This is a genomic window from Shewanella ulleungensis (assembly GCF_014648315.1).
GTDB lineage: Bacteria > Pseudomonadota > Gammaproteobacteria > Enterobacterales > Shewanellaceae > Shewanella > Shewanella ulleungensis.
The window spans coordinates 288,357-403,699 of record NZ_BMQW01000001.1 but is presented as its reverse complement, the minus strand read 5'-3'; the positions used below and the strand labels follow the sequence as shown (position 1 = coordinate 403,699).

The 115,343-nt window shown below is 40.7% G+C and carries 87 protein-coding genes and 6 tRNA genes (2 of these 93 cut by a window edge); 49 read left to right on the top strand and 44 right to left on the bottom strand.

Translation table 11 applies throughout. The features are described 5' to 3' along the window. Window positions 1-337, bottom strand: the start of a protein-coding gene (locus IEY40_RS01725; RefSeq protein ID WP_188952745.1) for a polysaccharide lyase family 7 protein. The gene continues 626 nt to the left of window position 1, outside the view; the window shows 337 of its 963 coding nt (coding positions 1-337); its start codon is at window positions 335-337; its stop codon lies off the left edge, out of view. 289 nt (window positions 338-626) lie between these two features. On the opposite strand from IEY40_RS01725, the gene IEY40_RS01720 reads away from it, so the two are divergent. The 4 genes from IEY40_RS01720 (at window position 627) to IEY40_RS01705 (ending at window position 6,712) form a co-directional block, all read left to right on the top strand. Continuing rightward, window positions 627-2,186 carry a polysaccharide lyase 6 family protein gene (locus tag IEY40_RS01720; RefSeq protein ID WP_188952743.1) on the top strand — a complete coding sequence of 520 codons (1,560 nt, stop codon included), beginning with the start codon at window positions 627-629 and terminating at the stop codon, window positions 2,184-2,186. 69 nt (window positions 2,187-2,255) lie between these two features. Next, window positions 2,256-4,799: an autotransporter outer membrane beta-barrel domain-containing protein gene (locus IEY40_RS01715; RefSeq protein WP_188952741.1), complete on the top strand. Its 2,544-nt coding sequence runs from the start codon at window positions 2,256-2,258 to the stop codon at window positions 4,797-4,799. A gap of 83 nt (window positions 4,800-4,882) precedes the next feature. Then, entirely contained in the window at window positions 4,883-5,698 is an 816-nt protein-coding gene (locus IEY40_RS01710) for a hypothetical protein (RefSeq protein WP_188952739.1), read from the top strand. A 138-nt stretch (window positions 5,699-5,836) separates the two neighbouring features. Then, entirely contained in the window at window positions 5,837-6,712 is an 876-nt protein-coding gene (locus IEY40_RS01705; RefSeq protein WP_229776975.1) for a polysaccharide lyase family 7 protein, read from the top strand. A gap of 149 nt (window positions 6,713-6,861) precedes the next feature. Here IEY40_RS01705 and IEY40_RS01700 read toward each other — a convergent pair whose 3' ends face one another. From IEY40_RS01700 to IEY40_RS01690, 3 genes are all read right to left on the bottom strand, one after another. After that, window positions 6,862-7,170: a hypothetical protein gene (locus IEY40_RS01700; RefSeq protein WP_188952737.1), complete on the bottom strand. Its 309-nt coding sequence runs from the start codon at window positions 7,168-7,170 to the stop codon at window positions 6,862-6,864. 253 nt (window positions 7,171-7,423) lie between these two features. Further along, window positions 7,424-8,680, bottom strand: a complete 1,257-nt coding sequence (locus tag IEY40_RS01695; RefSeq protein ID WP_188952735.1) for an alginate lyase family protein — start codon at window positions 8,678-8,680, stop codon at window positions 7,424-7,426. Between the two features lie 37 nt (window positions 8,681-8,717). Continuing rightward, entirely contained in the window at window positions 8,718-10,475 is a 1,758-nt protein-coding gene (locus IEY40_RS01690) for a sodium:solute symporter family transporter (RefSeq protein ID WP_188952733.1), read from the bottom strand. Window positions 10,476-10,871: 396 nt separating this feature from the next. On the opposite strand from IEY40_RS01690, the gene IEY40_RS01685 reads away from it, so the two are divergent. Beyond that, the gene (locus tag IEY40_RS01685; RefSeq protein ID WP_188952732.1) at window positions 10,872-11,936 is read left to right on the top strand and encodes a polysaccharide lyase family 7 protein; all 1,065 of its coding nucleotides are present in this window, start codon (window positions 10,872-10,874) and stop codon (window positions 11,934-11,936) included. A 189-nt stretch (window positions 11,937-12,125) separates the two neighbouring features. Here the strand turns inward: IEY40_RS01685 and IEY40_RS01680 are convergent, their stop codons facing one another. After that, window positions 12,126-14,276: a heparinase II/III domain-containing protein gene (locus IEY40_RS01680; protein ID WP_188952730.1), complete on the bottom strand. Its 2,151-nt coding sequence runs from the start codon at window positions 14,274-14,276 to the stop codon at window positions 12,126-12,128. A gap of 1 nt (window position 14,277) precedes the next feature. Continuing rightward, a complete protein-coding gene (locus tag IEY40_RS01675) occupies window positions 14,278-16,431 on the bottom strand; it encodes a heparinase II/III domain-containing protein (RefSeq protein WP_188952728.1) in 2,154 nt (717 codons plus the stop codon). 304 nt (window positions 16,432-16,735) lie between these two features. Between IEY40_RS01675 and IEY40_RS01670 the strand changes: the two genes are divergently transcribed. The 4 genes from IEY40_RS01670 to IEY40_RS01655 all read left to right on the top strand — a co-directional run bounded on the left by IEY40_RS01670 (window position 16,736) and on the right by IEY40_RS01655 (window position 20,545). Next, the gene (locus tag IEY40_RS01670) at window positions 16,736-17,071 is read left to right on the top strand and encodes a cupin domain-containing protein (protein ID WP_188952726.1); all 336 of its coding nucleotides are present in this window, start codon (window positions 16,736-16,738) and stop codon (window positions 17,069-17,071) included. 25 nt (window positions 17,072-17,096) lie between these two features. Continuing rightward, window positions 17,097-18,029 carry a 2-dehydro-3-deoxygluconokinase gene (kdgK, locus tag IEY40_RS01665; protein ID WP_188952724.1) on the top strand — a complete coding sequence of 311 codons (933 nt, stop codon included), beginning with the start codon at window positions 17,097-17,099 and terminating at the stop codon, window positions 18,027-18,029. A gap of 17 nt (window positions 18,030-18,046) precedes the next feature. Then, on the top strand, window positions 18,047-18,679 hold the full coding sequence (locus tag IEY40_RS01660) for a bifunctional 4-hydroxy-2-oxoglutarate aldolase/2-dehydro-3-deoxy-phosphogluconate aldolase (protein WP_188952722.1): 633 nt from the start codon (window positions 18,047-18,049) through the stop codon (window positions 18,677-18,679). A 93-nt stretch (window positions 18,680-18,772) separates the two neighbouring features. Then, window positions 18,773-20,545 carry a sodium:solute symporter family protein gene (locus IEY40_RS01655; RefSeq protein ID WP_188952720.1) on the top strand — a complete coding sequence of 591 codons (1,773 nt, stop codon included), beginning with the start codon at window positions 18,773-18,775 and terminating at the stop codon, window positions 20,543-20,545. Window positions 20,546-21,053: 508 nt separating this feature from the next. Here the strand turns inward: IEY40_RS01655 and nrfD are convergent. The 4 genes from nrfD to IEY40_RS01635 form a co-directional block, all read right to left on the bottom strand. After that, a complete protein-coding gene (gene nrfD / locus IEY40_RS01650) occupies window positions 21,054-21,995 on the bottom strand; it encodes an NrfD/PsrC family molybdoenzyme membrane anchor subunit (RefSeq protein ID WP_188952718.1) in 942 nt (313 codons plus the stop codon). After that, complete coding sequence (locus IEY40_RS01645) at window positions 21,992-22,564, bottom strand: 4Fe-4S dicluster domain-containing protein (RefSeq protein WP_188952716.1); 573 nt, start codon at window positions 22,562-22,564, stop codon at window positions 21,992-21,994. Before IEY40_RS01645 ends, nrfD begins: the two co-directional genes overlap by 4 nt. Window positions 22,565-22,591: 27 nt before the next feature. Continuing rightward, window positions 22,592-24,874 carry a thiosulfate reductase PhsA gene (gene phsA, locus IEY40_RS01640; RefSeq protein ID WP_188952714.1) on the bottom strand — a complete coding sequence of 761 codons (2,283 nt, stop codon included), beginning with the start codon at window positions 24,872-24,874 and terminating at the stop codon, window positions 22,592-22,594. A 198-nt stretch (window positions 24,875-25,072) separates the two neighbouring features. Beyond that, window positions 25,073-26,956 (bottom strand): sensor histidine kinase, encoded by a 1,884-nt coding sequence (locus IEY40_RS01635; protein ID WP_188952712.1) that lies wholly within the window; start codon window positions 26,954-26,956, stop codon window positions 25,073-25,075. Window positions 26,957-27,104: 148 nt separating this feature from the next. Between IEY40_RS01635 and IEY40_RS01630 the strand changes: the two genes are divergently transcribed. The 3 genes from IEY40_RS01630 (at window position 27,105) to IEY40_RS01620 (ending at window position 31,183) form a co-directional block, all read left to right on the top strand. Beyond that, complete coding sequence (locus tag IEY40_RS01630) at window positions 27,105-27,722, top strand: response regulator transcription factor (protein WP_188952710.1); 618 nt, start codon at window positions 27,105-27,107, stop codon at window positions 27,720-27,722. A gap of 220 nt (window positions 27,723-27,942) precedes the next feature. After that, the gene (locus IEY40_RS01625) at window positions 27,943-30,018 is read left to right on the top strand and encodes a M13 family metallopeptidase (protein ID WP_188952708.1); all 2,076 of its coding nucleotides are present in this window, start codon (window positions 27,943-27,945) and stop codon (window positions 30,016-30,018) included. 268 nt (window positions 30,019-30,286) lie between these two features. Beyond that, the gene (locus IEY40_RS01620; RefSeq protein WP_188952706.1) at window positions 30,287-31,183 is read left to right on the top strand and encodes a homocysteine S-methyltransferase family protein; all 897 of its coding nucleotides are present in this window, start codon (window positions 30,287-30,289) and stop codon (window positions 31,181-31,183) included. A gap of 113 nt (window positions 31,184-31,296) precedes the next feature. Here the strand turns inward: IEY40_RS01620 and IEY40_RS01615 are convergent, their stop codons facing one another. Both IEY40_RS01615 and IEY40_RS01610 read right to left on the bottom strand, forming a co-directional pair. Further along, entirely contained in the window at window positions 31,297-31,698 is a 402-nt protein-coding gene (locus tag IEY40_RS01615; RefSeq protein WP_188952704.1) for a hypothetical protein, read from the bottom strand. 106 nt (window positions 31,699-31,804) lie between these two features. Then, complete coding sequence (locus IEY40_RS01610; protein WP_188952702.1) at window positions 31,805-32,110, bottom strand: hypothetical protein; 306 nt, start codon at window positions 32,108-32,110, stop codon at window positions 31,805-31,807. Between the two features lie 662 nt (window positions 32,111-32,772). Between IEY40_RS01610 and IEY40_RS01605 the strand changes: the two genes are divergently transcribed. The 4 genes from IEY40_RS01605 to IEY40_RS01590 are packed head-to-tail and all read left to right on the top strand — an operon-like array spanning window position 32,773 to window position 35,544. Beyond that, the gene (locus IEY40_RS01605; RefSeq protein WP_188952700.1) at window positions 32,773-33,414 is read left to right on the top strand and encodes a peroxiredoxin; all 642 of its coding nucleotides are present in this window, start codon (window positions 32,773-32,775) and stop codon (window positions 33,412-33,414) included. 56 nt (window positions 33,415-33,470) lie between these two features. Next, on the top strand, window positions 33,471-34,340 hold the full coding sequence (locus IEY40_RS01600) for an MBL fold metallo-hydrolase (protein WP_188952698.1): 870 nt from the start codon (window positions 33,471-33,473) through the stop codon (window positions 34,338-34,340). A 28-nt stretch (window positions 34,341-34,368) separates the two neighbouring features. Further along, window positions 34,369-35,118, top strand: a complete 750-nt coding sequence (locus tag IEY40_RS01595) for a sulfite exporter TauE/SafE family protein (protein ID WP_188952696.1) — start codon at window positions 34,369-34,371, stop codon at window positions 35,116-35,118. A 15-nt stretch (window positions 35,119-35,133) separates the two neighbouring features. Then, window positions 35,134-35,544 (top strand): rhodanese-like domain-containing protein, encoded by a 411-nt coding sequence (locus IEY40_RS01590; RefSeq protein ID WP_188952695.1) that lies wholly within the window; start codon window positions 35,134-35,136, stop codon window positions 35,542-35,544. 91 nt (window positions 35,545-35,635) lie between these two features. Here IEY40_RS01590 and IEY40_RS01585 read toward each other — a convergent pair whose 3' ends face one another. Together IEY40_RS01585 and IEY40_RS01580 are read right to left on the bottom strand one after the other, a co-directional pair. After that, window positions 35,636-36,502: an MBL fold metallo-hydrolase gene (locus tag IEY40_RS01585; protein ID WP_188952693.1), complete on the bottom strand. Its 867-nt coding sequence runs from the start codon at window positions 36,500-36,502 to the stop codon at window positions 35,636-35,638. Between the two features lie 340 nt (window positions 36,503-36,842). Next, window positions 36,843-37,409, bottom strand: coding sequence for a Tll0287-like domain-containing protein (locus tag IEY40_RS01580; protein ID WP_188952691.1), 567 nt, complete (start codon window positions 37,407-37,409; stop codon window positions 36,843-36,845). A gap of 269 nt (window positions 37,410-37,678) precedes the next feature. Here IEY40_RS01580 and IEY40_RS01575 point away from each other — a divergent pair, with 269 nt between their 5' ends. Then, complete coding sequence (locus IEY40_RS01575) at window positions 37,679-38,998, top strand: sigma-54 interaction domain-containing protein (protein ID WP_188953456.1); 1,320 nt, start codon at window positions 37,679-37,681, stop codon at window positions 38,996-38,998. An 11-nt stretch (window positions 38,999-39,009) separates the two neighbouring features. Here IEY40_RS01575 and IEY40_RS01570 read toward each other — a convergent pair whose 3' ends face one another. Next, window positions 39,010-39,534 (bottom strand): NifB/NifX family molybdenum-iron cluster-binding protein, encoded by a 525-nt coding sequence (locus IEY40_RS01570; RefSeq protein ID WP_188952689.1) that lies wholly within the window; start codon window positions 39,532-39,534, stop codon window positions 39,010-39,012. A gap of 711 nt (window positions 39,535-40,245) precedes the next feature. Between IEY40_RS01570 and betI the strand changes: the two genes are divergently transcribed. From betI to IEY40_RS01540, 6 genes are all read left to right on the top strand, one after another. Next, window positions 40,246-40,854, top strand: coding sequence for a transcriptional regulator BetI (gene betI / locus IEY40_RS01565; protein ID WP_188952687.1), 609 nt, complete (start codon window positions 40,246-40,248; stop codon window positions 40,852-40,854). Next, a complete protein-coding gene (gene betB / locus IEY40_RS01560) occupies window positions 40,842-42,308 on the top strand; it encodes a betaine-aldehyde dehydrogenase (RefSeq protein ID WP_188952685.1) in 1,467 nt (488 codons plus the stop codon). The genes betI and betB overlap by 13 nt, the downstream gene beginning before the upstream one ends. Before the next feature lie 14 nt (window positions 42,309-42,322). After that, window positions 42,323-44,017 (top strand): choline dehydrogenase, encoded by a 1,695-nt coding sequence (betA, locus tag IEY40_RS01555; RefSeq protein WP_188952683.1) that lies wholly within the window; start codon window positions 42,323-42,325, stop codon window positions 44,015-44,017. A gap of 214 nt (window positions 44,018-44,231) precedes the next feature. Further along, window positions 44,232-45,449, top strand: a complete 1,218-nt coding sequence (locus IEY40_RS01550; protein ID WP_188952682.1) for a BCCT family transporter — start codon at window positions 44,232-44,234, stop codon at window positions 45,447-45,449. Window positions 45,450-45,475: 26 nt separating this feature from the next. Next, entirely contained in the window at window positions 45,476-46,183 is a 708-nt protein-coding gene (locus IEY40_RS01545) for a TorF family putative porin (RefSeq protein ID WP_188952680.1), read from the top strand. 132 nt (window positions 46,184-46,315) lie between these two features. After that, the gene (locus IEY40_RS01540; RefSeq protein ID WP_188952678.1) at window positions 46,316-46,798 is read left to right on the top strand and encodes a MarR family winged helix-turn-helix transcriptional regulator; all 483 of its coding nucleotides are present in this window, start codon (window positions 46,316-46,318) and stop codon (window positions 46,796-46,798) included. Window positions 46,799-46,866: 68 nt separating this feature from the next. Here IEY40_RS01540 and IEY40_RS01535 read toward each other — a convergent pair whose 3' ends face one another. Both IEY40_RS01535 and IEY40_RS01530 read right to left on the bottom strand, forming a co-directional pair. Further along, window positions 46,867-47,535 carry an SDR family oxidoreductase gene (locus IEY40_RS01535; RefSeq protein WP_188952676.1) on the bottom strand — a complete coding sequence of 223 codons (669 nt, stop codon included), beginning with the start codon at window positions 47,533-47,535 and terminating at the stop codon, window positions 46,867-46,869. Next, on the bottom strand, window positions 47,532-47,873 hold the full coding sequence (locus IEY40_RS01530) for a zinc ribbon domain-containing protein (protein ID WP_188952674.1): 342 nt from the start codon (window positions 47,871-47,873) through the stop codon (window positions 47,532-47,534). The genes IEY40_RS01535 and IEY40_RS01530 overlap by 4 nt, the downstream gene beginning before the upstream one ends. Before the next feature lie 193 nt (window positions 47,874-48,066). Here IEY40_RS01530 and IEY40_RS01525 point away from each other — a divergent pair, with 193 nt between their 5' ends. Continuing rightward, entirely contained in the window at window positions 48,067-48,738 is a 672-nt protein-coding gene (locus IEY40_RS01525) for a haloacid dehalogenase type II (protein ID WP_188952672.1), read from the top strand. Window positions 48,739-48,866: 128 nt separating this feature from the next. Continuing rightward, window positions 48,867-49,724 (top strand): glutathione-dependent disulfide-bond oxidoreductase, encoded by an 858-nt coding sequence (yghU, locus tag IEY40_RS01520; protein WP_188952670.1) that lies wholly within the window; start codon window positions 48,867-48,869, stop codon window positions 49,722-49,724. A 97-nt stretch (window positions 49,725-49,821) separates the two neighbouring features. On the opposite strand, the gene IEY40_RS01515 is transcribed toward yghU, so the two are convergent. Continuing rightward, window positions 49,822-51,837, bottom strand: a complete 2,016-nt coding sequence (locus IEY40_RS01515) for an oxidoreductase (protein ID WP_188952668.1) — start codon at window positions 51,835-51,837, stop codon at window positions 49,822-49,824. 163 nt (window positions 51,838-52,000) lie between these two features. Between IEY40_RS01515 and sppA the strand changes: the two genes are divergently transcribed. Continuing rightward, complete coding sequence (sppA, locus tag IEY40_RS01510; protein ID WP_188952666.1) at window positions 52,001-53,845, top strand: signal peptide peptidase SppA; 1,845 nt, start codon at window positions 52,001-52,003, stop codon at window positions 53,843-53,845. Between the two features lie 155 nt (window positions 53,846-54,000). Beyond that, window positions 54,001-55,014 carry an asparaginase gene (gene ansA / locus IEY40_RS01505; protein ID WP_188952664.1) on the top strand — a complete coding sequence of 338 codons (1,014 nt, stop codon included), beginning with the start codon at window positions 54,001-54,003 and terminating at the stop codon, window positions 55,012-55,014. Between the two features lie 135 nt (window positions 55,015-55,149). On the opposite strand, the gene IEY40_RS01500 is transcribed toward ansA, so the two are convergent. The 10 genes from IEY40_RS01500 to IEY40_RS01455 form a co-directional block, all read right to left on the bottom strand. Then, window positions 55,150-55,431: a YeaC family protein gene (locus IEY40_RS01500; RefSeq protein WP_188952662.1), complete on the bottom strand. Its 282-nt coding sequence runs from the start codon at window positions 55,429-55,431 to the stop codon at window positions 55,150-55,152. Next, window positions 55,428-55,745 (bottom strand): zinc ribbon domain-containing protein, encoded by a 318-nt coding sequence (locus IEY40_RS01495; protein ID WP_188952660.1) that lies wholly within the window; start codon window positions 55,743-55,745, stop codon window positions 55,428-55,430. The genes IEY40_RS01500 and IEY40_RS01495 overlap by 4 nt, the downstream gene beginning before the upstream one ends. A gap of 33 nt (window positions 55,746-55,778) precedes the next feature. Next, window positions 55,779-56,903, bottom strand: coding sequence for a M14 family metallopeptidase (locus IEY40_RS01490; protein WP_188952659.1), 1,125 nt, complete (start codon window positions 56,901-56,903; stop codon window positions 55,779-55,781). Window positions 56,904-57,199: 296 nt separating this feature from the next. After that, window positions 57,200-57,859 carry a response regulator transcription factor gene (locus IEY40_RS01485; RefSeq protein ID WP_188952657.1) on the bottom strand — a complete coding sequence of 220 codons (660 nt, stop codon included), beginning with the start codon at window positions 57,857-57,859 and terminating at the stop codon, window positions 57,200-57,202. Window positions 57,860-58,018: 159 nt separating this feature from the next. Further along, a complete protein-coding gene (locus tag IEY40_RS01480) occupies window positions 58,019-59,818 on the bottom strand; it encodes a DUF885 domain-containing protein (RefSeq protein WP_188952655.1) in 1,800 nt (599 codons plus the stop codon). Window positions 59,819-60,636: 818 nt separating this feature from the next. Then, the gene (locus IEY40_RS01475; protein ID WP_188952653.1) at window positions 60,637-61,953 is read right to left on the bottom strand and encodes a DEAD/DEAH box helicase; all 1,317 of its coding nucleotides are present in this window, start codon (window positions 61,951-61,953) and stop codon (window positions 60,637-60,639) included. Between the two features lie 133 nt (window positions 61,954-62,086). Further along, a tRNA-Ser gene (locus IEY40_RS01470) sits at window positions 62,087-62,176 on the bottom strand. 249 nt (window positions 62,177-62,425) lie between these two features. Next, window positions 62,426-63,058: a YchE family NAAT transporter gene (locus IEY40_RS01465; protein ID WP_188953454.1), complete on the bottom strand. Its 633-nt coding sequence runs from the start codon at window positions 63,056-63,058 to the stop codon at window positions 62,426-62,428. Window positions 63,059-63,531: 473 nt separating this feature from the next. Beyond that, window positions 63,532-65,583, bottom strand: a complete 2,052-nt coding sequence (locus IEY40_RS01460) for a dipeptidyl-peptidase 5 (RefSeq protein WP_188952651.1) — start codon at window positions 65,581-65,583, stop codon at window positions 63,532-63,534. Between the two features lie 207 nt (window positions 65,584-65,790). Beyond that, window positions 65,791-67,347 carry a fumarate hydratase gene (locus IEY40_RS01455; protein WP_188952649.1) on the bottom strand — a complete coding sequence of 519 codons (1,557 nt, stop codon included), beginning with the start codon at window positions 67,345-67,347 and terminating at the stop codon, window positions 65,791-65,793. A gap of 192 nt (window positions 67,348-67,539) precedes the next feature. On the opposite strand from IEY40_RS01455, the gene pabB reads away from it, so the two are divergent. Next, complete coding sequence (gene pabB, locus IEY40_RS01450) at window positions 67,540-68,976, top strand: aminodeoxychorismate synthase component I (protein WP_188952647.1); 1,437 nt, start codon at window positions 67,540-67,542, stop codon at window positions 68,974-68,976. A gap of 23 nt (window positions 68,977-68,999) precedes the next feature. On the opposite strand, the gene IEY40_RS01445 is transcribed toward pabB, so the two are convergent. Next, window positions 69,000-69,626, bottom strand: coding sequence for an HD domain-containing protein (locus IEY40_RS01445; protein WP_229776974.1), 627 nt, complete (start codon window positions 69,624-69,626; stop codon window positions 69,000-69,002). A gap of 285 nt (window positions 69,627-69,911) precedes the next feature. On the opposite strand from IEY40_RS01445, the gene IEY40_RS01440 reads away from it, so the two are divergent. The 5 genes from IEY40_RS01440 (at window position 69,912) to IEY40_RS01420 (ending at window position 77,626) form a co-directional block, all read left to right on the top strand. Next, window positions 69,912-71,438 (top strand): catalase, encoded by a 1,527-nt coding sequence (locus IEY40_RS01440; protein ID WP_229776973.1) that lies wholly within the window; start codon window positions 69,912-69,914, stop codon window positions 71,436-71,438. A 172-nt stretch (window positions 71,439-71,610) separates the two neighbouring features. Next, window positions 71,611-72,114 (top strand): ankyrin repeat domain-containing protein, encoded by a 504-nt coding sequence (locus tag IEY40_RS01435; RefSeq protein ID WP_188952644.1) that lies wholly within the window; start codon window positions 71,611-71,613, stop codon window positions 72,112-72,114. 198 nt (window positions 72,115-72,312) lie between these two features. Next, window positions 72,313-72,990: a glutathione S-transferase family protein gene (locus IEY40_RS01430; protein WP_188952642.1), complete on the top strand. Its 678-nt coding sequence runs from the start codon at window positions 72,313-72,315 to the stop codon at window positions 72,988-72,990. 279 nt (window positions 72,991-73,269) lie between these two features. After that, complete coding sequence (locus IEY40_RS01425; RefSeq protein WP_188952640.1) at window positions 73,270-74,991, top strand: phospho-sugar mutase; 1,722 nt, start codon at window positions 73,270-73,272, stop codon at window positions 74,989-74,991. Window positions 74,992-75,232: 241 nt separating this feature from the next. Next, window positions 75,233-77,626 carry a TonB-dependent receptor plug domain-containing protein gene (locus IEY40_RS01420; protein ID WP_188952638.1) on the top strand — a complete coding sequence of 798 codons (2,394 nt, stop codon included), beginning with the start codon at window positions 75,233-75,235 and terminating at the stop codon, window positions 77,624-77,626. Between the two features lie 127 nt (window positions 77,627-77,753). Here IEY40_RS01420 and IEY40_RS01415 read toward each other — a convergent pair whose 3' ends face one another. The 6 genes from IEY40_RS01415 to malQ form a co-directional block, all read right to left on the bottom strand. Beyond that, complete coding sequence (locus IEY40_RS01415) at window positions 77,754-79,472, bottom strand: glycogen synthase (protein ID WP_188952636.1); 1,719 nt, start codon at window positions 79,470-79,472, stop codon at window positions 77,754-77,756. A 10-nt stretch (window positions 79,473-79,482) separates the two neighbouring features. Further along, window positions 79,483-80,745 carry a glucose-1-phosphate adenylyltransferase gene (gene glgC, locus IEY40_RS01410; RefSeq protein WP_188952634.1) on the bottom strand — a complete coding sequence of 421 codons (1,263 nt, stop codon included), beginning with the start codon at window positions 80,743-80,745 and terminating at the stop codon, window positions 79,483-79,485. Between the two features lie 97 nt (window positions 80,746-80,842). Further along, window positions 80,843-83,377 carry a glycogen/starch/alpha-glucan phosphorylase gene (locus tag IEY40_RS01405; protein ID WP_188952632.1) on the bottom strand — a complete coding sequence of 845 codons (2,535 nt, stop codon included), beginning with the start codon at window positions 83,375-83,377 and terminating at the stop codon, window positions 80,843-80,845. Between the two features lie 3 nt (window positions 83,378-83,380). After that, complete coding sequence (gene glgX / locus IEY40_RS01400; RefSeq protein WP_188952630.1) at window positions 83,381-85,480, bottom strand: glycogen debranching protein GlgX; 2,100 nt, start codon at window positions 85,478-85,480, stop codon at window positions 83,381-83,383. A gap of 47 nt (window positions 85,481-85,527) precedes the next feature. Beyond that, on the bottom strand, window positions 85,528-87,753 hold the full coding sequence (glgB, locus tag IEY40_RS01395) for a 1,4-alpha-glucan branching protein GlgB (RefSeq protein WP_188952628.1): 2,226 nt from the start codon (window positions 87,751-87,753) through the stop codon (window positions 85,528-85,530). Between the two features lie 26 nt (window positions 87,754-87,779). Continuing rightward, a complete protein-coding gene (gene malQ, locus IEY40_RS01390) occupies window positions 87,780-89,969 on the bottom strand; it encodes a 4-alpha-glucanotransferase (protein WP_188952626.1) in 2,190 nt (729 codons plus the stop codon). 421 nt (window positions 89,970-90,390) lie between these two features. Between malQ and IEY40_RS01385 the strand changes: the two genes are divergently transcribed. Beyond that, window positions 90,391-90,966 (top strand): CoA pyrophosphatase, encoded by a 576-nt coding sequence (locus IEY40_RS01385; protein WP_188952624.1) that lies wholly within the window; start codon window positions 90,391-90,393, stop codon window positions 90,964-90,966. A gap of 9 nt (window positions 90,967-90,975) precedes the next feature. Here the strand turns inward: IEY40_RS01385 and IEY40_RS01380 are convergent, their stop codons facing one another. Further along, window positions 90,976-91,311: a hypothetical protein gene (locus IEY40_RS01380; protein ID WP_188952622.1), complete on the bottom strand. Its 336-nt coding sequence runs from the start codon at window positions 91,309-91,311 to the stop codon at window positions 90,976-90,978. A 260-nt stretch (window positions 91,312-91,571) separates the two neighbouring features. On the opposite strand from IEY40_RS01380, the gene asnS reads away from it, so the two are divergent. After that, the gene (gene asnS, locus IEY40_RS01375; RefSeq protein ID WP_188952620.1) at window positions 91,572-92,972 is read left to right on the top strand and encodes an asparagine--tRNA ligase; all 1,401 of its coding nucleotides are present in this window, start codon (window positions 91,572-91,574) and stop codon (window positions 92,970-92,972) included. A 63-nt stretch (window positions 92,973-93,035) separates the two neighbouring features. Here the strand turns inward: asnS and IEY40_RS01370 are convergent, their stop codons facing one another. Continuing rightward, window positions 93,036-93,809 carry an EAL domain-containing protein gene (locus IEY40_RS01370; RefSeq protein ID WP_188952618.1) on the bottom strand — a complete coding sequence of 258 codons (774 nt, stop codon included), beginning with the start codon at window positions 93,807-93,809 and terminating at the stop codon, window positions 93,036-93,038. Window positions 93,810-93,902: 93 nt separating this feature from the next. Then, window positions 93,903-95,924: an excinuclease ABC subunit UvrB gene (gene uvrB / locus IEY40_RS01365; protein ID WP_188952617.1), complete on the bottom strand. Its 2,022-nt coding sequence runs from the start codon at window positions 95,922-95,924 to the stop codon at window positions 93,903-93,905. A gap of 1,529 nt (window positions 95,925-97,453) precedes the next feature. Here uvrB and IEY40_RS01360 point away from each other — a divergent pair. The 14 genes from IEY40_RS01360 to gloA all read left to right on the top strand — a co-directional run bounded on the left by IEY40_RS01360 (window position 97,454) and on the right by gloA (window position 107,946). After that, window positions 97,454-97,529, top strand: a tRNA-Asn gene (locus IEY40_RS01360). A 34-nt stretch (window positions 97,530-97,563) separates the two neighbouring features. After that, window positions 97,564-97,639, top strand: a tRNA-Asn gene (locus IEY40_RS01355). Window positions 97,640-97,663: 24 nt separating this feature from the next. Continuing rightward, a tRNA-Asn gene (locus IEY40_RS01350) sits at window positions 97,664-97,739 on the top strand. 27 nt (window positions 97,740-97,766) lie between these two features. Continuing rightward, a tRNA-Asn gene (locus IEY40_RS01345) sits at window positions 97,767-97,842 on the top strand. 31 nt (window positions 97,843-97,873) lie between these two features. Continuing rightward, window positions 97,874-97,949, top strand: a tRNA-Asn gene (locus IEY40_RS01340). Window positions 97,950-98,281: 332 nt separating this feature from the next. Then, the gene (locus IEY40_RS01335) at window positions 98,282-100,180 is read left to right on the top strand and encodes an EAL domain-containing protein (protein ID WP_188952615.1); all 1,899 of its coding nucleotides are present in this window, start codon (window positions 98,282-98,284) and stop codon (window positions 100,178-100,180) included. Window positions 100,181-100,319: 139 nt separating this feature from the next. Continuing rightward, window positions 100,320-100,898, top strand: a complete 579-nt coding sequence (gene rsxA, locus IEY40_RS01330; RefSeq protein WP_188952613.1) for an electron transport complex subunit RsxA — start codon at window positions 100,320-100,322, stop codon at window positions 100,896-100,898. A gap of 1 nt (window position 100,899) precedes the next feature. Further along, window positions 100,900-101,478 carry an electron transport complex subunit RsxB gene (gene rsxB / locus IEY40_RS01325; protein WP_188952611.1) on the top strand — a complete coding sequence of 193 codons (579 nt, stop codon included), beginning with the start codon at window positions 100,900-100,902 and terminating at the stop codon, window positions 101,476-101,478. After that, window positions 101,472-103,928, top strand: coding sequence for an electron transport complex subunit RsxC (rsxC, locus tag IEY40_RS01320; RefSeq protein WP_188952609.1), 2,457 nt, complete (start codon window positions 101,472-101,474; stop codon window positions 103,926-103,928). The genes rsxB and rsxC overlap by 7 nt, the downstream gene beginning before the upstream one ends. 2 nt (window positions 103,929-103,930) lie before the next feature. Further along, window positions 103,931-104,983 (top strand): electron transport complex subunit RsxD, encoded by a 1,053-nt coding sequence (gene rsxD / locus IEY40_RS01315; RefSeq protein ID WP_188952606.1) that lies wholly within the window; start codon window positions 103,931-103,933, stop codon window positions 104,981-104,983. Between the two features lie 2 nt (window positions 104,984-104,985). Continuing rightward, window positions 104,986-105,630: an electron transport complex subunit RsxG gene (gene rsxG, locus IEY40_RS01310; RefSeq protein ID WP_487250655.1), complete on the top strand. Its 645-nt coding sequence runs from the start codon at window positions 104,986-104,988 to the stop codon at window positions 105,628-105,630. Next, window positions 105,623-106,318, top strand: coding sequence for an electron transport complex subunit E (locus tag IEY40_RS01305; protein ID WP_188952604.1), 696 nt, complete (start codon window positions 105,623-105,625; stop codon window positions 106,316-106,318). Before rsxG ends, IEY40_RS01305 begins: the two co-directional genes overlap by 8 nt. Before the next feature lie 10 nt (window positions 106,319-106,328). Beyond that, the gene (nth, locus tag IEY40_RS01300) at window positions 106,329-106,970 is read left to right on the top strand and encodes an endonuclease III (protein ID WP_188952602.1); all 642 of its coding nucleotides are present in this window, start codon (window positions 106,329-106,331) and stop codon (window positions 106,968-106,970) included. A gap of 565 nt (window positions 106,971-107,535) precedes the next feature. Continuing rightward, window positions 107,536-107,946, top strand: coding sequence for a lactoylglutathione lyase (gloA, locus tag IEY40_RS01295; RefSeq protein WP_188952600.1), 411 nt, complete (start codon window positions 107,536-107,538; stop codon window positions 107,944-107,946). Between the two features lie 75 nt (window positions 107,947-108,021). On the opposite strand, the gene ruvB is transcribed toward gloA, so the two are convergent. From ruvB to IEY40_RS01265, 6 genes are all read right to left on the bottom strand, one after another. Continuing rightward, a complete protein-coding gene (gene ruvB / locus IEY40_RS01290) occupies window positions 108,022-109,026 on the bottom strand; it encodes a Holliday junction branch migration DNA helicase RuvB (protein ID WP_188952598.1) in 1,005 nt (334 codons plus the stop codon). 33 nt (window positions 109,027-109,059) lie between these two features. Then, window positions 109,060-109,677, bottom strand: coding sequence for a Holliday junction branch migration protein RuvA (gene ruvA / locus IEY40_RS01285; protein WP_188952595.1), 618 nt, complete (start codon window positions 109,675-109,677; stop codon window positions 109,060-109,062). Next, window positions 109,674-110,192 (bottom strand): crossover junction endodeoxyribonuclease RuvC, encoded by a 519-nt coding sequence (ruvC, locus tag IEY40_RS01280; protein ID WP_188952593.1) that lies wholly within the window; start codon window positions 110,190-110,192, stop codon window positions 109,674-109,676. Before ruvC ends, ruvA begins: the two co-directional genes overlap by 4 nt. Beyond that, window positions 110,189-110,941, bottom strand: a complete 753-nt coding sequence (locus IEY40_RS01275; protein WP_188952591.1) for a YebC/PmpR family DNA-binding transcriptional regulator — start codon at window positions 110,939-110,941, stop codon at window positions 110,189-110,191. The genes ruvC and IEY40_RS01275 overlap by 4 nt, the downstream gene beginning before the upstream one ends. A gap of 110 nt (window positions 110,942-111,051) precedes the next feature. Further along, window positions 111,052-112,827: an aspartate--tRNA ligase gene (gene aspS / locus IEY40_RS01270; RefSeq protein WP_188952589.1), complete on the bottom strand. Its 1,776-nt coding sequence runs from the start codon at window positions 112,825-112,827 to the stop codon at window positions 111,052-111,054. Between the two features lie 177 nt (window positions 112,828-113,004). Further along, a protein-coding gene (locus tag IEY40_RS01265; protein ID WP_229776972.1) for a transporter substrate-binding domain-containing protein crosses the window boundary here: on the bottom strand, window positions 113,005-115,343 show its 3' portion. It continues 487 nt past the right edge of the window; 2,339 of the gene's 2,826 nt are visible here — the last part of the coding sequence; the start codon falls outside the window, past its right edge; the stop codon is at window positions 113,005-113,007.

Below are 115,343 nucleotides of genomic sequence, written 5' to 3'. Positions count from 1 at the left end.
AATTCACTTTAAAACTTAATACATCAGGTGACGTTTCCCGCCAGAAATACTCAAGCGAAGTCTCATTTGAGAGTTTCTCTTTACTAGAGCAATCTGCTGGGATCAATTCAGCAGCGCTGCTTCCACCCGTACCATAATAATCATCCTGGCTTACAGGTAATGTTAATTTCCATTGATTGATATTCCAACCACACTCGACGCAGTCATCAATAAGATCTCCCCCTCCATTAATAGGTAGTGTTCCAACCACATCTTGCTCGTTGGAACTTGAACCACCGCATGCAGACAAAGCCAGCAATGCAGAAAACACTAGCACCTTTCTTTTTAATGCACTCATAAATCCTCCTTATTAGTATTACAATAAGATAAGGTAAAGGCTGTGTTTTTCAAACAACAATCTCTGTGACAAGGGTCAAAGTATCGTGTAAATGTTATTGCATACAGGTTTAAAATCAAACAGCAAAGATGATTTAAATGAACATTTATAAACTGTTATGTAAATTTTGTTACTTTTTGGTACATATATCACTACGATTAAGTAAAAGTTTGTTTCTCATCACAGAAATATACTCAACAAAAAGCGAGAATGATTTCAGAGCTTATTATAATACAAATAGGGGTAAGACATGAAAAAGACATTATTAGCAGGAGCAATCGCCTTAAGCTTATTAGGCGGCTGTGTTTCGACTGATACGTCAAATGAGGTACCTAACAATCCAGTTGTTAATACCGCAGCATTAGAAACCAACTCTAAACCGCTTGTTAGCAGTAACACACTGACTACTGCAGATGCCCAAATACTAAAAACCCAACTGCTCAACTTAAAAGACGGTGACACATTAGACATCGCACCTGGCAAATTTGCCAACTTGGGAAAAATTGATATTACCGCCAATAACGTCACCATTAAGGCCACTGAACCCGGTAAAACATGGTTAACTGGTGCCGTACAAATCAACTTACGCGGAAATAACATCATTTTAGATGGTGTGGTGTTTACCGAAGGTGGTCCTGCTGAACGTATGGGCGGTATTGTATTTCGTGGCAGCGACAACCTTGTCACCAATACTACGTTCTATTTTTTTAACGACGGTTATGAATATGAGCCAATGGGCGACCGCGACGAATACCCAAAATATCTTTGGGTTTCTTTATACGGTAAAAATAACCAACTAATTAACAATACGTTTGAAGGTAAACACAAGCGTGGGACATTGATTGGTGTGCAAAAAGCTAAAGGTGATAAAACGCCAGACAACCATGTCATTAAGGGCAATTTATTTTTTAATCAAAAAAGTAACCAGCATTACGAATTCGATTTCAAAGCCGCCGAACGTTACAACTCAAACAGTTGGGAAGCGATTCGTGTTGGTGACTCAAAAAGTTCTATTTACCCTTCAAAAACACTCGTAGAAGGCAATCTGTTCCTCCAATGTGATGGCGAGACAGAATTGATCACCTTTAAATCAGGTGAAAACGTCCTAAGGGGCAATACCATCGTTGACTCTGCTTCAATGATTTCATTACGTCACGGAAAAAATAACACGGTTGAAAATAACGTGATTATTGGTAATGCCAAGCGCTATACCGGTGGCATACGTTTTTATGATGAAGGCCATGTCATTCGTAACAATTACATTGAACGTGTAATGGGCACAGGCAATGTTCGCGGTGGTATCGCAGTTAACACAGGCATTACTGACGTTAAAAATGGTGAAAAATTAGGTGGTGGTGTTAAGGGCAAAGGCCTTAATAAACAAGCTACACCTTATAAGGTATTAGTTGAAAATAATTCGATTATCGACTCTCGTCAAAACATTCTTTATTCATCAAAAGTGCACAGTGTAAGCCAATACGATAACTCAAAAGTATCAACGGTTTATGCCGGTACTGATATTACTTTCCGTAACAACCTTTCATTTGCCGAGTTAAAGAAAACCCTAGCAGTTAAAGGTGACGACGGTAACGCACCTTTAGTTAATCCAACTTACGAAAATGAACTGTATTACGGCGAAGTGGCTGAAACCACACTTCCTACTACGCCTGGCATTATTACCGACGTAAAACCTGAATTGGTTCGCGGTGAAAATGGATTACTCGAAGCCACTAATTATTCTGGTGGAGCCCGAGGATTAACGGTTCTAACGGTGAATGATACCGGGGCAACCTACCGCATTCAAAAGTAATTCAATCAGTTTAAGACCATATTTACAGTTTAGCCCCAGAAATGGGGCTATTAAAAGAGAGATGTCACTATGAAAAAAACTACACTTGCTAGCTTAATATGCATTGCATTATCTGCTGGTGCTTTAAGCGGTTGTGATTTTTACGATGAACCATCAACAACAGATACTGGTTCAGAAATAACACCAGAACCAACGCCAGAAGTTGCCAGCACTATTGTTACCACAACAGCTGAACTTCTTGCGGCAATCGATAGTGCCCAGACCGGTGATTTTATTGGTTTAAGTACTGTTGGCGACTTTTCAAATATCGGCACAATTGTTCTCAACAAAGCGATTACCCTACTGTCTGCAGATGCTGAAGGAAATATTATTTCAGCTGATGGCGAAACAGTCACAGAGCAAGCCGTCTTATCAGGCGCTGTTTGCATTGACATACCCACTGAAGCAGTAGAAGTGTTAAACGACGGTAATCAAGTGCGTATATCAAATATTGCCTTTGAAAACATCACTATGGATTCTTGTGGAAGTGGCGAAAGTACTTCAAACTCAATTATCAATATTGGCAAAGTCGGTAAAGACAAAACAGCAGTATTGTTAGATAACCTAACATTTGACGGTTCATCATTTACAGAACCAACCGGTTCTAGTGATGCATGGGTTTATTCACGTGGTTTAGTTGATCTATCAGACAGCACGTTCACGAACAAATCAGAAAACGCTCAAAGTATTTTATATTTAAACTGTGGCAGCTCTACTTCTCGTGGTGGCAGTAATGATGACCCACGTGGCTCAACCTTTACGGGAAATACATTCTCTTTAGCAGCATTAAATTCAGCCGGTGTAGTTAAAGCGGCAACCATTGGTGTGCCAAGTAATTTAGGCCAAGATAATAAAAACTGTGCAACCACATTTACCGATAATACTTTTGAAAACTTTACTTATTTAATCAGCGAAACAAGCGATGCTTCAACAGCATTATATGATGTATTTGGTGACACTGTTCAAACAGAAAATACCTTAATTAATGATATTGATGACACTACCACGCCTCCTGATGCCGGTGTTAGCAACCCTAAAAATATTGCTGAATTGAATGCTGCCATTTTAGCGGCAACCGCAGGCAGCACGATTACGGTGGGTGCCGGTGACGAATATGACTTCTCCGCAGGTACTATCACCATTGATAAAGCCATTAAATTAGTTGGCGAAGATGGCGCACTATTCACAGGTTCTACGTGTATAGATGTGTTGGATGCAGCTGTTGGTACAGAAATATCAAACATTTCATTCAAAAACATCACTGTAGATGTTTGTGGCGACCCTTCTGGTAGTGCATCTAACTCGATTATTAACATCGGTAAAGTTGGTAAAGATAAATTAGGTGTCACCTTAGACAAACTTAATTTTGATGGTGCTGGGTTTATAGAACCGACAGGATCAAGTGATGCTTGGGTATATTCGCGCGGTTTAGTGGATATTTCAAATACCACTTTTGCAAATAAATCAGCAGATGCTCAAAACATTTTATATTTAAACTGTGGCAGTTCAGCGGCGCGCGGCGGCAGTAATACTGACCCACGCGGCTCAATATTCTCTAGCAATACATTTGCATTAGCAGAATTAAATGCATCAGGCATGACCAAAGCTGCAACCATAGGTGTGCCAAGTAACTTAGGCCAAGAAAACAAAAACTGTGCGACGACTTTTACAGACAACACGTTCACAAACTTCAGTGCCTTAATCAGCGTAACAGAAGATAATTCAACTGCACTTTATGATGTCTTTGGTGACACAACAGAGTCTGACAATATTTTAGAAAGCACAGCAACAGAAGAAACGGTAATGCCATTCACTGTCGCTGAGGTGAATGCCGCGATTGCTGCAGCAGAAGTTGGCACAACAATCACCTTAGGTGCTGGTGAGACTTATGATTATTCATCTGGTGTGATCACCATTGATAAAGCGATTAAGTTAGTTGGACAAGACGGTGCTACGATTTCTGGTAGTACTTGTATCGACATCATTGATGGCGCTGCTGGTGCTGAAATTTCTAACATTATCTTCTCTAACGACGCTATTGCACTTTGCGGAACAACTGATGATGCAAAAGAAGCCGTAATCAACATCCAAAAAGTCGGCGAAGATGAAATGCCTATCCTATTAACGGGCCTAACATTCGACACCACCAATATCACATCTCAAGATCAAATCGAAAACAAAGGAGCTTGGATCCGTTCTTACGGGTTTATGAACCTGACAAACAGCAGCTTCACCACTCAAGATTCAGGTTTGCAAAACGACTTAGTGAAGCTTACTTGTAGCTCATCTAAAGGAAAAATGGGCACCCTAATTGACGGCAATGCATTTTCAATTGCTGGTGCAGACTCTAAGGAAACTGCAGCAATCAAAATTGGCGATTCAAGCAGTGGCGCAATTAAAGATGCCGACAATGAAAATAACTGCAATGTCACCGTGAGCAACAATAGCTTCAGCGGTTACACATTTGACATTGTAAACAGTGTTGGTAGCAGTGGTGCACGCGATGCGGCTATTTTTGCCCGCCTAGAAAGCGAGAGCACAAACCTGTTCCCTGGCAACACGTTTAACCAGTAATTAAACATTGTAATCCTCTTTGCTACTTCACACTAAATACAAGTTTGCAAAGAGGTATTTATGACAAAATTAGGATATAAAAAATGAATAAATATGTTGCAGTGGGTGCAGGTGTTTTAGGGTTACTCGCCTTTAATGCAGTAGCTGATGACTCAGATGATGTAAGACCAGGATCAAGTACCATCGCCGTAAAATGGGAACATAAACTTTTAGAGGGGCGTACCGATAAGCCAAAGGTTGAGTTTGCACATCGTATGCGTAATGGTTTTCAATTTGGTATCGAACAAGTGTGGTTATATGATCGCAGCGTACCTGAAACAGACGCGGGTTATGCACCTGAACAATATGAAATGAACTTTAAAACGGACTATAAATACACTTGGGGTAATAAAAAACACCAAGCAGGTCCGGTTCTAGATTATCAAATTAAAGAAGACTCGAAGAACATACGTGTTGGCGCATATTATGGCTATCGGATCACTAAAAACATCAGTACAAAATTTCGAGCAAGATATTCAACCAACCTTGACAGAATTCGTATTGGTGAAGGTGAGAGAGACGATATCAATAAAGAAATGCGTTATGACTTTTGGTTAACGTATCGTTGGGATGCATTTACCTTTGTATGGGATGCAATCCTATTACAAAAGTTATCTTCAAATCTAAACAGCTCTGGTGTTGAACAACACATTTTCGATAACAACAAGCAAACTGCTTGGGAACACGAATTTAGCGCTGAGTATCGTATGCCTGAAGCGCGCGAACATGCATTCTATGCCAAGTTCAAGTTAAAGCAAAAGCTTAACAAACCTAGCCATACAGAAGAGCGAAATGGTGGGTACGACTGGTACGGTAAGCATGATAATGCCATGGAAGTGGGATACAAATACCGATTCTAGATAATAAGCCAGCCGACATAGACAAACATGTCAATGTCGGCTGATAACTTATCGTATCAAAATAGAATCTCCCCTTCTCACCAACATTTCACCCTAATGCTTTTGGACTAAAACAACGTTAGCGGTAAAGGAAATAGTATGAATCTAAAGCTTTCGACGACCATGTTAATGGTGTCATCTGTACTACTTGCAGGTTGCATGAGCACCTATGAACCAATCAAGGTTATGCCAAGCAATGGTCAACGTGGTGTACCTGCCGATTACGCTAAATTTGACTCTATTTTAAGTGCTTCAAAATTACAAATATCGACACCGAATGCCAAAGAAGGCAGTAAAAATGAAGTGGCTTCAGACAGTAATTTTACAGGCGTAATGGACGAGAACTTTTACGTAGATAAAGGTTCAGAAGCTCTTGTGTTCAAAATGCAAGGCTATAAGTTGCGTAATGAATTACGCATCCTTGAAAATTTCAAAACAGATAATCCAGATAAGATATATAAGTTAAGCGCTGATTTAATGCTGATTGACCCAATGAATGCCATTAAAAACAGTGATCCTGAACGTGATGAAATGACTTTTTTGCAAGTGCATAACAAAGGCACTCATGATGATGGAAAACACGGAGCCGGTTACATCCCTCACCCACTCGTTCGAATTGTATGGGAAGGTGAACGTCGTGGTATTAACAATCACTATTGGGCCATTGTTAAAAACAATGCCGTAAATTGCTCAAAAGAATTTGGTAACCGTGAAAAGCAAATCTGTAAAAAAGCTTACACTCGTTATGATTTAGGCGAACATGATCCCCTAAATCCGGTGCATTTCGACATTGCTGTAGGCGATCAAAGATTAATCATCGACTTTAACGGTGACAATGTGGTTGACCACAAACTTGATTATTGGACACACATGCGCAGTTATTTTAAAGCCGGTGTGTATAATCAATTTGAAAATGGTCAAAGTGAAGCACACTTTTATAACTTGAAATATTCAGTCGAAGAAACCAAGTTTTAAATGGCTAACCACCAATAAACTAGTGTTTCATCCCCCCCCGATTTACTGTCATTAATCAAACCGCCATTGACCCGTCAATGGCGGTTTTTATATAACATCATTAGTGAGTTAACACTCATTTTTATAATGTATCACATCATAAAATCAGGCTAATTCAACGGTCGACTTAAAGCTGCAATCCATTGATTAGGTTCGGCTATAATAAACTCATAAACCTGTTTGCTTTTGAGAGTAATTCGAATCGCATCAGCCGTGACAGGCATAATACCGCCCCCCTTTCCCATACACCTGGTAACAGAATCAATATCATCTCGTATTAGAGTGTAAGGACCTAAACCTTGTGCTTTATTAAAGGGTTCAAAAATAATAGTTGATTGAGTTAAGTGTAATTTTCCATCAGATCTTGCAACACCAATTTGTACAGCAGTAAATGAAGACTTAATGATTTCACTAGACATAATTTTCCTTATCTTCAATTTTAAGTACAAACATGCGTTAGCCATAATGAGTGATTAACCACGGCCACCATAATAAATTAGTCATCAAACGGCCCTAATTTACTTAACCGTCAAACATAATATCGACAGCCGATAAAGTGATTACCTTATGACATCAACACGCAATAAGCATAAAAAAGGGTTAACTTTTCATACACCAAAGTGTAAAAAGTTAACCCAACAAACAAAAATACGGTTTACTGATTAGCGCGAGCTACTGCTTTAAATACAATAATTCAATATCACGTTGTGCCCATACTTCGGATAAGTCTTGCTTCACATTAAACCCGCTAAAGTCAGTATCCGTGGCTAAGCTTATCCATTCTGGTTTATCTAATGCAATTCCCGCTTTAAGATAAAGTGGTGTCATACGTTCAACACGTCTTCGTTTATCTTTTTGGCTGTATGGCCATTTAACCACAGGATCATGGTACTGAGCCATAAACTCAATACCTTTGATTAATGAGCCACCTTGTTGATTTGTGTAGTGCCACAAGTCGATCCCCAACTTTTCTCCTAACTGAGCAAGACCAACTAAAGGATCCAAACTGAAATAATGGTAATGATAAGCGCGAGTTCGTTCAATTTCATGGGGTTGTGAGCCATCTGCTTCAAATTGTGAATCTATGCGCATTTTACCTTTTTGCACCATTTGCTTGGCAAGTGGTTTATTACCTAAAAAATATGAAATACCCGCTAATTGATAGTCATACCAGGTACCGTGGTTATTCACTGAATATGCTTCGCCTTTCGGGCCTCCACTTAAATCATCTATAATCATCCAGTCAAGATATTCACAGTACCATTGATTTATGGCTAACTCGTCAGCAGTAGTCCACTGGGATGATGTTGATAATATCGCAATAGCATCAAGCAAACGTTCGGCTAATGTTCTGGTGTCAATAATGCCGCTACGTCGACCATCTGCAACACCAGGTACACCTTGTCCAAATTTGACATTAGGGTTCATTTTAGTTGATTCATTAATAAACCAAGTTCGAATGAGTTGAATACCTTGCTGTGCATATTTTTCATCTTGGCTAAAGTAATAGGCTAGCGCGATTGCCCTTACGCTGCGAGTAAAATTGCCGATCCGTTTTGAGTCTGTCTCATCAGTTTTTGACGCAGGATTAGTTTTCCCATCATGACGAATCCAGGGTAAACCATCTGCTTTACTATTATCTGGCCACCAATATGGACTAATACTCATGTAGTCATGTGTATCACCACTGGGCGGCGTCATACCTTTATCTGTTACGCTAAAAGGGCCCGACTTTATGGCTAAATCAGCTTCTTCAAGCAGCAATTGGTAACTGCGTTTCATTGATGTCGTTGCATCTGCTGAGTGCAATATCGTTCTATTTGACGCTAATGTTTGTGGGTCCAAAAAAACAAAATCACTGGCCATTAATGGTGAACTCAATACTGTAAGAATACATGCTGCTAATGAGACTTTTTTAAATACTGTCATATTACTTACCTTAACGTTATTTACATGCCATCATGTATTAAGCGGCTTTAGCTTCAATGTTGTCATCAACCGCTTTAACCAATAATAAGCCAACAGCCAATACAATGACGCCGCACAATACAAACGTCATTCGGCCCCAAAATGGATTAGGTAGTGCAAACATGGCCATGATCGCAATGCCCACTGACGCAATTAATGTACCGAGCATTTTACGTTGTTTATTATCCAGTTTTTTCTGTGCCTCACCTTCAGATACCAATGGAGTCGCTAGGTTGTCAAAAAAGGCATCTACGTTGCGTTGGCGGTCGTCTGACAAGGGCTTATAAAAGAGTGTAGACATCACAAAGAATCCGCCGGTTAACACAATATGGCTAATCAAACCAATAGCGACTTTTAGATCGGCCCACTCACGGGTGGTTAATTGATTGTCTAATGCAAAGAAGTTTTCAATCATTTCTGGTGTAATAATTAGCCCCACCACAATGGATACACATGCCCCCATAATTAAAGTGCCCCATGCTGCCCAGTCAGGTGTTTTCTTGATAAAAAAGCCACAAAAAGCAGGTATCGTCATAGGAAAACTCAGTAAGGCACCCACATACATCATGGTGTCAAATAAACTCAATCCTTTTAGCGAATTAATAAACAATGCAACCAATATAATTGCGATACCAAAAGCCGTTGAGGTAAGTTTAGATACGGTTACTAATTCTTTTTCTGATGCGTTAGGACGTAAAATGGGTTCGTAGAAGTTTTTAACAAAGATACCCGAGTTACGATTTAACCCAGAGTCCATTGATGACATCGTTGCGGCAAACATTGCAGCAATTAACAAACCAACCATGCCAACAGGCATGTAGTTTTCTACAAAATATAAATAAGCAAAGTCAGCCGCTTTACTGCCTGCTTCTGGATATGCAGCGGCTAAATCAATGCCTTGCCCTGCAATAAACCAACTTGGCATAAACCAAATAACAGGTCCTATGGTCATTAAAATACAGGCCAACAATGCCGCTTTACGTGCATTATTAGAGTCTTTAGCAGCTAGATAGCGATAAGAATTAAGCATGTTGTTGGTAATACTGAACTGCTTGATAAAAATAAACACAGCCCAAAGGGTAAAAATGCTCAAATAATTTAAATCACCTCCTGTAATGAACGACTCTGTAGGGAAGTTTTCAACGATATTAACAGGGCCACCGCCATAAACCATCGCTGATATTGCACAGGTTAATGTCACAGCAATAATGATCACCATTTGCATAAAGTCTGATGCAATAACCGCCCATGAACCACCTGTTACCGACATAGCAAGTACCACTAAACCCGTTAGCACAATCGTGGTGGTCATATCAAAACCAAATATGCTTGATGCAATAATGGCTAAACCGTTTAACCAAATACCAGCAGAAACCACACTGTTTGGCATCCCCGTCCAAGTAAATACTTGTTCGTTTGTGTTACCAAAACGCATTCTTATCGCTTCAATAACGGTAACTACCCGCAATTGACGGAATTTGGGGGCAAAATAGACATAATTCATCAAATAGCCAAAGGCATTGGCTAAAAATAAAAAAGCCACAGCAAAACCATCTGTGTAAGCTTTGCCTGCGGCTCCGGTAAATGTCCATGCACTAAATTGCGTCATAAATGCAGTTGCACCTACCATCCACCACAACATGCTTCCTCCGCCACGGAAGTAGTCACTGGTATTTGTTGTAAACGTTCTAAACATCCAACCGATTGCGATTAGGAATAGAAAATAGATCCCGACGATAATTGTATTGAGTTCCATTTTTGTACCTTCTGTAGTTTCTATTGCTAATAAGTATAAATTTTCACACACCCAATTTGTACTACAATAAGTCAATTTAGTGACTCGGATCTTATTTAATTCCTGTGACTAAAGCTGTGTCTAATTTCTAAACTGGCTAAGCGTCATTTGGTAACAACAACTCATATCACACTGCCAAAACAATGTCGTAAACAATTGCAAATAATCACTAATTTTAAATTACTATCATTTTAGGTTTATGATGGCCAATTAACTCTGTCTATGTATTTGAGGTATTTAATCGACATTAAAAGATTCATTGGTATCTTTATTTATGTTTTATGTCCTATCACCCTCTTTATTTGTATTACTAATAAGAGTATTTTTAATAAATTAAATCTTATAAAGAGGTCTTAAATGAGACGATTAACTTACGGTAAACTTACATCAATCAGTATTATTGGCTTAACCCTATTGCCACTGGCTAACGCCGCAGATTTGGAAAATGAACTAGCACAGTATAAGTCTCAGTTAAGTGCCACACTCAGCCAACAAAAAGCTCCTAGTCAAAACTTTGATTTAACGAAATGGAAGATTAATTTACCGGTTCCAGATCATCGACCTTCCCGTCTCGGTGATGTTATGGAGATAAATGCAACTCAATTAAATGATGTAGCAAGACCGTTCACCGATTATTTTTGGTTCTATACCGATCCACTTACAGGTGCGATGGTAATGAAATCCCCAAATACAGCGCCAACAACGGCAAACAGTAAAAATGCCCGGTCAGAATTACGTGCTATGTTATCGAGTAATGACAATGTCACGCCGTCTGATCCCAGTAATAATTTTGCGATAGCAGCCAATCCACAACGAGCTAAATACGGTGCAATAGGTGGACAGTTATCTGCCACTGTTGCAGTTGATTGGGTTAGCACTAATGGTGATGACAGTAAATTTCCTTCACATTCTGTTGTTGTGGGGCAAATTCATGGCGCAAAAACAGAACCATTAAAGATTTATTACCGAAAGTTACCCGCTCATGACACGGGTTCTCTTTTTTGGAATTATGAAGTAACGCCAAAAGATGTGTCACAACGTTATGATGTGCCTCACCTCATATGGGGAGAAACCAATTTAACGGCTAAAGACCTTGCGCCCAAAGATGGTATAAAGTTAGGCGAACTATTTAGCTATGATATTCATGTTGAACAAAACATCATGACATTGACATTCATTAAGCATCCAGGCACCCGTTTTTCACAAACAAAAACGTTTACGACCGATCTCAGTAAAGGTTTACCTGGGCACCCTAAAGATGTTGGTTTTGCAAACGACACTATGTATTTTAAAGCAGGTGCTTATAACCAGTGTAATCAAGGTAAAGAACACCCTATTTGGGGCACTGCATGTAACAACGATGGCGTTGAAGCGGGAGATTATACTCAAGTTAGTTTTTATCGTTTGTCATTAAAGCAATAACATAAAGTCACCTCAGATAAATGGTGATCAAACAGATCTTTGCACTTATTACTACTAAAATTTCAAGTAAAAAGCTGAAACTAAGCGATTATTTGAAGGGCTAAATAAAAAGGTTGAACATTACTGTTCAACCTTTTTTGCTCAACCTGTTAAGTCTACGTCATCAACACATCAAGATGGCTGTATCCATTACAATACGGCAAATGCGCCCTGCCATTGGTAACTTTTTCCATTAAACTCAACGCTGTGCTTGCCATCTATTGCTTCACCAGTAAGATTACAAATAGCGACCGCATAGTGGTTACCACTAGTTGTGCTGATATTAATCACTGTTGCACTGTCACTATAACCCAGCACTTCAACAGCATTAACCAATCCACGAGCACCAACAGATGCCTCAATCGATTCATTAAAATAGCCATGAGTTTCTAAGACAGACGCAAATACATGGTTTTGTCCTGACTGACGTAAAATAAAGGCTGGCTCACTGCGCAAGTTAAAGTCAGGGTCGTTTGCACCTGTGCGGGCAAATATAACTTTACTCTCTGGTGTAGCGCTCGACACTAAACTGTAATAGCTATTGCCATGCAACCAACTGACTAAACTGCTACCACTCACGTTTCCAGATGCTACATGCCATAAGTGTTGATAACCATTGTCAGCACCCAGTGGTTTTAACGTGGACATCGTTTGGTAATCAAAATCGGTACGAATAATTTGTCCTGAGTGATGCACAGGTAAATCATATTGGTGGGGCTTATCGGCTAAAATACGATAAACATCAATAACCAGTGGTTTTTCAAACTCTGCAATGTCAGCAACAATAATACTGCGCTGCATGTCTGTACCATCATAATAATCGGTAATACGACCGCTCATTCCTTGTAAACTTGAATCGTCAGCCTTAAAGAAATGTTTTTGACCGAATTTTGATTCAGCTCGGGCTGTATCAAAATTGTTTTGTGTTTTTTGATCTACGGTGACCGTATTGTGAGCAACAGTTTGCTTACAATATGATTTATTCTCTGGGATATAACGACCGCCAAATTTAGGTTCTACGTTGACCCAACGACCAAAACCATAATCGTGTAACACTTCTTGCCCACGATTAAAGACACTTAAGTGCAAACCGTCATAATGACCATGATCAAGTGCTGAATGATATTGATGGTCGCTACCATGTTGACCAAACCAGATCAGTGCCATGGTATCGTCATTTTTTGCATCACGATGACGCAAAATACCAACGCCACCCTTTTCACCTTCAGGGCCGTCAGTGACAAACAAACTGCCCCAGCTAAATGGTTTAATGTTATCGGTGTCTTTAACCGCGTTAGACAAGGTTAATCCAGAAATGTGTACCCATACATCTTGCTGGTGATTAGCCATACTTAATAAGGTGTCATTCTGCTCATAACGGTGATAACACACACTCGTCGCCATTATCACACCTTCATCATTAATACTGATGGTTTTAGATGAATCATTTAGCGCTGGTAACGTGCCATCAGGAAACGCAGTCGACATTACCGCATATGATGTAGTTTTAATCACTGAGTCGTTAAATTGATAAATCCCTATTTCGGGTTGACGACGTTCAATGGCTTCAGCAAACAAGTAAATAGGCCGTAACGAGAAACGATGGTAATACGGCCCTTCCATGTAATATCCATCAGGTGAAAACAATTGATCTAATTGAGCCAAAAATCCACCACTGACTTTATCTAACTTAAGTCCATACAGTGCTTTATCAACAGATGCTTGATCGTTTATCGCGTAACCACAAATACCGACAGCAGCAACAGCCCATAAACCATGATTATGAATAATGTCAAAATCATGCGCATAGGTAACAACAAACATATCAATCATTTGTTTAAGTAAGTTGTCTTCAATATGGTGTTTTTGAGTTTCATCTAAGGTGTGATAAATGCAGCTATAAGCGCAAGATGCATAAAGCATCCACATATTTTCATTTAATGTTTGATGAAACAGTTTTCCAGGAGGATTACTGTCACGACTAACATTACTTTCTAAAGTTGGGTACACAGTGGCATAAGCCGATAACATATCAACAATGTAATTGCGGTACTTATCATCTTCGGTGATTAAAAATAACCGCCCCGCTAAATCCATATGGATATAATTTTGTTTATGACGATTATGTTCATAACCACCACCTTCACCGTGACCGGGTACTTCAATGCCTACGGTTGTCATATAGTCGTCTGTTTGAGCAATGTCACGCGTTAAGGCTTTGCCTAAAAGTGTATCTGTATTTAACGACTGTCTTAGTTGTGCTGCTTCGTCAAAGTTTAATAATAAGGGTTGGTAACTCATGTTATTTCTCCTGCTTCACTGCAGTAATTTCGACAGCATAATGGCCGTTAAATTGATATGTTTTTTGATTAAAGGTCACGCTATGTTCGCTTGTTTGTGCCGTTACTTGGTTACTTACCATTAACGTCACAATAGAATCCGCTGTGGTAATCTCAACCACTGATGCAGATTCATTGTGGCCAATCACCTTGATATTGCTGACTTTGCCGCGGGCATTTACCGACTGTTCAAATTCTTCGTTAAAGTATCCATGGGTTTCAACCACAGAAGCCAGCAGGCTTGTTTTACCGTGCGTTCGATATATAAAAGCAGGTTCACTGCGCAAATTGAAACTGGGATCATTTGCACCTGTACGTGTAAAGTACACTTCACATGAATCATTACTGCTCGTACCAAGCCATGTATAGTAAGTATTATTTTGTAACCAGCTCACAAGTCCTGTATCGGTAGGCTTACCGCTGGCTAAATTCCAAAGATGTTGATATCCATTATCAGTACCTAAGGTCGACACTTCTTGGTGGCTCTGGTAATCAAAATTTGTACGGATAATTTGACCTTCATACTGATGTGAATAGTCGTATTGATGCTCATCCTCACCAACTAAACGGTATAAATCAATTAACAATGGAGATTCAAGCTCATCTAACGCCAACATAAACACGCTGCGCTGCATCGACAATCCATCATAATGTTGATTAGCAAAAGCGCTCATACCACTAATCACATCACTTTGTACGCTAAAGAAATGCGGCAAACCGTGCACGCTGTCTGCTCGGGATACGTTAAAATCATTTTGACACTTTTCATCGACGGTAACAGCATTATGAGCAATCGTTTGGCGCGCATAAGATTTGTTTTCATCAAGGTAGCGGCCGCCAAACTTTGGCTCTACGTTTACCCAGCGGGCAAAACCGTATTCGCGTAACACTTCTTGGCCACGATTAAAGAAACTGATCCCTAATGTGTCAAAGTTCCCGTGTCCCATACCGTGCTGGCCGTAGTTCATGACTAACTGAGACACATCACCTTTTTTATCTTGCATGCGGATAAAGCCTTGAGCACCATGAGTGCCGTCTGGGCCTTCATTTAATTCAACGCTTGGCCAAAATGGCATACCAATGACAGCTTTTTCTTCAGCTTTCTCAAGGGCACGAGACAATACTAATCCACATGGATGCATCCACACTCTGTTTTGAATCTTAGCCATGCCCAATAAATTGTCGTCTACGCCATAATGTTTGCTATAAACACTCACAGCCACCTGTACACCCATATCAGTAATCGACATCGTACGTGATGCGTCATTCAATGCAGGGAATTGACCATTAGGATAGGCTGTAGATAATAAGGCGTTTACGGTATTACCAATCACTTTGCTTTTATAATTGTATATGTCTACTTCAGGCATATGGCGCTGCAAAACTTCAGCAAATAAACAGGTTGGCCGTATTGCATAGCGATGATAATAAGGGCCTTCCATGTAATATCCTGATGGAGCAAATAATTGCGAAATCTGCGCAAGAAATCCACCACTATCATTTCGATCTATTCCATATACTGCCATGTCTAGGTATTCACGTTTGCCAATGGCTAATCCACATATTCCGACAGCGGCAACAGCCCAAATGCCGTGATTATGGATACGGTCAAAATCATGGGCATATTTAACCGTAAACATCTCTAACATAGGTTCAAAGATACGGCTTTCAATTCGAGTTCGCTGTGCATCGCTCATTACTGCAGCGACGCATGAATAAGCAAGGCTTGTGTATAGTAACCAGCAATGTTCATTTAAAATTTGGTGAAATAAACGTCCGGTAGGATTGGTATTCTTTTGTACATGAAAATCGAACGTTAAATACTTGTCTGCGTATTCTTCTAATAGCGCGATGACAAAGTCTGCATACTGCTGTTGTTCCGTAATCAAGAACAACCGCCCTGCTAAATTCATAAAGGTGTAATTTTGTTTGTGGCGGTTGTGTTCATAGCCACCGGCTTCACCGTGCCCAGGCACATCTATTGGTAAACGCATAAAATCTTGCAGTTCATTTATATGGGCATCGATTGTTTTTCCCATCAAACTTGTGCGTCCAAACTCTTTACGTAAATCAGCAATTTCTGCATGCGTAAGTAAAATGGGCGTTGTTGTGGTCATAGTGTTTACCTTTTGGCTAATATCTATTCTTCGGTGAATACAAAATCTGTATGACAATATTGTCATACAATTTGATATCTTAACAATGCTTTTTGTCACATTTACGCTTAAAATAGCTTAAAATTTTAATTCGCATAAACTTTTTTGAAAATAATCTTTGCTGTAACCATATGTATAGTATTGGTTTTATTTCTATATTACCGATTTAGATCACATTGGTAAGATCTTATTGTATTACAATATGTATTTAATGTTTATTATTTGTATAATGAAGTCCACATTTAAAGCGGTTAGGAGAACTAAAATGAATCCTTTTTTTAAAGCTGATGACCACCCTTGGGAAGAGTTAGGCGATGGTATTAAGCGTAAAATCGTCGGTTACACTGATGAACTAATGGCTGTTCATTTGAATTTTGATAAAGGTGCCATTGGTTATGTGCATGCACACGAAATTCACGATCAAATTGGTTATGTAATTAGTGGCAGCTTTGAAGCCGAAGTCGATGGCAAAAAACAAGTGCTTAAAGCTGGCGATGCCTATATTGCTCGTAAACATCTTATGCACGGTGCTGTCGCATTAGAACAAGACAGTATTTTGCTTGATATGTTTTCTCCTGCACGTGAAGATTTTTTAAAGTAATACATACTCATTATAAGGTAACAGCATGAAACCATTGAAAATTGCAATTATTGGCGAATGTATGGTTGAGCTACAAAAAAAGTTAAGCGGTTTAAAGCAAGCCTTTGGCGGTGACACACTCAATACCGCTTTATACCTAGCTCGTTTAACAAAATCTAAATCAATCACAACGAGCTATGTAACGGCATTGGGTTACGACTCATTCAGTGAGCAAATGTTAACAGCATGGCAAGCAGAAGGAATAGATACCAGCTTAGTGCTACAGCTGGCGCATAAAAATCCTGGGCTGTACTACATTGAAACTGACGACACTGGCGAACGCAGCTTCCACTATTGGCGTAATGACTCAGCAGCTAAATATCTGTTTGACCAGCCTGAATCAGAACATCTTGCAGAACAACTGCTCACGTATGATTACCTTTTAATCACTGGTATTACCCTAGCAATTTTAACTGATTCAGGTAGAGCCAAATTATTTTCATTACTTAAAGAATTTAAACGTCGGGGTGGTAAGGTTATTTTCGATAATAACTATCGCCCTAGACTGTGGCTAAATAAAGCACACACCATGGCCGAATACCAAAAAGTATTGGCATTAACAGACATCGCATTATTGACCTTCGATGACGAAGTCCAATTGTATGAAGACACTGATGTTCAACAATGCATAGACCGTACTCAAGCGCTAGGCGTAAAAGAACTCATCATTAAAAGAGGTGCTGAAGATTGCATCGTCATTGAAAATAATGAAACAAATTATGTTGCAGCAACCTTAGTTTCAAACATTATTGATACAACTGCTGCAGGTGATTCTTTTAATGCTGGCTTTTTAGCTAAACGACTTAGTCATGGTAGCGCAACGCAAGCAGCATCTGCTGGACACATTATGGCAAGTACGGTGATTCAATATCCTGGTGCCATTATTCCTGTGGTAGCCATGCCAGAAATCCAATTATAAATGACCTAGAGAATACCATGATTTTTATGAACGATTTATTAGCAAAACATAAACTAATCCCCGTTATTGCCATTAATAGTACTGACGATGCAGTGCCGTTAGCTAGAGCACTAATTGATAATGGCATGCCAAGTGCTGAAGTGACCTTTAGAACAGAATGCGCAGCCGATGCCATTAAAGCAATGCGAAAAGCATTTCCTTTTATGTTTATTGGTGCGGGTACAATTTTAACCACTGAACAGGCAGATCAAGCCATTGAGGCAGGTGTTGATTTTATTGTCAGTCCTGGCTTTAATCCGCGAGTGGTACAACATTGTCTTGATAAAGGTGTGCCAATTGTTCCTGGTGTGAATAACCCGAGTTTAGTTGAACAAGCCATGGAGATGGGACTAAGAACATTGAAGTTTTTCCCTGCTGAGGCTTCTGGTGGCGTTAACATGCTTAAAGCGTTAACAGCTGTGTATCCGGTTAAGTTTATGCCCACAGGAGGAGTCAACTTAGCCAATATCGATTCTTATCTTGATATACCAGCAGTACTCGCTTGCGGCGGAACCTGGATGGTACCAACCAAGCTAATTGACTCTGGACAATGGGATGAAATTGGCCGCTTAGTACGTGTCGCAGTAGCACATATTAATAAATCAGAATAAATATAATATGACCATATAACCTATGGTCATTTTTTTCGCGGTTAACATTGTTAACACACAAAAATTAGAGTTTTTATATATCGAGGCTAAATCATGACTATTGATATGCTTGTCGTCCTTGCCTATTTTTTCTTCTTAATTGCGATTGGCTGGATGTTCAGAAAGTTCACCACATCCACTAGCGATTACTTTAGAGGTGGTGGGAAGATGTTATGGTGGATGGTTGGGGCCACCGCTTTCATGACTCAATTCAGTGCATGGACATTTACCGGAGCCGCAGGACGTGCTTTTTCAGACGGGTTTGTTGTGGTGATTTTATTTCTAGCCAACGCCTTTGGTTATTTAATGAATTACCTCTACTTTGCACCTAAATTTAGACAGCTCAGAGTCGTCACAGCGATTGAAGCAATACGCCAACGATTTGGTAAAACATCAGAGCAGTTTTTCACTTGGGCGGGCATGCCCGATTCACTCATTTCTGCTGGTATCTGGCTAAATGGTTTAGCGATTTTTGTATCAGCCGTTTTTGATATTCCAATGGAAACGACCATCATTGTTACAGGTGCCGTACTTGTTGTTATGTCGGTCACTGGTGGTTCATGGGCCGTTGTTGCCTCAGACTTTATGCAAATGATTGTGATTATGGCCGTGACCATTACTTGTGCTATAGCAGCCTATTTTTATGGCGGCGGGATAGGAAACATCATAGACAAGTTCAACGGTAACTTTATGCTGGGTAATGACTTAAATTATGTCAGCGTATTTGTACTGTGGGTTGTATTTATCTTTGTTAAGCAATTTGGCGTGATGAACAACAGCATTAATGCCTATCGTTATTTATGTGCTAAAGACAGTGAAAATGCCAAAAAAGCCGCTGCCCTAGCCTGTATTTTAATGGTAGTTGGCCCACTCATTTGGTTCTTACCACCTTGGTATGTAAGCGCGTTTATGCCTGATTTTGCATTGCAGTATGCCTTTATGGGCGACAAAGCTGGCGATGCAGCTTATTTAGCCTTTGTGCAAGAAGTCATGCCTGCGGGTATGGTGGGTTTGTTAATGTCGGCAATGTTTGCTGCAACCATGTCATCGATGGACTCTGGCCTAAACCGTAATGCGGGTATCTTTGTATGTAATTTCTACTCTCCTATTTTACGTGAACATGCCTCACAAAAAGAATTAGTGACCGTCAGTAAAATCACCACCGTTATAATGGGCGTTATCATGATTTTAATTGGGTTATTTATTAACTCACTCAGTCATTTAAGCTTGTTCGATATTGTACTAAACGTGGGTGCATTAATTGGCTTCCCAATGTTGATTCCGGTATTGCTAGGTATGTGGATCCGTAAAACACCAGACTGGGCAGGTTGGACAACATTGATAATCGGTGGCTTTGTCTCCTATTTCTTTGGTATTGCACTAACAGCGGGTCAATTTGAAACGTTATTCGGTTTAGATATTCCATTAACAGAGCGTGAATGGTCTGACTTAAAAATCGGCTTGAGCTTAGCCGCACACGTTATCTTTACTGGCGGTTTCTTCTTCTTAACCATGTTGTTCTATAAAGGATTGTCACCAGAACGCGAAAAAGAAGTCGATCAACTCTTTATAAACTGGAACACCCCAGTAATTGCAGACAGCGAAGATCAGCAAACACTAGATACAAAGCAACGTTCAATGCTCGGAAATCTCATCACAGTCGCAGGTTTTGGTGTATTGATTATGGCGTTAATCCCTAATGAACCTACAGGTCGATTAATGTTCTTACTTTGTGGTTCGATTGTGTTAATTGTTGGTGTATTACTGGTATATGCAGCAAGATCTGGCAATGGAACTGTTAAAAAAGCTGAGATACAAAATGCATAAACAGTAACCTTACTGTTTAAACCTAAAGCCTTATGTCATATAAGGCTTTTTTATGCCCAAAACTCACTAAAAAGAGTAATACCATTTCCATTAATTATGTGTTCAATCAGAGCAAAACCTCTACAAATTAGGTCATGGTCTTAAACGAAGAACCGTTAATCTTTAAAGCTTCTGGTTGCTAAGTTCACGTACCACCAGCATATGCAAAAATTCAAGTTTCATATTAATTAACCTGAGTTCAGGATAATAAACGCCTTTTAAACAGTCCTTTGCCATACTACCTGCGTTTAATCGACTTACTATTGACGCGTCAATTCGTCTTGTTGGCATAAAATGACAAGCTTGAAAGTGAGGGGGGAAATGTTGATTTTAAATAGCATAAATTAATCACTTATCACGAGCTCAGGTCAATTACAGTTTGCAATAAAAAAGTCTTCCTCTGGTCAGAGAAAGACTTTTTTGATGATTAACTTATCTCGATTAACTCATATCAGTTAAATCACATCCGTTAACTAATATAGCTTTGACCTGCATATATAATAAAATGACGCAGTGCAAGCACTCCCGTTAAGCTACAACACGCTACGGTTAACATCATTGCCTTTGTATGACGTGCTTTTGATGGCAGGAACATTGATAGGATCGGAATACAAAAACCAATCCCAACCACGCCATACCAAAATACACTCGCCCAAATATCTTGAGTTAAAGATGCTAAAGCGTCTACTGCTGCGCCACCGGTAAAATACAAAGATGTAAACAGCATCACTAAAAACATCATCTCAGTAATAATGACAGGCAGATCCAATCCATGTAATTTCATTACATCATCGTCATGTGAAGTACTGTTAAAACAAGTTAATGCCACAATTAAGTTACCTGCAGCACCAGCAGACAAACCTGATGCTAAAAACAAGGCAGGTAATATTGCCGTATTTAACAGCGGATATGCATTCATCGCAGAGATAAGAAAGCCAGTGTAGGCTCCTACTCCAACCGCGAGCGCAAACAACAGTATTTCAATGACTTTACGAAATGGCATTAATAGATGACTAATAGGCACTAAGAAACCCAATTTCCATTTAGGAAGTTCATCACGCAGTACAATTATCGAATATGCGATACCCAAAGGTGAATATGCTAATAACGCGGCAACACCAATGGCCATAACAGAATCAAAGTTGTAATTAATTAAAATCAACCAAAAATGGAATGGTTTGGTTAAGTCAAATACCAAGCATGCAAGGCCTAAGCTAATGGCTACAGGACCAATAATCGCAGACGCTTTTAATATTGGACTCTCTATGTGTTTGTCTTTGCTATACCAACGCATACCGATACCAATCAATACGCTACCTGCCGACAATCCGGCCATAAATAAGTAAATGGCAATAATCCAGTTCCACACCACAGGATCATATTGCGCCATATCGCCCCATATATTGTTCATGATTGAATCCCTCCACGTTTAGTAGGAACACGGTAAACCCTAGGTTTAGTGCCTAAATGGGTTTTATCTTGATAGGTCACTTTAGTATTGAGTAACTTGGCGACGTCGCTATTACTGTCGTTAGCATCGCCAAAATATAATGCGTCGGTTGGACATACCGTCACACATGCAGGTTGCTCACCTCGTGCTAAACGTGTGTCTTTACAGAAATTACACTTATCAGCCGCTTTAGTGATGGGATTAATGAAGCGGACTTTGTAAGGACACGCCGCGACACAATACATACAACCGATACACTTATCGTTATGGATAGACACTAAGCCATTTTCATCTATGTATGCCGCACCTGTAGGGCACACAGTGACACATGGCGCATCTTCACATTGCTGACATGACACTCGATGATATTTAAAGTGAAGATTTGGCGCTTCACCAAATGGCCCCTCAACTCGAACTTGCAGACGGGTTACCCCTTCTGGTACATCATTTTCACTACGACAGGCTACATTACATGCTTGGCAGCCGATGCATTTGTTTTCGTCATGCACCATGACATATCGTTTATTCATAGGAGACTCCAAATCAATTAGTTACGGCTAAATTTTTGCCAACTTCACGCCGGTAGTATGTATAGTCATGCCACAAACTGGCGCACTCGCATTAGGTAATAAATTGCCGCAATGAATACCTTTTCCGGTTGCACGAACCAACTCTTTGTTTTTAGAGCCAAAGCCCATATAGGCAAATACTGTGTCCTGACGAATACCGGGAGTGACTAACGCGGTCCCTTCTTCACTACCAACGCTGCTGGTTAATTGAATGGCATCACCACTGTGGATATTTAAACGACCTGCCGTAATTGGATGGATCCAAATAGCATTGTCAGACATCAAGTTAGCCAATAAAGGAATGTTATGAGTTGCACCGTTGGTATGAACGGCCACTTTGCCTTGAATAAAATACAATTCGTCGGCTTGCTTAAGTTGCACAGGGCGATGCTTAATTACACCTCTTCCTGGAGCCATCTCTTCAACTTGCGCAGAAGTTAACTCTATTTTTCCACTCGGCGTTTTAAATGTCATGGCCGATGCATAACTGCCATCATGATCAGCATGTCTAGCATTAGGATATGAGTTAATAAATTCTGCAACCATACTCGGTTCACGTAGCATCAATGGCTTGCCATAACTGACATAACCCATTTTTTTGATGTGTGCTAATAGGCTATGATCACGATTAACCTGCATGAGTTGTAACGTTTCGATATTTTCCCATGGGTAAAACTTCTCAAGCCCTAGCGCATGGCCTAGTTCTTTAAAGATTTGCCAGCTTGGACGGGTATTACCAATGGTTTCCACCGCACGTTGACGCACATAATAAGCAGGGTTTTTACCCGACTTATCAGCAATTTCCTCATCACGTTCAAGATAGGTCGACTCAGGTAAAATAATGTCGGCATACGCTGCTGTTTCACTGATGTACAAATCGCAGCACACAACTAACTCCATTGCTTTAAGCGTTTTTTCGACTTTAGCTCTGTCTGTTAGCGTTTGCATGGGGTTAGTACGACTCATAATCCAGGCTTTGAGCTGATATGGTTTAGCCTCTAGAGTTGCATCGATGATGGTCTGATACACACCACCTGAAGACCACATTAATTTGTATTGTTTTTCGACCTGATCAATCCGCATCGCAGAAATTTTAGGCATGCCTTCAACACCCGGTGTCGATAATTCAGGGGCTACTGCTTCACCGGCAAATTTGTTGTATCCAGAGGCTTTTTGGCCCATGTATATGCCACCTTTGCGCTCTATGTTACCAATTAAAATATTGGCAGCATAAATTGCACGGCGCATGTCAAATTCTTCTGGGGTAAAAGTCGCCCGATGACCAAAATCAACAACGGCATGTGGTGCATGACTAGCGTATTCGTGCGCAATACGTCGAATGGCAGTCGCAGAAACATCAGAAACACTTTCAGCCCACTCTGGGGTATATTGTTTAACTTCAGCTGCAAACTCATCAAAACCGACAACAAATTGTTCAACAAATTTACTGTCATACAAATTGTCATAAATCAGTACATGGCATAATGCCAATGCAACTGACACATCAGTCCCAGGGCGAATAGCGTGCCATTCATCGGCTTTGTCAGCGACAACAGAAAAACGAGGTTCAAATACAACTAATTTTGCTCCTTTATCCATTTGAGCTTGCATCATGCCTCTGGTTTCAGACATGTTGATGCCTTCATAGATATTGTGACCAAAGTTTATGATGTATTCAGAATTGCCTAGGTCGCGCTTCATCTTTGTGCCAAACATGGCTTTAGCCGCTACTTCATAAGCGCCAGGACACGTTGAAGCATGCGTGAAGGTGTTTGGCGTACCAAATGCTGCAGCTAAGTGAAATACATGACCGTCCAATGAACCTGATTTAGAAGAAAACGCGACACTTTCTGCACCATGTTGCTGTTTAATGGTATTGAGTTTGTCGGCGATAAATTGATAAGCATCATCCCAACTAATTTCGGTCCATTTACCTTCACCACGTTCACCCGCACGTTTAAGCGGTTTAACAATTCGTTGTGGATCGTATAACAAGCTATGGCCTGCACCACCACGAGCACAAACTTTACCGCCAAAAGATTTAGCTTCTTTATTACCGCTAATAAACACATTTTTGCCATCGACAATACGTGCCTTAATTGGACAGCGTGTCGAGCACATTTCGCAAATACTGGCCACTTCAGAAGCAATCCCTTTAAGAGGTTGTTTCTCTATTGCGGCTAGCGAACCAGGTAATAAACTTGCCAGCGCACAAGTCGCACCACTGGCCCCTGCTCCCTTTAAAAAATGACGCCGATTTAACTGAATCATAATTGCCCCCTTCACCTTGGCGAAGCTTAACGTTATTACGGTTAACTTTGATTTAACGGGGCTTAAGGATTAAACATCACACTAAGCTCCATCGCTAAGTACATTGTTAACCCTTAATATTGTTACGGGTATTGTGGTAAACCACATTGCACATAATCATTTGATAGGCATCACGGTTTAAACACTCAAAACATCAAGTTAAATGTATTTAGGATCGCTAAGATAGGACTCTTGGGGAATGTTAAAGGGAATATCGATTAATACCCGACAGCCTGTTTGCCATGGGGCGCTTGGGTCATTTTCGCATTTTGCTAAACTGATTTGGCCACCAAATTTCATAATGACGTCATTACAAATAGCCAAACCAAGCCCTAAGCCATTTTCTTTGGTAGAGAAAAAGGTTGTTTTAAAATCTTCGTTGGAACACGTAAGGCCAATGCCATTATCATAGATTTTCAACTGTAAATGGCCATTGACGACTCTTAACTCAATTAAAATTTTCTTTAATCCATGCTGTAATGGGTTTGTTTCCGCAAGAGCATCAATCGCATTCTTTAATACGTTAATAACAACTTGGCAAAAACCCACTTTATCGCCTTTTAACAGCAGTTCACTGCTGTTTAGTCGGCTTTCTACCACAATTTTTTGACTTAAAAACTCATGAGTTAATAACTCTAGGCACAAGTTAATTTGTTCACAAACATCAAAGTCTGTACTTTGAGTATCTTTACGTTGTAGTAAACTTCTTATCCGATGCACAATTTCACCGGCTCGATTTGATTGCCGCAATATTTTACCGAGCAGCTGATATTGAACAGAGTCTTCACCATAATGTTTCGCCTGTTCTAACATCCCTCCTTCGCTGTATTGCGTGATTGCAGCAATAGGTTGATTTAGTTCATGAGCTAAACCTGCACCTATTTCGCCCAATATAGCCGCGCTTTGTAATCGTTCAAGTTGTAACGCTTTGGCTTTTAACTGACGTTCTGCGGCCAGTAAATTCTCACTTTTTCTTATAAAACGGTACTCGAGCCATAAATGATAAATGGTGGCCATTATAAATAAACCAATAAGACCAAACCCCCACTGCTGATTTATCTTAATCCATTGCCAAAGCTGTAAATATAGAGGCTCTTTACGAGAGTGTAGATCTAACGCTTTAAATAACTTGATGACTTCAAATTGGCTTATTGGCGCCGCCCAACCACTATTTTGACCAATGACCGAAATAGGATCAGACTCACTAATAGAAAATAATGCACGGGTGATGTTAGTTCTAACCGTTAATGGGACCGTATCTGATGAGGCAAAAGACCAATTAGGATACAAATGGGTACTCACAGCGCAATCATAACCGTCAGGTGTGATGTCATTGATTACTCTAAAATCAGCGGCGTTGATATACCCTTGCTCAACCATCTGCTCGAAGGTACAAAAAGGCGTAATCGCAATGTCTGCATTATGATCGCGAACTTGATAGATTAAAGGCTCTAAAGGAAATCCAAGAAAGGAAACCTTGGTAAAAAAGTCATCAGTAGAATATTCCATCGAGTTTATTAACCCCATGGCAGCTTGATACCCCCCCAAAGCATTGGGATCGCTTGCAACAACACTATGCCCGGCTAAATCTTCTAATGTATATAAGTCACTATCTTGCCTAACGATAATTGTGGCACCAATAGCAAAAGTATTACCGCCATGTTGATTACTTTTCATTGTGGCTAACCATGAAATTGGAAAGTCACCACTCATATTAAAATAATGGCCCGGATTGGTGACAACAAACTGTACTTGACCGTTAATTAACTGTTCATTCATTTGAGTAAAATCAAGCGGTACAACTTCAAAACTGGCTGAGGGTACAGTTGAAGTTAAGTAATCCATCAAAGGCTGCCAACGCTGTATACTTTTTGTCACGCCATAATTTGCCAACACAGCCACACGATAATGCACTGTGTCGCTATCGTTTAATGTTATTACCTTATTTGAATGTTCATTCGGTGTTGGGCTTGCATAGACATGTAAACTGCACCCAACTAATGGCAGAAACAAGGTCAAAAACAATGTTATATATAAACGCATTAGAGGCCCATCATTTGCAGCAAGTTAAGGTATTCTAAATGACTATTTAAGCAAATAAAGTTGCATGTCGCACAAATCCTAAGTAACAATTTGCTCAAAAGTGAGTAATGATTACACTAAGAAGTAACATACTATTCAAGTGACTAATATGCCCAATACACAGCGTCTTTATATGGTCGATGACGACTTAGCGATACTCGACTCAATGCAATTTATGCTATTGCAATACGGTTATGATTTACAGATTTTTGATAGTGCAGAACACTTTTTAAAAAACATAGATACATCACTTGCAGCCTGCTTAATTGTCGACAGTAATATGCCAGACATTACAGGACAACAATTACAACAAACACTGGTTAATGCTAAAAGTCCTATTGGAATAATATTCCTCACAGGTCATGGCGATCTACCAATGGCGGTTAATGCATTTAGGCAAGGAGCCTGTGATTTTTTTCAAAAACCAGTAAAAGGCAAAGAGTTAGTACAAGCAATTGAAAAAGCCCTACTTATCAGTGGTCATGAATACGAAACAATACAGCTACAACAACGATATAGCACATTAACTGAAAGAGAAAATCAGGTTTTGCAGTTACTTATTGCAGGTAAAACCAATAAACAGATGGCCGATACACTTTATGTCTCGCTTCGTACCATTGAAGTTCATAGAGCAAAAATCATCAAAAAGCTCGAAGTACATAATGCAGCGGAGCTCGCAAAATTCAGTCCTTTTTTGTCCAACAATGCCAATATAGATGTGTCTTAAAGTCTAATTCTCCCCAATGTTTTTAACTAAATCAGTCAGGTTAAGGCTCGCCGCATTGTCTTACTGAGGGTATTAACTAGGCGTTAAACTTGCCTTTAAGCTTATTTTCATAAAGTTTTGCTTATATTTACTCACAATTTTGACATTGACATTTTTTGTCATTCTTAGATTATGGTTCTGCAAACAACATATTAAAAATATAAAAGGAAATACCATTACAATGAAAAAGTCCTTAATTTCTATCGCATTAACAGCAGCGCTTTTGACAGCCTGTGGCGGCGAACAACCAACACCTCCTGCAAAAGCAAGTACACCAGCGGCACAACCTGTTGTAGCTAAAGCAGAGTTAGGTACTTTTGGTATTGATTTATCCGCACGTAATGAAGCCATTAAACCAGGTGATGATTTCTTTATGTACACCAGTGGTACTTGGTACGATAACTTTGAAATGCCAGCAGATAAAACTCGTTATGGTGCATTTAGTGTTTTAGCAGAGCGCAGTGAAGAACAAGTTAAAGCAATCATCGATGATATTGCAAGCCGCACTGAACTCACCGCAGACGAGCAACTCATTGCAGACTTTTATCATGCCTACATGGACACTGACACCATTAATAAGCTTGGTATCACGGCTATTCAACCAACGTTAGATCAAATTAACGACATAAAGAATACTGATGATTTAACAAAAGTATTTGGTCAAGCATGGCTCACTGGTGCATCGTCTCCTATTGGCGGCGGTATGTGGTTTAACCGTTTAGACCCAGACCAATATGAAATGACTATCGGAGCTGGTGGCCTAGGGTTACCTGACCGTTCATATTATTTAGAAGACAGCGAACGTTTTAGTACTATTCGTGATGCTTATGTTGAACACATTGCGACTATGCTTACTTATGCAGGCATTAAAGATGGTCAACAACGTGCTAAAGCCATTTTAGCCCTAGAAACCCAAATTGCTGAAGGTCAATGGCCACGAGAAAAGCGTCGTGATCGCGACCTAACCTTAAACCAAATCAGCCGCAGCGATTTAGCCAAAACATACCCTGGTTTTAATTGGGATCTGTTTTTTGAGCAAACGGGTTATCAAGTACCACAGTTAAACATTTCGCAACCAGAACCGGTTAACGCCATGATCGGTTTAGTCAATAATAGCGACCTTGCCGTGTGGAAAGATTACCTCACATTCCACACCATCACTAACAACGCAGAATTATTGTCTGAAGACATCTTTAATCAGAACTTTGCTTTTTTTGGTAAAACATTAAACGGCCAAGAAGAACCTCGTCCACGTTGGAAGCGCGCTGTTGAACAAATGTCTGGTACCCAGTCATTAGGTTTTGCTATCGGTAAAGTATACGTAGAACGCTATTTCCCTGAGTCATCTAAACATCAAATGGCTGAGTTAGTTGAAAACCTACGCACAGCTTTGGGCCAGCGTATTGATGGCTTAGATTGGATGGGCGAAGAAACTAAAGTCAACGCACACGCTAAACTGGCAGCATTTACACCAAAAATTGGTTACCCAGATGTATGGCAAAAATACGATGGATTATCGTTAAAAAAAGATGACTTAGTGGCTAACATTGCCCAGCTACGTCAGTATTTTCAAGATGATAGCGTTGCAAACGAACTTAAGAAAACTGACCGTAATCGTTGGGGCATGACACCACAGTTTGTTAATGCGTATTACAACAGCTCGTTTAACGAAATTGTATTCCCTGCCGCGATTTTACAGCCTCCATTTTTTGATCCAAATGCTGATGCAGCGGTAAACTACGGTAGTATTGGTGCGGTCATTGGCCATGAAATGGGCCACGGATTTGATGATCAAGGCTCTAAATCAGATGCTCACGGTATTCAACGCAATTGGTGGACAGACGCAGATCGTGCAGCCTTTGAAGCTAAAGCAGATATGCTAGCTCAGCAGTACAGCCAATACGAACCTCTTCCAGAAAACTTTGTTAATGGCCGTAACAGCCTAGGCGAAAACATTGGCGACGTGGGTGGTTTGTCTATGGCATACCATGCTTACAAGTTAAGCCTTAACGGTAAAGAAGCCCCTATTATTGACGGTACCACAGGCGATCAACGCTTCTTTATGGCTTGGGCACAAGTGTGGAAAGAAAAACGCACTGAGCAAAGCATGTTAAGCCAATTACGTGCAGGCACCCATGCCCCTGGTCGTTACCGTGCATTAGCACCACGTAACCACGATGCATGGTACAAAGCATTTGACGTTAAACCAGGTGACAAGTTGTATTTACCTGAAGATCAACGCGTGCGTATTTGGTAGTTTTACTGATTACAGATTAGGAGTTAGGATTTACATTTAATTCCTAAACCGTACGCTAATCAGTTTTGATGCAATAAGCATCCGACACAAAAAATGCCAGTCAGTTAACTGACTGGCTTTTTTATCACCTTCTCATGTTAAAAGAATATACTTAGGGCTAAGAACGCTGTTTTGCGCTGCCTATCCCTAATGTATGGGGCACTTACGCGCCATTCTAGTTTTATTAGTCCATTACACGGGTAGATATTTAGTCGTTCGGAAATCAATTATGACAACACTAACAATTTTAGACGGCGGTATGGGGCGTGAGCTCAAACGTATCGGCGCGCCTTTTTCTCAGCCACTCTGGAGTGCGCAGGCATTAATTGAGTCGCCACAATTCGTAGCGCAAGCTCATCAAAGCTTTATCGACGCTGGAGCACAGATTATTACGATCAATAGCTATGCCTGTGTCCCTTTTCATTTAGGTGAAGCGCTGTATGCAGAGCAAGGTGCAAAACTTGCTGAAAAAGCGGCAGATATTGCACGTGAGGTTGTCACTCAGTCTCAACGACAGGTGCTTGTTGCTGGCTCAATACCACCAGTCTTCGGTTCTTATCGTCCAGAGTTATTTGAGGCCGAGCGGGCATTAGAGTTCTGTTCTACCTTGTTTAATGCTCAGGATAAGCAGGCAGATATCTGGCTTGCTGAAACGATTGCCAGTATTGCTGAAGCAGAGGTCATTGCTAAGGTGCTAGCCAATACCGATAAGCCCTGTTATTTCGCTTATACTCTGATTGATGAAGTTGACCAGCCGATTCGGCTACGTTCTGGGGAATTGCTCACCGATGCTGTTGCGGTATTGTTGGCAACGAATGCTACAGGTATCTTGTTTAACTGTTCGATACCTGAGGTTATTGAGCAAGCCATTAAGGATGTGGTGCAGGTATTCGCGCAACAAAATAAAACGCTTGCTATTGGTGTCTTTGCAAATAGTTTTACACCCATAAAATCTGGCCATCAAGCCAATGGTACCTTGCAAACGTTACGTCATGTTTCTGAAGACGAATACCTGGAATTTGCCAAGTGCTGGCATCAATTAGGAGCAAGCATTATTGGTGGATGTTGTGGTATTTACCCAAGCCACATTAACGCGCTTTCCACATGGCGAGATAGCCTAGAATAAAGAAGCTCACCTGAACCTTGATAAGGAGTAAACCGCCGTTTGCAGAGTAACATGCAGGGGTTAGTGTGGCTGGGGGCTTATACCGCTAATACCTTCAGCTACCCGATGATATTTTAATCCACTTTAGTTGCTTCAATCACGATTGAACTACAATCCCCTGTAATATAAGGGCCAAGTACAAACTTTAACGACGAAAAATGATATTCCAAGTCACAATATTCGTATATCGATTCGAGTTGTGAATCTTTAGTATTAAACCGTGCAACAATAAGAGTTTCACTTTGCTGAAGTATTAAAGCTGAATGTGATGATAAAGCATTTTTAACGTCTTCTTGTAGCATCCCTACTTGTGGTTTTGGCGCGTTAACCAAAGTGGCAATTAGAGCATCCTTTACCTTCAAAGGGTTTTGTTGTTCAACTTGCATCACTTCTTTTAGTTCGGGTTTGTCGGTAGATGAACATGCACTGATTAGCAATATTAATAACGCCCCTAAGCCAATTTCAATTTTTTTCACCAAACACTCCTTACAATACAAGGATCAAAAACAGTGGCGACATTATGCGTTCAACTGTTTGTGTAGCAACATTGCCACCTATTTTTTAAACATGATTAAACGTTTATTACACAACGACATGAGCTTCTCTTGCGCCCGCACCTAAGGCAATTTCCCTGAGTACACGATCTTCAATGTCTGATAAACCACCTTCAAGGAACTCATGTGGTTGAATAGTTATTTTGGGGGCACGTTTGAAAAAACTGATAGCACCAAATTCTTTAAGCGCATTTTTAAGAAAACTTTCTGCCACAAAGAATTTACCGATAAGCAGTCTCGTTGTTGTAAAAGGCTCTTTAGCGTAAAAAGTCATACTGCGCCCTTCAGAACTTAATACCATCTTATTAGAATATACATCGACTTTGATTTCCATATCACCTCACTCTAAAAAGTAGAAGTAGAGACATTGTTACTTATTTTTGAATAAGCAACATAACTTGTTTTCATTACTTTGGCGATAGCGATGCTTGATGTACTCACCTGATCGATTTCAATCGATATAAATAAAACATTAGCGCTAAACGACAGATTTATCGGTCGCAGAAAATTAGATATGCCACATAAGATTGCTCACTGGCACTTTCCATACACAAAACAATCCATTCCAGTAGCGTGAAAACACACACCAGAACATCATAGTTGCATCGAGTACAGCTCCTTTGTGCTGCATATAATTGTCATGAGTTAAATGCCGCTGAACTTCTATGATTAAGTCACCACTTTGCGGTTCATCTCTGTAAAGTTTATATAATTGATGAATAAAAAACAATTTGATGACATATGTGACAGTCAAACAATGTAGATACTGCCATATATGACAATCTATTTGCATTAGTCATTGCTAACATAAAGCGTCGCCAATGACACCAATAAAAAACAGCCAGATATTACACTTATAAAACAATTAATTAGGAAATAATTTAAATCGTTTAGCGAAAAAAACAAAGTTGGCCCAGCCATTGCTATTACAAAGTATGTTTCTAATCTAGTTTTCAGATTTAAACATCCTTAACTAAAATTATTTGGAGTAATAACATGACTGAATCAATCGTATCTTTTCCACAACTTAACCGCCCTGCACCTGCATTCAATACCAAAACAACTCACGGTATGCGCTCGCTGAATGATTATAAAGGCAAATGGTTAGTGTTATTTTCGCACCCTGCTGACTTTACCCCAGTGTGTACCACAGAGTTTATGGGCTTTGCTCAACGTGCTGAAGAATTTGCTCAATTGAATACTGAATTATTAGGCCTTTCAATTGACAGTATTCACTCTCACATTGCTTGGGTACGTAACATAGAAGAAAACTTTGGTGTTGAAATTACGTTCCCAATCATTTCTGACTTATCAATGGAAGTCGCTAAAGCTTACGGCATGATCCAACCTGGTGCCAGTGATACCGCAGCAGTTAGAGCCACATTTATTATCGATCCTGAAGGTGTTATGCGCGCCATGGTTTACTACCCAATGAGCAATGGCCGCTCTGTAGATGAATTTGTACGCTTAGTAAAAGCCTTACAAACTAGTGATGCAAATGCGGTTGCAACGCCAGAAAACTGGCAACCTGGTGACGATGTCATTGTTCCACCACCAGCAACAACAGCCGATGCTAAAGCTCGTTTAGAGCAAGGATATGATTACGTTGACTGGTACTTCAGCAAGAAGTCTCTTTAATCCATCATTGCACAGGATACTCCCCCAATCCTGTGCTCTTTTATAGGAGGTTGATAATGAACTCAACATTTAGCGTACATGAATTTTTAGATGACGACAGCGAAACATTCACCTATGTCGTTGCAGATAATGTTACCAGATTTGCGGTCATTATCGACCCAGTTTTGGACTTCGATTATAAGTCTGGTCGCACAGACACCCGCAGTGCTAAACGTGTTCTGCACTGGATTGAACGCCAAGAATTAACAGTAAAATGGATACTTGAGACTCACGCCCATGCTGATCATTTGTCTGCGGCAAGCTACATTCGCGATCAAATTGGCGGACAAATTGGTATTGGTGAACACATTACCCAAGTGCAGCAAACATTTAAAAAAGTGTTTAACTTAGAGCGTGATTTCTTACCTGATGGTAGTCAGTTTGATCGGTTATTTAGACATGACGAACTGTTACACGTCGGTAATATGACCATACGTGTCATGCACACTCCGGGTCATACACCTGCTGATTTAGCTTACATTATTAATGAACAAGCAGCCTTTGTTGGCGACACCATATTTATGCCAGATGTAGGCACAGCCCGTTGCGATTTCCCTGGAGGCGACGCTAATACGTTATATGACTCAATTCAGTCACTGTTTGGCTTGCCAGATACCACTGATATTTATGTTTGTCATGATTATCCTACTGAAGGTCGAGGCCATCAATTCAAGACTCAAGTTGGCTTACAAAAAGCACAAAATATTCATGTTAATACCGATATTAGCAAAGATAAATTTGTTGAATTACGCCAAACGCGCGATGCAACTTTACCTATGCCAAGACTGATATTACCGTCCATTCAAGTCAACATTCGTGCTGGTAACATGCCCGCGCCAGAAAACAATGGCACCGTGTACTTAAAAGTGCCAATAAACTTACTTTAAAACTTACTTTAAAACTTAGGTTATCAATATGATACAAGCCGTTTTAGGTGCGTTAGTTATTGGCATTGTTCTGAGCATGCTGGGATCAGGTGGGTCAATACTTACCGTACCTGTGTTGCTTTACCTTGTCGGTATGCAACCAGAATTAGCAATAGCATCGTCTCTATGTATTGTTGCTGCCATTAGCGCGGTGAGTAGTATCGGATTTATTAAACAAAAACAGGTGTCTTGGCCCCATGTATTATTGTTTGGTTTTCCCGGTATGGCAGGCACGTACCTAGGCGCTTGGATAAGCACCTATTTTACCAGCCAAGTCCAACTGAGTGTGTTTGTCGGCTTAATGCTTGTCGGCGCGGTCATGATGTGGCGTAAACAAAGTGCAATGTTAACTAAAGGCAAACTGAATCTAATTACCGTGTTATTGCAAGGACTCGTTGTTGGTGTAGTAACAGGGTTTGTTGGTGTCGGTGGCGGTTTTTTAATTATCCCCGCTTTGGTATTACTCGGCGGCATTGAAATGTCGTTAGCAGTAGGAACCAGTCTGCTTATTATCACCATGAACTCTTCAATGGGGTTCATTAAATATTACAGCTTGTTGTCTGCTAAAGGGCTGCAATTCGACTGGCCTGTTATTGCCATCATGATTGCTGGCGGATTTGTCGGCAGTTTAGCCGGACAGAAGCTCACTCAATACCTCCCTAAAGCCACATTACAAAAAGTATTCGCGGTATTTTTAGTGGTAATGGCATTGTTTATTACAACACAATCAATTATTTAGTATCACGAGGCTCCCATGAAAACAGCACAAGAATATATTAGTGAAATTAAAACAAAAATTGTTGAAGTCAACACACAACAATTACTTACAGCAATGTTAACCCCAGAAGTCATCATCATCGATGTTCGAGAACATGAAGAGTTTTTAACTGGCCATATTGAAGGGGCGGTTAATTTACCTCGGGGAGTGTTGGAAATGAAAATCCATGAACATCCCTCTGTTAGCCACCATTGTGAGTGGCAATTGGCATTAAATGAATTAGCAGATAAAGAAATCTATCTTATTTGCCGTACCGGAGGACGTTCTGCATTAGCTGCTGCGTCATTACTAAATATGGGATTTACTAAGCCATATTCAGTGGCTGGTGGCATGATTCAATGGCAGCAAGATGGCTTTCCCGTTATCCCGCATAAAGAAATGCCATAATATAACCTCTGTTGAACTTATAGGTTAAAATGTGTTGAGCAAGGGAGTGAATCACGTGAAGAACTAAAAATGAGCCATTAATGGCTCATTTTTACCATTGATTTAGAGGGATTTTAAGAAAGTAATTATCTTCACCTTCTGGAGGTGGTAAATTCCCTGCCCTGATATTAAGTTGAATTGCCGGTAATAATAATGGCGGCATAGACTCATTGCAGTGTTGTTGTTGATGTAATTGCACAAACTCATCCAAACTAACTTTACCACCGACAATTCGATTAGTGCGCTTTTGTGCAAGAATCGATGTTTCAATTACCTTATCTTGAGTCAAAATTGATTGTGGATGATGCCCTATATACACACGTGTGCAGTTAGGTAAGGATAATATTTTTTGAATAGAGTGGTATAAGGTCGCTGTACTATTATTCGGAAAATCAACATTCACAGTGCCTATTTCGGGAGAAGAAATGACATCTCCCACGAATACAGCATCTTCAATAAGATAACTAACACACGCAGGAGTATGACCTGGAGTGTGCATCACGTGCACATCAATATGTCCGAGTTTAATGAGTTCTTCGTCAGCAAATAAATGATCAAATTGCTCACCATTACAGTGAAAGCTGTCATCTAAATTAAGGATGCGCTTAAACATATGTTGCACTTTGGTAATGTGTTCACCAATACCAGTCGCACCGCCACGTTTTTGTTTAATATAACACGCTGCAGAAATGTGATCACAATGCGCATGGGTTTCTAAAATCCATTCAAGTTCAAAGTCATTTTGATCTAAATGGTCAATAATACTGTCGGCTAACTCAGTCGTTATTTTACCCGATGCAATATCAAAATCTAACACGGGATCGATAATGGCACTTTGACGCGAAGCAAGATCAGTCACTACATAGCTTACCGATTGACTGCTCTGGTGATAAAAGGGATCGATGCGGATTTTACTCATGAAAAAGTAACTCCCAACAAAATATACTGCATATTTGTTAGATAAAACCTCAGTTCAGTCAAACTAGACGACTAGATTGACATACCAAGGGGGCTTAATAACGACAATAAGATATTAACTTAAAACAAAAGAATAAACTGCGGCAAAGGTCGCAACAAATACCCCATAACCGCAGAATAAACTCATTATGTAACATTGCTAAATGATGCAGGCTAAACGGATGTTGAACACATCAGCGACTTAACCTGCGAACAATCACCTTAAGGTTTGCCAGTCATGGTTTTCAATTGTTCTGTACTGTTAATCACCTTGTGTAATGAAAACGCACCGCGTATATCACCTACTTCGAAGTTGATGGCTTATCATCTGGATAAGCTTGATTAATTAGCGTACTTAGCTCAGGAGTAATGTTACTGCCATGACAACCTAAACACAGTTCTTGAGTTGGAATCGCTTTCATATAACGAAACTCGGTCGTGTCGCCGTTAACCTGGTATTGGCTAGCTATCATCGGCGTATCTGCCGCTTGGGTACCTGCAGCCTTTGTTTGTTCAAATTGGTTTAACTGGGTTAACTCCCATGCATCAGGGACATTATCGCTATTACGCACGCGTAAACTAGTGCGTTCGATTGTCCAGCCGTCTTTAGAATTTTCAGCTGCAATACTGGGGGCGACAGACTTGCACACAGACACGCCAGCAGGAAGTCCGCCTTGCTTAATAGCAGCTTGTAATTGCCCTTTTAATGCTTGACTAAATTGAGCAATTTTTTGATTTGCTTCTTGTTGAAGTTGTTGTTCAGTTAACAGCTCTGCATGCGATATTGAACTGATAGATGCCAATAATGTTATGCTGCTTATGGTCATTGCTTTAACGAATGTACTGGTAGAAGTCTTTGTTGTTTTCATTAATGTTTATCCTTTCACTCTTTTTGGCCAACGTGGTCTTAACTATGTTAAAGATCTGTATACAAAGGTTGTGCCACATCACAAAAAATTTAAATGTACTTATTTATTAATGATTTAAAATAGATTGTAATAACTTAGTAAATGATGATAGGTAATTGTATTGACAAAATTGACACACACTGTCATTTTTGGTGTTAATTATGACAGTTACTGTTAGCGCAGTATTTACAGAAGTGATCACAATGAAAAATACCACCGTAGTACAATCGATGATCAACGCGATAGATAAGCCGGCAATATTTATCACCCCCGACTATATCATTCATGCTGTAAACCAAGCCTATATAGAAACTTACGACACCCAAGTGACATTGGGTAAAAGTCGCTGCCATGAAATATCCCACCATAGCAATGAACCCTGCGACAAACATGGCGAAGAATGCCCTTTGCAGCAATGTCAAAATACTGCAAGGGCTGCCAACGCAGTGCACATCCATAGCACTGCTCAAGGAAAATCCTATTGCGACATTTTAATGAAACCGATTAAAGATGATAACGGGATAATAATGGGGTTTCTTGAGATATTAGATTCCATTGACTATGCGTCAACAGAATCTAAAAAAGATGCCATGGTGGGTCAATCTGTTCCATTTAAACAAATGCTCAATAAAATCAATCGAGCTTCACAGTCCAATATTGCGGTGCTGTTGCAAGGTGAAACCGGTTCCGGCAAAGAGTTAGTTGCAAAAGCCGTGCATCAAGCGAGTAATAGAAGCGACAAACCGTTTGTGGTCATAGAATGTACCGGACTGAGTGAAAATTTATTTGAAAGTGAGTTATTTGGTTTTGAGAAAGGTGCTTTTACTGGTGCGACAACCAGTAAGAAAGGTCTGATTGAAATCGCCCATGGTGGTACTGTTTTTTTTGATGAAATTGGCGATGTTCCAATGAACATGCAAGTTAAGTTATTGAGGTTACTCGAAACACAATGCTATCGTGCTGTGGGTGGATTAAAGCAAAAACGTTCTGACTTCAGATTAGTCAGTGCGAGTCATAAAAACCTACTTGAATTGGTAGATAAAGGTGAATTTAGACGAGATTTATATTATCGCATTGCTGGTTTCCCAATATACCTACCCTCTCTCCGTGAACGACAAGATGACATCCCAACCCTGATCAATCATTTTATTAAACTGTCAGACTATAAACATAAAAAGTTTTCTGCAAATGCATTACAGCTACTGAGTCATTACACTTTTCCAGGCAATATTCGCGAACTTAAAAATATAATCGAGCAGTCAGCGTTAATCGCTAATGAAGATTTGATTCATAGTAGTGATTTACCTGAAAGCGTCAATGCAACCACCAGCAAGACAGCAACTCAATCCACAACAGACTTTGAGGCTAATACCGCTAATCTCATTGAGACTAAAATGATGAGTTTGGATGAGATTGAATCAGAATACTTAGCACAAGTGTGCCAACAATTTACAGGTTCGCCAGCTGAATTAGCCATTGTACTCAATGTGAGTGTGCGAACCTTATATCGTAAATTACAGCGCTACGGTTTAAAGCTTAATGATAAGTGATACTAACGCGATCAATTGTGATGCAAGAATGAATGTTTCTTCTGGCAACAGCGCTTGATATGCACTGTTTCGCTTAATTCAATATCGCTGTCGCCATGTTCATGGGAGTCACAATGTCCACCATGGCAACCACTTTCACCGTGATGATGATCGCAACACCCTCCTTTTCCCTGTTTAGCGATATGATTCGTTGAAGGTCGGCCCTGCGATGCTTCAAGATATGGCTCACATTCAGCTAAATGTTCGTTGGCAAAATAAGCAATCTCTGTACGGCCGTTTTTGGCATGAAAGACTTCTAGTTGTTGATTAAGTAACTTGGACAACAATTGTTGGCCAATATTCCTAACAATCACTCTATTAGCACCATGAGCTTGTATTAGCTCAACTAACTTTCGTTTGCCATCACAACCAGAGGTTAAAGCTGGGTTAATGAAACTCGCCACAACCTCAGCTTGTTCATTAATCATCAGCACACTGTCTGCTTTACTAAAATGACTGGCAATATGTTCATCTTTCATTGGTATGGCAGTAATCATGGTGTCCTCTCTTGCAGATATTTCTCTGCGATAATTAAAATATTTTGGGTACCAGTTACTCAATGCTTGTAAATTACACTCTGTAGTAATTGGCATATGCTACTTATATACTTATTTATAGCATATGCCAAATACTTTATTGCTATTTTTACTGTTACTTCACACTGTCTGTATTCAATCCTTGTGACATCCGGCTTTCGCTTTATTTAGATTTGACGTTATTAGTTATGAGAAATTGCCTTAATTGATCCCACTGACTAAAAGCACTGATTTTATACTTCACTTCCTTCTGCAATCGTTAGTAGCAAACCGCCACAGAAAAACTAACAACATTCAATCAACGTATTAGCGTATTAGCGTATTAGCGTATTTAAACTGCTCGATGCAGTCTTTATAGCAAGTGCTTATCGCAAACAATAAACACAGTATGTGAATAATCTAACTAGCATGGTGTTGGATTGATTGAACATAAATCAATTACAGCTGCAACAATCATTAAATATCTAAATATTAAGCCAACATCGTGACAATAAAATAAACCCTATAATTAGCAACAACTTAAATAAGCAACAACCCTTACCTAACAACAAAACGGCTGTGCGTTTGTGATCTAAATCAAATAATCACTTGATAGTTAGAGGTCTAATCATTAGTATTGTTATTAATTGAACGTTCAATTAATAACGTTTCAACGATATAAGGATGTCACTAATGCCAAGACCTGCAATGAAAAACGTCAGACAACAACAGCTCATTGATGCCACGTTAATGTCAGTCGAACGTCATGGATTACAACACACCACAATTAATACGATCAGTGGTTTAGCGGGCATGTCATCAGGGATCATCAGCCACTATTTTGGTGGTAAACAGGGGTTAATTGAAGCCACGCAGAAATTCTTATTAGAAGAATTAAAGCAAGCATTACTGGCAAAAACGTCAGGCAAAACATTAACGCCAATGGCAAGGTTATCGATGATTGTTGAAGCGAACTTTACAGAACTTCAACGTTCAAGTGCGGCAACAAAAACATGGTTAAGCTTCTGGTCTCAAGCGATGCACGATCCCGGATTAGCCAGATTGCAATACATCAATAACCAACGCCTTTATAGCAACCTGCTTTTTTCATTTAAACAATTATTACCCAAAACAGACGCCATTAATGCTGCCAAACAAACCGCGGCAATTATTGACGGATTTTGGTTACGCAGTGCATTAAGTCACAGCCCTGCTGAAGATTTTAAGCAAGCCCAAATTTTATCTAAAGCCTTTATCGAGGCTGTGATCGTGCAACACGGAGAAATTGAATGTCAGCGTTAATTACCTATCAAAATTATGTTCACGGTAAATACATATCTAATGACAGCGGAGAAACCTTCGAAGTCATCAACCCTGCCACTGGTAGCGTGAGTTACTTAGTTGAAGTTGCAACTGAGTCAGTACAACAAGCGGCAATCGAAAGTGCAGAAGCCGGTTTTGCTGTATGGTCAAAAATGACCCCTATGGAACGAAGCCGCATTTTATTAAAAGCTGTCGCACTTTTACGTGAACACAACGATGAGCTTGCAGCGGGTGAAGTACTTGATACCGGTAAACCTTGGCAAGAAGCCTCTGTTGTTGATGTGGTGACCGGTGCAGACTCAATTGAGTTTTTTGCAGGCTTGGCACCAAGTCTCGAAGGCAATCAACAACCTGTTGGTAATGACTTCTATTATACCCGCCGTGAGCCTTTGGGCATTTGTGCTGGGATTGGTGCTTGGAACTATCCATTACAAATTGCTTGTTGGAAAGCAGCTCCAGCATTGGCATGTGGCAATGTGATGATTTTTAAGCCTTCAGAAGAAACGCCACGTGGCGCAATGCGTTTAGCCGAAATATTCACTCAAGCAGGCGTACCCGATGGCGTATTTAACGTAGTTCAAGGTGACGGCCGTGTGGGGGCGTGGTTAACCACTCATGACGATATCGCCAAAGTATCATTTACTGGCGAAGTCGGTACAGGGACCAAAGTGATGGCCGCTGCCTCTAAAACATTAAAAGAAGTCACTATGGAGCTTGGCGGAAAATCACCGTTAATCATCTTCAATGATGCCGATATTGAAAATGCAGTATCAGCAGCCATGCTGGCTAATTTTTACACCCAAGGTGAAGTGTGTACCAATGGCACACGTGTATTTGTTCAAAAAGACCTGTATCCACAATTTATTGAACGATTAAAGCAACGCACTGAAAATAATATTGTTTGCGGCGATCCAATGGATGCCGAAACCAATTTTGGCGCGTTGATCTCACGCGCTCATCAACAAAAAGTGCTTGAGTATATCGCGATTGGTAAAAAAGAAGGCGCAACCTTATTAACTGGTGGTATGACTTTAAGCCCTGCAAATGCACCACACGGATTTTTTGTTGCTCCCACCATATTTACCGATTGCACTGATGACATGACCATTGCCAAAGAAGAGATTTTTGGACCGGTGATGTCAGTGTTTACCTTTGATAATGAACAAGAAGTGATTCAGCGAGCCAATAATACTCACTTAGGTTTAGCCGCTGGCGTATTTACCCAAGACATTACTCGTGCTCACCGCGTTATTCACCAAATGCAAGCGGGTATTTGTTGGATTAATGCTTATGGCGCATCGCCGGCAGAAATGCCAGTGGGTGGTTATAAAATGTCTGGTATTGGCCGTGAGAATGGCTCAGAAACATTAAAAGCATATACACAAATTAAAGCTGTTTACGTGGGTATGCAGTCACTTGAAAGCCCATTTTAGGAGTGACCCAAATAATGTCTAAGCAAATATCCCATCAATACGATTATATTATTGTCGGTGCAGGTAGTGCAGGTTGTGTACTGGCCAACCGCTTAACCGAAAACCCAGACAATAAAGTATTAATTTTAGAAACCGGCGGCAGCGATAAAAGTATTTTTATCCAAATGCCAACCGCCCTTTCTATTCCAATGAATACTAAAAAATATGCATGGCAGTTTGAAACGCAAGCAGAGCCTCACCTAGATAACCGTCGCATGCACTGTCCTCGCGGTAAAGTGTTAGGCGGATCATCGTCAATTAACGGCATGGTGTATGTTCGCGGTCATGCTCGTGATTTTGACGAGTGGCAACAACATGGTGCAAAAGATTGGAACTACGCCCATTGTTTACCGTATTTCAAAAAAGCAGAAACGTGGTCTTTTGGCGGTAATGTTTATCGTGGCGACAAAGGCCCTCTTGCTGTCAATAACGGTAATGAAATGAAAAATCCCTTGTATCAAGCTTTTGTTGATGCGGGTGTCGATGCCGGCTACCTGGCTACCGCAGATTATAATGCCAGCCAACAAGAAGGCTTTGGCCCAATGCACATGACGGTTAAAAACGGCGTTCGTTGGTCTACCGCAAATGCCTACCTTCGCCCGGCGATGAAGCGTGATAATTTAACCGTGATTACTCATGCGTTAGTGCATAACGTTATTATGCAAGGCAAAACTGCTGTTGGTGTGCGTTATGAACGTAAGGGCGAAATGATCGATGTGCACTGCAATAAAGAAGTGCTGTTGTCAGCAGGCTCTATTGGATCGCCACACATTTTACAATTGTCGGGTATTGGCGATAAACAAATTTTAGCAGAAGCAGGAATTGAAACTGTGCACCACTTACCTGGCGTCGGTCAAAACTTGCAAGATCATTTAGAGTTTTACTTCCAGTTTAAGTGTTTAAAGCCTATTTCACTTAACGGCAAGTTAGACCCTCTTAATAAGTTATTTATTGGTACACGCTGGATTTTAAATAAATCAGGCTTAGGCGCGACAAACCATTTTGAATCTTGTGGCTTTATTCGCTCAAAACCCGGCCTAGAATGGCCAGATTTGCAATATCACTTCTTACCTGCAGCAATGCGTTATGACGGTAAAGAAGCTTTTGCTGGTCACGGATTTCAAGTTCACATTGGCCACAACAAGCCAAAAAGCCGTGGTGCGGTAACCGTAGTGTCAAAAGATGCCAAGGTTGCGCCACAAATTCAGTTTAATTATTTATCGCATCAAGATGATATAGAAGGCTTTAGAGCTTGCGTACGTTTAACCCGCGAGATTATTAATCAACCTGCATTAGATGAATACCGTGGTGAAGAAATTCAACCAGGCTTAGCCATACTAACCGACGAGCAAATCGATGCGTTTGTACGTAGCTCAGTTGAAAGTGCCTACCACCCTTCTTGCTCATGCAAAATGGGTGAAGATGCAATGGCGGTTGTCGATTCAGACACTAAAGTACATGGAATTAAGGGCTTAAGAATAGTTGACTCGTCTATTTTCCCGACAATTCCAAACGGTAACTTAAACTCACCAACCATTATGGTCGCAGAGCGTGCAGCCGACATCATTTTAAACAAACCCATGCTCACACCAAGCTTTGCCAAAGTGACTATCGCTAACAATTGGCAATCTGAACAACGCCTAACCGCTCCTAAAAGAACGGTGAGTTAACACAGTAAATTTAAGTAAAAGGTCATTGGTCAACCTGCAATTTTGTAAATGACCAATTTAGCTATGTTCAATCTATCAGGGTTTAACTATCGACAACGATACTTAAGGCTTGAGGGCATAACAGCCTTTAAACATTGTTCTATGGCGCAATATAAAACATACAACAAGGAGCCAACACCATGTTTGCACACACAATTAAATCAGGAGTTAAGTAATGACAACCTGGTTATCAATAGGTATTTTATTTACATTCGCCGCTATTGCATTTGTGATTTATCGCTGGGGTAATATGCAATGTATTGGTGTTACACCTGTACGTAAGTTTACTTTTATTGCAATTCTTTTTACTTCTGGCTTAGATGTGGGGCTGATTATGTTCCCACTGACTGAATTTGCCGGATATGCAGATTTAGCAGCTAGCCCAGAATATGGTTTTACCAACCCTCTGGCCATAGAGTTCGGTTTTTGGGCTTGTTTAATTTGGGCATTTTACTTTTTAACCTGTTTCTATTTCTGTGTTATTGAACCTAGAGTGAAGTACTTCGAAATTCCGTTAATTAAATTTATCAATAACTTAGTTATTATTGGTACATGTGCATTTACGGCATACTTACTACTCACTAACCTCCCTTGGTATTTACCTAACTTAGGTGATGGTGAATCGGTCGTTAGCACATTCTATTTAATTGTATTTATGGTGATTGCCGCTGCAGTATACTCAAGCACCAGCATTAAATATGTACGTTACTTAAGTTTAGGCAGTACATGGTTGTTCTTTGGCTTAATCGCGCTAATGTGGTCTGGAGCGTTTTTGTCTGACGACTCAAGTGTAGGCGAGTTCTTTACTACTTTTGCTTTGATCGGTGGCTACTTCTCAAATATGCATGAGTTTGTATTACCAATGAACGATTACCATGAGTTCTACCTATTTTGGTGGTTTGCTTGGAGCATTATGATTGGTCAATTTACCGCACGTTTTGTTGGCGGTATGAAAACCTATCAAGTACTACTGGCGATGATGATATTCCCGTCAATTCCAATCGCAATCTGGTTTACTGTACTTTATTACTACAGCGCAAATGGTATCGACACATCTGGGTTCTATAACCTGGCAATGGTTATTGTTGGTGTTACCTTTGTGATTAACTCATTAGACTCGCTAGTGCGGTTGTACACTGATAATTTAAACCTAACTGTAGAGCGTTTTGGTAAAGTACCATACATCATAGGTAATGTTGTCCTACTAAGCGGACTTACCTTATTGTTTAAGTTAGACTTCTTAGAAATTCAATGGGTTGGAGCATTAGCTATTGCCCTTATATTAAGTTGTTTCTTCTTTATTTTAAAAGGCCACTTATCTAAAGTGGCAGACATTGAACGCTCACCAAAAGCGAACAAAATTGATTTTACAAAAATCGAGTTATTGGATTAATTAATAATAATACCCAAGGAATGATAATGAACACCAAAATGAAAACACTTGCGCTATTAAGTCTATTTGCCCTTCCGACATCAGTAATGGCAGGCGATTTAAGCACTACAATTAACGCAACATCGGATTACACCTTTAATGGTGTAAGCCAAACAGACAACGACCCTGCACTTCAAGCTAGCCTTGATTACGCAATGGATGACGGTTGGTATGTCGGTGCATGGGCATCAAATGTTGACTTTGGCAGCGGCGAAGACACTTGGCTAGAACTTGATTTCTATGCGGGTAAATATTTTGAGCTCAATGACCGTGTGTCACTAGACGCTGGTATTGCGTATTACACTTACCACGGTGATGATGCATCTGATGACTATTACTACCCAGAAATCTACACTAAATTTGGCTATACCTCATCACTAGGTCAAAGTGAATTAAACTTCTGGTTCTCATGGGATTACTTTGGTTTAGATGCGGGCCATTACATTGCTATGGTTGCTCACACGTTTACCATAGCCGAAGGCCATGACATTCGTGTCAGCTTTGACCGCTCAACATCAAATGATAAAAACAAGTGGTCATGGGATGGCGACAAGTCATATAACCACTACCGTGCTGAGTACATGACTAGCTGGGAAGGTTTTGACTTTAACGTTGCGGTTGAAGATACCAGCATGGATACAGATTTAAGTGATACTCGTGCGGTACTTTCAGTCTCGCGCACATTTAACCTGTAATTTGATTTAAGCGACATAAGCAGAATAACGGCTCGCTGTTATTCTGCTTTTTTTTGATTTTACACATGAGTAATAACCTTATATCTGTTAAGGTGCGGGCAAAATTGCTAACTCTTTGGTCTAGAGGACATTATGGAAAAGTACGAACAATTATTAATTTCATTACGCCGAGTGATCAGAGCTATCGATTTACATTCGCGTCAATTGAATAAACTGTCTGGTTTAACTGGACCGCAACTTATGGTGATGAAAAAAATCCATGAGCTTGATGCACCATTAGCAAAGCAAATTGCTCAAGAAATTAATTTAAGCGCCGCAACAGTCACCACAATTATAGATCGATTAGAAAGCCGAAATCTGGTGATCCGTACGCGTAGCGAAACCGACAAACGTAAAGTGCATTTATCTTTGAGCGATGCAGGTAATGAATTACTTAGCAGCTCACCAAAACCTCTTCAAGAGCATTTTATTAAACATTATCAAAATCTTGAAGAATGGGAACAAAGTCAATTATTGTCTGCTGTAGAACGAATAGCATCAATGATGGACGCTGATGAAATAGATGCTGCACCAGTATTACTCGTAGGTCAAATCCAAGCCGAAGCGGCGCAGTAAACAGGATTATTTCGTTTTATAAAAAAAGAAGCGAGCTAACTGCTCGCATCTTTTTGATACATAATAATTTACCAAGGTAAATCTTGGCCATTTGAATGCTTGAACACGCCTGACGTCTTCATCGAAAGCTCATCAATTAACCCGACTAATCGAGACGCTGATTCAATAGCAGAAATATCCCCTCCATGATTAACCATGTCTGTTTGCACATAACCGGGATGATATATACCCACAGAAATCTGTCTTGGTGATAAATCATGACTCAGAGACATTGACGCTGCATTTAGTGCCGCTTTAGACATTCTGTAACCGTAACGCCCTCCTGACGTATTGTCAGTAATTGAGCCCATACGTGAAGTGATCATAGCGACCTTAGCACCATCGACTAATTGATATTGTAAACAAGACACCACACGCAATGGTGACAGCGCGTTGACTTCAAATTGTTGTCTTATGGTGTCCAGATTAAGGTGGTCAAGTTTTTCGTCACGTAAAATACCAGCATTACAAATTAACAAGTCAATCTTTATCCCACGTAAACTCGTTTGCATGATGTCTATACCCGAGTCTTGGGCTACATCAACGCCTTCTATTACTTTTACATTGTCACCTAAGGCTGCAAGTTCAACAGATGTTTGACGACAAAGGGCATAAACAATCTGATTTTGCTGCGCATATAATGTCGCAAGTGATAAACCTATCCCGCGATTTGCACCGGTGATTACGATAGTCTTCATGCTGGTTCCTTATTGTCACTAGATTCAACGGCAATCATTTTGCCTTTAAACGCGCCAAATAATGCAATACATGCACCAGTAAAAGCGGCAAATGAACAAATTAAACGATAATCGCTGTTCTCAAGAAAGAAATTAGTTACGCTAAACACCAATAAAGTCAACATGCCAATATTTTTAATTCGCATCATTTTAGGTTCGAACATCAGCCAGGTGCTGCATTTAGGGCATTGCGCTTCGACACCATTATCGCCTTTGCGGACTACTTTTAATGCTCTTCTGGCAAATTGACTGTTACAGCTTGGACATTCCATTTTATCAACCTCGTTTATCTCAATCATATTTCTCTCGATTACAATATGATAACGCGCAGTCGATGTCTGATAAAGTTGCAATGCAGATATCATTTTATGACACTGTAAAAACATATTTGAATGAACGCTCAAAATAGTTATTGAACAGTCGTTACAGTTAGTTTATAGTCTTTACATCGTTTAAAAGGTTATTGCTAACTTAATAAATATTGGAAATACGATGAAATATTCTATTGGTTTTGATGTGTATGGCACTCTAGTCGACCCAGTTGACATGGGACAACACCTTGAGAATCTTATTGGTGATAGAGCCTCTGAATTTGGTCAATTATGGCACGATAAGAAAGTAGAATATGCATTTAGGCGCGGGTTAATGCAGCAATATGCTGACTTTACGGTGTGTACACATCAGGCGCTACAATATTGTTTAAATGTTTATCAAATATCATTGTCCCCTGCAGAGCAACAGCAGTTAATGGCACGGTTTGCCGAGTTAAATGCTTTCGATGATGTTATCCCAGGGCTTAAAAAGCTCGTACAGCATGGACACCATCTAGCGGCATTTTCAAATGGACCTGAATTGTCTGTACGCAAGTTGATGGCAAATTCGCATATTTTGCCACACTTACAGCAAGTTGTTAGTGTTGATGATTTACAGACCTACAAACCCAATCCTGATGTATATCAATACTTAGTCGAACGCCTGCAGGCTGATATAAATTCTTGCATGATGGTATCGAGTAATCCTTGGGATGTTATTGGCGCTAAATCTGCAGGTTTAAAGGCTGTATGGGTCAAACGAAGTCCGAGTAAATTATTTGACCCGTGGGAAATTCAACCTGATTTGATCGTGAGTGATTTGATTGAATTAGCAACACTATTAAATACTTAGTAGTTAATTACCGTTTGCAACCGATTGTTTGCAACCGATTGTTTGCATAACGTTTGTTTACGACACATTGTTATCGTTTTCATATTTAATGAATAGCGTTACTACATTATCGAATTTAAGGATATTTTATGAGTAATCAATATGTTCCGCCTAAAGTATGGGTTAACGAAGCCAGCACAGCAAACAAATGGGCCAATATTAACAGCCCGGTTTCTGGTGCTCGATTTGAAAGAGCTCTGCCTGTAGGTGAGCATGCATTACAGTTATATTCACTAGGTACACCTAATGGCCAAAAAGTCACTATTATGCTTGAAGAGCTATTAGCGCTTGGCGTAAAAGAAGCTGAATACGATGCGTATTTAATTAATATCAGTGAATTAGATCAGTTTTCATCTGGCTTTGTTGGGGTTAACCCAAATTCTAAAATTCCTGCACTAGTGGATAAATCAGGTGCTGAAGATATCAATGTATTCGAATCAGCATCAATTTTAGTGCATTTAGCTGAAAAATTTGGTCATTTCTTGCCTAAATCAGGCCCTGCAAGAACGCAAACCTTTAACTGGCTATTCTGGGCACAAGGCTCAGCACCATTTCTTGGCGGTGGTTTTGGTCATTTCTATGCTTACGCCGATGAAAAGCAAGAATACCCAATCAATCGCTTTGCGATGGAAGCTAAACGCCAGTTAGATGTATTAGATAAGCAATTAGCTAATAACACCTTTATTGCGGGTGAAGACTTTACCGTTGCCGACATGGCTATTTGGCCATGGTATGGCAATTTAGTATTGGGTAACTTATATAGTGCAGCTGAGTTTTTAGATGTAGCTAGCTATAAAAATGTTGTCCGATGGGCTAATCAAGTATTACAGCGTCCTGGCGTGCAACGTGGCCGTATCATTAACAAGTCTTGGGGCGAAGCAAACGAAAGCTTAGCTGAGCGTCACAGTGCTGCGGATATCGATGCTGTGCTAAACAGTGAAAAATAACCTGTACTAAGCACGACGGGTATTTTCAAACCAATAAAAAACCTAGCAATGATTGCTAGGTTTTTTGTTGGTTAATGCCTAAAAGCGTTAACTGAGCTTAAATCACCATGGCCAACTCGGCACCCTGACGGATAGCACGTTTAGCATCAAGCTCTGCTGCCACATCCACACCGCCAATAAGATGAACAGGCAAACCGGTAGCTTTCATTTCATCAACTAAGGTCGTGTTAGACTCTTGGCCAGCACATAATACAACGTTATCAACGGCAAGAATTTCAGTCTGCTCGCCGACTTTGATGTGAAGACCTTGCTCATCAAACTTTTCATAACTCACACCGGTTTTCATTTTAACGTCATGCTGCTTTAACACACTGCGATGGATCCAACCGGTAGTTTTACCCAAACCTTTACCCATTTTTGTGGTTTTTCGTTGCAGCAAATACACATCACGACCTGGGTGATGTTCAGCTTCTTCAGTTAATCCGCCAGCATGTTGATAGGTTTTATCAATGCCCCACTGCTGTAACCACTTGTCAGTTTGTAAACTTGTCGACTCGCGTTCGCATAAAAAGTGCGCCATATCAAAACCAATACCGCCTGCACCAATAAGCGCGACGGTTTGACCAATCTCGACTTGACCATTAAGCACTTGTTGATAATCAACCACTTTAGGATTATCAAAGCCAGGTAATTTTAGTGCACGCGGCACCACACCAGATGAAATAACCACTTCATCAAATTTTTCAGTCGCAAGTACCGAAGCATCGAGTTTAGTGTTTAAGCGCAAATCAATCTTGTGTAATTTAATTTGATTAATAAAGTAACGAATGGTTTCGTTAAACTCTTCTTTACCCGGGATTTTACGTGCTAGATTAAACTGTCCGCCTACTTCTGATTTAGCCTCAAACAACACCACATCATGGCCACGACTGGCTGCGTAGACTGAAAAAGCCATCCCTGCAGGACCGGCGCCCATGACTGCAATACGCTTTTTATTGGTAGTCGGCGTAAAGTTGATTTCGGTTTCGTAACATGCACGTGGATTAACTAAACACGTGGCTCGCTTCATAGAAAACGTGTGATCTAAGCAAGCTTGGTTACAACCAATACAAGTATTGATGAGTTCTGGGGTATTCGCTGCAGCTTTATTAACAAATTCAGCATCAGCTAGGAAAGGACGCGCCATTGACACCATGTCTGCTTGACCTGATGCAATGATTGATTCACCAATTTCAGGGGTGTTAATTCGGTTTGTTGCAATTAATGGCACCTTGACTTCTTTTTTAAGTCTTTCTGTAACCCAAGCAAATGCACCACGAGGTACGCTTGTCGCGATGGTCGGTACGCGCGCTTCATGCCAGCCAATTCCGGTATTAATAATGCTGACACCGGCTTGCTCTAACCACTTGGCTAATTGTACAACTTCATCCCATGTTGAGCCGTTATCAACTAGGTCGAGCATCGACAGACGGAACACAATAATAAAGTCTTTACCGACTTTTTCACGAATAGCATTAACAATTTTTATCGGAAATTGAGCGCGGTTATCAAAGCTACCGCCCCACTCATCACTGCGCTTATTCGTGCGAGAACTAATAAATTGGTTAATCAAATAACCTTCTGAACCCATGACTTCAACACCGTCATAGCCTGCTTTTTTTGCTAATGCAGCACTGGTTGCATAATCTTTAATGGTACTGCGTACTTGGCGGCTTGACATGGCCGAGGGCGTAAACGGAGTGATTGGTGATTTGATTTTACTTGGAGCTAAGCTAAATGGATGATAACTGTAACGGCCAGCATGCAAAATTTGCATACAAATTTTTCCGCCACCGTCGTGTACGGCATCTGTCACAATTTTGTGTTTACTGACTTGCCACGAAAAGCTTAACTGACAAGCATTAGGCGCTAAACGCCCTCGTAAATTAGGTGCTATACCACCTGTGACGATTAAACCAACACCGCCTTCAGCACGTTCTTTATAAAACGCTGCCAGTTTCTCAAATCCGCCTTTTTCTTCTTCTAAGCCTGTGTGCATTGAGCCCATTAACACGCGATTTTTCAGCTGTGTAAAGCCTAGATCTAAAGGTTCTAGTAAGTGTGGAAACGACATTCAAACATCCTTTTTAAACAAGTGATTTAAACCAGCATACAACGACAATTTGAATTGCTCAATCATTTAAACAGTCGTTTGTTAAAAACCTTTACAATTGAGTTTCACATTTTCATTGATTTTCAGTTAGGATGACTGCATTAGACTGATAAAGGAGTGGCTAATGTCCGCTAAACCCTCGTTTTTAAAAAGGATGTTTTTACTGTTGTGGAATACGGTAAACACCATTCGTAAGCTTATTATTAACTTTATATTTTTTGGTGTATTAGCCATCATATTTGTGGCGGTGCTCAGCAGTGAAGATGAAGTCGTGGTTGAAGATCAATCCGCTTTAATCCTTAACTTATCTGGCAGTATTGTTGATCAAAAACATTATGTTGACCCATTTGAAGCCGCATTAACCCAGGGGCAAGATAATGACCCAAGCGGTGAAATATTATTGGCAGACATACTTTATACAATTAACAACGCGACTGAAGATAATCGCATTACCAGTATCGTACTTGATTTAGCCAACTTACAAAGTGCTGGGATCAGTAAGATGACAGCCATCGGTGAGGCGCTTACTGAGTTTAAAGCAGCTAATAAGTCAGTTATTGCTATGGCTAATGGGTACGATCAAGACCAGTATTTTTTAGCCAGCTTTGCAGACAAAATTTATTTGAACACCAAAGGTATGGTGTCACTTGATGGCTTAAGTCGTTACCGCCTGTATTACAAAGCAGCATTAGAAAAACTGAACATAACTACTCATGTATTCCGTGTTGGCACATTTAAATCTGCTGTTGAACCATTTATTCGTGATGACATGTCTGAAGCAGACAAGGAAGCCAGTAAGGTATTACTCGGTGACATTTGGCAAAGCTACTCAAGCATTGTTGCCAGTAACCGTCAAATTGCGCCCGATCAATTGGTGCTGAGTACTGATGCTTACCTTGAGCAACTAGAAAAAGCCGATGGCGACAGTGCGCAGATGGCGATTAACATGAAATGGGTTGACGAATTAGTCTCTGCTGATGCATTTCGTTTAGCCATGATGCAACGTGTGGGCGTTGATAAAGAAGGGAAAAACTATCGTCAAATTAGTTTTAATGACTATCGCAGTGTAACCGCTCCCGTACCACAGTTTATAGAAAACGATTCTGTCGCGGTGATTGTCGCTAAAGGGAATATCCTTAACGGTAAACAACCAGCGGGTCAAATTGGTGGCGAAAGTACCTCTGAGCTGTTAACAAAAGCACGTTTTGACAACAAGGTGAAAGCGGTCGTATTACGTGTAGACAGCCCTGGTGGCAGCGCTTTTGCGTCAGAACAAATTCGCCAAGAAGTGTTAGCGCTAAAAGCTGCAGGCAAACCTGTAGTGGTTAGCATGGGCAGTTTAGCTGCATCTGGCGGCTATTGGATTTCGGCCAGTGCAGACTATATTATCGCAACGCCAACCACCCTAACTGGTTCGATTGGCATTTTTGGTATGTTTGCAACATTTGAGAAAGCACTGACTCATATTGGTGTGACATCAGATGGTGTTGCAACATCTGACTGGGCAGGTTTATCTCCAGCACGAGAACTAAGCCCTCAAGTTGCGGCTGTGATTCAACGTCATATTGAACGCGGTTATCAGGAGTTTATCTCGTTAGTAGCACAAGAGCGACATATGACTGTAGAACAGGTTGATAGCATTGCTCAAGGCCGCGTTTGGACAGGAAAACGAGCACTGACACTGGGCTTAGTTGATGAACTTGGTGATATGGAAGTGGCATTAGCTAAAGCCGCTGAATTAGCCAAAATGGATAAATTTGATGTGAAGCTGATTGAACAAGAATTATCTGCAGAACAACAGTTAATGCAGCAAGTCCTTGGCGCATCAGCATCATATATGCCAGACAGTTTTGGTAAAACGACCATGATTGAGAAAATGGTTAAGCAATGGGCTGGTGTATATGAAGAGTTTTCAAAATTTGATGACCCCAATAATACTTACCTATATTGTGAACAATGTAGCTATTAATCGCCACTAAACACCTTTTGCAAAGCCATCGAGCTGCATAAGATGAAGATTATTCAAAAAAAGCCTGCTTTGCAGGCTTTTTTATTGGGGATCGTTAAATAAACTTGTATAATTTGCGATATCTTCAATGGTTACTTTATTTGAGTCAAAATTTCATGACAAAACGCTCGATTTATGTTGCTTATACTGGCGGTACTATTGGCATGCAAAAAACCGCGAATGGTTTCGTCCCAGTTGCCGGCTTTTTAACAGATTGTGTTCAATCTATGCCTGAGTTTTATCATGATGAAATGCCTAATTTTGTTATCCATGAATACTGCCCGTTAATCGACTCGTCAAACATGGCGCCACCAGATTGGCAAATGATTGCCAATGATATTCAGGCCAACTACGATGATTACGATGGCTTTGTGATTTTGCATGGTACAGACACCATGGCATATACCGCATCTGCCCTGTCCTTTATGTTACAAGGTTTGTCCAAGCCAGTGATTGTGACGGGCTCACAAATTCCATTAGCTCAATTACGCTCAGACGGACAAACTAACTTGTTAAATTCGTTATACATTGCCGCTAATTACCCAGTGGCCGAAGTATGCTTATTTTTTAATAATAAATTATTCCGTGGTAACCGCTCAACTAAGGCACATGCCGATGGTTTTGATGCCTTTGCATCGCCTAATTTTCCAATATTGTTAGAAGCAGGCATAAAAATTAATCTTAAAGCAGGTAAAATCAGTGCGCCAACTGAGCAACCTCTAGAGGTGGTAACCATTAGCCCGCAACCAGTAGGTGTGGTGACCTTATACCCTGGTATTTCAACCGAAATCTTTATCAACATTTTGCAGCAACCCGTTAAAGCTTTAATCTTGCTCACCTTTGGTGTTGGTAATGCTCCACAAGATAAACAACTGTTAGAGACGCTAAAACAGGCTGATGAGCGCGGCATTGTATTAGTTAACCTAACTCAATGTTTTCAGGGTAAAGTGAATATGGGCGGTTATGCGACGGGTAATGCACTAGCACAAGCTGGGGTAATTAGCGGATCAGATATGACGATTGAAGCGGCACTCGCAAAATTGCATTATTTGCTATCAATTGGTTTGACACCAAATCAAATAAAGCAACGTATGCAACAAAATCTTATTGGTGAACTGACCGAGTATTAAAAATAAATACTTTATTTTCAGTGCTTAAACAAATAAAAATGCGAACCTAATGGTTCGCATTTTTATCAATTAAATTCACTCAAATAGTATAATTAATGTTTACACATAATGAATCAGATTCTATCAATGAATAGATTAAAGGTCTGCTTCTTTAAACTCAGCAATTGCTTCGCCTTTAAACTGCTTTTTCAATTCAGTTTTAGACAATTCATTAATGTTACCACCTGATGCAATGGTAAAGTGCTCTGTTTGATTCAACTTACGCGCTTGATACATCATCACTACTTGCAAGGTTGATTCGCGCTGCTGCTCGGTCAACACAGTACCGTCTTCCCACTTGCCTAATTCAGTGGCAGACAATAAACGCTGGTACACTTCATCTGGCATTTCATCGATGACTTTATTGATATCGTTCATACTGATTTCCGTTTATGTAACACAATTCTGATCCGAGTGATCAAGTACCCTGTAAATCCTGCAACAAAGCTTGCCACTGCTATGTATAAGGTGACACCTTGAGCAGGTTCGCCGCCCCAAAACCACACCACTACACCTGCAATAAACAAGGTCAAATAGATAAAACTTTGGTTCATTAAACTGTTTGAACGCTCTATATGACTAATAACAGACAAAGATTGCGTGTTACCAGACAAGTCAGTTTTACAATGTGTGCATTGTTTAGCTTGACTGGAAATACGTTTCTGACATTTAGGGCAAGCAACTAGCGCCATGTTATACCGTTCCTGCTGAGTTCAAATTAAAAATTATAAGCTATCAACCACAGTAAGCATGGCTATCAATGAAGCTTCACCTAAATAAATACTGCGCTCTGGAGACCAACCAACAAATGGATCTGCAAGGTTTGCATTGTCTTTAAAAGGCATTTCTAATGTATTAGATAAGCATGAGAATGTATTCGCAACCCAGTTGGAGCCAACGGTTAAATTAGCTTTACCTGGCTCATCTTTGTCATAACCAAATTCAGTTTGGAAATCCGCACTGGCAATAGTTAATGCACTGACAAACTGTTGTTGTAATGCGGCCATTTTATCATTGTAATTTGGCACACCTTCACAACCAGCCAAAAATACATATGGCAAACCTTCGTCACCATGCACATCGTAAAATAGATCTACGCCAGTTTGCTGCATTTTGTTCACAACATAATACACTTCTGGGCTTTTTTCTAAGCTAGGTGTTTGCCATTCACGGTTTAAATTGGTGCCAACAGCATTGGTACGCAAATGGCCACGCGCGCTACCATCTGGATTCATATTCGGTACAATATAGAAATTTGCTTTGTCTAATAGGGCTTTAGACGTTGGGCAATCACCGTCTAACAAACGGTTTAATAAACCTTCCACTAGCCATTCGGCCATAGTTTCACCAGGATGCTGACGTGCCGTAATCCAAATATTTTTCTTGTCGGTGTCACCATCACCAATTTTAAGCAGAGTCATATCACGGCCATCTAAGGTTAACCCTAAATGTTCAAGACTCACTGATGGATGTAATTGCGCTTCACTAATTAAGTCTAGGTGGCGTTCGTAGCTGTATGGTGCAAAGTATGCAATTTGCATTGCTTCACAATCTAGCTCTGCTTGTATGGTCAGTACGCCATTTTCATATTGAGTTGGCAGTCTAAACCAGGTTTGACGGTCGTAGCTGGCCACGGCTTGATAATCTTCCCAACCTTTTGGGTAAGATGCGGTACCTGCGTTAAGGATATTTAAGGTGTAAGTTTGACCAACTTCACCTTCTAAACGGAAATTAAACCATTGATAGAATTCATCACCAGAGTCAGGACGAATTGCTAGTTGAATGTCATCGTGTTTGTCGATATTGATGACATTAATATTGCCACCGTCAAAATTTGCACTGATCCGCATTGGAATTTCCTTTAATTTGCTTACGCTTTTATTTAACCTGTACTCGGAATAAAGGATGACTTCTGCTATTTAAAATCAGCATGTTAACCAACATAACTTTCAAGCTTGTCTTTTGTTATGCTAATAAGACGAATTGACGCATCAATAGCTTGTCCATTGTGAGTCGATTCAACGTAGTTAGCAGAGCAAAGGCTGTTTGAAAGGCGTTTATTATTCCGCGTTCAGGTTATTTAGGCATTTCGATGCCTTATTTTATGCGCCATAGCTTATCAAATGCGGCTATTGGTGTGAACCTTTTAAAAACTAAAGCAGTACCCTTGACCGCGAACAGTATTGATCATTTCTCTTGGCAAATTACCTTTGACTAACTTACGCCTGGTATTACTGATGTGCATGTCTAAATTACGATCAAACCTGCCATGTTCTTTGTGTAATACACGTTCTTGTAGTTCAGCTTTTGTGACTACTTTACCTTGATGCTCAAATAAATACTTAAACAAGCGATATTCGGTTTGCGTTAATACTAAAGATTTATCTACTAATTTGACTGTATAGGTCTCGTCTTCAAAGCTAATGTGATCAAGTTGGACTTCATTAATTGCAGGTTGCGAACGACGTTTGAGCACATTAAGGCGAAGTTGTAACTCTCGGACATTCACGGGTTGGCTTAAATAATCATCCGCGCCTAACTCAAGGGCATTTATGCGTTCAAGCTCATTGTTTTCATCAGCAATGACAATGATAGGTGTCGGGGCTTGTCGCGCCACCAATAACCAAAATGAATCCATTTTAGGGACAGCAAAATCAAGTAGTATGGCTTCTAAGGCTATTGTTTCCATTTTGATCAGCGCGTCGAAGGCATTATCGACTTGATGAACATAGTACCCTTGAGCTGTAAGTTGATGAAATAACTCATGAGCTGCAGAATGTAAGTCAATTAATAGAATGTGTTTCATGCCCAACCACTTAATGATAACGATTTCTATTTAGATTATCACAATAGTTAACAACTGACTATATTCCTGTGTCACAATTATAGTCATTCTTTTATTCAAGAATAAAAAATGGCCTGAATATTCAGACCATTTTGTTAATACTAGTGACAACCCTGATGGTTATTTTTCGGTCATTAGTTGCTTAATAAACTTCACTGGCGCACTGCCATAACTTAAAAATGTTTCATGGAACTCTTTTAAGTCAAAATCATCGCCTAACTTGGCTTTTTGTTGCTCACGGAAATCATAAATTTCTCGATAGCCGGCATAGTAGCTCGTTAACTGTACCTGACTTAATGTTGCACGGCGCCATTTACCTTCAGCTTCAGCGCGTTGTTGGAACGCTTCGTTTTCAAGTAAATTAATCACGTCTTGTTCGCCCATACCATTCACTTGGATGCTGTAATCAAGAATTGTGTTGCAAATAACACGTAGATTCCACTTGTAATACATCAACCACATTTCAGGTTCAAAATCGCCATACCCCTCTTCTAGCATCATGCGCTCAGTGTATACAGCCCAACCTTCTATCATCGCCCCGTTACCAAATAAACTTTTTACAAGGCTTGGAGATTGGTTTGAATACACGAGCTGAGTGTAATGGCCAGGAATAGCCTCATGAATATTAAGCACCTGTAAAATCCAGTGATTGTATTCACGTAAATAGCTTTCAGCCGATTCATCACTCATGCCATCCAACGGCGAGACATTGTAGTAAGTATTTCCGCCTTGGTCGTAAGGCCCTGGTGCACTGATTGACGCCCCAGCAAAACCGCGCATGTACTCTGGTGTTTCACGCACAATTAACGGCTTTTTAGGATCAAGGGTAACTAACTGCTTGTCGTTAACAAACTTAATCAGCTCAGGGATTTGTTTACGCACTTCCTCTACAAAGTCTTCGCGTTTAACATGTTTAGCCGATAACACATCGATTAATTGACGAATGGCTAATTTGTCATCTGCAGGTTGTGGCGTTTCGATATATTTAGACCAAATTTTCGTGGTGATTTTGGCCATTTCTTGCTGGATTTGATTTTTATCTGCAACCGCTTTGTCGTATAGCTGTTTTGCTGTCATGCCTGACTGAATATCAAAGGCAAATTTTTCTTCGTATAAGGTTTCACCAATTCGGAAATCACGCGCACCGTCTTTAGTCAGTTTGACTTCAAGTGCAGTTAACCATTCAATGTGCTGTGTTATTGCAGCAGTCGCCGCGTTAAAGCGCGTGGTAAACAATGATTTTTGTTCAGCCGTTAGACCTGAGCCTGCCACTTGTTTAACGAGCGCATCTGACAATACTGAAAATGCACCTTGGTTTTGCATGATGGCTAATTGCGTGTGTTCAAGTGTTGGATCGCTAATGTTGGATCTTGCTGCTTCATAGTATGCTGGTACATTTTCTAATCGGGCAATTACTGATATTAAACGTTCATCAAGAGGTGCAAAATCTTCGTTAATGATTTGGGCAAAGCCACCTGACACATTGTAATTAGACGGATCCCATTGCCAGCTTTTAAAACGTTGTACATCCCATTTCATCGACTCGACTAAATTAACCAGCAATTTATAATCAATCTGTTGATTCGCCGTTAAAGTCAGAGGGTCAAATTGTGCAAGTGCTGTTTGCTGTTTATCAACGAAGGCTAATGTATTGTCACGGCTCTGTTGATTTGGGATTTCGAGGTAACCATCATTAACGTGTTTACCACTGTAAAGCGCCCATGTCGGCGACAGGGTCCAAAGCTCATCAATAAACTGCTGTGAATAATCATTAAAGTTTAATTTTACCGCTGCGACTGGTGTTGTAACGTCTTTTGGTGCTGTGGTTTGTTCTGTTGCTACACTCGTTTGATTGTCGCTACAGCCTAGCAAACTTGCTAGTGCAAAAGAGACAGCCAAAGGCAATAATGCTTTATTCATTTTATATCCCTAAATTTATCGTTTTTGTATTTTTTGGTTGGTATTTAATCGTTGTGTATTAACGTTAGCAATCGAGTTAACGTTGAAGCTTAAAAATGATTTTTACAATGTATATAGTTAACCATGTTCGTTTACTATTTGCAGCAACTAGACATCTTTTGTGACATAAAATTACACTTATATCCTGACGCTTTTAGTCATTCACTCATTATTTTATTGTCTACCATATTGTGTGTACCTATCAGTGGAGGCAACATGCAATCGGGCCACATTAGACTGCTCCTAAACGGTTAAAAAAAGGCTATCACAGAGATAAGAAAAAAAATCATGCAACATAGGGATGAAGATCATAATGTTGATGTGCATACTATACCGGAGCACGATGATATGCAGTGCTGCATCGATGAAGTCATTATCGATAATGTCGTACGTATTGTTGTGGTAGGTGCAATGTTTATGACCATCAAGCGAGTGCATGATGTAACGTTGTTGAAATCTTTTCCCCTTTTGACACTCCAACCGTGTTTGACGAAATATCAACCATGAGCGACAAAGCCAAATTTGATTTCTCAGTCAAACTCGCTGGCTTGAAATCGATTTTCCTATCACGTTACCACTAACTTAGATGGTGAAACTTAACCTAACAAAAAATGTGCTTTGAAGATTATCTGCCAGCACTACATGTATTACTGGCAGATAACTGCCCTTGCCTTCTTCAAAAAAGCGATTCGTTAGCTGTTGTTGTGATTTGGATAAAGCGCTTAATATATAAGCGCTAAGCCTGCAGACGTTTAGACAATTTGTAATAAGCAATAAACTTATAAATTCCAAGGATTAGGTTTTGGCCCTTTCTTAACAGGTGTTTTCTGGGTTTTGGATTTTCTAAAGTCTGTGTTGTCACTTTTAGATTTACCTAAACTTAATGTCGGTCTTTCATCCTGCGTTTTAGGTTTATTTTGACGACTTTTAGGCATGTGATTTAAAATCGATTCTGGCACAGGCTTATTAGGCTCAAATCCGTCAATGACTTTACGCTCAAGCAAGTGACCTAGACGGCTTTCAATCATGCATAAGTTTTTAAAATCATCTTTGGATACAAACGATATCGCTTCACCAGCGGCACCAGCTCGTCCTGTACGGCCGATACGGTGAATATAATCATCAGCAGGATACGGTAAGTCGTAGTTAATAACCCGTGATAAATCGTCAATGTCGATACCGCGAGACGCTATTCCCGTTGCCACAAGGTATTTAATTTTACCCGACTTAAAGTCGGCTAAAATTTGTTCACGTACTGGCTGGCTTCGGCCACTGTGAATGCATTCAGCTTCGATGTCGCGTTTTTCTAACTGGCTAACTAATTTCGCTGCACCTTGTTTGGTTTCAATGAAAATTAGCGCTTGGTCCCAGGTCTCGGTTTTAATCAAATGACTTAATAATGCTGACTTTTTGTCTTTATCAACCGTGGTTAACCATTGTGATATTTTTGGCGCTGAGTTTTTATCTGCAATAACTGATATTTCAACTGGGCGATGAATCGCGGTTTTCGCCAGTGCACGAACTTGGTTCGACAACGTTGCAGAAAACAATAAACTTTGGCGCTCTGATGGAAGTTTATCGATAATTTTATTAATGTCTTCAATAAAGCCCATGTCTAACATGCGGTCAGCTTCGTCAAGCACTAATACTTCTAACTCGTCAAAGTGCACGGCACGCTGTGTATATAAATCAAGTAAACGCCCTGGGGTTGCCACTAAAATATCAACACCATCAAGTAAAGCTTGTTTTTGCGGCTTTTCATCAACGCCGCCGTAAATCACAAACGAGCTCACACCCACATGCTTAGCATAGGCCACAATGTTACTTTGGATCTGTACAGCAAGCTCACGGGTAGGCGTTAAAATAAGTGCTCGGATGCGTTTTTTGCGGTCAGTTTGCGTGTCGGCTAAACGTTCTAATATTGGCAACACAAAACTAGCCGTTTTACCGGTACCGGTTTGCGCAGCGGCAAGAAGGTTTTTGCCTTGTAAAATAACCGGTATGGTTTGTTGTTGAATTGGCGTTGGGTTGCTATAACCCACTTCAGCTAAGGCTTTGACAATAGTGTCGCGTAATCCAAGTGTCGAAAATGGCATGAAATGAGTACTCTATAATAGGACAGAAAAAAGCGTGGGATCAGTATAGCATCCACTCAACAGTCAATACACTTGAGTGACATTCCCTTATTAGAAATGAAAAAAGACGTCCGAAGACGTCTTTTTTCATATATGGCGGTGAGCGAGAGATTCGAACTCTCGTTAGGGATTAACCTAAACACACTTTCCAGGCGTGCGCCTTCAGCCACTCAGCCAGCTCACCAATTTGTCGGATTCAAATACATGACATATTCAAATCCATTTATTTGTTACATTTACACAAAACACGCGTTATAAATTTAATCATTAACACTGTGTATTGAGTTAAGCATCACACTGTTGTTGCTTTTAACGTCAATCAATAAGCTGCGATGTTAATCGTGGCGTACTTTACGCAAATGCCGATAGCGGGTCAAGCTAAATCACCCCACTATCAAGCGTTTGCACAAATGCTCGGCAACTTAAGTAAAATCTAACCAACCAAGGTTGGAAACAAGCCTTTCACGCCTGCTGAAATCACTTCAATGCCTAATGACAACATCAGCAGCCCCATTAAACGGGTGATGACGTTAATACCGGTTTTACCTAAAAACTTAAATAACACCGGCGCCATGCGAAATAATGCCCAGCTTACAATGCCTAAGGTTAAAATAGTTAGAAACATGCCAATGAAATTAACCATTTGGTTATGCTCAGCCGCAAATACAATAACAGAACTAATCGCGCCAGGACCGGCCATTAATGGTAACGCTAATGGCACTACCGCAACAGACTCCATACCAGAAGACTCTCGATCTTCTTCTTGGTTACGTTTTACCTCACTGATTTTACCTTGCAACATCGACATCGCAATAATACAAATCAAGCTACCACCAGCGATACGAAATGCAGACAATGAAATACTGAACATACTCAAAATATGTTGTCCGGCAATCATAGTCACCAATAAAATGACCACTACAGCAAAGTTTGCTACACGATTGGTATGTTGGCGTTCAACTTCCGTTTGATGACTCGTCAAACTTACAAATACAGGCAATAACCCTACCGGATTGATAATCGCTAACAGCCCTAAAAAGAACTTGATATAAAGCATAAAATCCACTAACTGAACCCTCTTGATACAACCTGTTTTGAAGCTCGATTCTGAGCGCGCTAATGTAGCCGAAACAGTTTGATTTACATAATGAGATTTTTTGCTATTTGCACGCCACTTTGCCATAAAAAAGCTAATGCGAACGTAGAATTAACACATTGATAAATTAATTAAACGCTATGAAATTTTATCATTGTAGTAATTTTATTACACTTTGAACCTGTGCGCTGAGTTTTTATGCCTTAAAACCATCAATACCGATGAATATTTATCCAAACTATGATTTTGACTGCTATATGAACTAAAGATATGTATTAAAAACGACAAAGAACAGGGTTGAACACAAAAGCATCAAGATGAAAAATTCTAACGTTACTATATTATTGGCATAAAAAAGAGATGCCACCGAAGTTGGCATCTCTTTTAAATCGAATCATACCGTTAAGTGATATTAACGGTATCACATCAGTTCTTTGCAATAACTATTTTGCAGTCCAACGATCCATCCAACCGAGTACATTTTTGTACCATTGTTGTAGGTTATCCTGGTTTAAAATCCAGTGGTTTTCATCAGGGAATACTAACAACTCAGATGGAATGCCATTACGTTGCATGTAAGTGTATGCCGCGAGGCCTTGACCATAAGGTACGCGGTAATCTTTTTCACCATGGATGACTAACATTGGCGTTTTCCAGTTTTCAACATAATTAACTGGGTTAAACTTCTCAAACAATTCTTTGTTTTTATCGTACGAACCGCCAAATTCGTATTCCGGGAACCATAGCTCTTCTGTTACATAGTACATTGAGCGCATGTCAAATAGACCTGCATGGTTAACAAGACACTTAAAACCATCGTTCCATTGGCCTTGGAACCAGTTCATCATGTACCCACCGTATGACCCCCCTAATGCACATGCATTATTAGCATCTAACCAGGGTTGTTGTGCAGTAACTGCAGCCATGCCCTTTTTAAGATCTTCTAGTGGCTTACCACCCCAATCTTTGCCGATTGAGTCAGTAAAAGCTTGGCCATAACCGGTAGAACCGTGGAAGTCGACCATTACCACGCCATAACCAGCACCAGCCCAAAGTTGGGCATTCCAACGACCACTGAATCCGTTTCCAAATGATCCTTGTGGGCCGCCATGCACTAAATAGGCGATGGGGTATTTTTTACCTTCTTCATAGTTAGCCGGTTTAATCCAATAACCATGAACGGTTTCGTCATTCCAACCTTTAAAGTTGAATTGTTCAAACTCACCAAATGTGATGTTAGCCAGTTTTTCTTTGTTAACATCAGTTAGCTTAGTGAGTTGCTCACCTTCTGCAGTCACACTATATAAATCACCTGGTTCAACCAGTGATGACTTTTGAAAAATCAATTTGTTGTTAGTAACCGCAATTAAGCTATTGCTGCCTTGATTATAAATAGGACGCACATCACCAAACTGGGTGTTTACTTCAAAAATAGTAACCTGACCAACATCTTGTGCAGTGACATATAAAGTACGTCCATCAGCACTGAAGTTTAGCGAACTTGCACTGCGGTCCCACAGTGGTGCGACTTCTTTTTCCTGGCCCGTCACGTTGTCACGTAACATGATGCGGTAGCGGTCTGCTTCATAACCGGGCTTGGTCATGGCTAAGTACGCTAAATAACGACCATCGGCAGAAAACGTTGGCTGTGAGTCCCATGCGGTATTAGCTTCTGTTAAATTAACCGTCTCGCCACCTGCTACTGGTACTTGCCATAAATCATAGTTCGTTGTCCAAGCTTGATCGCGACTAGGCGCTTTTGCACTATAAACCACATACTTACCATCTGGTGTAAAGGTCACTTCTTCCATACCAGAGAACGGCTTAGGAGGCGTTTCAGTGTCGCGGTTAGCGGTAATATTTGTCGGTTCAGTGATTTTTTTACCGTTTAATTGCGCCACAAATAAATGGTTACGGGCATGGTCTTCCCAGGTATCCCAATGACGAACCATTAATTGCTTATATTCGCGGCCAGAAGTTTTGCTCTCATCTATTGCAGTAAATTTGTCTTTAGAACACGCCAAGTCTTTACACTCTGGAAAGACACGCATAGTCATGACCACTTGTTTGCCATCTTGTGACAATTTGTAGCCATTCACGTCTAAAGGCAAATCAGTTACCGCGATGGCTTCACCACCATTGAGGGCTAACTGAAATAACTGACTGCTGCCGGTGCGGCTGGCAATAAAATAAATAGACTGACCATCAGCAGAAAAACTCACATCATGTTCAGTACCCGTGGCAGCAGTTAACTGCTTAGGTTTTGCATTTTTATTGCTTAAATCGAGTAAGTATAGATCTGAACTCGCCTCACCTTTCTCATCAACGACTTTAACGCCATAAACAAGGTTTTTACCATCGTTTGACACGGCAGCTGAATGGACTTTATTTAAATTGACCAATTGCTGTACATTAAAAGGTGTGGGCTCAGCAGCCAGCGCTGACGTTGCCATTCCGGCGGCAACCAGTGCAAATAATACAGAGGACTTTTTCATTGTTATAGAGTCTCAGTTGTTTTAGGTAGAAATAAGGTTGGACCTGATTAAGGCTCAACATATCAATATGTATTGCAGACTATCGAAAGCAAAACGCTCAAGCAACAGGCCTTTTGTAAAAAGCTGTAAACCTGAGCGTCTTATCACATTGGCATCTTGTTGTTTAACAAGCCTGTCGATGCTTTATAGTAACTTGCTTAATATTGCTTACTTAGCTTTGCTATTAGCAATATTCACTTTCCATATCGCTGGGCCAGTCTCGTGAGCATTTACGCCATTTGAGTCTACAGCAACGGTCACTGGCATATCTTGTACATCAAACTCGTAAATGGCTTCCATTCCCAAGTCTTCAAATGCGACAACACGGGCTTTCTTAATGGCTTTAGACACTAAGTAAGCCGCGCCACCTACAGCCATTAAATACACCGCTTTGTGTTTTTTAATTGACGCTACAGTTTCTGGGCCACGCTCAGATTTACCAATCATGCCCATTAAACCGGTTTTGTCTAACATCATATCGGTGAATTTATCCATACGGGTTGCCGTTGTTGGACCTGCAGGGCCAACCACTTCTTCACGTACTGGATCAACCGGACCAACGTAGTAAATAAACTTACCGGTAAAGTCGACCCCCTCAGGTAAACCTTCACCAGAATCTAACAGCGATTGAATACGTTTATGCGCAGCATCACGGCCGGTTAACATTTTACCGTTAAGTAATAAGGTATCACCGCTCTTCCAGGTTTCGATTTCGGCTTGTGTAATGTTATCAAGGTTAACTCTGTGCGTGTTCTCACCCGCTTCGCGAGTGATTTCAGGCCAATCAGATAATGATGGTGGTGTTAAATCAACTGGACCTGTTCCATCTAAATGGAAATGCACGTGACGAGTTGCGGCGCAATTAGGGATCATCACTACAGGTTTAGAGGCTGCATGAGTTGGCGCTGATTTGATTTTAATGTCTAACACAGTTGTTAAACCACCTAAACCTTGGGCGCCTATGCCTAGGTTATTAGCACGTTCAAAAATATCTAAACGTAATTTTTCTTCAGTTGTTTCTGCGCCACGTGCCATTAACTCATGGATATCGACAGGATCCATTAATGACTCTTTTGCCATAACTGCTGCTTTTTCTGCCGTGCCGCCAATACCTATGCCGAGCATGCCTGGTGGACACCAGCCCGCCCCCATAGTCGGTAACGTTTTTTCAACCCAGGCAGCAATGTCATCTGACGGGTTTAACATTGCCATTTTAGATTTATTTTCTGATCCGCCACCTTTGGCAGCAATCATCACTTCAACTTGGTTGCCTGCAACCATGTCAATGTGCACTACAGATGGGGTATTGTCTTTAGTATTTTTACGGGTACCAGCAGGATCGGCAACAATTGATGCACGCAATGGGTTGTCTGGATTGGTATAAGCACGGCGAACACCTTCATCAACCATTTCTTGTACCGTCATGTCTGTTTTATCCCACTGTACAGACATACCAATTTTAACGAATGTGGTCACAATACCGGTGTCTTGACACAGTGGACGCTTACCTTCTGCTGACATACGCGAGTTAATCAAGATTTGCGCAATAGCATCCTTAGCCGCAGCGCTTTGTTCACGCTTGTAAGCATTAAACATTGCATCAACAAAATCTTTTGGATGGTAGTAAGAAATGTATTGCAGAGAATCAGCGATACTTTCAATAAAGTCAGCCTGTTTAATCACAACAGGATGAGAAGAAGTACTTGTAGGGGTATTGCTCGACATATTGGGCGCTCCAGCAGCCATTGCGGCCTAACATTATTATCTTTAACCACAAATTATTAGTAATTATCTATTTATTAATCAAACTAAGTGCGACTAATTAAACCCTTACCAAACTGAGGTTAACTATTTAGACCAATATGATACTCTTTCCATCCTTTTTGGGCTACATCACATTTTAGATAAGGGTCATCGATGTTTGCGCGAGCAAAAAACGCACTTTACGGACAAAAACTGGACTGGAAAATAGATACTAAACAGTTATTCGCATTGTTTTGCTATCAGCCGTGGGCGATGTTACTCGACTCAGCCAATGCCGACCATCCTGATGCTAAGCTCGATATCATTGCCATTAACCCTATAGCAACCTTGACCAGCGACGAAGGTCGGTGTCAGTTTACTGCAATAGACAGTAATATTAAGCAGCTCGACATTACCTATCCTGATGCATTGACGCCCATTGAAACCCTGGCCCATATCCATAATTTACTGTATCCATATCAGCAAGCATGTGAGCACCCCTTTAGTGTAGGAGCTGTCGGTGCATGGGGTTATGACTTAGGCCGTAGCATTGAAAAGCTGCCGCAAAAAGCCAATAAGGATATTCATCTAAAAGAGATGAATATCGGTTTTTATGATTTCTGCTTACTGTACAGTTATGCCAAAAGCTCTTGGTTTGCATATCATTTTAATGGTAAAACCGCACTGGAAGTTGAATTGAATTTAATTCAATCAAAAATAAAATCGTCACTCGAAAACACACATAAACCTAAGAAAGCTCCACATGATTTTATCTTAACCTCGACATGGCAAAACCAGATAACGGAGCATCAATACCAACAAAAATTTGACCAGGTGCAGCAGTATTTACTCAGTGGTGATTGTTACCAAATCAATTTAACCCAGCGATTTGAAGCACAATATCAAGGTGACGAATGGCAAGCTTATTGTGCATTGTCTCGTGCCAACCAAGCACCCTTTTCTGCGTTTATGCGCTTTCCCGAGCATTGTGTATTATCAATTTCACCTGAACGCTTTATACAATTACAGCATAATCATATTGAAACAAAACCCATTAAAGGCACTTTGCCGCGCAGTGCAGATCCCGTACTTGATCAACTTGCAGCCAATAAATTGAGCACATCGGAAAAAGATCGAGCTGAAAACGTCATGATTGTCGATCTGCTGCGTAATGACATAGGCAGAGTAGCTGCGCCAGGTAGTGTAAAAGTACCGACCTTATTTGCGATTGAAAGCTTCCCTGCGGTGCATCATTTAGTCAGTACGGTTACAGCCACACTGGCAGCCGATCATAATGCTTTTGATTTACTGCAAGCTGCCTTTCCTGGTGGCTCAATTACCGGTGCCCCTAAAATACGCGCAATGCAAATTATTGAAGAGTTAGAGCCATCAAGACGAAATCAGTATTGCGGCAGTATTGGTTACATCAGCCAAGACGGAAACATGGACACTAGCATTACTATTCGCACGTTAGTTACAGAGCAAAACAACATTTATTGTTGGGCCGGTGGCGGAATAGTCGCAGATTCAAATGTAAAAGCTGAATACCAAGAGAGTTTTGATAAAGTCAGTAAAATTTTGCCGTTATTAGCGAGTTTAAATGCAAAGTAACTCGAATAAACTCAATACGAACGTTATATTTCGTTGTTTAATTGGGCCAGATAAATTTTCATAAATTCGGTTCGTTTTTTAGCTTCAATTTTTGCCGATTGGGTGTGCATGCTTTCGGCCAAATTAAATAACTTTGTCTTAAAATGATCAAGGGCGTACTGAGTATCATCAGGTTGTCTAAATTGACACAATGGGTCGTCATTGCAATACAGGTTTACGCCAAGACGAGTGCTCACTTGTATACATCTTGCTATACCAATAGCACCTAGAGCATCTAGCCTGTCGGCATCTTGCACGATTTGGGCTTCTACACTTTTGGGCTCAACATTGGCACTGTAACTGTGAGCAACTATTGCATGGTGAATAGCAGGTAGTAGCGCTACGGGATAATATATACTGGCTAAAAAAGTAATGGCTTTATCTGCAGCATAAAGTGAGCTTTGAGCGCGATCTGGATGATTTTTAGCAAATGAAAAACAATCGTGTAAATACGCGGCAGGTAACAAAATCTCCATGTTGGCACCTTCGCATAAACATAATTCTTTCGCGATATTAACCACCCTAAACACATGATTAATATCATGGGCTAAATCTTGTTGCATTTCTATTTTAATAAATTCAATCAATTGATCTTCAACGTTTTCTATCAACTTACATACCTACCATCATGTTAAGTAAACTGCACATTACGTGACTTAACTATCTAGCCAAGTATTCAATAAAAACTGACTATTTAGGTTAACCATCTGCGTTTAACAAAGTTAAAGGCTACATTCAGAGTGATAATGAACTCGTACCAGAGACATTATCTTTAATCTGTTTATAAGTTTAGCACCATCTAATTAATCGGTTTTACCTATTTTTAGAAAGTCCATACACTCATTTGCACAAAAACAGCCACTTAAAACGGCAAAATCAAAACAAATGAGGTCATAATGAATCTACCATCTAATCACCTAAAGCTAAGCCTAAGTGCACTTGCATTAACGATTGCACTCCCCGCGTCTGCGGCAACAACATTGACAAAAGACAATGGTGCAGCTGTAGGTGACAATCAAAATTCAATAACAGCTGGCGAAAGCGGCAGTGTCTTATTAGAAGATGTACATTTAATCCAAAAACTACAGCGTTTTGCTCGTGAACGTATTCCTGAACGAGTTGTTCATGCACGTGGAACGGGTGCCCATGGTGTATTTGTTGCTTCTAAAGCGTTAGAAGACTTAACCATTGCAGCACCGTTTGCACAAGCAGGTAAAGAAACAGAAGTATTTGTGCGCTTCTCGTCTGTAATCCATTCTAAAGGAAGCCCTGAAACGCTGCGTGACCCTCGAGGTTTTGCTACCAAATTCTATACAGACCAGGGTAACTGGGATTTGGTGGGTAATAATTTACCCGTTTTCTTTATTCGTGACGCAATCAAATTTCCAGACATGGTGCATTCTTTAAAACCATCCCCTGTTGATAATATTCAAGACCCTAATCGTTTTTTTGATTTTTTCTCTTATGAGCCTGGTTCAACTCACATGCTAACTTGGGTTTATAGTGATTATGGTACACCTGCAAGTCTTCGAAAAATGGACGGTTGGGGTGTGCATGCATATAAGATGATTAATCAATCTGGTGATGTTAAATACGTTAAGTTCCATTGGGTTAGTCAGCAAGGTATTGATAACTTAGACTCTAAAGAGGTTGCACAAGTTCAAAGCCAAGATTTTCAACATTTAACACGTGACTTATATGCCGAAATTAACAAAGGTAATTTCCCTAAATGGGATTTATTTATCAAGGTTCTGGATCCTTCTGAGCTAGATGACTTTGACTATAACCCACTTGACGCCACTAAAATGTGGTTAGGCGTAAAAGAAACTAAAGTCGGTACAATGACCTTGAACCGCATGCCAACTAACTTTTTTCAAGAAACAGAACAAGTTGCAATGGCACCAGCCAATATTATTCCCGGTATTGAACCGTCTGAAGATAAGCTACTTCAAGGACGTGTATTTTCCTATGCCGATACTCAGATGTATCGCTTAGGAGCTAACCATCAACAACTTCCAATTAACCGTACTAAAGTGGATGTTGTTAACTACAACCAAGACGGTTCGATGAATTACGGCAGCACAACAAGTAATGTCAATTATCAACCAAGTCATGAAAATGTTGTTGAGAATCCAATCGCGCGTAGAAGCCAAACTGAACTTAAAGGCTATGTACAACAAGCTGCAATTAAAAAGCAGCAGAATTTTGAACAGGCCGGTGTGCTGTATCGTGGTTTCACTGAACAAGAACGAACTAACTTAATTAATAATTTAGCTGGTGACTTATCAAAAGTGCAAAACAATGATGTTAAACACAAAATGTTAAGCCACTTTTACAAGGCTGATGTTGATTATGGTACTCGATTAACTAAAGCGGTTGGTGGTGATATAGCGTTAGTCAAACAAATTGCCAATAAGCTTTAATGACCTATAGATCATAGAGGATAACCATCTTAACGTTTGAGATATGTCGTGTTGTTGCAAAGGTTAGATAAAGTCTAGCTCAGCTGACATAACGACTATCTCCAACGTTATACGTAACTGGGCTTATATAGACGATTATCAACACTCAATTGAATTATGGAATTGAATTACTATGCGCACTCTTTTATTTTTAGTTCTGATCACGCTAAGCCTTACTATCCAAGCGTTCGAAAAAGACACCAGTACAGCGATAAGCAAAGACACTGGCCACTCAATCGCACAACAACAATATAATGACTTACTAGCCTATTACTTTGCCGCAGCCCGAACTGATGATACTGAAATCATTAAGAAATTTGTTAATGCTGGTGTGCCAATCGATAGTTACAATGAAAAAGGTTACACCGCACTAATGATAGCAACGTATCACGGTAATAAAGGTAGTGTTACAGCCTTACTATCGCTCGGTGCCAATGCTTGTTTAGAAGATAATCGAGGTAATACGGCACTGATGGCGGCTATATTTAGAGGTGAGTTTAGTATTGCCAAAACCTTAGTTTCACTCGATTGCGACAATGATCATCAAAATAAAGCAGGACAAACAGCAGAGCAATTTGCCCAAACATTTGGACAACAAAAAATTCTAGCGTTGCTATCACAAGTTAGTGTGAAATAAAGCGCCTTTAATGACAGAGATTTATACTTTTAGACCAAATAAGCGTGATTCAAAGCCCCTTATAAATTGGGAGTTCTGCTTTAAATGTGGAGCCTTAATTAGGCCTTGCGATAGTTTTTGACCAATCGCTCAAAAACATCTTGAGCATTCACTCAAAACCTGTTTCAATGTATGCCTGAACTGAAAAAAGGAGCTCACATGCTTAAGTTTTATTTTCACCCTGGCCCTAACCCAATGAAAGTCGCTCTATTCCTTGCTGAAACAGGCTTACCGTTTGAGCTTGTACCTGTAGATACTCTTAAAGGTGAGCAACACACTGCTGAATTTAAAGCGATTAATCCTAATGCTAAAACCCCAGCGATTGATGATAATGGCGTACGAGTATTCGACTCAAATGCGATTTTATTATATCTCGCAGATAAGTCTGGTCAGTTATTAGGTAAAACGGAAGACCGTGGCGAGTTATTGTCATGGCTAATGTTTATTGCTACTGGTCTTGGTCCTTTTTCAGGTCAATCGGTTCATTTTAGACATCATGCTCCAGAGAAAATAGCATATGCAACTAACCGATATTTACGTGAAGCACAACGCCATTACGAAGTAATAGATGCCCACTTAGCAGACCGTCAATACATAGTCGGTGATGATTACACTATTGCGGATGTTTCAGCATGGGGCTGGATTGACAAAGCAACAGTCGTGCTAGGTGAAGAAGGTTTAGCGCCATATCCAAATTTACAACGTTGGTTTAATCACGTAAGTGAGCGCCCAGCAATTGAAATAGCTCGTAATTTTGGTAAAGAGATTGCATTTAAAGGTGAATTTGACGAAGAAGCAAAACGTGCTTTCTTCCCACAGAATTTTCCAAAAGCGTAAGTGTTAGCCTAAATGCTAATAAATAGATGTAAACAAAGTCTATTTTAATAAAATGCATTTAAATAAACCCTTGTGCTAACAAACGCGTATTACTCAGTAATACGCGTTTTTTTATGTGAATTTTTTCCTGCACAATCCTATTCTTATGACTTTGATAAGTTACTAATATGTATTAATTTGGTTATTTACCCGGTAAGCGAAACGATTTTACTTGTTCTTAGGCTGTTATTTTTCTACTGTTAATGTAGCAATTGAAAATGATTATCAATGAGGTTGATCATGAATACCCACTTACAACATCAAATTCAACACTGGTTACAACAAGACCCGGATCCTAGCACTAAAGCTCAATTACAGGCTTTACTCGACAATCAAGATGAGGCGACATTAACGAACATGTTTTCAGGTCGTTTGGCCTTTGGCACCGCTGGGCTTCGTGGTGAAGTGGGCCCAGGCCCTATGGGAATGAATCGCCTCGTTGTCAGACAAACTACAGCCGGTTTAGGTGCCTATTTATTGGCACAAATTAATGATGCAAGCAGCCGAGGAGTCATTATTGGTTATGATGGTCGCCATGATTCATATACATTTGCTCACGATGCTGCAAGTGTACTTACTGCGATGGGCATAACTGTTCGGTTAACGACTCAGGTTGCTGCGACACCGTTAGTGGCATTTGGCGTAAAACACTTTAACGCTGCTGCTGGCATTGTGGTGACCGCGAGCCACAACCCGCCACAATATAACGGCTATAAAGTGTATTGGGAAAATGGCGCACAAATTATTCCGCCTCACGACTCAGGTATAGCGGCACAAATACAGCATGCCGCCACCCAAAACATACCGTTTATCTCTCTTGATGACGCCCAAAAACAAGCCAAGCTGATTTGGCTTGAAGATGATTTTTATCAAACCTATCGTGAAGGCATTCGTAACGCGAGTGTATTACAACAACATGTTAATCCTCAGCTTGTAAGTTTGGCGTATACAGCCATGCATGGGGTTGGTGCTGACATGGCTGAAACGGTATTAAAGGATGCTGGATTTATCCAAGTCTATTCTGTCGCAGCACAACGTGAACCTGATGGTGATTTCCCTACGGTCAACTTCCCCAATCCTGAAGAAAAAGGTGCAATGGATTTGGTGATTGCAGAAGCTAAAAAGCATCAAGCCATGCTTGCGTGCGCCAACGATCCTGATGCCGACCGTTTTGCGGTGGCTATGCGAACCGCTGAAAACGACTATAAGATGCTTACTGGCGATCAAGTTGGCGTATTGTTTGGCGAGTATTTATTATCACACGCCCCAGCCCACCAACGCCTAGTGGGCACCACCATCGTGTCGTCGAGTTTATTGTCTAAAGTCGCACAATCGATGCAGGCGACGTGTTACACCACCCTCACCGGTTTTAAATGGTTGATGAATGTAGGGATCAATAAGTGCCAAGCCGATAATCAGTTTTTATTTGCCTATGAAGAAGCGCTTGGTTATACCGTAGGGAGTATGGTGTGGGATAAAGATGGTTTATCTGCGTTAGTTGCTTTTGCGCAACTGTGTGCAGAATTAACAACAAAAAATCAAACTGTGTGGGATAAATTGGCACAAATTTATCGTCAGCATGGGTTTCACCTTAATGCACAAGTGAGCATTGCCTTAAAGCCTGATACGCCAAACATTGGTGAACATTTACGCCAGAAACCACCAGCAAGTATTGCCGGCTTTACCGTTACGTCAAGCGACGATTTGAGTCAATCTCTGCGCACATTTGCCGATGGCTCAACCGTGGTTATTGATTTACCTAAAAGCGATGTACTAATTTACTGCTTAGAAAATGGTGCTCGCGTCATTGTTAGACCCTCAGGCACAGAACCGAAAATTAAGTGCTATTACGAAGTGGTTGAAACCATGACAGCGAGTGACACTTGGGCCACTGCACAGCAACGGGCTGAAGTTGCTATGGATAAATTCATTAAAGCCCATCAGGCAAGTTTACCTAGCTAAGCTAAGTTATTTTAAAAACAACACTACTACCAATAAAAACACCTGTTACATTTAACTGGTGTTTTTATTTGTTTGAAAAGGTAAATCAACAAACTGTTTACATTAGAATATTTCACTATACCTGTGTGTCATTACATATGCCGTATTAAACTAACTAACCATATATTAAACAGATCTAAACTCCAGCGAAACTGATCTATAATGTTACATAATTTCTATTAATGTTATCGCAGGATTGCTAATGTATAAAAGTCTCGTATCTTTGGCGGTCATCGCCAGTATTTCAGCCCCAGCAGCTATGGCTGAAGAGGAAGGTCTAAATCTTGAGCGTATTCAGGTAATTGGTTCACGTATTGCCCTACGTACAGCCACTGATAGCCCAACACCTGTTGATATTATTACCTCTGAGCAACTTGAAGCTACCGGGATAACCGAAACAGCAAAAGCGCTTCAATTTGCAGCCCCTAGTTACAGTTTTCCTTTTTCATCAATTACTGACGGCAGCGATGCGGTCCGTCCAGCGAGTTTACGCGGCATGTCACCAGACCACACCTTAGTGTTGGTAAATGGTAAACGTCGTCACGGCTCTGCGTTAGTTCATTTATCAGGCACTGTTGGGAAAGGTTCTTCAAACGTTGACTTAAATGCAATCCCAATGACTGCAATTAAACGCATTGAAATTTTGCGTGATGGTGCTTCAGCACTTTATGGCTCAGATGCCATTGCTGGTGTGATTAACGTTGTACTTAAAGACAGCGATGAAGGCGGCAGTATTTCAACCCAAATAGGCCAAACCTATGAAGGTGACGGTGAGCAAGTCCGTGTAGGCGTTAACCAAGGATTTAGCATTAGCGATGACGGGTTTGTTAACGTATCGTTAGAAGCACATCAAAAGAATTCAACCAACCGCGCAGGTTTAGATTCTCGTCAACAATACCCTACTTTGGCTGATGGCAGCTTAGATCCACGTGAAGAAACGTTTGATCGCTTAAACCACCATGTTGGTGACAGCGATTATGATAACTACGGCTTATTTGTTAATGCTGAACAAGCCATAACAGACACCAGTAAAGTGTATGCATTTGGCGGTATAAGCAAACGTACATCTACCTCTGGAGCGTTTTATCGCCGTGCGTTAGATTCGCGTAATATCATTGAAGTTTATCCAGATGGTTATTTACCGCTAATAAGCCCAGAAATTATCGATTTTTCTTTCTTATTAGGTTACGACTTTGAAATAGGAAAATGGACTATTGATGCATCTGCCGGTTACGGAAGTAACAGCTTTGAATATAACGTCGAAAACACCATCAATGCTTCTTTAGGCCCAACAAGCCCTACCGATTTTTATGCTGGCACTCTGTCTAACAGCGAGTTAAATCTAACGTTAGATGCCTCAAGCTATTATGATTTTTATAATGACTCAGAAATCATGGTCGCTACTGGTGTAACATTTCGTGAAAGCGGCTATGAAATTGAAGCGGGTCAAGAAGAGTCATATATCCTAGGTGACTACGAAAATAAAGCCGGTGGTAGCCAAGGTTTTGGTGGATTTACCAAAGAGTCTGAAGTCGATGAAGACCGCACTAACGTAGGTTTATACATAGAACTTGAAAACCAATTAACCACAGATTTCTATTGGGCTGCGGCGATACGTTATGAAGATTATTCAGATTTTGGTAATAACACCAGCTGGAAATTGTCGGGACGTTATGATTTGACCGATAAGTTAGCATTTCGTTTAACCACAGATACAGGTTTCCGTGCACCAAGCGTGCAACAATTGTACTTTACCAATGTGTCGACCTTTTTTGACCCAGATCCAGTCACTGGCGAGTTTGTTCCTAGAGAGTCAGGTACTTTCAACCAGTTATCGGCAATTAAAGAAGCGTTAGATATCCCTGATCTTAAAGCCGAAATCTCTCACTCTTACAGTGCAGGTTTTGTTTATAACGGTGATAATGGCTTTACAGCCACATTAGATGCTTATCAAATTAATGTTGATGACCGTATTATTTTATCTGGCTCTGTCGATCAAGAAAGCTCACCTGTTATCGCTGCAGCGCTTGCGGGCACCAATGCAGAATCGGCGCGTTTCTTTATGAACGCAGTTGATACTGAAACCCAGGGTGTTGATTTGGTCATGACGCAACAATTTGACCTAGGTCAGTTTGGTGATGTGTCGGCTAATCTTGCTTACTCATACAAAGAGACTGAGATTAAGTCAGTTAACTTGCCAACTATTCTCGATGGCTTAGAAAGTGAGTTATTTGATCGTATTGAAGAAATTCGTATGACCGAAGCGACCTCTAAACATTCTGGCAACATTGGTTTCACTCATCATTACGATGACTTTACGACTAACTTACGTTTCAGCTACTTTGGTGATTACACTGTAGGTTATTCTTCAAGTGAAGTGGAATACGATGCCAAATGGACAACCGATTTAAGTACGCGTTATCAAGCGACTGATTCACTAGCAGTTACGCTAGGGGTTCAAAATCTGTTTGATACCTACCCAGAGAAACGTCCTGAAGATAATAATTTCAATGGTATTTTTGTTTACCCACTGACGAATACACCATTTGGTTTTAACGGCGGATACTACTACTTAGATCTACGTTACACTTACTAAGTCCGTTTTTAATCTCCCAATATGTATAAATACAGTTAGGACAACACACTAAATATAAAAAAGCATCGAATATTATTCGATGCTTTTTTAATTTCTAGTTAGATACCATTATCTGGCCAATGCTTGTTTAACAATAAAGTTTATCTTTATATTCTTTAGCAACATTGTCCCAGGTAAAACGTTGCTTTGATGCATTTTGCGCAACGTGTTGCCATTGCTCAGTTTGATAAAGTGCCAATATTTGTTTAAAGCGTGCTACCAATGCAGTGCCTTGTTCAGACAAAGAGGCTCCGGAAAATGACCAACCACTGACATTATCAATAATAGTGTCTTTTAACCCACCTACAGCGTGTACCAAACAAGGTTGTCCCGCGCGCATGGCCAGCATTTGGCTAATACCACAAGGTTCAAAGGAACTGGGCATTAAAAACAAATCGCCTATACGATAAAGCTCCTCGGATAATGCTTCATCATAACCATGCATAAACACCAAATTATCGTGTCTTGCAGCTACGCCTTGAAGCTGTCTGGCAATATGCAGATCACCACTGCCAAGTAGCATTAAGACACCATCTGGCTGCTCCGATTTGAGTGTATCTAGTAATGCATCAAGCACGGTCGACACCTGTTGATGTCCGTGCACATCGACACACGGTTGTAATAAAATCAGCACTTTTTGTTCAGTTAAGCGCCCTACAGATGTTAGTAAAAATGGCGTTTTGGCATTATCACTGTTCATTGTATTAGCTAAAGAAAGAGTTAATAAACGAGTATTAAGTTGTGATAATCGACAAAGAGCTATGCTGTCTATAGCGCTCACCTCAGATACTTTTGCTTGCCATTTAAGCAGTGCATTTTGCGCCATAACAAGGAATGCTGCATAGCGTTCAATACCTGCTTGCTCTGCTTGTTCGATATCGCTGTACATGCAGCCATTAATAATACCAATTAACTTTTGTTGCTCAGCTTTTGCTAATAAATCGGCTTCGAGCCCCTCCCCCCCAAAAAAGCCTTTTGCATGATCAGATGGCAATAAAACTTCTTGAGCATAAGTGGGTGACACCAAATGTACTCTGTCACTCAACACAATTCCCATTCGCATTGGGTTAATACAATTGCCATAGCGCGGATCAAATATACTCAACTTTGCTATTGGTTTAAGCTGATTAACAAATTGCGGGAACCAAGCAGCAAAAGATGACTCATCGCCATTAAACGGCCTAATACCCTGCAGTGCTAAATTGTGGATGGTATACACACATGTTAACTCTTTGAGACTACTAAAATCATCAACGCATTGCCTTAACATTGCCACCATTGCCGCATGCCAATCATGTAAATGCAGTACCGTATAACGCGGAAGAATATGGTCAATTAAACACGTAGCCACACTCAATGAAAATAAGGCGAACTTAGTAGCATCATCGGCAAAAGGTCTGTCATGGGCGCCATTACAATAAACTTGCCCATGATGATTAAATAATGGATGGTCAAATAGATACACCATAGAAGGATTAGATTGCATCTGTTCAGGCAACATATTGGTGTCTGACACGCCATTAATAGCTAACACATCACTTTTGCTGGTTGGTCTTGGCATACAAAATACTTTGACATAATGGGTTGCCCCAGCAAAATTAAGGGTGATGTTGGCATAATGTTTAGCATGGTAGTGAGCGGCCAAAAAACCATAATTTGGCATTGCCACGTCTGCAATCACGCCACATTGCGCCAATGCTGGCGGTAAGTCACGGATCACGTCCGCCATACCGCCAACTTTCGCCCCTTGTAATGCATCGTTCTCTGCTGCAACCAGCAAAACGCGGTTTACATTTTCTTGGGTCATTAATGGATCCTTATTCATAACCTACGGCTAAACCTAACATTTTACGTGTCACCAAGGTTATCCCTTTTTCTGAGACTCTAAATCCACGGGCGCGATCGTGCTCCTGGTTATAACCGATAACCATACCGTCTGGAATAATGCAGCCTCGGTCAATAATTGCATTTTGTATTTTGCAGTTTTTTAACACCACCACATCGGGCAACAACACTGAATCTTTTACCGACGAATATGAACATACGCGTACTTCATCAAATAACACGCTGCGTTTCACTTTCGCGCCTGAAATAATACAACCGCCAGATACAATAGAATCCACTGCCATACCACGACGATCTTCATCATCAAAGACAAACTTAGCGGGAGGTAACTGTTCTTGATAAGTCCAGATTGGCCATTTTGCATCATACAAATTAAGTTGTGGTGTAGGAGACAATAGCTCCATGTTGGCTTGAAAAAATGAATCTAATGTTCCTACATCACGCCAGTATGCTGGCTCATCTGGCACAGCACTGGTAAAAGGATAAGCATACACATTAAATTGTTCAATGATTGCCGGAATAATGTCTTTACCAAAGTCACGATCTGAATTTTCGTTTTTAGCGTCCTTCTTCAACTGGTCAAATAGAAATTTAGTATTAAAGACATAGTTACCCATTGATGCTAAACATTTTTCTGGATCTGTTGGTGTTGGCTTTGGATTGGCTGGTTTTTCTTCAAAACCAATAACACGCATATTTTCATCGACTTCCATTACCCCAAAAGCCCCAGCAGCTTCTGCGATCGGCGTTTCTAAACAGCATACCGTCATATCAGCACCTGATTCGGCATGCGATGCCAATAAGCCTGCATAATCCATACGGTACACATGGTCACCTGACAAAATCATCACGTATTTTGGGATTTCATGTCGAATAATATCGATATTTTGAAATACGGCATCGGCCGTACCCTGATACCAATTACCCGAAGTTTGTTGTGATGCAGGTAAAATCTCAACAGATTCGCCCAACTCCTTTTTAAAATGGCCCCAGCCACGAGTAACATGCCGAATAAGCGAATGCGATTTATATTGGGTCACCACACCCACACGACGAATACCGGAGTTAATACAGTTAGACAGCGGGAAATCGATAATACGAAACTTACCGCCAAAATATAGCGCTGGTTTAGCACGCCAATCGGTTAACTCATATAAACGAGACCCACGACCACCCGCTAAAATAAGTGCATAGGTATCACGAGTTAAATTACTAATATAACGAACATTACTCATAAGCAGACTCCATTCGGCTCTTAATTAAGAGCCACGATTAATAAGCATATATCCACGCCTTACGGTACAACGTAGCGATGTTGCCATCACATTGGTGTTACTTTTTCATCCAAATATCATCGCGATAACCCGATATGGTGTTATCGCTCGAAAAGCGACCACTGGCGGCACTATTTCTAATACTGACTTTTTGCCATTTATTTTGGTCTAAGTAGGTTGCTGAGACGTTTTCTTGGGCAATACGATAGCTGTCGAAATCTGCGGCGGTCATCCATTGATCGTAAGGATCGACAATTGAAGCAATGATGTGATCAAATATTCCGGGCTCGACTAAATTGAAATGACCACTTTTGAGCATATTCATTACTCCATTTAGAGCCGGTGAACTCGCGATAATCTCTTGTGGTTGATAATGGGCTTTAGCTTGACTGACTTCATGCGCATTTAAGCCGAACAAGAAGAAGTTTTCTTTGCCTACCTCTTCTAACATTTCAATATTGGCACCATCTAAGGTGCCAATAGTTAACGCGCCATTCATCATGAACTTCATGTTTCCGGTGCCAGAAGCCTCTTTACCTGCGGTTGATATTTGTTCAGACAAATCGGTACCTGGACAGATTTTCTCCATCGCACTCACGTTATAGTTTGGTAGAAATGCCATTCGAAGGTAAGGCGAAACAAGAGGGTCAGAATTGACCATGTGAGCAACATTATTGGCTAGCTTAATGATTTGTTTTGCCATGGCATAACCAGGAGCCGCTTTGCCACCAATTAATACACAGCGCGGTGCCATCCCTTCTGTGTCGCCATTTAATATACGGCGATATAAATGAATAACATGCAAAATATTGAGCAGCTGACGCTTGTATTCGTGAATACGCTTAACTTGGACATCAAACATCATTTTCGGGTCAAATGTGACACCGCATTGTTGTGCTACAAATTCACTTAATGCTTGTTTGTTGGCTAATTTAATCTCGGCCCATTCTTCGACAAATGCCTTGTCACTGGTAAAGGCATTGAGAGCTGCAAGGCGAGTTAAATCGGTTATCCACTCATCGCCCAAACGACGAGTAATTAATGATGCTAATTTGGGGTTGCAATATGCTAGCCAGCGCCTTGGCGTAACGCCGTTGGTTTTGTTATTAAACTTGTGTGGCCATAATTGATAAAATTCACTAAACAAACCCTGTTTGAGTAATTCAGTGTGTAAACCCGCAACACCATTTACGGAAAAGCTGGCCACTATCGCCAAGTAGGCCATTCTAATCTGTTGCTCTGGACCCTCTTCGATGATGGACATATCAGCTAACTTTTTGATGTCACCTGGCCAATGATGTGCAACTAACTCAAGGTATCTGGCATTGATTTCAAAAATGATCTCTACAATACGCGGGAGCATATTTTTCATCATGGCAACGGACCATCGCTCTAATGCCTCTGGCAATAACGTATGGTTGGTGTAAGCCATAGATTGACTAGTGATCTCCCATGCCTTATCCCAGCCTAAACCATATTTATCCATCAACAGGCGCATTAGCTCTGGTACTGCAATACTTGGATGCGTGTCATTTAATTGCAAAACATTGCGGCTGCTAAACTCACTAAAATCTTCGCCGTGTTTAGCGACATAACGAGTTAATAAATCCTGTAAGCTGGCAGACGATAGAAAGTACTGTTGTCTTAATCTGAGCTCTTTGCCGTTAACACTGGCATCATTGGGGTATAAAACCATGGTAATTTGTTCTGCCAGGTTTTTTGTCGCTACAGCTTCAGCATAATCACCGTCATTAAACTCAGCTAAATCAAACTCGTCGTTGGCTTCAGCTTTCCATAAACGTAAGGTGTTAATTCGGCCATTGTTAAAACCAGGAATAGGCATATCATAAGGTACAGCTAACACATTTTGCGTGTTAGTCCATATATGATGACGGCGGCCGTCTTTGTCTACATACGTTTCTGTATGACCAAAAAAAGGCACGGTTACAATACGATTTGCAATGCGCACTTCCCAAGGGTTGCCGTGACGTAACCAACGATCCGGACGTTCAACTTGGTATCCATCAATAATTTTCTGAACAAACATGCCATATTGATAACGGATCCCATATCCAGTCACCGGTAAATCAAGGCATGCGCAACTGTCTAAGAAACACGCAGCTAAACGCCCAAGGCCACCATTACCTAAACCAGCATCTTGTTCTACTTGTTCAAGATCCTCTAATGTTGTGGCGTAATCGGTAAGCACTTTTTGGGCTTCGTCAGTGAGATCTAAACTCAGTAAAGCATTGCCTAACGCACGGCCCATTAAAAACTCTAACGACAAATAAGCCACCTGCTTTTGCTCGTATTGATTGTCTTTAATCCGAGTTTCACGCCAATTATCCAGCATCTGTTCTTTGACACTTTCTGCCACAGCGGTGAATAATTCATCTTTTTCATGTTCATCGCGACATAAGCCATAGCGAATATGACGAGCAAGTGAAGCTCCTAATGTGTCACATGGCTCACAAGGTTCAGCTGCTTCGGTAGCCTGAGCCTTAACGGGAGTAGCCACCTTTGTTGACTTAGTTGGCTTTTTGCGTGTTGTCGGGGCTTTTTTAACGCTGGCGCTTTCTTTAGCTGTGGTCATCCATCACTCCTTGGTAAATTCGGTATGAAATAACATTAAACTGCGATCCATTAACAACACTTGCTGACTGTCATCAACCTCAGGTTCCGAGGTTTGGGTGTGCAGTAAACAGTGCCAATGTTTTAAGTGCGAAAATTGCGGAAAAGTAAATGTATGTGCTTGGTCATCAACGTTAATCAGCAATAATAATGCTTCTGTGCTTTCAGGCACGGCACCCACATCGGCATGGCCTAAATTGCCGGTCACAATGACACTTAACGTTCGGGTGTGATGCTCGCACCAATGTGATTTAGTCATTGCTTCGCCTTGACGATTAAACCAAGCTAAACCATTGTCGAAAAGCGCTTCAGGCTTATGAATAAAAGCTTGGTGGCACAACATCGGAAAGCGTTTGCGTAAACTGATTAATTGCGATGTAAAGTTAACTAATGACCAATCTATATTGTCCCAATCAAACCAACCTATGGGATTGTCTTGGCAATAGGCATTATTATTACCTTGTTGGCTTTGGCCTGATTCGTCACCGGCAAGCAACATAGGTACCCCTTGGGATAACAGTAAACAGGTAAGCAAATTGCGCTTTTGGCGATCGCGAGTGGCATTAATCACCTCGTCAGCGGTTTCCCCTTCGACACCGTAATTGTCACTACAGTTTTCTTGGTGGCCGTCACGATTATCTTCGCCATTAACTTGATTGTGTCTGTCGCGGTAACTGACAAGATCGTGCAAGGTAAACCCATCATGGCTGGTGATAAAATTGATGCTGGCGGAAGGACCACGACCATTGTGTTCAAAAAAGTCACTAGATCCATGAAAACGTTTAGCAAACTCAGGAAGTAAGCCGCTATCTCCACGCCAAAAACGACGCATGGCATCGCGGTATCTGTCATTCCATTCGCTAAAGGCTACGGGATAATTCCCTAGTTGATACCCGCCAGGGCCAATATCCCAAGGTTCAGCAATTAATTTTACTTTGCACAATACAGGGTCTTGAGTAATAGCATCAAAAAATCCACTGCCGGGGTCAAAACCGTAAACCTCGCGGCCTAGACAACTGGCTAAATCGAATCGAAAGCCATCAACGCCCATTATCTCTACCCAATAGCGCAATGAATCCATCACTAGCATCAACACTTGTGGATGATTTAAATTAAACGTATTGCCACAACCCGTATCATTAATGTTGAAGCGATTATCGCTTGGCAATAATCGGTAATAACTCGCGTTATCGATGCCACGGAAACTATAAGTTGGACCAAGATGATTCCCCTCGGCTGTGTGATTAAAAACCACATCCAAAATGACTTCAATTCCAGCTTGATGTAAACATGACACCATGTGTCTAAACTCTGCGATATCTCCCTTTGCATCTGCAATATAACCGCTGTGCGGCGCCATAAAAGCTATACTGTTGTAGCCCCAGTAATTGTTTAGGTGTTTTTCGGTTAAAAACGGTTCGTCAAAAAAACCATGTACGGGCAATAGTTCAACACACGTGACGCCAAGGTTTTGTAGATAATCAATCACAGGCTGGCTCGCTAGGCCTGCAAAAGTACCCTGCTCTGCGGTATCTATAAGAGGATGTTGCTTGGTAAACCCTTTGACATGAGTTTCAAATAACACACTTTTATGTAATGAATTTGCCAAAGGCGCTATAGGAATATCGGCGACAAAATCGCAGCTAATCACCTGACATTTAGGCATATAGGCTGCGCTGTCTTGGGTATCAAATGACAAATCTTCTGTACTGTCACCAACATCGTATCCATACAAAGCAGGATGTTGAATAACCTCACCCACTAGTTTTTTCGCGTAAGGATCTAACAGTAATTTATGATGATTAAAACGGTGACCTAATTCAGGTTGATAAGGGCCAAAAACACGGTATCCATATAATAATCCGGCTTGGGCACCATCAAGGTGGCAATGCCAAATTTGCCGGGTTGTGTCGCGCATAATATATTGTGCAACTTCAACTTGGCCGCTAGGATCAAATAAGCACAGAACCACTTTAGTTGCATGGGCAGAAAATAACGAGAAATTCACCCCGTCATTATCAATTGTTGCCCCTAATGGATAAGGGTAACCACTGGTCATTTGCATAACACACCCCTGTATAGTGATAAACCGAAGTAATTCATATTCATGTTTTATTCGCTATGACTTAAAGACTCAGGCAGCAATACCGTACAACCTAATGGCGGCACAGTAATCACGATACTATTTTCCATCCCTTGCCATGCAGTAGACTGCGCGATACATGGACCTTCATTAATGACATGACTACCACCATAATGCGCATGATCGCTGTTAAGCACTTCTTGATAGTTATCAGTACTTGGCACGCCAACACGGAAACCGTGATGCACTTGCGGTGACATGTTGACCACAATGATCGCGTGCTGTTCCGCGTTCTTGGCATAGCGGCAGTACACTAAAATATTGTTGTCGGCGTTATTACAATCTAGCCAGGCAAAACCTTCACTTTGATGATCGCATTCGTATAAGGCTGGCGTTTGTAAATAGCAGTGATTAAGATCGCGCACCCAATCTTGTATCCCTTGATGCGGGGCAAATTCAAGTAAATGCCAATCTAGACTTTGGTTATGATTCCACTCATTTCGTTGCGCAAACTCATTCCCCATAAACAATAGTTTCTTTCCTGGATGTGACCACATAAACCCTAAATAAGCGCGCAAAGTAGCAAATTTTTGCCAATCGTCTCCGGGGATTTTATGCAGCAAAGACCCTTTACCGTGCACAACTTCATCATGGCTGAGCGACAAGATAAATTGTTCGGTAAAGGCATACACCAAGCTAAAGGTAAGCTCACCATGGTGAAAACGCCGGTAAAGAGGGTCACAGCCGATGTAACGTAAGGTGTCATTCATCCACCCCATGTTCCATTTAAAACCAAAACCCAAGCCATTGTGATCAGTGGGCTGGGTGACTCCTGGCCACGCTGTTGATTCTTCAGCAATCATGTTGATGCCAGGAAAACATTGATACATGCGAGCATTTAATTCTTGTAAAAATTGTATAGCTTGCAGGTTTTCGCGGCCCCCGAATTCATTCGGCACCCATTGATCAGCTTTACGGCTGTAGTCGAGGTACAACATTGATGACACAGCATCTAATCGCAAACCATCAAAATGAAATTCATCGAGCCAATAATGGGCGTTACTGTACAAAAAACTGCGAACTTCAGCGCGACCATAGTTATATATTAACGTGTCCCAATCTGGGTGTTCGCCTTTACGAGGATCCTGGTGTTCATATAAATAGCTGCCATCAAAACGGACTAAGCCATGTGGATCTCGTGGAAAATGTGCCGGCACCCAATCCAGTAAAACAGCGATATCCTGCTGGTGGCATGCATCAATAAAGGCTTTAAGCCCGTTAGCATCACCAAAACGATAAGTGGGTGCGTATAAACCAACTGGCTGGTAACCCCATGAGCCATCAAATGGAAATTCGCTTATGGGCATTAATTGCAAATGGGTAAAACCCATCTCTTTCACATAAGGTACCAACTGATTAATTAATTGCGGATAATCTGTGTAGTTTTGACCATCAACTCCTGCACGGCGCCAAGACGCTAAGTGCACTTCATAAATTGACATAGGTTGTTGATGGTTATCTTGCTGGCTTCTGTCAATTAGCCATTCAGCATCTTGCCATTCATATTGCATTGACGTTGGAATTTTTGACGCATTATGCGGTGAAGGTTGCATGGACACAGCGTAAGGATCAGATTTAACCACGGTATTCCCATAAGCATCGGTAATGGCAAACTTGTAATGCTGCTCAGGTTCAACATCTACAAGAAAAATATCCCATAATCCGCTAGCAGGATGAAACCGCATAATGTGGCGCTTAGCATCCCACAGATTAAAGTCACCAATTAATGCTACTTTTTTAGCATTTGGTGCCCAAACACAAAAGTGAATGCCTTTTATGCCCTGGTGTTGGCGCCAGTTGGCACCTTGAAAACGGTAGCTTTGTAATTGACTGCCTTCATTGAATAGAAAGACATCTTGTGAATTTAACAAACTGTCATATTGATACGGATCGTTAAGTATCTGCTCACATAGTGGATATTGGACCCTCAACTCGTAGGCAAAAGGTTTCACTCTGCGGCCCATTTTGCCAGCGAATAACCCTTGCTCGTCGACTTGCTCAAGACTGGCAACTTTACGGCCATCTTTGGTGCTAATCACGTCAATGGCTAAAGCTCCCGGTATTAGGCAACGAACGATTAACCCTTTACCGTCAGAACTTGGGTGCATACCAAGTAATGAAAACACATCGGTGTATTCACCATTAACTAAGGCGGTATCGCTACCGTACTGAAAATATGCTGTGGCTTCAGTCATATACATTGATCCATTTTTGTACAGAGTTATTGTTCTGAGTTAGTGGATAAAGACACATTGGCAGCAAATGCAGGGTTGCTGGCTTGTCTTGCTTGTTTAATGGCACTCAATCTTTGCTGCACTTTATTACTTTGTGACATTTGCTGAATGCTTAATGGCAAACGTCGTTGCCAATTTGGGAACTCTTTCCAAGTACCAGGAATATTCACACCATGCTTATCTGCAACTAAATCACTTAGTTGCACGCTAAATAACTGTGCATTACCTTTTGCTGCCACACTGATCCAGGCCAGAATAACCTTGTCAAAATCTAACTGATCAAGCTCGCTACTTTCTGTGGGTTCCAACGCCCCTTCGCGGATCAGCAAATCGATAAGCTGTTGCTTTTCTGCATGCCGTGTTGCTAGCAATTGCTGCAATTTATTGTCGTTATCGATTAATTCAAGTTTACGCCTGAGTTTAAGATCATCACCTGTCCACCAAGCCGTTATCGTGGGTACGTCGTGGTTAGCTAACATCATTAAGCTTTGATGTTTATAATCTTTAGGTGATTTAAAACCATTGTGGTCTTTACAAAAATAAAACAGTTCATTCGAAAAAATACCTGCATGTTGCAACCGAGACACAATCTCGGGCGGGACAATCCCAAGATCTTCACCAATCACTATGCAACGAGCACGTTGGCTTTCAAGACAAACGATGGCAAGTAAAGTCTCAAGCGGATAATAAACGTAACCGCCCTGACCTAGATCACGATTAAGCGGCCACCACCAAAGCCTTAATAAGCCCATGACATGATCTATGCGAAGTGCACCACAGCTTTGCATATTACTGCGAACTAATTGGATAAAATGACTGAAATCGTGCTGCTTTAATTTCACAGGATCAAACGGCGTTAAGCCCCAATTTTGACCTTGTTCAGCAAAAGGGTCTGGCGGTGCGCCGATACTGGCGTTATCACAAAACAATCCTAAATTCGCACTGATTTCGGCGCCATGACTAACAGCACCAACGGCTAAGTCCCGAATGAGACCAATACTCATACCGCACTGTTTAGCGTTTAGCTGACACGCCTCGAGTTGTTCATGGGCGACAAATTGTAGGTACAAATAAAAACCAGCATTTTGATTGAAATATTTAGATGCCAAATTAATTTCTTTTTCGACAAATTGCATTAATGCACTTTTATCTTGTTCAACAAAAGCCAAATAAGCCCTATATCTAGTACTCTCAGGCTTAACGTGTTGCTGACAAAAAATTTGATACAACTTTTCGAATGCGGCGTATTTCAAGCTTTGTACTTCATCATAATTAATCAGTTGTGCTTGATTTATAGCTTGTCTTTTTTGTTGCCACTGCTGAGAGGTTAATTCTGCTTGAACCTCTTTGTATTCATAAACGGCTTCAATTTGAATATATAACGGATTTAATCGACGGCGATCCGTTGGACTATAAGGACTAGGATTTTCTGGCTGGCTAATATCGAGTGCATGCAATGGATTGAGCAAAATAAAATCAGCACTGGCGTGAGACGCATAATCTATAAGCTCTGCTAAATTGCCAAAATCTCCGATCCCCCACTGCGAATCATTTCGCAGTGCATACAATTGAGCATTAAGACCCCATGGTTGCTTTTGAACTGCTGTTGGGGAGTTGATACGCCCTTGATACGCCATGCGTGGCGCAATCATGATTTGGCCATATAAGGTATTTGCGCGACATGAATCGCCAATAAAAGACAGACTAATGTGGTGATAGCCTAACTGTAAATTAGGTTTGTCGAGCAATAAGCGGTATTGGCAATAACGTTGGCCGTCGATATGGTACTCGCCAACAATGCTGCAATCTTGACATTTTACTGTCACGGATAAGGTATCGATACCTTCGCCAAATACGGTTATTTTAAATGCGTACAGATAATTGTCTGGTAATTGTACATCTATGTGCGGTTTATCTATCTCACACCATTGAAAGCGGTGTAAAGGTAACAACCAAGGTTCAACATCAAGATGCTCAATACGTTTAGCTACTTTAGTATCAGTAATCAAACTTGCATATTCAGATGGATCACAATGATGTTGATTAAACGATGTAGGTAATAACATCGTGGTTAATATGCCCTGCCTGTCCATAGCAGGAATGTGCACAAGCTCACCGAAACAATCGATAAACTCTGCTCCAACGCCTTGCAAATATAGCAACTTCTCAAGTCCCATATTTGTCATCCCTCGCGATTATTAACTGTATGAATTCCAGCAGATACCATGCCAGTTAATCATCACAAATTGATTACAAATAAAAGGCAATAACATGACAAGATCAAACCCTTTGCAATCATAGGCTTACTTAACAAAAATACATATTAAAACAGACATTTAATACAGTTGTATTAAAATATTTGACTGCACTAAAAAAGCGCGGAGCTAGCTAAAACGGTGCAATATTTAAGCATAAAAAGCTCACGTTTGGATAAAATGGTGCAGCATATTGTTTGAGAAATGAAATGTTAATTTAATAGCCTGTTCATTAGAAGGTTTGGCTGTGTGTTGAACATGTTGTGGCGCTTTTTGTCATCACGCTGTCCTGTTATGATGAAATGAGATCATCAACAGGTGAGTTAAGAGATATAATAGACTAATGAATAAACATGAATTTCAAATGCGTTATCGTTTACATCAATTAAGTGCAGCCATTGCATCTGCACCGACATCGTATTTGGGTCGCCAGGCGGCCGTGTTAATTCCAATTATTGAAATAGATCATCAACTGCAAATTGTATTAACCCAACGGGCAATGCATTTACGTCATCATCCAGGACAAATTAGTTTCCCTGGTGGCAAAGTTGAGCCTACCGACTTAAATGCCATCGACACGGCATTGCGCGAAGCCCAAGAAGAAATAGGCTTAAGCGCAGAAAACGTTGAGGTTTTAGGCTTATTTCCGCCACATAAAACATTTACAGGGTTTGAGATAACGCCAGTTGTGGGTTTTGTAAAGCAACCCTTCGAGTTAATCATTGATCCGGGCGAAGTTGCAGACTGTTTTACCGTGCCATTAAGCTTTTTTATCAACAGAGATAATCGACATGAGGTATTTCATTATCGACATGGAAAACGCTATCACGTTCATTTCATGCCGTTTGAAGACCGCTTTATTTGGGGGGTAACGGCAGCAATAATTGATTTATTATGCCGCCATGTCACATTAGATTAATTGGATGAGTTAAATAACGTAGCGAATGTATAGTCCAGCAGATAACGACACCACAAGAAGTAAAGGTATATTGACCCAAAAGCCAATCCTCGTGGTGGTTTTAGCATAAAAATTAACGAGCAAGTTTAAAAAGCTCACACCAGCACAACACCAAATTAAATACTCTAATTTAATCGTCAGATCAGGGTCCCAATAGAGACGCACTGACACGCCTTTACTCAAAAAATACCCCACGGCACGATCAGGCCTTGCCTCACCATAAACAATTAGCGCATAAATGGCCAAGCTCCAACCTAAAAGCGATAATACGGTCAACACGACTTGCAAAATACCTAATCGAGACATGTCCTAATCCTTGGTTTACACAATATGGCACACTCATACTTTACGATTAACATTCACACTGATAATTGATGAAGGTAAGAGCGATAACGATAATCGGCTTTGACTTAACTCGCTCATTTGCCAAATATTTAACCGACTTAGTCAAAAGTAACACAATAATCATTATAGAATAGCGTTTTAAGCTTGAGAAAAGCCACCAGCAAGGTAAGATAAACCCAAATTTATATTCATAATTCGATACGTTGGAGAATTAAGCAACAATGAGCATTACATCTGTCGCTTCTGTATTTAAAGGTGAACACGCAATCGGTTCGCAAGTCACTGTACGTGGCTGGGTAAGAACTCGCCGTGATTCTAAAGCTGGTATCTCTTTCTTGGCCGTTTATGACGGTTCATGTTTCGACCCAATACAAGGTGTCGTGCCAAATAGCCTAGCCAATTACAATGACGATGTATTGAAATTGACTGCCGGCTGTTCTGTGGTAATGACCGGTGAAATCGTCGCGTCTCCTGGTGCTGGTCAAGCATTTGAATTGCAAGTCTCTGACGTTGAAGTCACTGGATTTGTTGATGACCCAGATACTTATCCTATGGCCGCTAAACGACACTCAATTGAGCATTTACGTGAACTTGCTCATTTACGTCCACGTACCAATATTATTGGTGCGGTGGCGCGTGTACGTAACTGTTTATCACAAGCTATTCACCGTTTTTACCATCAGGAAGGTTTTATTTGGGTATCAACGCCATTAATCACCGCCTCTGACTGTGAAGGTGCGGGTGAAATGTTCCGGGTATCTACATTAGATATGGAAAACTTACCTCGTACAGATGCTGGTAAAGTGGATTATGACAAAGACTTTTTCGGTAAAGAGTCATTTTTAACTGTATCTGGTCAGTTAAACGCAGAAACTTATGCTTGCGCTTTGTCTAAAGTCTACACTTTCGGACCAACCTTCCGTGCTGAAAACTCAAACACGACTCGTCACCTTGCAGAGTTTTGGATGGTTGAACCTGAAGTGGCTTTCGCTACATTAGATGATGCAGCAGAGCTCGCAGAAAAAATGCTTAAGTTTGCGTTTAATGCAGTGCTTGAAGAGCGTATGGATGATTTAAGCTTCTTCAACGAGCGTGTTGATAAAACGGTAATTGAGCGTTTGCAGGCTTTCGTGAGCAGTGACTTCGCACAAGTTGATTATACTGATGCAGTAGAAATCCTTAAAAACTGTGGTAAGACGTTCGAATTCCCAGTTGAATGGGGTATTGATTTACAATCAGAGCATGAGCGTTATTTAGCTGAAGAACACTTTAAAGCACCTGTTGTAGTGAAAAACTACCCGAAAGACATTAAAGCGTTCTACATGCGTTTAAATGATGATGGTAAGACAGTTGCTGCAATGGACGTGTTAGCCCCTGGCATCGGTGAGATCATTGGTGGAGCGCAGCGCGAAGAGCGTTTAGATGTGTTAGATGCACGTTTAGCTGAAATGGAATTAAGCCAGGAAGATTACTGGTGGTACCGAGACTTGCGTCGTTATGGCACTGTGCCTCACTCAGGGTTTGGTTTAGGTTTTGAACGTTTGGTATCATATGTTACCGGCGTGAACAACATCCGTGATGTTATTCCATTCCCACGTGCACCACGTTCTGCAAACTTCTAATATCCTAGAGTTATAGTGAATTGATGTGAAAACGCGCATTTACGGCGCGTTTTTTTCATCTAATTAGGCCTTAAGTAATTCAAAATCTATTTCTGGCAAAGATTCAAAACCAGGTTTAGCAAAAAGATAACCTTGCATCAGTTCGATACCGGCATTTTTTAACCAAAGATACTCCCCCATAGTTTCAATCCCTTCAGCTAAAACTGTGATATTGAGTTCTTTCATCATATTCAAACAGTGACTGATGATGACCTGACGTGTGGTATTTAAATGAATATTGCGGATAAGCCCCATATCAAGTTTAATAATATCAGTTTGAAAGTCGGCTAATAAATTCAACCCCGAAAAACCAGAACCAAAGTCATCAGTAGCAGTTTTAAACCCTAACGCTTTATAATAATTAACGATTTTTTTAATATGGTCGCTATCTTCGATTTTTTCCACTTCAGTAAACTCAAACATAATGCGTTCAGTGGGAAACTGATATTTTTTAGCCGCTTCAAGAGTGGTACGAATACAGCGTTCTGGCTTATAAATCGCATTAGGTAAAAAGTTAATGCTCAGCATTGAATCGATACCCAACTTAGCAGCTAAAGCTATTGCTTTAATACGACAAAGTTGATCAAACAAATAACGATTATTGTCATTCACCTTAGAGATAATAGAATAAGCGGATTCGTTATTAACGCCGCGCACTAAGGCTTCATAACCAAATACATCCATGGTTTGACAATTAATAATCGGTTGGAAAGCCATGGTAAAATCAAAGCCAAGCTCGTTATCATCGATACAATGATTACACACTACTTTGTCGCAATTTATATCGTCTGATTTCATATTTATACCGGCTCATTATTAGTCGTTTCCGCATTTATGCGTAACAAGCAATTCAATTAAAACGTTAAAGTAAGTGTAGTCTACTAAGATAAATTAACTGTTTAAAATAATTTGTTCACGAAGTTGTTTTACTTCATCGCGCAGGGCAGCGGCTTGTTCAAATTCTAGGTTTCTGGCAAATTCATGCATTTGTTTTTCAAGTGCGTCGATTTGATGACTCAAATCTGCAACACTTGTGTATGTAGCACGATTGTCTGCTACTTGTGCATACTTACCTTGTTGCTTATGCTGGCCTTTTGCTTTTTTAGGATCACCAACATCCATCACATCGGTAATACTCTTCACTACACCGCGAGGTACAATACCCAGTTTTACATTATGCTGATGCTGCTTTTCACGACGGCGTTCAGTTTCACCCATAGCTTTTGCCATTGAATTGGTAATTCTGTCTGCATAGAGAATCACTTTCCCGTTGACGTTACGCGCAGCACGGCCAATAGTCTGAATAAGTGAACGTTCCGAGCGTAAAAAACCTTCTTTATCTGCATCGAGAATACACACTAATGACACTTCAGGTAAATCTAATCCTTCACGTAATAAGTTAATCCCGACTAATACATCAAAATGGCCTAAACGAAGATCTCGAATAATTTCAATTCGCTCAACCGTATCAATATCTGAGTGTAGGTAACGTACTTTAACGCCATGTTCGTCGAGGTATTCAGTTAAGTCTTCTGACATACGCTTGGTTAACGTTGTGACTAATACTCTCTCGTTAACCGCAACGCGTTTATGAATTTCTGATAATAAGTCATCTACTTGGATGCCAACTGGACGAACTTCAAGTATTGGATCGAGTAACCCGGTTGGACGAACGACCTGTTCGGCAATTTCACCCTCGCTTTTATCGAGCTCATATTGGCTTGGTGTTGCCGAGACAAAAATAGTTTGTGGCATTAGACGCTCGAATTCTTCAAACATTAATGGCCGGTTGTCCAGTGCTGAGGGTAATCTAAATCCGTATTCGACTAGATTCATTTTACGGCTACGGTCGCCTTTGTACATGGCACCAATTTGCGGTACTGTCACATGCGACTCGTCAATAATCAGCAAACCGTCAGCAGGTAGATAATCAAGAAGTGTTGGTGGGCCTTCTCCTGTACCTCGCCCAGATAAATAGCGCGAATAGTTTTCGATACCTGAGCAATAGCCTAATTCAACCATCATTTCGACGTCATATTGCACTCTTTCGGTGATCCGTTGCGCTTCTATTAGTTTGTTGTTGTCGAGCAAAAATTGGCGGCGATCTCGTAATTCTTCTTTAATTTCTTCTGTTGCCGCTAAGATTTTTTCACGTGGCGTAACATAGTGCGTTTTAGGGTAAATAGTGGTTCGAACAATGCGCTTATTAATTTGCCCTGTCAGCGGATCAAACTCGCTTAAACGTTCTATTTCATCGTCAAACAATTCAACACGGATAGCTTCACGTTCAGATTCTGCTGGGAATATGTCAATCACTTCACCACGGACACGATAAGTGCCACGCTGCAGCTCAATATCATTGCGCTTGTATTGTAATTCACTGAGTCGAATAAGAATGTCACGCTGCCCCATAAAATCACCCTGACGAAGATGCAGTAGCATTTTCATGTATGATTCAGGATCACCCAGACCATAAATCGCAGACACAGATGCAATAAGCACCACATCTTTGCGTTCTAATAATGCTTTCGTCGCCGATAAACGCATTTGCTCTATGTGAGCGTTAACCGATGCATCTTTTTCAATAAAGGTATTTGAAGCAGGTACATACGCTTCGGGTTGATAATAGTCGTAGTAAGACACAAAATACTCGACCGCATTGTGAGGAAAAAACTCTTTCATTTCTCCATAAAGCTGTGCTGCGAGAGTTTTATTCGGCGCCATAATGATGGTAGGACGGCCCATTTGCTTAATTACATTCGCTATAGTGTATGTTTTACCAGAACCGGTCACACCTAATAAGGTTTGGCTGGCAATGCCTGAGTGTAGACCCTCGACTAATTGATTGATTGCTGTGGGTTGATCGCCCGCCGGCTCAAATTTGGACTCTAAGGTAAAAACTGACTCTGACACTGCGTGAATTCCTTATTAATTGAACTGTTCATGATATACCTAAATGCTAATAATTTGCGACTGTAAATATCGATAGATGGCAAACTTCAATCAACTCATTTATGTCAACTGACACAGCAAACTAAGCAATAGCAACGATCTTATGTTAAGGAAGCGATATCAATTAGATTGAACCCATTATTAGCAGCTTGAATGAATAAACGGTAACGAAAGTGATCAGTCATCGCTGAGCGTTTACAGATAGTCGCCGCCACTAAAAGGTTTTAACAATTCGATGCATTAAATCATGTTGTGTTTAACGATGAACAATCAAATTAGCCGTTCGTACACAACAAACCATGCCTAAGCAAACCCATATAAGCTGGACGATTACGATCGTTTATTTCCATAGCTAAATTAATGATGACAACATTACGATCCTTTTGTGAAAGTTATAGACAAGAGCGCTTTCTTACTAAAAACAGCATATAAATCGGTGAAAAACTAAACTAAATTACAATTTAATACACAATCAACAATGCAAACTGATTACAATTTTGCAATACACAGAACAGTGAAAAAACAAAACAGTTGATTTTTGTATTTATCTGAATTTAAACAAGTTAATTTATCGCTAATGAATAAGTGCATTTTAACCCCAAACCATACTCAGCAAGGGATTCAAGGCCGTTTACAGTAGAAGTCCACAAGTTTATCCACAGATTTAGTGGATAACTCACAAAATACCAATGTGGGTGCGGGATAGCGCGATGACAGGATTCACAAAAGCGTAAGAATGTTTTGATGAAATTAAATTACATTTGATAAGTAATACGAAACAACAAGACAATCGGATCATGAGTTGTTAGCAGTTATTTCAAGTAAAGTGTATTCAAACGCTTTGATCCCGAGCACTATATATCACGACGATTAGAGCTTCATTTTCATTAACGGATATCGTTATCCCTCACAATGTTGATCTTGTTCATTATAAAAAGTTCACCTAATACCTCAAACAAGAGCAGTAATGTATGCTTTGCTCTAGCCACTATGCTAGAAGCCTTAATACGTCTAAGAATAATACGTTAAAAAAGAAAGCTCCAAACCATATATCCTCATCATAGTGCTAAAGAAAGCAGTAGTGCATGGCTTACTCTATGTGTGCTTACGAATATCATTAAACCGTCGAGCTCGCTTTTATGCTTGTTCATCGGGGGGATCTAAAAACCTAAATCGCAAGAGTTGTTACAACGGCGATTAAAACTGCAAATTTAATCTTTAATTTTAAGCGTTAAGTTTGAAACGGTGCTATATGTTCCACTCTCTGTTTAGTGAACGCGACATCAACGGACACTGAATAGTTTTTATCTAAGTATTTAATTTCTATTCATTGTTCAAAAATCGACATAAATGCCCAAAAGTCGTGCACGATGTGTATTTGGTAACCAATTAGTCACATAAATGCGTTTTTTTTTATAACTCGAGTTGACTCAGTTACCAGAGCGTTTTACTATGCGCTCCGTTCTCAGCAATACATTGCTAAAAACGTTTCCCCAGTAGTTCAGTTGGTAGAACGGCGGACTGTTAATCCGTATGTCACTGGTTCGAGTCCAGTCTGGGGAGCCAATTTAGTAAAGTGAGTTAAGAACGTAAGCGTAATTCCCCAGTAGTTCAGTCGGTAGAACGGCGGACTGTTAATCCGTATGTCACTGGTTCAAGTCCAGTCTGGGGAGCCAACGTTTAATGTTATCGATTTCGTTTCCCCAGTAGTTCAGTCGGTAGAACGGCGGACTGTTAATCCGTATGTCACTGGTTCAAGTCCAGTCTGGGGAGCCATCGAGATAACATATTTGAAATAACAATTCCCCAGTAGTTCAGTCGGTAGAACGGCGGACTGTTAATCCGTATGTCACTGGTTCAAGTCCAGTCTGGGGAGCCATTTCAAAAAATATGAATAGTAATAATACACTTCCCCAGTAGTTCAGTTGGTAGAACGGCGGACTGTTAATCCGTATGTCACTGGTTCGAGTCCAGTCTGGGGAGCCATTATTATCATTTACCCTTCTTAAAAAAAGCACCTTCCCTCATCTGTTAATTTAACCTCTTATTTTGTGCTGTATTTTTCATTAATTGAAAATTGGCCTCACAGATTGTTTCTCTACTGTCATTTTACGGTTTAATTTTAAATAAATTTCCTGTCATTATAATGCTTTAGGTTAATAATAATTTAATATTACACCTGTTATCATATAATTGGTTATTATATACACTAATGTGACAATACATTACTCATTATGCCCATCCAGACGACACTGTCACTGACGACATTCTCTGGTTTAAATGGGATATATTGACAACTCGTAAGGAATGGATGTTTTATGGGCTTATCAAAATCCTTTCAGCTGGTTCTGTTAATTGTTTTCGGCCTATTGGTTTTCCGTATTTACACGGTTGAAAATAATGAAGTTCAAGAACAAGGTGAAATTGCACGTGCAAGTTATTTACAATATGTGCAAACATATCGTAATTGGGATGGTGACGGCGAAGCCCTATATCAGCAAATGTCGAGTACGTTTACGTTCCAATTTTTTCAATTTATTCATAATACAGACAGCAATCTAAACTTCACTCATGGCAGTTTACAACGTCCAAGTGATGACTTTGCTAGCAAAATTTTCAATATTGAACTCGGTCATATTCAATCATTTCCACAAGCAAGACTTCAAGTTCGTTTAGACACATCAAGCGTTTTATCAGCTAATATTGCTGATCTTGAACAAACTGCCACATTATTAATTGGTGCGTATATTCTATTAATGCTGTTGTTTGCCGCATTAGTACAATTGCATAAAAAACGCATTCGGTATGCAGCAGACTACATCACACATATTCCTGATTTATCTTTTTTAGCGTTAGAAAGTTCACGTTTCCCGGGTGTATTACGCCCATTGGGTAATGCCCTTGAAACTTGTCGTAACCATTTAAAACTGAGTCTTGACCGAGTAAGAAAAGAAAACGAACTACTGACTAAAGCCGCTTATCAAGATCCAGTTAGTGGTTTTTCTACCCGCCAACGTTTTACTCAATTTTTAGAAGACTTAAGCCAATCAACAAAACAGCAGTATGGTGTGTTGATCATGGTGAAAGCAGCAGAACTGGCTAACATTAATCAACTACATGGCCGAGCAGCAGGAGACGATTACTTAGCTAAACTGGCTAACTGCATCCGTAAAGCGGTGTCATCATTAGGGGTTAATGAATGCTTTAGAGTCTCTAGTGGTGACTTTGCGGTCTTTATTGATGGCTTAACGCTCAAAGAAGGTGAAAAATATTTAGAACAACTAAAACGCCACCTCGATGAGTATGCTCAAAGCACCCGAAGTGATTCAATTGCTCATGCAGGCATGGTGCCTTTTAAAGAAGGATGTGAACCTTTAACGTTAATGGCATTAGCGGACACAGCGGTGAGCATCGCGCAAACTTTAGGACCTAATCGATATTATCAACTCGAGAAGCTGTCAGGTGATGAAAAGTTAGGTGATGATCATTGGAAAATCACTATTGATGATTTAATTAACCGCCGCAGTATTAACTTTTATCAGCAGCCTATTCAGCCTTGTAATAATCAAACTGACGTCTATCGTGAACTGTTAGCTCGTTTTTATAATGCCGAAGGTAAGTATCTTCCTACCACTACTGTGATAGCAATGGCTGAGCGTTACGGCTTAAATGTCGAACTTGATAAAATGATAGTGATCCAAACTATTAAAGTATTAAGTGAAAACCCAAGTATTGTCGGCAATATGGGAGTCAACATTAGTGCGTTATCTGCCCTGCAAGATGGATTTACGACATGGTTAAAAGACTTATTAACCAAACACCGTCAAATTGCATCTCGTATAATATTTGAACTCAATGAATCAGGCATGCAAGCCAATTTAATCTCGAGCCATCAATTTGTCAGTGAAATGCATAAAGTCGGCGCTAAAGTCGCTATTGAGCGTTTTGGTTTAGGATTTACTTCGTTTAAATTTTTCCGCGAAGTTCGCCCTGACTTTATAAAACTAGACAGTAGCTACAGCGATAATATTGAACAAGATAACAATAATAAGTTCTTTGTTCGTATGATGGTCGACATTGCCAAGCGTATTAGTATTCGCGTTATTGCTACAGGTGTTGAAAAACAAGACGAGAAACTAACCTTAGAAAAATTACTCGTTGATGGTTTGCAAGGATATTACATTGCTAAACCTGAAATTTTGGTCAAAAAACAGTAATTTTTAGGTTACTTAAATGTAAAATAGGGCGTTTTATTCCAAGGTTAAGCATTTTATGCTTAACCTTATTTTTTATCCGTTGTTTCTCAACGCTAAACCTTAGATAATACTAGGATCTATTGGTCAAAAAAATGTAGCAATGACAGAGTACCTTTTTCTATTAATCGGCACTGTACTGGTTAATAACTTCGTCCTAGTTAAATTCTTAGGTCTATGCCCTTTTATGGGGGTGTCGAGCAAATTGGCGTCTGCGATTGGTATGTCAATGGCAACCACTTTTGTATTAACGCTCGCTTCAATTTTAAGCTATCTCACCAATGAGTTTTTATTACAACCCTTCAACCTTAGTTACTTACGCACCATGAGCTTTATTTTGGTGATTGCCGTTGTAGTCCAATTTACTGAAATGGTCGTACAAAAAACCAGTGCATCATTACATCGTGCCTTAGGAATTTATTTACCGCTCATTACCACTAACTGTGCGGTATTGGGTGTCGCCTTACTCAATGTAAATGAAGACCATAACTTTATTCAATCAGCTATTTATGGTTTTGGCGCTGCTGTCGGCTTTTCATTAGTGTTGATTTTATTTTCTGCCATGCGTGAACGCTTAGCGGCCGCGGATGTTCCTGTGCCATTTAAAGGCGGCGCAATAGCCATGATCACCGCGGGACTGATGTCATTAGCATTTATGGGGTTTGCGGGGCTGGTTAACTAGTATGACAAGTATATTGATTGCTGTAGCGGTATTGAGTTTATTGGCATTAGTGTTTGGAGTTATTTTAGGTTTCGCCTCAAAGAAATTTAAAGTCGAGGGCAATCCTGTTATCGATCAGGTGGAAGCTTTGCTTCCGCAAACACAATGCGGTCAATGCGGCTACCCAGGTTGTCGACCTTATGCAGAGGCAATTGCTAATGGTGACCATATTAATAAATGCCCTCCAGGTGGTACTGCAACTATGGAGAAAATTGCTGAGTTGATGGGGGTTGACCAAGAGCCATTAAATGCCGAAGCCCAATCTTCAGTAAAAAAAGTAGCCTATATCCGAGAAGATGAATGTATTGGTTGCACTAAATGTATTCAAGCGTGCCCAGTTGATGCCATTTTAGGCGCAGGTAAGCTGATGCACACCGTGATAGCAAAAGACTGTACGGGTTGTGATTTATGCGTAGAGCCTTGCCCTGTTGATTGTATCGATATGATCCCTTTAGAAACAACTCTACAAAATTGGGATTGGAAACTAAACACAATCCCAGTCAAGGTGATTCATTCTGAGCAAGAGGAACAAGCGTGTTAACGATATTAGAACAACTTGATAAAGGATCGTTGTGGCAATCTCCTGGCGGGATCCATCCTCCTCAATTAAAAACACTATCTAATCAATCGGCAATTTCACGCTTACCCCTTGCAAAGCGTTTTGTTGTACCCGTCCCATTAGTCGGCGAGCAAGCTACGTTGACCGTAACGGTGGGCGATAAAGTATTAAAAGGCCAGATACTGACAGAAGGAGCTGGTTTTACTTACTTACCCGTTCATGCACCTACGTCCGGACAGATTATTGCTATAAAGCAACACGCAACTAACCACCCTTCTTCTTTGCCAACGTTAAGTTGTATTATTGAAGCAGACGGCCAAGACACCTGGTGTGATTTAACCCCAAACAGTCTTAATCAACTATCAAAACCGCAAATATTAGACAAAATCAAGCAAGCTGGAATTGCAGGTATGGGTGGCGCGGCATTTCCAAGCCATGTGAAACTCAACCCAGCTAGTGAAATAGACTTAGTCATAATCAATGGCATTGAGTGCGAACCTTATATCACTTCAGATGACCGACTAATGCGCGATCACAGCCATGAAATAATGTCTGGTGTTGGAGTGATTAATCATCTACTCAATCCTCAGCGGATTATTATTGCCATAGAAGACAATAAACCTGAAGCGGCGCAAGCCATGCAAGACGCGCTGAATAGAAGTGACTTGCCTAAAGGTGTTGTTCGCGTCACTGTCATTCCAACAAAGTATCCTTCAGGTGGCGAAAAACAGTTAATCCAAATTATTACCGGCAAAGAAGTACCAAGTGGTGCAATCCCTGCTCAACTCGGTATTGTGGTTCACAACGTTGGTACAGCCTACGCCATTCAAGAGGCGATATATCAAGGTAAACCTCTGATTGAGCGCGTTGTCACATTAACTGGCGAACATATTGGCCAACCTGGGAATTATTGGTTACCAATAGGTACCACTGTGGCAGATGCACTGCAGTCAGTTAAGTTTATTGAATCAGCCGAACAAAAAGTCATTGTTGGTGGCCCCATGATGGGGTATGCCCTAGCAGAATTAGATGTACCGATCTTAAAAGGTACGAACTGTTTATTAGTACCAAGCCAAAATGAAATTGCACCCGATGTCGATGAAAAAGCTTGTATACGTTGTGGTGAGTGCGCTGTGGCATGTCCAGCGTTATTATTACCGCAACAACTTTTCTGGCATGCAAAAGCAGAAGAGTACGATAAGGCCGCCAGTTTTAACTTAAAAGATTGCATTGAATGTGGTTGTTGCAGCTATGTATGTCCAAGTGATATTCCATTAGTTGAATATTATCGCGTCGCTAAATCGGCATTGAAAATAGAAGCCGAAGAGAAACGCCAAGCTGAACAAGCCAAAATCCGTTTCGAAACTCGCTTGCAGCGTTTAGAAGATGAAAAGAATGCTCGTGAAGCTAAAGCAAAAGAAGCAGCAGCTAAACGTCAAGCTAATATGAAGTCATCAGATAAAGATGCTGTAGCCGCTGCCATGGCGCGCATTGCGGCTAAAAAAGCGCAAGTGACGACTGCGCCCTCAACAGCTTCGTCAACAGAAACAGCAACACAAACATCTCAAGCTGTTGTCGATCCGAAAAAAGCCGCAGTCAATGCTGCTATTGAGCGTGCCAAAGCTAAAAAAGCCGCTCAAGCAAGCGCTGCACGCAATGATACCCTTGATTCTACAAGTGAATCTGTCATCGTTGATGACAAGCAAGCTAAGATTGCCGCTGCTGTTGCAAGGGCAAAAGCTAAGAAAGCAGCACAAATAAATCAAACTGATATGGTGCCTACTGAAGTTGAGCCATCAACAGATATCATCGATGATAAAAAAGCTCGTGTTGCAGCGGCTGTCGCTAATGCAAAAGCTAAAAAAATTACCAAAGAAAATCAAACTGATGAGACGGCTTTAGCGCCTCAACCAACAGCTGAAATTGAATCAACAACAGATATTGAGGCCTCTACCGATCCTATTGATGACAAAAAAGCCCGGGTCGCAGCTGCTGTCGCTAAAGCAAAGGCTAAAAAACTTGCTCAAGCAAATCAAACTGATGTGACTATTTTAGCGCCTCACCCAACAACTGACATTGAATCAACAACGGATCTTGAAGCCACTACCGATCTCATTGATGATAAAAAAGCTCGTGTTGCAGTAGCTGTCGCTAAAGCAAAAGCTAAAAAACTTGCTCAAGCAAATCAAGCTGATGAAGCCGATACTACGATTGAATCAATAGCAAATGACTCAATAACTGCGCAACACACTGAAACGCCACCAACGCTTAAACATGAAATAGCATCTGGTAGTGATACAAGGTTAATAATTAACGATGATAGTGCGGCGTATTTAACCCCAGAACAAATCAAAAAAGCAAAAGTCGCGGCAGCAGTTGCCAAAGCAAAGGCGAAAAAGCTCGCCAAAAGTGCTGAGCAAGAGGAACACTAATCATGGCATTTAAAATTGCCTCATCACCGCACGTGAGTACCAGTTTACACACCAACACCGTAATGAAACGGGTTGCCTTGTGTCTTATACCTGGTATTGCTGTTCAAAGTTATTATTTTGGCTTAGGTACGTTAATCCAATTATTCTTAGCAGTAAGTGTGGCGTACCTAGCTGAAGCGGCCGTGATGAAGTTACGCCACAAAAATATTAAGGCTACGCTTAGTGATAACAGCGCATTAGTGACTGCGTCATTACTCGCCGTTGCGATACCGCCTTTAGCACCTTGGTGGCTCATTGTCATCGGGACTCTTTTTGCTATCGTCATCGTAAAACAACTTTATGGTGGCTTAGGCAATAACGTATTTAACCCAGCCATGGCAGCTTATGTGTTGCTATTAATCTCATTCCCGGTGCAAATGACATCGTGGGTTGCACCACAAACAATTGCACTAAACCATGCCGATTTGGTCAGTAGCCTACAAAGCATATTTGAGTTAAATGCTCAATATTCGGCTGAATATTTTCGTACCGGTGTTGATGGCATTACTATGGCGACGCCACTTGATACACTAAAAACCGATTTATCCATGGGATTAACCACCACAGAAAGCTTAGCAAAACCTATCTTTTCAGGAATGACAACCCAAAGCTGGTTTTGGGTCAATATGGCTTATCTTGCTGGCGGACTTATCATGTTGAAGCTTAAGGTGATACGTTGGCATATCAGTGGCGCAATAATCGCGAGTGTGTTTGTATGTGCCAGTTTCGGCTTTTTAATCAGCCCCGATACTTTTGTTAGTCCGTTAATGCACCTATTTAGCGGCGGCACTATGCTGGCAGCATTTTTTATCGCGACCGATCCGGTTACTGCGGCAACCAGTCCGCGAGGCAGATTAATTTTTGGCGCCATGATTGGCGTATTGATTTACCTTATTCGTACTTTTGGCGGTTACCCTGATGCAGTCGCATTTGCAGTATTACTTGCCAATATGTGCGCGCCATTTATTGATTACTATGTTCGCCCACGTAGTTACGGACATCGCACAGGAAATTAACCATGTCTTTAAATGATAATCCGATGATTAAAAATGGCTTATTATTAGCTCTGTTTGCCCTGTGTTGTACTGGTTTGGTCGCGCTTGTAAATGCCCTAACCCAAGATACTATCGCGCTACAGGAACAAAAACAGTTAACAGAAACATTAACTCAAGTAATCCCAAACGAGTTACATGATAATGTCTTATTTGAACAATGTATTTTGGTGCATTCGCCAGAGTTATTAGGCAGTAAAAATGCATTGCCCGCCTACTTAGCATATAAAAATCAACAAGCTGTCGCGATTGCAATTGAAGCTATTGCGCCTGATGGCTATAACGGTGAAATAAAGCTAATTATTGGTATTGATAACGACGGCCAAGTATTAGGTGTGCGCACGCTTTCGCATCAAGAAACACCAGGCCTTGGTGATAAAATCGAATTACGTAAATCGGATTGGGTAACTCATTTTAGTGGCCAACTCTTTAAAGATAATACTGACTTGTGGAAAGTGAAAAAAGACGGTGGTCAGTTTGATCAATTCACTGGCGCCACTATTACTCCACGAGCTTATGTTAAAGCCATCAGTAAAGCATTAACTTTTGTTGAGCAACACCGTCAAGATTTGTATAAAAGCCATGTAACATGTGAGGGTAACCATGAGTAACTATCGCGAAATAGCCAGCCAAGGTTTATGGAAAAATAACCCCGGACTCGTACAGTTATTAGGCCTATGTCCATTACTTGCCGTCACAGCAACCATCACGAACGCATTAGGCTTAGGCGTAGCTACCCTACTTGTATTGATGGGTTCAAACATCTTAGTGTCATTAGTCCGTGATTATGTTCCTAAAGAAATCCGCATACCGGTGTTTGTCATGATCATTGCTGCTTTAGTAACTTGTGTGCAATTACTCATTAATGCCTATGCCTATAACTTGTATATCTCATTAGGAATATTCTTACCCCTGATTGTCACAAATTGCGTTATCATCGGCCGAGCTGAAGCATTTGCGTCTCGTAACTCTCTCGCTCATTCCGCCTTTGACGGATTAATGATGGGCTTAGGATTTACAGCTGTATTAGTCGTTTTAGGTGCTAGCAGAGAGCTATTAGGTCAAGGTACATTATTTGATGGAGCTGATTTATTATTAGGTGAATGGGCCAGCATTCTGACAATACATGTATGGCAAATTGATACCCCATTCTTACTCGCCATGCTGCCTCCTGGCGCATTTATTGGCATGGGGCTACTCATCGCTCTAAAAAATGTTATCGACAGTAGAATCAAAGCGAGACAACCTAAAGTAGAGTCTGTTGGGGTTACTCGCGCACGCATCACCAAGGTAAGTTAACAAAACTATTATGAATAAAGAAAAACGCATTCAGATATTAACGCGACTACGAGATAACAATCCAAAGCCTGAAACTGAGTTGAATTTTTCCAGCCCATTTGAATTGTTGGTGGCGGTGACATTATCAGCACAAGCAACTGATGTTAGCGTAAACAAGGCAACGGATAAGTTGTTTCCGGTAGCTAATACTGCTCAAGCAATTTATGATTTAGGTGTTGATGGACTCAAGCAATACATCAAAACCATTGGTTTATATAATAATAAAGCCATCAATGTGATAAACGCCTGTAAAATGTTAATTGATTTACATGGCGGTGAAGTGCCCGAAAATCGTGAGGCTTTAGAAGCATTACCTGGCGTTGGTCGTAAAACGGCCAACGTTGTGCTCAATACCGCCTTTGGCTGGCCAACTATCGCTGTCGATACACATATATTCCGAATGGCAAATCGCACTAAGTTTGCACCCGGTAAAAATGTCGATCAGGTAGAACAGAAAATGCTTAAAGTCGTGCCTAGCGAGTTTAAAGTAGATGTGCATCATTGGTTTATTTTACACGGTCGCTATACCTGCTTAGCACGCAAACCTCGTTGTGGCAGCTGTATGATAGAAGATCTGTGTGAATTCTCTGATAAGATTTATCCAGAAGAATAGCGAAAAAAATGACCAATGCACATAATATGCTTTGGTCATTTTTTATAATTTATTGTATGTTAACTCATCAACTAACATGCAATAAACTAGCATTTTTGTCACCATAATGGTGGCAATTGATTAAATCCCAAACGAGTTAGCATTTAACCACTGTCGCGTATTCTGTAGTGCTGTTCAAGACTATCTTAAAACATCGCCACAAAAAATGCGCTGAAACAAATTGCGATTACAACAGTAGTGCCTAAGGCCATTTTTAATTCTGTAGTCATTGTCTTGCCTCCATGTAGGTATGAAAGAAGAATAACGCCTTTTGCTTATGAACCCAAAAAATATCATCACAAATGTGAGCTAATGCAAAAATTTTTGCAGTATTAATTTTATTCGTAATGCTTACTTGCTCATATCATCTATTTTTTTGTTGAATAATGATATTTAGCACTGAGTATTCAGTAGCGCTTTTTGAGGTCTGTTAAATATAAATTGTTACAGATCAACAGACGCTCATCTTTTCATTGTCATCTGAGCTTGGTAAAGTCAGATTTATTTTTATTTAAGAGAGAACATCATGTCGCAACTACTTCACACTATGATCCGCGTTGGCGATTTAGATCGCAGCATCACGTTTTACACTGACGTAATGGGTATGAAATTATTACGTCAGTCTGAAAATGCTGAATACAAGTATACCCTCGCCTTCGTTGGTTTTGGTGAAGAAACCACTGGTCAAGCGGTTATCGAATTAACTTATAACTGGGGTGTTGACAATTACGACCTAGGCAATGGTTTTGGTCATTTAGCCATAGGCGAAGAAGATATTTACGCACGTTGTGATGCCATTACCGCTGCCGGCGGTAAAGTAACGCGTGCGCCAGGTCCTGTTGCAGGTGGTACAACTGAAATCGCCTTCGTTGAAGATCCAGACGGCTATAAAATTGAATTAATCCAGAAAAAGTCAGCAACTGCAGCTTTAGGTTAATTCATTACCCACTTTATCGTTATGAATAACAAAGCCAGCAATTAGCTGGCTTTGTTAGTTTGGTTCACCATATTTTTAGTCAGGCTTTATCATATTAAAATGATCGTACGCACGTTGCGTTGCAATTCGGCCTCTTGGCGTACGTTGAATAAAACCTTGCTGAATTAAAAATGGTTCGAGCACATCTTCAATGGTTTCTCTGTCTTCGCCAATTGCAGCAGCAACGTTATCTAGCCCTACAGGTCCACCCATAAACTTATCAATAATCGCTAATAACAGTTTACGGTCCAAATAATCAAAACCTTGCATATCAACATCAAGTAAATCAAGCGCATACTCAGCAACTTCCCGAGTCACTATTCCGTCATGTTTAACTTCGGCGTAATCACGAACACGGCGCAGTAGACGGTTAGCAATACGTGGTGTGCCGCGTGAACGGGTTGCAATTTCGATTGCACCTTGATGATCAATTTCTAATCCCATCACTTTAGCAGAACGCGTTACAATGGTTGTGAGATCTTTAACGTTATAAAACTCTAAACGCAATGGGATACCAAAACGCGCCCGTAGCGGTGAGGTTAAGGCACCAGCTCTTGTTGTGGCGCCGACTAATGTAAACGCTGGTAAATCGAGTTTAATTGAACGTGCTGCAGGACCTTCACCAATCATAATGTCGAGTTGATAATCTTCCATTGCCGGATAAAGAATTTCTTCAACGACGGGGCTCAACCGATGAATTTCATCAATAAATAGTACATCACCTTGTTCAAGGTTGGTCAACAATGCCGCTAAATCGCCGGCTTTTTCTAGTACAGGGCCAGAAGTCGACTTGATATTTACACCCATTTCATTAGCAACAATCATCGCGAGCGTGGTTTTACCTAAGCCTGGCGGGCCAAAAATTAGCATATGGTCTAATGCTTCACCCCGATTGATTGCCGCTTGAATAAACACTTTAAGTTGGGCTCGAGTATCGTCCTGCCCTGTGTATTCATCCAACATTTTCGGGCGCATTGCACGGTCAATTTGCTCATCTTGACCTTGAACTTGCGGTTGGATCAGGCGATCAGCTTCAATCATTATGTAGATACCCTAGTCTGAATATTCAACGTGTTATAACATCGACTTTAATGCTGCTTTAATCAACGTCTCAGAGCTCATGCCTTCTGCATAAGCTGCAGAAACCGCTTTGCTAGCCTGCGCCGGCTTGTAGCCTAATGACAATAGCGCTGATATAGCATCTTCTTCTGCGCTATCAGCAACCGGAGTTGGTTTATAATTGCTTTGCAACATAAACTCACGTTCAGAACCAACTGAGGCTTCAAGTAAGCTTTTGAGTTTATCACGCATTTCAATGACTAAACGCTCAGCCGTTTTCTTACCCACACCTGGTAACTTAACTAAAGTCACAATATCATCACGTTCAACGCAAGAAACAAACTCTGAAGCGGTCATTCCAGACAAAATAGTTAGGGCCAATTTAGGGCCAACGCCATTGGTTTTAATTAATAACCGGAACAACGCACGTTCTTGTTTCGTAATAAAACCATACAACAACTGCGCATCTTCACGCACGACAAAGTGAGTGAACAACATCGCTTGTTGGTTTAACTCAGGTAATTCATAAAAACTGGTCATGGGCACTTGTAACTCATAACCTACACCATTCACATCTAACACCACTTCAGGCGCTTGTTTTTCAACTAATATCCCACTGAGACGACCAATCATTTGTATCTTCCGTAAGTTCTGCTGCTGGCCTTACCGCCCATAGCAATAAGACTTTGATAAGTATGAAAATGACACACTGCAACCCCTAACGCATCTGCTGCGTCGGCTTGTGGAGCCGCGGGCAATTTTAACAGTTGTTTTATCATGTGCTGTACTTGTGTTTTTTGTGCTCGACCGGTGCCCACAACCGCACTTTTAATTTGTGTCGCGCTGTATTCGGCAACCGGTAAATTAGCACAGGTTGCAGCAACAATGGCGGCGCCGCGTGCTTGACCAAGTTTCAGTGCTGAGTCTGCATTTTTAGCCATAAAAACCCGCTCAATCGCAAACTCATTAGGTTGATATTGGGTAATAATTTCAGTCAAACCCGCATAAATCTGTTGTAAACGCTGGGGTAAATCATCGGCTGAGGTGCGGATACAACCACTGCCTAAATAAATCTGTTGTCTGCCATGGCATTGGATCACGCCATAACCTGTGATGCGCGAACCAGGATCGACCCCTAATATGATCATAGATTATCTAATGCTTCCATGACGTCATCTGAAATTTCAGCATTATGATATACCTCTTGTACATCATCGTGATCTTCTAATGTGTCAATTAATCGTAAAAATTTTTCTGCGGTATCGACATCCATTTCCGCTTTAATTGAAGCAACCATAGTCACTTCTGCGTTAACGGCCTCAAGTTCGCCGCTGTCAAGAGCATCTTTTACTTTACCAAACGTCTCTGGGCTGGTGAATACATCCATTGCACCACCATCATGAGTGACAACATCCTCGGCTCCAGCTTCTAGCGCTAACTCCATTAAGGTATCTTCATCAGTGTCATTGTCGTATGAAATAACCCCTGATTTAGTAAATAAATACGCAACTGAACCATCGGTGCCTAAATTACCACCCGATTTATTAAACGCATTCCGCACCCCTGAGACTGTCCGGTTACGATTATCAGTCATAGTCTCGACCATCACGGCAGTTCCACCTGGACCATAACCTTCGTAAATAATGGTCTCAAGTTGTTGGCCGTCAACTTCACCAGCACCGCGTTTAATCGCACGCTCTACAGTGTCGCGCGTCATGTTATTGGATAAGGCTTTATCGATAGCTGCGCGTAATCTTGGATTAGCATCGGGATCTGAACCACCTTCTCTTGCGGCTACAGTGAGTTCACGGATGAATTTGGTAAATAATTTACCGCGTTTAGCGTCTTGCGCTGCTTTACGGTGTTTTATGTTGGCCCATTTACTGTGTCCTGCCATATTAAGCTCCCTTTTCATTCAAGTACAAAAGCATACTTGTAAAAAACAGACCGAGGCAGCAGCCTCGGTATGTGGTGCCCTTTAAGAGCGAGTGATGCTGAACAATAAAATTATTCTTCAGTTTTTGCCTTTTCAATCACGGCAATGCCTAACTCAGTTAACTGAACAGGATTGGCGAAACCTGGTGCGTTAGTGAGCGGACACGCTGCTGTGGTTGTTTTAGGGAATGCCATCACGTCACGAATCGAAGTCGCGCCAGTCATAAGCATAATGATACGATCTAAACCAAATGCTAAACCAGCATGTGGCGGAGTACCATAACGTAATGCCTCAAGTAAGAAGCCAAACTTCTCTTTCGCTTCTTCTGCTTCAATACCTAAAATACTGAAAACCGTGCTTTGCATTTCGGCATTATGAATACGAACAGAACCACCGCCTAATTCGCAACCGTTCAACACCATGTCATATGCATCCGAAATAGCAGCTGCTGGATCGGCGGCTAATTCTGCTGGGCTAATGCCGCGCGGTGCCGTAAATGGGTGGTGAACCGCATGGAAGGCACCATTAATTTTCTCAAACATTGGAAAATCGACAACCCACATTGGACGCCATTGACCTTTAAGTAAATCAAAGTCTTCACCCGCTTTTAAGCGCAGTGCACCCATGGCTTCTGCAACCACATTGGATTTATCTGCACCAAATAAAATGATGTCGCCAGTTTGTGCACCGGTACGGCTAATAATGTTGTTAACAATATCTTCAGATAAGAATTTAAGTATTGGAGACTGAATACCATCCATACCTGCAGTTAAATCGTTAAGCTTCATCCATGCTAAGCCTTTAGCACCATAAATGCCGGCAAACTTTGTGTAATCATCTATTTGCTTACGAGACAGTGACGCACCTGTAGGAATGCGCAATGCCGCTACGCGACCTTCAACATCATTAGCTGGGCCGTTAAATACCGCAAACTCTACATCTTTGACTAGGTCAGCAATATCGACTAACTCAAGCGGGTTACGTAAATCTGGCTTATCAGAGCCGTAACGCTTCATGGCTTCAGCGTAAGACATGCGTGGAAACTCACCTAAATCAACATTGAGTAAGTCTTGGAATAAACCACGCATCATTTGCTCAGTTTTTTCCATCACTTGCTCAGATGACATAAATGATGTTTCGATATCGATTTGGGTAAATTCAGGCTGACGATCTGCTCGCAAATCTTCATCACGGAAACATTTCACAATTTGATAGTAACGGTCAAAACCCGACATCATCAATAATTGTTTAAATAACTGCGGCGATTGCGGTAACGCAAAAAACTGGCCTTTATAAGTACGACTTGGGACTAAGTAGTCGCGTGCACCTTCTGGTGTTGCTTTGGTTAAAATAGGAGTTTCGATATCTAGGAAGCCATTACCATCTAAGAAGCGACGAACTGCACTGGTCACTTTAGCGCGGAAGATTAACCGTTCGGCCATTTCTGGACGACGTAAATCTAGATAGCGATATTTAAGACGTTGTTCTTCGCTATTGTTTTGGTAATTGTCCATGCTCAACGGCAATGGTGCTGACGCATTAATGATGGTCAGTTGCTTACCCAGGATTTCGATTTCGCCGGTTTTCATTTGTGTGTTGATTTGGCTGTCTGGACGAGCACGAACCAACCCTTTAACTTGAACACAAAATTCACTGCGTAGTGTGCTTGCAACGTCGAAGACTTCTTTTAAATCTGGGTCATAAACAACCTGAACGAGTCCTTCTCTGTCGCGTAAGTCTAAAAACACAACTCCGCCTAAATCACGACTACGGTTAACCCAACCGACTAAAGTAACTTCTTGATCAAGATGAGACTTATTAATGTCTCCACAATAATGACTGCGCATTGAACTCTATCCTTTATCCACAAAGCGGTATTTTTGGAAATCGAAAACGATAAAAACGGCATTATATACCGTGACTCAAACTTATGCATTGAAGTATCAGTCAGTTTGTATGAATTAACCATACCTGTAGCACATAAACACGTTTGACTGACTGAAAAACCAACAAAATATTTAGCCCTAGTTCATTTTAAATTGGTGGCCACCAATTTTTTTAGCTTGATACATTAATTGATCAGCTGTCTTTAGCATAGCGAGTGCAGTATCTGCGTCGTCGGCAAATACCGCGATACCAATACTAGCTGAAATATTGACGCTAAATCCGTCTATGATTATTGGCTTTTTTAAAGCTAACAATATGTTATCTGCCACTTGACGTGCACTGCCTTTACTGTCGATGTTATTGAGCAGTAATACAAACTCGTCTCCACCAAATCGGGCAACCGTATCAGACTCGCGAACCACCTTGGACAATACTCCACTTACTCGATGTAACAGTTTATCACCAAGATGATGACCATAAAGGTCGTTAACAGCTTTAAAACCATCTAAATCAATAAATAACAAAGCAAAACGTTGTTTGTCACGTTGATGTGTCAATACCGCTTGTTCGAGTCTATCATCGAGTAAACTGCGATTTGGCAAGCCTGTTACATTGTCATGGTTGGCCATAAATTTAAGATTGTCTTCGGCTTTTAGTCTTTTTTCGATTTCGATATTTAATCGTCGATTAGACATTAAAATAGCTAAGGCAATAAAGGCTAAAATAAGAAAACCAACAATCAATATTGTTAACCAACGCTGGTAGCGTAATGAGTCGCTATTTAAATCCAGTGCAACCCACTTTTGATACATATTTTGTTGTTCGTTTTCATCGATTGTCGCAATAACGCGATCAATTAACGGTACTAATTCTTTTACACCTGGAAATAAGCCAATGCGGCTATGTTGTTCGGTTAACTCAGCGACTAAAGACAATTTTAAACTGGGGTATTGTCCCCCTTTAAGCGTTGCTGCTAATGTGGCAACCTGCTCAACAAACATGTCAGCACGGCCGTTGATCACCGTATTAATACCTTCTTTCGTGTCAGCGACAATAACAAGCTCTATTCCCGGATATTGCTGGCGTAATTGATCAACAATATGGTAACCATCAACAACGGCTAAACGTTTGCCGACAACTTGCGAAATATTAAAAATAGGCGGTTGAGTTAGTGAGGTCACAATAGCCCAAGGTGATGGCCAATAAGCAGATGAGAATGTAAGAGCATTTTCTCTTGAAGCTGTTTGCGCCATGCTGGCAACTAAGTGAATTTCGCCCTTAATTAAATCATTCACCATTTTACCAAAATCGTCATAAGCAACAGGGATAATGGTGAGATTGAGTTGCTTAACCAGCAAATTTTTAATATCAGCATTTACCCCTAAAAACTGACCATTTTTGCCTTGAAACTCCATTGGAGCCCAATTTTTAAGGTAACCCATTTTAATGGCACCTAAACTGCTAATATACTGTTTTTGCTGGGTTGTTAATTTGATTTTGCTTGCGCTGCCCGTAAAAAAACGGTCATCCGGATTAATGAGCCATTTACGTTCAATTTGAATTTGTTCTTCAACAGAAATTAAATTAAAACCTGCTTTAATTCTGTCAGCTAATCCGCTGTCATTAATACGGGTTAACGTATACATGTCTGTATTAAATTCGATGTCCGTATATTGATGAAATTCAGCCCATAACTTATTGGCTAATAAATAGTGCGACGTCATAGCAGCTGATGAAACAAATCCTATAATTTCATCGTTATGAACGGCTTTAACCATTTGTTCTAATGTATCGTAAAAACGTAATTGCGCATTTGGAAATACGCTTTTAACTTGAGCTATATAAGGTGCTGTAGGAAATACGCCAATTCTCATTGTCGATTGTTCAATATTTTCAATATTTTGTTTATGACTGAAAAAACGGCTTTTGACTGAAATAATATGCCACGCTTGTTTCAAACCTGAGCGCATATCTTTACTTTCTGGGTAGCCAATATGCACATCTGCAACCCCCGTTTTGACATCGTCAATCGTACTATTCATATCGCCTGTGACGAAGTCGATATTTATGCCTGTTTTTTTAGACCATAGTTTCCATAGGTCCACTAACATTCCCGCAGGTAGTCCATCAATACCAACGTCTGCAAAGGGCTCTACACCATTTTGCATGGCGATAACAACTCCAGAAGTTTGTTTATGGTATCCAAGCCAGCGACGCTCAATTTGCTTAACCACTTTAGGTGAAATCAATTCAAAACCTTGGTTAATTTTGTCGATGAGTGCTTGATTACCTTTATTAACAGCTGGTGATAAACCGATCTTTTTAATGAGGAGCCGCGATGAACTGTAAAAATTAGCGGCAATATCTTGCTCTAATGCCACATTACGTTGATAACCTTCAATCCCTGCGAAAACAAATAAATCACCATTAGAGGCAGCCTGTAATAATTGCTCTCGATTTTTATAGTGCTTAAAAC

Bases quoted from the DNA above. Each gene is read 5' to 3' on its own strand.
- IEY40_RS01720 (WP_188952743.1), top strand. From the start codon at position 627: ATGAAAAAGACATTATTAGCAGGAGCAATCGCCTTAAGCTTATTAGGC.
- IEY40_RS01715 (WP_188952741.1), top strand. From the start codon at position 2,256: ATGAAAAAAACTACACTTGCTAGCTTAATATGCATTGCATTATCTGCT.
- IEY40_RS01710 (WP_188952739.1), top strand. From the start codon at position 4,883: ATGAATAAATATGTTGCAGTGGGTGCAGGTGTTTTAGGGTTACTCGCC.
- IEY40_RS01705 (WP_229776975.1), top strand. From the start codon at position 5,837: ATGAATCTAAAGCTTTCGACGACCATGTTAATGGTGTCATCTGTACTA.
- IEY40_RS01700 (WP_188952737.1), bottom strand. From the start codon at position 7,170: ATGTCTAGTGAAATCATTAAGTCTTCATTTACTGCTGTACAAATTGGT.
- IEY40_RS01695 (WP_188952735.1), bottom strand. From the start codon at position 8,680: ATGACAGTATTTAAAAAAGTCTCATTAGCAGCATGTATTCTTACAGTA.
- IEY40_RS01690 (WP_188952733.1), bottom strand. From the start codon at position 10,475: ATGGAACTCAATACAATTATCGTCGGGATCTATTTTCTATTCCTAATC.
- IEY40_RS01685 (WP_188952732.1), top strand. From the start codon at position 10,872: ATGAGACGATTAACTTACGGTAAACTTACATCAATCAGTATTATTGGC.
- IEY40_RS01680 (WP_188952730.1), bottom strand. From the start codon at position 14,276: ATGAGTTACCAACCCTTATTATTAAACTTTGACGAAGCAGCACAACTA.
- IEY40_RS01675 (WP_188952728.1), bottom strand. From the start codon at position 16,431: ATGACCACAACAACGCCCATTTTACTTACGCATGCAGAAATTGCTGAT.
- IEY40_RS01670 (WP_188952726.1), top strand. From the start codon at position 16,736: ATGAATCCTTTTTTTAAAGCTGATGACCACCCTTGGGAAGAGTTAGGC.
- kdgK (WP_188952724.1), top strand. From the start codon at position 17,097: ATGAAACCATTGAAAATTGCAATTATTGGCGAATGTATGGTTGAGCTA.
- IEY40_RS01660 (WP_188952722.1), top strand. From the start codon at position 18,047: ATGATTTTTATGAACGATTTATTAGCAAAACATAAACTAATCCCCGTT.
- IEY40_RS01655 (WP_188952720.1), top strand. From the start codon at position 18,773: ATGACTATTGATATGCTTGTCGTCCTTGCCTATTTTTTCTTCTTAATT.
- nrfD (WP_188952718.1), bottom strand. From the start codon at position 21,995: ATGAACAATATATGGGGCGATATGGCGCAATATGATCCTGTGGTGTGG.
- IEY40_RS01645 (WP_188952716.1), bottom strand. From the start codon at position 22,564: ATGAATAAACGATATGTCATGGTGCATGACGAAAACAAATGCATCGGC.
- phsA (WP_188952714.1), bottom strand. From the start codon at position 24,874: ATGATTCAGTTAAATCGGCGTCATTTTTTAAAGGGAGCAGGGGCCAGT.
- IEY40_RS01635 (WP_188952712.1), bottom strand. From the start codon at position 26,956: ATGCGTTTATATATAACATTGTTTTTGACCTTGTTTCTGCCATTAGTT.
- IEY40_RS01630 (WP_188952710.1), top strand. From the start codon at position 27,105: ATGCCCAATACACAGCGTCTTTATATGGTCGATGACGACTTAGCGATA.
- IEY40_RS01625 (WP_188952708.1), top strand. From the start codon at position 27,943: ATGAAAAAGTCCTTAATTTCTATCGCATTAACAGCAGCGCTTTTGACA.
- IEY40_RS01620 (WP_188952706.1), top strand. From the start codon at position 30,287: ATGACAACACTAACAATTTTAGACGGCGGTATGGGGCGTGAGCTCAAA.
- IEY40_RS01610 (WP_188952702.1), bottom strand. From the start codon at position 32,110: ATGGAAATCAAAGTCGATGTATATTCTAATAAGATGGTATTAAGTTCT.
- IEY40_RS01605 (WP_188952700.1), top strand. From the start codon at position 32,773: ATGACTGAATCAATCGTATCTTTTCCACAACTTAACCGCCCTGCACCT.
- IEY40_RS01600 (WP_188952698.1), top strand. From the start codon at position 33,471: ATGAACTCAACATTTAGCGTACATGAATTTTTAGATGACGACAGCGAA.
- IEY40_RS01595 (WP_188952696.1), top strand. From the start codon at position 34,369: ATGATACAAGCCGTTTTAGGTGCGTTAGTTATTGGCATTGTTCTGAGC.
- IEY40_RS01590 (WP_188952695.1), top strand. From the start codon at position 35,134: ATGAAAACAGCACAAGAATATATTAGTGAAATTAAAACAAAAATTGTT.
- IEY40_RS01585 (WP_188952693.1), bottom strand. From the start codon at position 36,502: ATGAGTAAAATCCGCATCGATCCCTTTTATCACCAGAGCAGTCAATCG.
- IEY40_RS01580 (WP_188952691.1), bottom strand. From the start codon at position 37,409: ATGAAAACAACAAAGACTTCTACCAGTACATTCGTTAAAGCAATGACC.
- IEY40_RS01575 (WP_188953456.1), top strand. From the start codon at position 37,679: ATGATCAACGCGATAGATAAGCCGGCAATATTTATCACCCCCGACTAT.
- IEY40_RS01570 (WP_188952689.1), bottom strand. From the start codon at position 39,534: ATGATTACTGCCATACCAATGAAAGATGAACATATTGCCAGTCATTTT.
- betI (WP_188952687.1), top strand. From the start codon at position 40,246: ATGCCAAGACCTGCAATGAAAAACGTCAGACAACAACAGCTCATTGAT.
- betB (WP_188952685.1), top strand. From the start codon at position 40,842: ATGTCAGCGTTAATTACCTATCAAAATTATGTTCACGGTAAATACATA.
- betA (WP_188952683.1), top strand. From the start codon at position 42,323: ATGTCTAAGCAAATATCCCATCAATACGATTATATTATTGTCGGTGCA.
- IEY40_RS01550 (WP_188952682.1), top strand. From the start codon at position 44,232: ATGACAACCTGGTTATCAATAGGTATTTTATTTACATTCGCCGCTATT.
- IEY40_RS01545 (WP_188952680.1), top strand. From the start codon at position 45,476: ATGAACACCAAAATGAAAACACTTGCGCTATTAAGTCTATTTGCCCTT.
- IEY40_RS01540 (WP_188952678.1), top strand. From the start codon at position 46,316: ATGGAAAAGTACGAACAATTATTAATTTCATTACGCCGAGTGATCAGA.
- IEY40_RS01535 (WP_188952676.1), bottom strand. From the start codon at position 47,535: ATGAAGACTATCGTAATCACCGGTGCAAATCGCGGGATAGGTTTATCA.
- IEY40_RS01530 (WP_188952674.1), bottom strand. From the start codon at position 47,873: ATGATTGAGATAAACGAGGTTGATAAAATGGAATGTCCAAGCTGTAAC.
- IEY40_RS01525 (WP_188952672.1), top strand. From the start codon at position 48,067: ATGAAATATTCTATTGGTTTTGATGTGTATGGCACTCTAGTCGACCCA.
- yghU (WP_188952670.1), top strand. From the start codon at position 48,867: ATGAGTAATCAATATGTTCCGCCTAAAGTATGGGTTAACGAAGCCAGC.
- IEY40_RS01515 (WP_188952668.1), bottom strand. From the start codon at position 51,837: ATGTCGTTTCCACACTTACTAGAACCTTTAGATCTAGGCTTTACACAG.
- sppA (WP_188952666.1), top strand. From the start codon at position 52,001: ATGTCCGCTAAACCCTCGTTTTTAAAAAGGATGTTTTTACTGTTGTGG.
- ansA (WP_188952664.1), top strand. From the start codon at position 54,001: ATGACAAAACGCTCGATTTATGTTGCTTATACTGGCGGTACTATTGGC.
- IEY40_RS01500 (WP_188952662.1), bottom strand. From the start codon at position 55,431: ATGAACGATATCAATAAAGTCATCGATGAAATGCCAGATGAAGTGTAC.
- IEY40_RS01495 (WP_188952660.1), bottom strand. From the start codon at position 55,745: ATGGCGCTAGTTGCTTGCCCTAAATGTCAGAAACGTATTTCCAGTCAA.
- IEY40_RS01490 (WP_188952659.1), bottom strand. From the start codon at position 56,903: ATGCGGATCAGTGCAAATTTTGACGGTGGCAATATTAATGTCATCAAT.
- IEY40_RS01485 (WP_188952657.1), bottom strand. From the start codon at position 57,859: ATGAAACACATTCTATTAATTGACTTACATTCTGCAGCTCATGAGTTA.
- IEY40_RS01480 (WP_188952655.1), bottom strand. From the start codon at position 59,818: ATGAATAAAGCATTATTGCCTTTGGCTGTCTCTTTTGCACTAGCAAGT.
- IEY40_RS01475 (WP_188952653.1), bottom strand. From the start codon at position 61,953: ATGCCATTTTCGACACTTGGATTACGCGACACTATTGTCAAAGCCTTA.
- IEY40_RS01460 (WP_188952651.1), bottom strand. From the start codon at position 65,583: ATGAAAAAGTCCTCTGTATTATTTGCACTGGTTGCCGCCGGAATGGCA.
- IEY40_RS01455 (WP_188952649.1), bottom strand. From the start codon at position 67,347: ATGTCGAGCAATACCCCTACAAGTACTTCTTCTCATCCTGTTGTGATT.
- pabB (WP_188952647.1), top strand. From the start codon at position 67,540: ATGTTTGCGCGAGCAAAAAACGCACTTTACGGACAAAAACTGGACTGG.
- IEY40_RS01440 (WP_229776973.1), top strand. From the start codon at position 69,912: ATGAATCTACCATCTAATCACCTAAAGCTAAGCCTAAGTGCACTTGCA.
- IEY40_RS01435 (WP_188952644.1), top strand. From the start codon at position 71,611: ATGCGCACTCTTTTATTTTTAGTTCTGATCACGCTAAGCCTTACTATC.
- IEY40_RS01430 (WP_188952642.1), top strand. From the start codon at position 72,313: ATGCTTAAGTTTTATTTTCACCCTGGCCCTAACCCAATGAAAGTCGCT.
- IEY40_RS01425 (WP_188952640.1), top strand. From the start codon at position 73,270: ATGAATACCCACTTACAACATCAAATTCAACACTGGTTACAACAAGAC.
- IEY40_RS01420 (WP_188952638.1), top strand. From the start codon at position 75,233: ATGTATAAAAGTCTCGTATCTTTGGCGGTCATCGCCAGTATTTCAGCC.
- IEY40_RS01415 (WP_188952636.1), bottom strand. From the start codon at position 79,472: ATGACCCAAGAAAATGTAAACCGCGTTTTGCTGGTTGCAGCAGAGAAC.
- glgC (WP_188952634.1), bottom strand. From the start codon at position 80,745: ATGAGTAATGTTCGTTATATTAGTAATTTAACTCGTGATACCTATGCA.
- IEY40_RS01405 (WP_188952632.1), bottom strand. From the start codon at position 83,377: ATGACCACAGCTAAAGAAAGCGCCAGCGTTAAAAAAGCCCCGACAACA.
- glgX (WP_188952630.1), bottom strand. From the start codon at position 85,480: ATGCAAATGACCAGTGGTTACCCTTATCCATTAGGGGCAACAATTGAT.
- glgB (WP_188952628.1), bottom strand. From the start codon at position 87,753: ATGACTGAAGCCACAGCATATTTTCAGTACGGTAGCGATACCGCCTTA.
- malQ (WP_188952626.1), bottom strand. From the start codon at position 89,969: ATGGGACTTGAGAAGTTGCTATATTTGCAAGGCGTTGGAGCAGAGTTT.
- IEY40_RS01385 (WP_188952624.1), top strand. From the start codon at position 90,391: ATGAATAAACATGAATTTCAAATGCGTTATCGTTTACATCAATTAAGT.
- IEY40_RS01380 (WP_188952622.1), bottom strand. From the start codon at position 91,311: ATGTCTCGATTAGGTATTTTGCAAGTCGTGTTGACCGTATTATCGCTT.
- asnS (WP_188952620.1), top strand. From the start codon at position 91,572: ATGAGCATTACATCTGTCGCTTCTGTATTTAAAGGTGAACACGCAATC.
- IEY40_RS01370 (WP_188952618.1), bottom strand. From the start codon at position 93,809: ATGAAATCAGACGATATAAATTGCGACAAAGTAGTGTGTAATCATTGT.
- IEY40_RS01335 (WP_188952615.1), top strand. From the start codon at position 98,282: ATGGGCTTATCAAAATCCTTTCAGCTGGTTCTGTTAATTGTTTTCGGC.
- rsxA (WP_188952613.1), top strand. From the start codon at position 100,320: ATGACAGAGTACCTTTTTCTATTAATCGGCACTGTACTGGTTAATAAC.
- rsxB (WP_188952611.1), top strand. From the start codon at position 100,900: ATGACAAGTATATTGATTGCTGTAGCGGTATTGAGTTTATTGGCATTA.
- rsxD (WP_188952606.1), top strand. From the start codon at position 103,931: ATGGCATTTAAAATTGCCTCATCACCGCACGTGAGTACCAGTTTACAC.
- rsxG (WP_487250655.1), top strand. From the start codon at position 104,986: ATGTCTTTAAATGATAATCCGATGATTAAAAATGGCTTATTATTAGCT.
- IEY40_RS01305 (WP_188952604.1), top strand. From the start codon at position 105,623: ATGAGTAACTATCGCGAAATAGCCAGCCAAGGTTTATGGAAAAATAAC.
- nth (WP_188952602.1), top strand. From the start codon at position 106,329: ATGAATAAAGAAAAACGCATTCAGATATTAACGCGACTACGAGATAAC.
- gloA (WP_188952600.1), top strand. From the start codon at position 107,536: ATGTCGCAACTACTTCACACTATGATCCGCGTTGGCGATTTAGATCGC.
- ruvB (WP_188952598.1), bottom strand. From the start codon at position 109,026: ATGATTGAAGCTGATCGCCTGATCCAACCGCAAGTTCAAGGTCAAGAT.
- ruvA (WP_188952595.1), bottom strand. From the start codon at position 109,677: ATGATTGGTCGTCTCAGTGGGATATTAGTTGAAAAACAAGCGCCTGAA.
- ruvC (WP_188952593.1), bottom strand. From the start codon at position 110,192: ATGATCATATTAGGGGTCGATCCTGGTTCGCGCATCACAGGTTATGGC.
- IEY40_RS01275 (WP_188952591.1), bottom strand. From the start codon at position 110,941: ATGGCAGGACACAGTAAATGGGCCAACATAAAACACCGTAAAGCAGCG.
- aspS (WP_188952589.1), bottom strand. From the start codon at position 112,827: ATGCGCAGTCATTATTGTGGAGACATTAATAAGTCTCATCTTGATCAA.